The 111,932-nt window shown below is 60.4% G+C and carries 112 protein-coding genes, 1 tRNA gene, 2 rRNA genes and 4 pseudogenes (2 of these 119 only partly in view); 74 read left to right on the top strand and 45 right to left on the bottom strand.

Translation table 11 applies throughout. The annotated features are described in order from the left end of the window. The 8 genes from J3B00_RS11730 to J3B00_RS11695 form a co-directional block, all read right to left on the bottom strand. Positions 1–890, bottom strand: the 5' portion of a protein-coding gene (locus J3B00_RS11730) for a prolyl oligopeptidase family serine peptidase (protein WP_209867661.1). Its footprint begins 268 nt before the window's first position; only the first 890 of its 1,158 coding nucleotides appear in the window; its start codon is at positions 888–890; its stop codon lies off the left edge, out of view. Between the two features lie 117 nt (positions 891–1,007). Further along, the gene (locus J3B00_RS11725; protein WP_209867660.1) at positions 1,008–2,408 is read right to left on the bottom strand and encodes a sulfatase-like hydrolase/transferase; all 1,401 of its coding nucleotides are present in this window, start codon (positions 2,406–2,408) and stop codon (positions 1,008–1,010) included. A 30-nt stretch (positions 2,409–2,438) separates the two neighbouring features. Continuing rightward, positions 2,439–3,962, bottom strand: coding sequence for a sulfatase (locus J3B00_RS11720; protein ID WP_209867659.1), 1,524 nt, complete (start codon positions 3,960–3,962; stop codon positions 2,439–2,441). A 36-nt stretch (positions 3,963–3,998) separates the two neighbouring features. Further along, positions 3,999–4,997 carry an MBL fold metallo-hydrolase gene (locus J3B00_RS11715; RefSeq protein WP_209867658.1) on the bottom strand — a complete coding sequence of 333 codons (999 nt, stop codon included), beginning with the start codon at positions 4,995–4,997 and terminating at the stop codon, positions 3,999–4,001. A gap of 29 nt (positions 4,998–5,026) precedes the next feature. After that, positions 5,027–6,379, bottom strand: a complete 1,353-nt coding sequence (locus J3B00_RS11710; RefSeq protein WP_209867657.1) for a carbohydrate porin — start codon at positions 6,377–6,379, stop codon at positions 5,027–5,029. A 50-nt stretch (positions 6,380–6,429) separates the two neighbouring features. Beyond that, positions 6,430–7,425: a formylglycine-generating enzyme family protein gene (locus tag J3B00_RS11705; protein ID WP_245362531.1), complete on the bottom strand. Its 996-nt coding sequence runs from the start codon at positions 7,423–7,425 to the stop codon at positions 6,430–6,432. Between the two features lie 31 nt (positions 7,426–7,456). Continuing rightward, complete coding sequence (locus J3B00_RS11700; RefSeq protein WP_209867656.1) at positions 7,457–9,844, bottom strand: arylsulfatase; 2,388 nt, start codon at positions 9,842–9,844, stop codon at positions 7,457–7,459. 48 nt (positions 9,845–9,892) lie between these two features. Further along, positions 9,893–11,848 (bottom strand): sulfatase-like hydrolase/transferase, encoded by a 1,956-nt coding sequence (locus J3B00_RS11695; RefSeq protein WP_209867655.1) that lies wholly within the window; start codon positions 11,846–11,848, stop codon positions 9,893–9,895. A gap of 351 nt (positions 11,849–12,199) precedes the next feature. Here J3B00_RS11695 and J3B00_RS11690 point away from each other — a divergent pair, with 351 nt between their 5' ends. From J3B00_RS11690 to J3B00_RS11680, 3 genes are read left to right on the top strand one after another with little or no spacing between them, the layout of a single operon-like run. Next, on the top strand, positions 12,200–12,748 hold the full coding sequence (locus J3B00_RS11690; RefSeq protein ID WP_209867654.1) for a hypothetical protein: 549 nt from the start codon (positions 12,200–12,202) through the stop codon (positions 12,746–12,748). 51 nt (positions 12,749–12,799) lie between these two features. Further along, a complete protein-coding gene (locus J3B00_RS11685) occupies positions 12,800–13,126 on the top strand; it encodes a transporter substrate-binding domain-containing protein (RefSeq protein ID WP_245362530.1) in 327 nt (108 codons plus the stop codon). A gap of 15 nt (positions 13,127–13,141) precedes the next feature. Continuing rightward, positions 13,142–13,939: a hypothetical protein gene (locus tag J3B00_RS11680; protein ID WP_209867653.1), complete on the top strand. Its 798-nt coding sequence runs from the start codon at positions 13,142–13,144 to the stop codon at positions 13,937–13,939. A gap of 203 nt (positions 13,940–14,142) precedes the next feature. Here J3B00_RS11680 and J3B00_RS11675 read toward each other — a convergent pair whose 3' ends face one another. Together J3B00_RS11675 and J3B00_RS26810 are read right to left on the bottom strand one after the other, a co-directional pair. Next, on the bottom strand, positions 14,143–14,382 hold the full coding sequence (locus J3B00_RS11675; RefSeq protein ID WP_209867652.1) for a hypothetical protein: 240 nt from the start codon (positions 14,380–14,382) through the stop codon (positions 14,143–14,145). 69 nt (positions 14,383–14,451) lie between these two features. Further along, positions 14,452–14,652 carry an AMP-binding protein gene (locus J3B00_RS26810; protein WP_209867651.1) on the bottom strand — a complete coding sequence of 67 codons (201 nt, stop codon included), beginning with the start codon at positions 14,650–14,652 and terminating at the stop codon, positions 14,452–14,454. Positions 14,653–15,107: 455 nt separating this feature from the next. On the opposite strand from J3B00_RS26810, the gene J3B00_RS11665 reads away from it, so the two are divergent. The 9 genes from J3B00_RS11665 (at position 15,108) to J3B00_RS11625 (ending at position 22,187) form a co-directional block, all read left to right on the top strand. Beyond that, positions 15,108–15,845 (top strand): hypothetical protein, encoded by a 738-nt coding sequence (locus J3B00_RS11665; RefSeq protein WP_209867650.1) that lies wholly within the window; start codon positions 15,108–15,110, stop codon positions 15,843–15,845. Positions 15,846–15,958: 113 nt separating this feature from the next. Next, on the top strand, positions 15,959–16,168 hold the full coding sequence (locus tag J3B00_RS11660; RefSeq protein WP_209867649.1) for an AlpA family transcriptional regulator: 210 nt from the start codon (positions 15,959–15,961) through the stop codon (positions 16,166–16,168). Between the two features lie 3 nt (positions 16,169–16,171). Continuing rightward, positions 16,172–17,050, top strand: coding sequence for a ParA family protein (locus J3B00_RS11655; RefSeq protein WP_209867648.1), 879 nt, complete (start codon positions 16,172–16,174; stop codon positions 17,048–17,050). A 14-nt stretch (positions 17,051–17,064) separates the two neighbouring features. Continuing rightward, complete coding sequence (locus tag J3B00_RS11650; protein ID WP_209867647.1) at positions 17,065–18,576, top strand: ParB family protein; 1,512 nt, start codon at positions 17,065–17,067, stop codon at positions 18,574–18,576. A 16-nt stretch (positions 18,577–18,592) separates the two neighbouring features. Further along, positions 18,593–19,144, top strand: a complete 552-nt coding sequence (locus J3B00_RS11645) for a DUF2857 domain-containing protein (protein WP_012052634.1) — start codon at positions 18,593–18,595, stop codon at positions 19,142–19,144. Continuing rightward, entirely contained in the window at positions 19,138–20,355 is a 1,218-nt protein-coding gene (locus J3B00_RS11640) for an STY4528 family pathogenicity island replication protein (protein WP_209867646.1), read from the top strand. The genes J3B00_RS11645 and J3B00_RS11640 overlap by 7 nt, the downstream gene beginning before the upstream one ends. Positions 20,356–20,506: 151 nt before the next feature. Continuing rightward, positions 20,507–21,262: a PFL_4669 family integrating conjugative element protein gene (locus J3B00_RS11635; protein ID WP_209867645.1), complete on the top strand. Its 756-nt coding sequence runs from the start codon at positions 20,507–20,509 to the stop codon at positions 21,260–21,262. After that, positions 21,259–21,753 (top strand): DUF3158 family protein, encoded by a 495-nt coding sequence (locus J3B00_RS11630; protein WP_209867644.1) that lies wholly within the window; start codon positions 21,259–21,261, stop codon positions 21,751–21,753. The genes J3B00_RS11635 and J3B00_RS11630 overlap by 4 nt, the downstream gene beginning before the upstream one ends. A 5-nt stretch (positions 21,754–21,758) precedes the next feature. Beyond that, complete coding sequence (locus J3B00_RS11625; RefSeq protein ID WP_012052638.1) at positions 21,759–22,187, top strand: single-stranded DNA-binding protein; 429 nt, start codon at positions 21,759–21,761, stop codon at positions 22,185–22,187. Between the two features lie 93 nt (positions 22,188–22,280). On the opposite strand, the gene J3B00_RS11620 is transcribed toward J3B00_RS11625, so the two are convergent. Further along, entirely contained in the window at positions 22,281–22,508 is a 228-nt protein-coding gene (locus J3B00_RS11620; RefSeq protein ID WP_209874783.1) for a hypothetical protein, read from the bottom strand. Between the two features lie 139 nt (positions 22,509–22,647). Here J3B00_RS11620 and J3B00_RS11615 point away from each other — a divergent pair, with 139 nt between their 5' ends. The 25 genes from J3B00_RS11615 to J3B00_RS11495 all read left to right on the top strand — a co-directional run bounded on the left by J3B00_RS11615 (position 22,648) and on the right by J3B00_RS11495 (position 44,506). Beyond that, positions 22,648–22,992, top strand: coding sequence for a helix-turn-helix transcriptional regulator (locus tag J3B00_RS11615; protein WP_209867643.1), 345 nt, complete (start codon positions 22,648–22,650; stop codon positions 22,990–22,992). 97 nt (positions 22,993–23,089) lie between these two features. Continuing rightward, positions 23,090–25,057: a DNA topoisomerase III gene (locus tag J3B00_RS11610; RefSeq protein ID WP_209867642.1), complete on the top strand. Its 1,968-nt coding sequence runs from the start codon at positions 23,090–23,092 to the stop codon at positions 25,055–25,057. Between the two features lie 742 nt (positions 25,058–25,799). Then, positions 25,800–26,330, top strand: coding sequence for an STY4534 family ICE replication protein (locus tag J3B00_RS11605; RefSeq protein WP_209867641.1), 531 nt, complete (start codon positions 25,800–25,802; stop codon positions 26,328–26,330). Between the two features lie 67 nt (positions 26,331–26,397). After that, positions 26,398–26,655, top strand: coding sequence for a hypothetical protein (locus J3B00_RS11600; RefSeq protein ID WP_209867640.1), 258 nt, complete (start codon positions 26,398–26,400; stop codon positions 26,653–26,655). Between the two features lie 67 nt (positions 26,656–26,722). Next, positions 26,723–27,217, top strand: a complete 495-nt coding sequence (locus J3B00_RS11595) for a JAB domain-containing protein (RefSeq protein WP_209867639.1) — start codon at positions 26,723–26,725, stop codon at positions 27,215–27,217. A gap of 64 nt (positions 27,218–27,281) precedes the next feature. Beyond that, the gene (locus tag J3B00_RS11590; protein WP_209867638.1) at positions 27,282–27,998 is read left to right on the top strand and encodes a hypothetical protein; all 717 of its coding nucleotides are present in this window, start codon (positions 27,282–27,284) and stop codon (positions 27,996–27,998) included. Between the two features lie 130 nt (positions 27,999–28,128). Continuing rightward, on the top strand, positions 28,129–28,644 hold the full coding sequence (locus J3B00_RS11585; RefSeq protein ID WP_209867637.1) for a PilL N-terminal domain-containing protein: 516 nt from the start codon (positions 28,129–28,131) through the stop codon (positions 28,642–28,644). Further along, positions 28,641–29,312, top strand: a complete 672-nt coding sequence (locus J3B00_RS11580) for a hypothetical protein (protein ID WP_209867636.1) — start codon at positions 28,641–28,643, stop codon at positions 29,310–29,312. Before J3B00_RS11585 ends, J3B00_RS11580 begins: the two co-directional genes overlap by 4 nt. 10 nt (positions 29,313–29,322) lie before the next feature. Next, a complete protein-coding gene (locus tag J3B00_RS11575) occupies positions 29,323–30,042 on the top strand; it encodes a TIGR03759 family integrating conjugative element protein (protein WP_209867635.1) in 720 nt (239 codons plus the stop codon). Then, complete coding sequence (locus J3B00_RS11570; protein WP_209867634.1) at positions 30,024–30,578, top strand: transglycosylase; 555 nt, start codon at positions 30,024–30,026, stop codon at positions 30,576–30,578. The genes J3B00_RS11575 and J3B00_RS11570 overlap by 19 nt, the downstream gene beginning before the upstream one ends. Beyond that, positions 30,575–30,994: an integrating conjugative element protein gene (locus J3B00_RS11565; RefSeq protein WP_209867633.1), complete on the top strand. Its 420-nt coding sequence runs from the start codon at positions 30,575–30,577 to the stop codon at positions 30,992–30,994. Before J3B00_RS11570 ends, J3B00_RS11565 begins: the two co-directional genes overlap by 4 nt. 9 nt (positions 30,995–31,003) lie before the next feature. Next, positions 31,004–33,130 (top strand): type IV conjugative transfer system coupling protein TraD, encoded by a 2,127-nt coding sequence (traD, locus tag J3B00_RS11560; protein WP_209867632.1) that lies wholly within the window; start codon positions 31,004–31,006, stop codon positions 33,128–33,130. A gap of 34 nt (positions 33,131–33,164) precedes the next feature. Then, positions 33,165–33,893 (top strand): TIGR03747 family integrating conjugative element membrane protein, encoded by a 729-nt coding sequence (locus J3B00_RS11555; protein WP_209867631.1) that lies wholly within the window; start codon positions 33,165–33,167, stop codon positions 33,891–33,893. Positions 33,894–34,088: 195 nt separating this feature from the next. After that, positions 34,089–34,352 (top strand): hypothetical protein, encoded by a 264-nt coding sequence (locus J3B00_RS11550; protein WP_209867630.1) that lies wholly within the window; start codon positions 34,089–34,091, stop codon positions 34,350–34,352. Further along, on the top strand, positions 34,349–35,560 hold the full coding sequence (locus J3B00_RS11545; RefSeq protein WP_245362528.1) for an ImmA/IrrE family metallo-endopeptidase: 1,212 nt from the start codon (positions 34,349–34,351) through the stop codon (positions 35,558–35,560). The genes J3B00_RS11550 and J3B00_RS11545 overlap by 4 nt, the downstream gene beginning before the upstream one ends. 10 nt (positions 35,561–35,570) lie before the next feature. After that, positions 35,571–36,701: a beta family protein gene (locus J3B00_RS11540; RefSeq protein WP_209867629.1), complete on the top strand. Its 1,131-nt coding sequence runs from the start codon at positions 35,571–35,573 to the stop codon at positions 36,699–36,701. A 375-nt stretch (positions 36,702–37,076) separates the two neighbouring features. Next, on the top strand, positions 37,077–37,406 hold the full coding sequence (locus tag J3B00_RS11535; RefSeq protein ID WP_348635942.1) for an RAQPRD family integrative conjugative element protein: 330 nt from the start codon (positions 37,077–37,079) through the stop codon (positions 37,404–37,406). Beyond that, positions 37,403–37,642: a TIGR03758 family integrating conjugative element protein gene (locus tag J3B00_RS11530; protein WP_209867628.1), complete on the top strand. Its 240-nt coding sequence runs from the start codon at positions 37,403–37,405 to the stop codon at positions 37,640–37,642. The genes J3B00_RS11535 and J3B00_RS11530 overlap by 4 nt, the downstream gene beginning before the upstream one ends. Before the next feature lie 15 nt (positions 37,643–37,657). After that, positions 37,658–38,035: a TIGR03745 family integrating conjugative element membrane protein gene (locus J3B00_RS11525; RefSeq protein ID WP_209867627.1), complete on the top strand. Its 378-nt coding sequence runs from the start codon at positions 37,658–37,660 to the stop codon at positions 38,033–38,035. Between the two features lie 7 nt (positions 38,036–38,042). Next, positions 38,043–38,444, top strand: a complete 402-nt coding sequence (locus J3B00_RS11520) for a TIGR03750 family conjugal transfer protein (protein ID WP_209867626.1) — start codon at positions 38,043–38,045, stop codon at positions 38,442–38,444. Then, on the top strand, positions 38,441–39,082 hold the full coding sequence (locus J3B00_RS11515) for a PFL_4703 family integrating conjugative element protein (RefSeq protein ID WP_172219062.1): 642 nt from the start codon (positions 38,441–38,443) through the stop codon (positions 39,080–39,082). The genes J3B00_RS11520 and J3B00_RS11515 overlap by 4 nt, the downstream gene beginning before the upstream one ends. Further along, complete coding sequence (locus tag J3B00_RS11510; protein ID WP_209867625.1) at positions 39,079–39,885, top strand: TIGR03749 family integrating conjugative element protein; 807 nt, start codon at positions 39,079–39,081, stop codon at positions 39,883–39,885. Before J3B00_RS11515 ends, J3B00_RS11510 begins: the two co-directional genes overlap by 4 nt. Further along, positions 39,875–41,383, top strand: a complete 1,509-nt coding sequence (locus tag J3B00_RS11505) for a TIGR03752 family integrating conjugative element protein (protein ID WP_209867624.1) — start codon at positions 39,875–39,877, stop codon at positions 41,381–41,383. The genes J3B00_RS11510 and J3B00_RS11505 overlap by 11 nt, the downstream gene beginning before the upstream one ends. After that, a complete protein-coding gene (locus tag J3B00_RS11500) occupies positions 41,346–41,765 on the top strand; it encodes a TIGR03751 family conjugal transfer lipoprotein (protein WP_209867623.1) in 420 nt (139 codons plus the stop codon). The genes J3B00_RS11505 and J3B00_RS11500 overlap by 38 nt, the downstream gene beginning before the upstream one ends. Beyond that, positions 41,765–44,506, top strand: coding sequence for a conjugative transfer ATPase (locus J3B00_RS11495; RefSeq protein WP_209867622.1), 2,742 nt, complete (start codon positions 41,765–41,767; stop codon positions 44,504–44,506). The genes J3B00_RS11500 and J3B00_RS11495 overlap by 1 nt, the downstream gene beginning before the upstream one ends. A gap of 332 nt (positions 44,507–44,838) precedes the next feature. Here J3B00_RS11495 and J3B00_RS11490 read toward each other — a convergent pair. The 3 genes and pseudogenes from J3B00_RS11490 to umuD form a co-directional block, all read right to left on the bottom strand. Next, positions 44,839–45,030, bottom strand: a pseudogene (locus J3B00_RS11490) (hypothetical protein); the annotation flags it as partial. Beyond that, positions 45,024–46,296: pseudogene (locus J3B00_RS11485) on the bottom strand (Y-family DNA polymerase). The pseudogenes J3B00_RS11485 and J3B00_RS11490, both read right to left, overlap by 7 nt. Continuing rightward, entirely contained in the window at positions 46,286–46,714 is a 429-nt protein-coding gene (umuD, locus tag J3B00_RS11480; protein ID WP_182375179.1) for a translesion error-prone DNA polymerase V autoproteolytic subunit, read from the bottom strand. Before umuD ends, J3B00_RS11485 begins: the two are co-directional and overlap by 11 nt. A 102-nt stretch (positions 46,715–46,816) precedes the next feature. Here umuD and J3B00_RS11475 point away from each other — a divergent pair. Beyond that, positions 46,817–47,047 (top strand): annotated as a pseudogene (locus J3B00_RS11475) (SOS response-associated peptidase family protein); the annotation flags it as partial. Between the two features lie 30 nt (positions 47,048–47,077). Here J3B00_RS11475 and J3B00_RS26555 read toward each other — a convergent pair. Beyond that, positions 47,078–47,260, bottom strand: a pseudogene (locus J3B00_RS26555) (hypothetical protein); the annotation flags it as partial. Between the two features lie 478 nt (positions 47,261–47,738). On the opposite strand from J3B00_RS26555, the gene J3B00_RS11470 reads away from it, so the two are divergent. From J3B00_RS11470 to J3B00_RS11455, 4 genes are read left to right on the top strand one after another with little or no spacing between them, the layout of a single operon-like run. Then, positions 47,739–48,716, top strand: a complete 978-nt coding sequence (locus tag J3B00_RS11470) for a TIGR03756 family integrating conjugative element protein (RefSeq protein ID WP_209867620.1) — start codon at positions 47,739–47,741, stop codon at positions 48,714–48,716. After that, on the top strand, positions 48,716–50,071 hold the full coding sequence (locus J3B00_RS11465) for an integrating conjugative element protein (protein WP_209867619.1): 1,356 nt from the start codon (positions 48,716–48,718) through the stop codon (positions 50,069–50,071). The genes J3B00_RS11470 and J3B00_RS11465 overlap by 1 nt, the downstream gene beginning before the upstream one ends. Beyond that, the gene (locus tag J3B00_RS11460) at positions 50,068–50,373 is read left to right on the top strand and encodes a hypothetical protein (protein WP_209867618.1); all 306 of its coding nucleotides are present in this window, start codon (positions 50,068–50,070) and stop codon (positions 50,371–50,373) included. Before J3B00_RS11465 ends, J3B00_RS11460 begins: the two co-directional genes overlap by 4 nt. Positions 50,374–50,382: 9 nt before the next feature. Next, entirely contained in the window at positions 50,383–51,921 is a 1,539-nt protein-coding gene (locus J3B00_RS11455) for a conjugal transfer protein TraG N-terminal domain-containing protein (protein ID WP_209867617.1), read from the top strand. 4 nt (positions 51,922–51,925) lie between these two features. Here J3B00_RS11455 and J3B00_RS11450 read toward each other — a convergent pair whose 3' ends face one another. Further along, positions 51,926–52,288: a hypothetical protein gene (locus J3B00_RS11450; RefSeq protein WP_209867616.1), complete on the bottom strand. Its 363-nt coding sequence runs from the start codon at positions 52,286–52,288 to the stop codon at positions 51,926–51,928. A 465-nt stretch (positions 52,289–52,753) separates the two neighbouring features. Here J3B00_RS11450 and J3B00_RS11445 point away from each other — a divergent pair, with 465 nt between their 5' ends. From J3B00_RS11445 to J3B00_RS11435, 3 genes are all read left to right on the top strand, one after another. Continuing rightward, positions 52,754–53,119 carry a DUF3085 domain-containing protein gene (locus J3B00_RS11445; RefSeq protein WP_209867615.1) on the top strand — a complete coding sequence of 122 codons (366 nt, stop codon included), beginning with the start codon at positions 52,754–52,756 and terminating at the stop codon, positions 53,117–53,119. 299 nt (positions 53,120–53,418) lie between these two features. Next, a complete protein-coding gene (locus J3B00_RS11440; protein ID WP_245362527.1) occupies positions 53,419–53,742 on the top strand; it encodes a hypothetical protein in 324 nt (107 codons plus the stop codon). 85 nt (positions 53,743–53,827) lie between these two features. Next, positions 53,828–54,766, top strand: a complete 939-nt coding sequence (locus J3B00_RS11435) for a zincin-like metallopeptidase domain-containing protein (protein WP_209867614.1) — start codon at positions 53,828–53,830, stop codon at positions 54,764–54,766. 83 nt (positions 54,767–54,849) lie between these two features. On the opposite strand, the gene J3B00_RS11430 is transcribed toward J3B00_RS11435, so the two are convergent. Further along, positions 54,850–55,215: a histone-like nucleoid-structuring protein, MvaT/MvaU family gene (locus tag J3B00_RS11430; protein ID WP_209867613.1), complete on the bottom strand. Its 366-nt coding sequence runs from the start codon at positions 55,213–55,215 to the stop codon at positions 54,850–54,852. Positions 55,216–55,339: 124 nt separating this feature from the next. After that, positions 55,340–55,534, bottom strand: coding sequence for a hypothetical protein (locus tag J3B00_RS11425; RefSeq protein ID WP_182375187.1), 195 nt, complete (start codon positions 55,532–55,534; stop codon positions 55,340–55,342). A 223-nt stretch (positions 55,535–55,757) separates the two neighbouring features. On the opposite strand from J3B00_RS11425, the gene mobH reads away from it, so the two are divergent. After that, the gene (mobH, locus tag J3B00_RS11420; protein ID WP_209867612.1) at positions 55,758–57,473 is read left to right on the top strand and encodes a MobH family relaxase; all 1,716 of its coding nucleotides are present in this window, start codon (positions 55,758–55,760) and stop codon (positions 57,471–57,473) included. Positions 57,474–57,706: 233 nt separating this feature from the next. Beyond that, positions 57,707–59,227 (top strand): SIR2 family protein, encoded by a 1,521-nt coding sequence (locus J3B00_RS11415; protein WP_209867611.1) that lies wholly within the window; start codon positions 57,707–57,709, stop codon positions 59,225–59,227. A gap of 71 nt (positions 59,228–59,298) precedes the next feature. On the opposite strand, the gene J3B00_RS11410 is transcribed toward J3B00_RS11415, so the two are convergent. The 12 genes from J3B00_RS11410 to J3B00_RS11355 all read right to left on the bottom strand — a co-directional run bounded on the left by J3B00_RS11410 (position 59,299) and on the right by J3B00_RS11355 (position 70,308). Continuing rightward, positions 59,299–59,910, bottom strand: a complete 612-nt coding sequence (locus tag J3B00_RS11410; RefSeq protein ID WP_209867610.1) for an NADAR family protein — start codon at positions 59,908–59,910, stop codon at positions 59,299–59,301. A 9-nt stretch (positions 59,911–59,919) separates the two neighbouring features. Further along, positions 59,920–60,942 carry a hypothetical protein gene (locus J3B00_RS11405; RefSeq protein ID WP_209867609.1) on the bottom strand — a complete coding sequence of 341 codons (1,023 nt, stop codon included), beginning with the start codon at positions 60,940–60,942 and terminating at the stop codon, positions 59,920–59,922. A 362-nt stretch (positions 60,943–61,304) separates the two neighbouring features. Continuing rightward, positions 61,305–63,110: an integrase arm-type DNA-binding domain-containing protein gene (locus tag J3B00_RS11400; protein WP_209867608.1), complete on the bottom strand. Its 1,806-nt coding sequence runs from the start codon at positions 63,108–63,110 to the stop codon at positions 61,305–61,307. A 221-nt stretch (positions 63,111–63,331) separates the two neighbouring features. Next, positions 63,332–63,407: transfer RNA gene (locus J3B00_RS11395), tRNA-Gly, on the bottom strand. Positions 63,408–63,471: 64 nt separating this feature from the next. Next, positions 63,472–64,032, bottom strand: coding sequence for a CDP-diacylglycerol--glycerol-3-phosphate 3-phosphatidyltransferase (gene pgsA, locus J3B00_RS11390; RefSeq protein ID WP_209867607.1), 561 nt, complete (start codon positions 64,030–64,032; stop codon positions 63,472–63,474). 33 nt (positions 64,033–64,065) lie between these two features. Further along, positions 64,066–65,889, bottom strand: a complete 1,824-nt coding sequence (gene uvrC / locus J3B00_RS11385) for an excinuclease ABC subunit UvrC (RefSeq protein WP_209867606.1) — start codon at positions 65,887–65,889, stop codon at positions 64,066–64,068. Between the two features lie 8 nt (positions 65,890–65,897). After that, entirely contained in the window at positions 65,898–66,536 is a 639-nt protein-coding gene (gene uvrY / locus J3B00_RS11380; protein ID WP_209867605.1) for a UvrY/SirA/GacA family response regulator transcription factor, read from the bottom strand. 63 nt (positions 66,537–66,599) lie between these two features. Beyond that, positions 66,600–66,989 carry a helix-turn-helix domain-containing protein gene (locus J3B00_RS11375; protein ID WP_209867604.1) on the bottom strand — a complete coding sequence of 130 codons (390 nt, stop codon included), beginning with the start codon at positions 66,987–66,989 and terminating at the stop codon, positions 66,600–66,602. A 132-nt stretch (positions 66,990–67,121) separates the two neighbouring features. Next, on the bottom strand, positions 67,122–67,553 hold the full coding sequence (locus J3B00_RS11370; protein WP_209867603.1) for a GNAT family N-acetyltransferase: 432 nt from the start codon (positions 67,551–67,553) through the stop codon (positions 67,122–67,124). Positions 67,554–67,575: 22 nt separating this feature from the next. Continuing rightward, positions 67,576–68,271, bottom strand: coding sequence for a glutathione S-transferase N-terminal domain-containing protein (locus J3B00_RS11365; RefSeq protein WP_209867602.1), 696 nt, complete (start codon positions 68,269–68,271; stop codon positions 67,576–67,578). A 16-nt stretch (positions 68,272–68,287) separates the two neighbouring features. Continuing rightward, complete coding sequence (locus J3B00_RS11360; RefSeq protein ID WP_209867601.1) at positions 68,288–68,785, bottom strand: PaaI family thioesterase; 498 nt, start codon at positions 68,783–68,785, stop codon at positions 68,288–68,290. A gap of 116 nt (positions 68,786–68,901) precedes the next feature. Then, entirely contained in the window at positions 68,902–70,308 is a 1,407-nt protein-coding gene (locus J3B00_RS11355; protein ID WP_209867600.1) for an amino acid permease, read from the bottom strand. A 256-nt stretch (positions 70,309–70,564) separates the two neighbouring features. Here J3B00_RS11355 and J3B00_RS11350 point away from each other — a divergent pair, with 256 nt between their 5' ends. Both J3B00_RS11350 and J3B00_RS11345 read left to right on the top strand, forming a co-directional pair. Then, positions 70,565–71,461, top strand: coding sequence for a LysR substrate-binding domain-containing protein (locus J3B00_RS11350; RefSeq protein ID WP_209867599.1), 897 nt, complete (start codon positions 70,565–70,567; stop codon positions 71,459–71,461). 114 nt (positions 71,462–71,575) lie between these two features. Then, the gene (locus tag J3B00_RS11345) at positions 71,576–72,826 is read left to right on the top strand and encodes an aspartate aminotransferase family protein (protein WP_209867598.1); all 1,251 of its coding nucleotides are present in this window, start codon (positions 71,576–71,578) and stop codon (positions 72,824–72,826) included. Between the two features lie 3 nt (positions 72,827–72,829). Here J3B00_RS11345 and J3B00_RS11340 read toward each other — a convergent pair whose 3' ends face one another. Then, entirely contained in the window at positions 72,830–73,180 is a 351-nt protein-coding gene (locus tag J3B00_RS11340) for a hypothetical protein (RefSeq protein WP_281076055.1), read from the bottom strand. 248 nt (positions 73,181–73,428) lie between these two features. Here J3B00_RS11340 and J3B00_RS11335 point away from each other — a divergent pair, with 248 nt between their 5' ends. Continuing rightward, positions 73,429–73,857 (top strand): hypothetical protein, encoded by a 429-nt coding sequence (locus J3B00_RS11335; RefSeq protein ID WP_209867596.1) that lies wholly within the window; start codon positions 73,429–73,431, stop codon positions 73,855–73,857. Positions 73,858–73,957: 100 nt separating this feature from the next. Further along, on the top strand, positions 73,958–76,066 hold the full coding sequence (gene fusA, locus J3B00_RS11330) for an elongation factor G (protein WP_209867595.1): 2,109 nt from the start codon (positions 73,958–73,960) through the stop codon (positions 76,064–76,066). An 84-nt stretch (positions 76,067–76,150) separates the two neighbouring features. Here fusA and J3B00_RS11325 read toward each other — a convergent pair whose 3' ends face one another. Beyond that, positions 76,151–77,593: a SulP family inorganic anion transporter gene (locus J3B00_RS11325; RefSeq protein ID WP_209867594.1), complete on the bottom strand. Its 1,443-nt coding sequence runs from the start codon at positions 77,591–77,593 to the stop codon at positions 76,151–76,153. A gap of 118 nt (positions 77,594–77,711) precedes the next feature. Then, the gene (locus tag J3B00_RS11320; RefSeq protein WP_209867593.1) at positions 77,712–79,427 is read right to left on the bottom strand and encodes a S8/S53 family peptidase; all 1,716 of its coding nucleotides are present in this window, start codon (positions 79,425–79,427) and stop codon (positions 77,712–77,714) included. 112 nt (positions 79,428–79,539) lie between these two features. Between J3B00_RS11320 and J3B00_RS11315 the strand changes: the two genes are divergently transcribed. The 15 genes from J3B00_RS11315 to nuoN all read left to right on the top strand — a co-directional run bounded on the left by J3B00_RS11315 (position 79,540) and on the right by nuoN (position 97,825). Further along, the gene (locus J3B00_RS11315) at positions 79,540–80,304 is read left to right on the top strand and encodes a secretin N-terminal domain-containing protein (RefSeq protein ID WP_245362526.1); all 765 of its coding nucleotides are present in this window, start codon (positions 79,540–79,542) and stop codon (positions 80,302–80,304) included. A gap of 494 nt (positions 80,305–80,798) precedes the next feature. Then, positions 80,799–82,124, top strand: coding sequence for an isocitrate lyase (aceA, locus tag J3B00_RS11310; RefSeq protein ID WP_209867592.1), 1,326 nt, complete (start codon positions 80,799–80,801; stop codon positions 82,122–82,124). A gap of 720 nt (positions 82,125–82,844) precedes the next feature. Further along, complete coding sequence (locus J3B00_RS11305; RefSeq protein ID WP_201199660.1) at positions 82,845–83,258, top strand: NADH-quinone oxidoreductase subunit A; 414 nt, start codon at positions 82,845–82,847, stop codon at positions 83,256–83,258. Positions 83,259–83,267: 9 nt separating this feature from the next. Further along, positions 83,268–83,945: an NADH-quinone oxidoreductase subunit B gene (locus tag J3B00_RS11300; RefSeq protein ID WP_101318390.1), complete on the top strand. Its 678-nt coding sequence runs from the start codon at positions 83,268–83,270 to the stop codon at positions 83,943–83,945. Positions 83,946–84,023: 78 nt separating this feature from the next. Next, positions 84,024–85,805, top strand: coding sequence for an NADH-quinone oxidoreductase subunit C/D (gene nuoC, locus J3B00_RS11295; RefSeq protein ID WP_209867591.1), 1,782 nt, complete (start codon positions 84,024–84,026; stop codon positions 85,803–85,805). Positions 85,806–85,807: 2 nt separating this feature from the next. Next, positions 85,808–86,305, top strand: coding sequence for an NADH-quinone oxidoreductase subunit NuoE (gene nuoE / locus J3B00_RS11290; protein WP_119142581.1), 498 nt, complete (start codon positions 85,808–85,810; stop codon positions 86,303–86,305). Next, entirely contained in the window at positions 86,302–87,681 is a 1,380-nt protein-coding gene (nuoF, locus tag J3B00_RS11285) for an NADH-quinone oxidoreductase subunit NuoF (RefSeq protein WP_209867590.1), read from the top strand. The genes nuoE and nuoF overlap by 4 nt, the downstream gene beginning before the upstream one ends. Before the next feature lie 133 nt (positions 87,682–87,814). Next, complete coding sequence (gene nuoG, locus J3B00_RS11280) at positions 87,815–90,529, top strand: NADH-quinone oxidoreductase subunit NuoG (protein WP_209867589.1); 2,715 nt, start codon at positions 87,815–87,817, stop codon at positions 90,527–90,529. Continuing rightward, entirely contained in the window at positions 90,526–91,533 is a 1,008-nt protein-coding gene (gene nuoH, locus J3B00_RS11275; protein ID WP_209867588.1) for an NADH-quinone oxidoreductase subunit NuoH, read from the top strand. The genes nuoG and nuoH overlap by 4 nt, the downstream gene beginning before the upstream one ends. An 11-nt stretch (positions 91,534–91,544) precedes the next feature. Then, the gene (gene nuoI / locus J3B00_RS11270) at positions 91,545–92,093 is read left to right on the top strand and encodes an NADH-quinone oxidoreductase subunit NuoI (RefSeq protein WP_101318379.1); all 549 of its coding nucleotides are present in this window, start codon (positions 91,545–91,547) and stop codon (positions 92,091–92,093) included. A 10-nt stretch (positions 92,094–92,103) separates the two neighbouring features. Beyond that, entirely contained in the window at positions 92,104–92,604 is a 501-nt protein-coding gene (gene nuoJ, locus J3B00_RS11265) for an NADH-quinone oxidoreductase subunit J (protein WP_119142589.1), read from the top strand. A gap of 3 nt (positions 92,605–92,607) precedes the next feature. Then, positions 92,608–92,916: an NADH-quinone oxidoreductase subunit NuoK gene (gene nuoK / locus J3B00_RS11260; protein WP_008096201.1), complete on the top strand. Its 309-nt coding sequence runs from the start codon at positions 92,608–92,610 to the stop codon at positions 92,914–92,916. After that, on the top strand, positions 92,913–94,766 hold the full coding sequence (gene nuoL / locus J3B00_RS11255) for an NADH-quinone oxidoreductase subunit L (protein WP_209867587.1): 1,854 nt from the start codon (positions 92,913–92,915) through the stop codon (positions 94,764–94,766). Before nuoK ends, nuoL begins: the two co-directional genes overlap by 4 nt. Positions 94,767–94,815: 49 nt before the next feature. Further along, on the top strand, positions 94,816–96,348 hold the full coding sequence (gene nuoM, locus J3B00_RS11250; RefSeq protein ID WP_209867586.1) for an NADH-quinone oxidoreductase subunit M: 1,533 nt from the start codon (positions 94,816–94,818) through the stop codon (positions 96,346–96,348). A gap of 7 nt (positions 96,349–96,355) precedes the next feature. Further along, positions 96,356–97,825, top strand: a complete 1,470-nt coding sequence (nuoN, locus tag J3B00_RS11245; protein ID WP_209867585.1) for an NADH-quinone oxidoreductase subunit NuoN — start codon at positions 96,356–96,358, stop codon at positions 97,823–97,825. A gap of 67 nt (positions 97,826–97,892) precedes the next feature. Here nuoN and J3B00_RS11240 read toward each other — a convergent pair whose 3' ends face one another. Then, the gene (locus J3B00_RS11240) at positions 97,893–98,186 is read right to left on the bottom strand and encodes an ogr/Delta-like zinc finger family protein (protein ID WP_310192795.1); all 294 of its coding nucleotides are present in this window, start codon (positions 98,184–98,186) and stop codon (positions 97,893–97,895) included. Positions 98,187–98,431: 245 nt separating this feature from the next. On the opposite strand from J3B00_RS11240, the gene J3B00_RS11235 reads away from it, so the two are divergent. After that, entirely contained in the window at positions 98,432–98,818 is a 387-nt protein-coding gene (locus J3B00_RS11235) for a helix-turn-helix domain-containing protein (protein WP_209867584.1), read from the top strand. 3 nt (positions 98,819–98,821) lie between these two features. On the opposite strand, the gene J3B00_RS11230 is transcribed toward J3B00_RS11235, so the two are convergent. Genes J3B00_RS11230 through J3B00_RS11220 form a run of 3 tightly spaced genes read right to left on the bottom strand, consistent with a single transcriptional unit; the run spans position 98,822 to position 99,803 of the window. Continuing rightward, positions 98,822–99,196, bottom strand: a complete 375-nt coding sequence (locus tag J3B00_RS11230) for a hypothetical protein (RefSeq protein WP_245362525.1) — start codon at positions 99,194–99,196, stop codon at positions 98,822–98,824. Continuing rightward, positions 99,189–99,542: a head completion/stabilization protein gene (locus tag J3B00_RS11225; protein WP_209867583.1), complete on the bottom strand. Its 354-nt coding sequence runs from the start codon at positions 99,540–99,542 to the stop codon at positions 99,189–99,191. Before J3B00_RS11225 ends, J3B00_RS11230 begins: the two co-directional genes overlap by 8 nt. Before the next feature lie 15 nt (positions 99,543–99,557). Next, positions 99,558–99,803, bottom strand: a complete 246-nt coding sequence (locus J3B00_RS11220; RefSeq protein WP_101318363.1) for a helix-turn-helix domain-containing protein — start codon at positions 99,801–99,803, stop codon at positions 99,558–99,560. A gap of 226 nt (positions 99,804–100,029) precedes the next feature. On the opposite strand from J3B00_RS11220, the gene J3B00_RS11215 reads away from it, so the two are divergent. After that, positions 100,030–102,090 carry a TonB-dependent receptor gene (locus tag J3B00_RS11215; protein WP_209867582.1) on the top strand — a complete coding sequence of 687 codons (2,061 nt, stop codon included), beginning with the start codon at positions 100,030–100,032 and terminating at the stop codon, positions 102,088–102,090. 3 nt (positions 102,091–102,093) lie between these two features. Here J3B00_RS11215 and J3B00_RS11210 read toward each other — a convergent pair whose 3' ends face one another. Further along, on the bottom strand, positions 102,094–103,155 hold the full coding sequence (locus J3B00_RS11210) for an AI-2E family transporter (protein ID WP_209867581.1): 1,062 nt from the start codon (positions 103,153–103,155) through the stop codon (positions 102,094–102,096). 224 nt (positions 103,156–103,379) lie between these two features. Between J3B00_RS11210 and J3B00_RS11205 the strand changes: the two genes are divergently transcribed. The 3 genes from J3B00_RS11205 to J3B00_RS11195 all read left to right on the top strand — a co-directional run bounded on the left by J3B00_RS11205 (position 103,380) and on the right by J3B00_RS11195 (position 105,330). Next, positions 103,380–103,808: a DUF411 domain-containing protein gene (locus J3B00_RS11205; protein WP_209874766.1), complete on the top strand. Its 429-nt coding sequence runs from the start codon at positions 103,380–103,382 to the stop codon at positions 103,806–103,808. 10 nt (positions 103,809–103,818) lie between these two features. Then, positions 103,819–104,256, top strand: a complete 438-nt coding sequence (locus J3B00_RS11200) for a YqaA family protein (protein ID WP_209867580.1) — start codon at positions 103,819–103,821, stop codon at positions 104,254–104,256. 75 nt (positions 104,257–104,331) lie between these two features. Continuing rightward, on the top strand, positions 104,332–105,330 hold the full coding sequence (locus J3B00_RS11195) for an alpha/beta hydrolase (protein WP_209867579.1): 999 nt from the start codon (positions 104,332–104,334) through the stop codon (positions 105,328–105,330). 10 nt (positions 105,331–105,340) lie between these two features. Here J3B00_RS11195 and zapE read toward each other — a convergent pair whose 3' ends face one another. The 3 genes from zapE to J3B00_RS11180 form a co-directional block, all read right to left on the bottom strand. Continuing rightward, positions 105,341–106,441, bottom strand: coding sequence for a cell division protein ZapE (gene zapE, locus J3B00_RS11190; protein ID WP_209867578.1), 1,101 nt, complete (start codon positions 106,439–106,441; stop codon positions 105,341–105,343). Positions 106,442–106,568: 127 nt separating this feature from the next. Beyond that, on the bottom strand, positions 106,569–107,720 hold the full coding sequence (locus tag J3B00_RS11185; RefSeq protein ID WP_209867577.1) for a PQQ-dependent sugar dehydrogenase: 1,152 nt from the start codon (positions 107,718–107,720) through the stop codon (positions 106,569–106,571). Between the two features lie 26 nt (positions 107,721–107,746). Further along, on the bottom strand, positions 107,747–108,064 hold the full coding sequence (locus tag J3B00_RS11180) for a hypothetical protein (protein ID WP_209867576.1): 318 nt from the start codon (positions 108,062–108,064) through the stop codon (positions 107,747–107,749). Positions 108,065–108,314: 250 nt separating this feature from the next. Here J3B00_RS11180 and J3B00_RS11175 point away from each other — a divergent pair, with 250 nt between their 5' ends. Continuing rightward, positions 108,315–108,794: an LEA type 2 family protein gene (locus J3B00_RS11175; RefSeq protein WP_209867575.1), complete on the top strand. Its 480-nt coding sequence runs from the start codon at positions 108,315–108,317 to the stop codon at positions 108,792–108,794. Between the two features lie 19 nt (positions 108,795–108,813). Here J3B00_RS11175 and J3B00_RS11170 read toward each other — a convergent pair whose 3' ends face one another. Next, positions 108,814–109,077: a hypothetical protein gene (locus tag J3B00_RS11170; RefSeq protein ID WP_209867574.1), complete on the bottom strand. Its 264-nt coding sequence runs from the start codon at positions 109,075–109,077 to the stop codon at positions 108,814–108,816. 131 nt (positions 109,078–109,208) lie between these two features. On the opposite strand from J3B00_RS11170, the gene J3B00_RS11165 reads away from it, so the two are divergent. Next, the gene (locus J3B00_RS11165) at positions 109,209–109,529 is read left to right on the top strand and encodes a DUF883 family protein (RefSeq protein WP_209867573.1); all 321 of its coding nucleotides are present in this window, start codon (positions 109,209–109,211) and stop codon (positions 109,527–109,529) included. A gap of 32 nt (positions 109,530–109,561) precedes the next feature. On the opposite strand, the gene J3B00_RS11160 is transcribed toward J3B00_RS11165, so the two are convergent. Continuing rightward, on the bottom strand, positions 109,562–110,179 hold the full coding sequence (locus tag J3B00_RS11160; RefSeq protein WP_209867572.1) for a tRNA-(ms[2]io[6]A)-hydroxylase: 618 nt from the start codon (positions 110,177–110,179) through the stop codon (positions 109,562–109,564). Between the two features lie 151 nt (positions 110,180–110,330). On the opposite strand from J3B00_RS11160, the gene J3B00_RS11155 reads away from it, so the two are divergent. Continuing rightward, positions 110,331–111,194: a universal stress protein gene (locus tag J3B00_RS11155; RefSeq protein WP_209867571.1), complete on the top strand. Its 864-nt coding sequence runs from the start codon at positions 110,331–110,333 to the stop codon at positions 111,192–111,194. A 79-nt stretch (positions 111,195–111,273) separates the two neighbouring features. Here the strand turns inward: J3B00_RS11155 and rrf are convergent. Together rrf and J3B00_RS11145 are read right to left on the bottom strand one after the other, a co-directional pair. Further along, positions 111,274–111,389, bottom strand: a 5S ribosomal RNA gene (gene rrf / locus J3B00_RS11150). Positions 111,390–111,518: 129 nt separating this feature from the next. Further along, a 23S ribosomal RNA gene (locus J3B00_RS11145) occupies positions 111,519–111,932 on the bottom strand; it runs 2,478 nt beyond the window's last position.

Raw genomic sequence — 111,932 nt, 5'->3', positions numbered from 1 at the left:
ATGAAGTGGTCAATATCACTGGCCCCCCATACCCAGCACACATGGGCCCAATAGTGTGGCACCGGGAAATCGCCCTCTTTTTCCAGGCGCCGTTGCTGCACATCGCGCCAGTCGTGGTTTGCCCCCCAAACCACGCCACAGGCGAAGCGAGGCTCGAAAGCCACTGCGCGCGGGCAGTAGTAGCCACCCAGCGATACACCCTCCATGCCGATGCGGCGTGGGTCAACATCGGCACGGGTTTCCAGGTAATCCACAACACGGCTGGCCCAATGCTCACTGTCGTAGCGTGCGATCAGCCCTTGCAGGCGCAAGGCTTCACCAGTGCCGGGCTGGTCGATGATCAGCGATGAAACACCGCGCTTCGCCAGCCAGGCGGGCAGGCCGACGCGATACTTCATTTCCTTGGTCGAGTCCAGGCCGTTGACTTGCACCAGGATGGGCGCAGGCCCCTGCACGCCTTCGGCCTGGACGAACAGCCCGCTCAAATGGGTGTTCTCGTAGGGAATTTCCACGCGCTGGCAGTTTTCCCGGGCCAACGCCACTCCACGGCCGAAGGTGTCGAGAAAACGCTGATACAGCGCTTCGCGCCCTGGCGCGCCATGGGCCTGCAACCGCTCACAGGTCAAGTAGTAGATGGCCGCACGGTTGTACTTTTCACCCGCCGAGAGCAGACGGCCACGGCTCTCGTCCTCATCGGCCAGGCTGCACAGTTTGTCGGCCATCCGCGCCCAGGTCTCTCGAAAAGCCTGGCTGCCAGCAGCATCGCTCTGGCCCGCAGCCTCTTTCAACGGGCCGCACATTTCTTCGATTTCACCGATTCTGGCGCCCATCTCGATCGCCAGGTCGACCGACAGGTTCCAGGCATAGTTGTTGGGGAAGTAGCGGAACATGGGTAATCCTATTTTTATTTGCACGCGAAAAAGCAAAAGCCGAAGCTGGAATTTATAGAACTAATATTCTAGTTCGTCAACTTTCGCAAAAGGCTGCCTTGCATGAGCAGCCATCAATCAGCGAGCGTTGCTCGACGGGTAACGATCGGGATAGATAGTCGACGTTCGTTCGCTGGCACTGCGCTCGGGGTATGGCAGCATCTGAGCATTCCACTGCGCCCACTGCGATTTCAGTCGCTCGAACGTTTGGGGATGGAGTGCCTTGAGGTCAGCCCGCTCACGTGGGTCGTTCTGGACATTGAACAGATGCTCGGCGTTACCCATCTTGAGGTATTTCCACGGCCCTTCTCGCACCGCGGCCTGCTGGTGCGCTCGCATACGCCAGAATAAAGTACGCTCGACGTCAGAAGCGCGTCCGGACCACTGCGCCAGAAGGTTCAGGCCATCGGTCTGGCGCGGCGCCGGAGCATGCGCAGCGGCCAGGAAGGTCGGCACGGTGTCCATGGAAACAAGCACCTGATCAGACTGCCTGCCGGCAGGGATGCGGCCTGGCCAACGGGCGATGAACGGTACCCGGATGCCCCCTTCGAGCAACTCGCCTTTATAGCCGACCATTGGCCAGGTATTGGAGTAGCGCTCACCCCCGTTGTCGCTGGTGAACACCACCAGCGTGTTGCTGCTCATACCCTGCTCGTCCAACGCTTTGAGCACCCTGCCGATGTTGGCATCCATGCTTTGCATCATGTGTGCATACGTGCTCAGCGACCCCCCAGTAAGATCGTTCATCCTGCCCAACTGACGGGAATGCGCTGCATCCTCCGGCCCTTCCCAAGGCCAATGCGGGGCATTGAAGTGCAAGCTGAGAAACAGGGGTTTGTCACCGCCAGCGCGTATCTGCCGTATGGCTTCGTCCGCCAGAATATCGGTGAGGTAGCCCTCGCGCTTGACTGGTTTATCACCCTCATGCAGCCCAGCTGCAGGATCAGCACGCTTCTGTGGCGAGGTGCTGTGGCTGAAATAGTCGGCAGCCCCACCCGCAACGCCGAAGAAGGAGTCATAGCCGTAATGCAGCGGGCTGAACTCGGGGACTTTGGCTACGTGCCATTTGCCCACGAACGCCGTCCGATAGCCACCGGCCTTCAGCATCGACGCCACCGTTGGGGTATTGGCTGGCAATTCCTGGCCTGGTGGAAAGCTGATGTTGGGCTCGTTCAGGCCAGCAGCGAAACGGCCTTGGTACCGGCCGGTGATCAATGCCGCCCGGGTCGGTGAACAAATGGGTGCATTGGCGTAGGCCTGGTTGAATTTCATGCCCTCGCTGGCAAGGCGGTCGAGCACCGGAGTGGTATAGCCTTGGGCGCCATAGCAGGACAGGTCGGCATAACCCATGTCGTCAGCCATGATGAACAGGATGTTCGGCCGCGCTTCGCCTGGTCCGCCGTCAGGCTGGGCCGCGACCGCGCTGCCAATGGCCAACGCCAGAGCGCTGACAATAATCGTTTGCTTGAATTTGCTCACGTTGGATCACTCTCGCTCTGGGCAGGATGGTCAGCCTTGGCACGGGTCCGCTTTCACAGCCGGTCGAGGCCCTCGTGGAATAGCAGGGCCCTGCGGGCGCTGGATGAACGGCGTCTCGCGCACCTCACCATTCTGTAACGGTGTCACTTGTTCGATCTGCCGATGCAGCGAGGCCACTACGTCACGGTAGGCGGGGTCACGCACCAGGTTCTTGCTCTCAGGGTCTGGCAGGCTGTAGTCATACAGTTCGACCCCCAGCAAGCCCAGGCCGAAGGCATTGCCCCACTCGGTATAGCGATAGCGCTCTGTACGCACGCTACGGCCACCGAAAATTTGGCTGAACGCAGGTTTTTGCCAGCTTGCAGCGTGCGGGTCCTGCATCAATGGCACCAAGCTTGTGCCTTGGTTGGCGCTGTTTTGCGCCATACCTGCCAATTCGAGCACGGTGGGATAGACATCGAGCAGTTCTACAGGTTTGTCCACCACTTTGGCCTGCAAACGGAACTGCGGCGCGGAGATCACCAAGGGCACGTTGACTGCGCCTTCGAACAAGGTGGTTTTCTCCCAGAGCCCATGCTGGCCGAGCATGAAGCCGTGGTCTGCGGTGAAAACGATCATTGTGTTGTCGTAGGCGCCCGTCTTTTTCAGCCCCTCCACCAGGCGGCCAAGCTGCGCATCCATATAACTGACGGCAGCGTAGTAAGCTCTGAGGAACTCGCGACGGTGTTCAGGCAGTGTACCCATGTCGGCGACCACCGAGTTTTTTGCAGCGAACAGCAGATCGTCGAATGGCTGGCCGGTTCGTAACTGCTTCTCGATGCGCTCGAGCACCTTGTCGCTGTACAAATCGAAATACCTGGCTGGCACCACCTCCGGCACATGGGGGCGATAGAACCCTACCGCGAGGAACAGCGGATCGTCCTTGTTTTGATTTTCAGCCAATACAGACAACGCATCGTTGACCGATACCCCATCGGTCAGTTCATCATCCCGAACATCGGCCTTGAGATAGGCCATCGCCATGCCTAATCCTTCACCAGGGGTGTGGTTCACGATCTGGCCGGCCAGCGCATGATCCTTCCCTAGGGGGTTGAAGGTGCGGCTCCAGGAAGCGGCGTCGTCCGGCCCCGGCTTGCCCATACCGGTCGGCACATTCTGGTGGTAGAGCTTGCCGATGCGCACACTGTCGTAGCCTTGATTCTTGAAGTGCTGCGGCAAGGTCACCACGTCCGGCAAGGTGCAGCGGAAACGCTCGAAGTTCTGCTGATGACCTATGCTGTTAGGGCGCATCCCCGTCAGGAACGAGGCGCGAGACTGGCCACACACCGGGTATTGGGTGTAAGTACGCTCGAACGACACGCCTTGCGCACGCAATGCATCAAGGTTAGGCGTTTTCACCCCCGGCATATGCGCAGCCAGATCGTCGACCACCACGAACAGCACATTGGGCGCAGCCGCATGTGCTTGCCCGCCCAGCGACAAACCGATAGCCGTGGCGACAGCGAGCGCCAATTTCTGGAAACGGCGCCCGTCTCCCAGGTTAGACTTCAACATTGCGCAATTCTCCAGGCTGATTGAACGCACGGCACGTCAGTAACGTCCCAGTTCCTGGCCGATTTTCACCGGCCCATCGAAGTGGCGGGAGATACCCTTGCTGTATCGGCTGGTATCGGCCCCCTCCTCCAGCGGCGGTACGAAATGCGTCAGGACCACTTCCTTGATCTGGGCCTGGTTGGCCAGTTGGCCAATGAAATCCGGCGCAAGATGGTTGTGCTCGAGGTTGTCGACGATTTTGTCGAGCATCCCCGCCGGCGCATCTTTCATATGGGTGCGCAGTTTCTTATCGATCGACGGCATGTCGATGACCTCGCTGACCAGCACATCGGCCCCCTTGCTCAACTTGAGCAGGTTCTCGGTCTTGCCGCTGTCGCCGGTGTAGACGAAGCTGCGCCCATGTTGCACATCTGCCCGGTAGGCAACTGCGTCCGGATGGCCTTCAATGGCGATACTTGGCGCAACCTGATAATGATCAACACTGATGGCAGAAATGCTCACCGTAGCGTCCTTGTAAATGGCCTGCGGTGAATCGATACGGTCATCGAGTTCGGTGACGTTCACCAACGCGGCCAAGTCCCCGTTGCCTTTGCCTGACACCGGGAAAGACGCCTGCAGTGTCGGTGCATTGGCTTTGATCAGGCCATCGACCAGCACCTTGGTGCCAGGCGGGCCATAGATTTGCACAGGCTGCGGTCCGCCAAACAGCCATTTGGAAACGAGGAAGAAACCAAGGTCAGCATTGTGGTCGGGGTGGTGATGCGTCAAAAACAAGGCCTTGACCTTGTTCAGCCCCAAGCCTGCCTTGGCAAGCTGGCGAACGCCGCCATATCCCATGTCGAATACATACACCGCATCCCCTGCCACCAGTGCATGGATCGACTGTGCGGCATTGCCCTGGATGATCGGCCCACCAGCGACGCCCAAGGTGGTCCAGTACGGCTGGGTTGGTTTATCTGTTTCGGCAGCCATGGCCAGTAGCGGCGCGAGCAGTGCACCACACAGTGCGGTCTTGAAGGCAGTTGCTTTGTTCATATGCGGATTCCGTCAGTTTTTCCAGGGACTCAGAACGAGAAGTTGAAGCTGCTTTGGTAGATCAATGCGTCATCGCTGATCGGGGCGAACGTCGGCCCCTGCTGGTAGGTCAACGCGTTGACCCAATAGATGCCGCGTGCCAGGCGCGCTGCATAGGACAACGATACGCCGGTGGCCATGTGCTCGGTTTCCTGACCGCGTGCCTGACGTTGCTCGCGTGCATAGCGGCTGTAGAAACTGCGCGACAGGCCCACGGCCGCCATATCCCGCGGACGGGAATCGAACGGTCCGATATAGAACGCGGTCATTTGCACATCGCCGGTGTACTGGTTGCGATCGGGCGGTGCGTAGTTGAGCTTGGCATCCACGTACAACCCGCGCCGCCCGGATCCCTCGGGCTGGGACAGCTGCTGGGTATAAGCCAGGTAGCCGCCGTAGTTGTCATCGGAATACCCGCCATTTTTGAAGTCCTGATAATGCGAGGTGTTGTAGATCACGCCACCTCGCACCCACAGTGCCCGCTGGCCATTGTCCCCGGCTGCGCGCTTGTAACCGAACTCGTCCACTATCAGCGGGTTGGAGCCTTTGACCTTGATGTCGAAGCCCGTCGGATTCTCGTCCAGATCGTACTGGAAACGGTTGGGGCTGCCGCTGCGTGCAATACTGGTCTGGTTGTACCAACGCAGGCTCTTGTCTTTGATGTTGACGGTAAATGCCGGGCTGGGAGAGAACAGGGTCAGCCCCAGCGTGGCTGGAATGACACTGTTGGGCCCGCGGGCAGCAGAGTTGGCGTTGCCGCCTAGTACCATGCCGTAATACTCGCGGATCAGCGTGTAGTAGCCGTATTGCAACGTCAGGCGTTTGTCAAAGAACCGCTGGTTGATGGCGAAGGTCTGCATGGTGGTATCGAAACTGGGGGTGCCCGAACGGTAACTGCCGCCGCTGTAAGTGAAGCCGGCAATGAACTGTGCATCACCGCCAAAGCCGACACGGGTCAAGTCATACGTGAGCTTGAAATTGAAACCCAAACGATAGGTCGGATTCTGCCCGTTATACAGCTGCTCTTTGGCATTGTGCCCCAGCACATCGTAGGCATAACTTGGGTTTATATTGCCGACGAACCCCATGCCATGATCGGCAAGCACGTCGCGAAGGCCACCCAAGCTCGGGAAGAGCGTCTGGCACGGATCGGCATCACGTGCTACCGAGTCAGTCCGGGGGGAGTAGCGCATGTAGCGCTTGCAACCCTGGGGTTCGCTAGCGGTCGGATTGATCAATTGCTCAGCGCCTTCGATCTTGAGATCTTCGACATCTTGAGCATAGCCAAGGCCTACATTCGACAGGCAGCACATGGCCACCACTGTCCGCAAGGAAGTGCGCATGAAATTACCTTTTTATTGTTGTTAGAGCGGGCTATAGATGCCCTTTTTTGTTATTTACTTACACAACGAAATCCCAAGTGCGAGGTCGCACTGTCAATCATCTGCGGGTGGCGGGCCGCGGGCCGATATCGCTGGCAGTAGTTTTCCGCGCACAGGTGAGATCCGCCCTTTATCACCCGGCGGGGAATTCGAATGAGCGGCATCGCTGGGTCGAAGCTTTCGTCCTCGTTCACCCGGCGCATGACCTTGGGTGCAGCGCAACACGTTTTGGCTGATGCCCCTGTCACCTGGCGTGCGGCGTCGAGGTACCAGTCACACGTCCACTCCCAGGTATTGCCTATCATGTCGAACAGGCCGTAGCCATTAGGCGGGAAACTGCCAACCGGCGAGGTACGCTCGTAGCCATCAAGCATCGAGTTGTCGTATGGAAAGGTGCCTTGCCAATAGTTGGCCATCATGAAACCGCCCGGCGCCAGCTCATCTCCCCAGGCGTACTCGCGATCGACCAATCCACCTCGGGCGGCATGTTCCCACTGTGCCTCGCTAGGCAGGGCCTTCCCCGCCCACTGAGCGTAAGCCTGGGCATCCTGGTAGGCGATATGAATGACCGGGTGCTCTTCCAGGCCTTGCAAGTCACTATGGGGGCCCAACGGCCGGGACCAGTAGGCCCCGAACACAAAGCGCCACCAGCCTGAAGGATCGTTGGGGTTCACCGGGCGCTGCGCCTTGTGAAATACCAACGAGCCAGGCTGCAGCATCTCGGGCGGTGCACCTGGGAAATCCTCCGCCTTGGGCGCGATTTGCGCCAGCGTCACGTAACCCGTCGCTTCCACGAAGCGTGCGAATTGCCGATTGGTCACAGGGTAGCGGTCGATGCGAAACGCTTCGACCATGGTCTGGCGCAAGGGTGCCTCTTCCGGATAAAACCGAGTCGAGCCCATGATCACAGTGCCACCCGGGATCAACACCATGTCGTCTGCGCCGGCAGCTTGCTTCGATACCGGCGAAATACCCTGCGCGGCCGGTCCTTCAATCACTTTCATCATTGGTCACCTCTAAAAGCTCTCGGTCCGACGCTCAAGGTGAGAGTGGCTGCAGACGGATGTTCACAGGCCCTATCTCCCCGGTAAATACGAAAGGCAGGCGATAGTCAGCCAACAACGGCGTCCCAACATCGCGGCCAATAGTGGCGCCCTCTTCAGCAAACAGGAAAGCCAACGACGCAGGTATCTTCATTTCACCAGCCCGCTTGCCATCGACTGTCAGCACGAACGTGCCCCCCTTACCTCGACCACCACCGTCGTAGTTGAATGCAACTTGCAAACGATGACTGCCTTTCCCGAGCGCCGGGCCCTCCACACGGTACTCTTGTGATGCCGTGGCGCCGTTGCGGTAAACCAGGACCGGTTTGCCGCCGAGTACCATCAGCCCCCAGCCGCCTGTGAGGCCGCCATCGCCCACGATCATGCCATCGGGGCTGTCCTTGTCAGGTTCGACCTGCACATCCAGCGACCAGGAACGGTTCATCACGCTTGGCCACGCTGTGGCGCCGTAACGCTCATCGCTGCGCCAGAAAGTGAATTCGCTGCGCCCGTTGAGCAAATTCGGCCGGTTCTGAGGCGCCGCCCGTGGCCCGGTGCGATTATCCAGCGGCAGTACGTTGTAGCGCTTGGCCTGCTCTACGAACAATGCCTGCATCTGTCTGAGCTTTTCAGGCTCCCGGGCAGCCAGGTCGTGACTCTGGGAGAAGTCCTTATTGAGGTCGTACAACTCCCATTGGTAATCCTGAGGGCTGATTGGAGTCGGAGGATCCCAGGGCAACTTCGCCGGCGTGGTGGAGGCAAGCCAGCCGTCGTGGTAGATGCCACGGTTGGCAAACACCTCGAAGTATTGGGTATGGTGCAGCGACGGCGCTTTCGGGTTGGTCAGGCTATCGAGCAGACTCACGCCCTCCAGCGGTCGCTGTTCAACACCGTCAACCCGCTTTGGCGCAGTGATACCGGCGGCCTGATAAAGCGTCGGAGCGATGTCGATCACGCTGGCGAACTGGCTGCGTACCTGATGCTCCTGGCGGGTATGCCCAGGCCACGACATGATCAGGCCGTTGCGGGTTCCCCCCAAGTGCCCCGCTACCTGCTTGAACCACGGGAAAGGTGCATTCATCGCCCAACCGAAACCTACCGGAAACTGGCTGGCGGTTTGCGGGCTACCCAATGCATCGACCGACGCGAGCAATTCCTCGAAGTCGTCCGGGCGGCCATTGAGGTGATAGAAGTCGTTGGTGGTGCCGTAAAACCCGCCTTCGGCACTCGAGCCATTGTCACCGACCAGAAACACCACCAAGGTGTTGTCACGCTCCCCCAACTCGTCCAGGGTACTGAACAGCGTTTTCAGTTGCGCATCGCAATAGCTGATGGCGGCGGCATACACCTCCATACCTCGTGCCGACACGCGCTTCTGCTCGGCGCTCAAGCTGTCCCAAGCCGGAATCTGTTCAGGGCGAGGCGTCAGCACGGCATCCTGGGGAATGATCCCAAGCTTTTTTTGCCTCGCGAAGGTCTCTTCGCGCAGCTTGTCCCAACCTTGGTCGAACTTGCCTTCATAGCGGGCGATCCACTCCTTGGGGGCAGCTAAAGGAGAGTGCGCGGTACCCGGCGCGTAATACATCATGAAAGGCTTGTTCGGAGCGAGGCTGTGCTGCGTACGAATCCAGTTCGCGGCTCGCTGGGCAAAGTCTTTCTCCATGTGGTAGCCCGGTTCATTCGGAACTTGCACCGGCCGCGTGTTCTCATACAACGTCGGTGCCCATGGGTTGGTCTCGGCGCCCATGAAACCGTAGAAGTACTCAAATCCAAGGCCGTTGGGCCAGTGGTCGAAAGGCCCGATAGGCGTGATTTCGAACGTTGGCGTGTTGTGGTTCTTGCCAAACCAGGCCGTGGAATAACCATTGCCACGGAATACGCGCCCAAGGGTGGCGGCATCGTTCGGCAAGATGCCGTTATAGCCGGGATAACCCGTGGCGACCTCACCGATCACTCCTGCACCGACCGAGTGCTGGTTTCTCCCCGTCAACAGCGCCGCGCGGGTGGGCGAACACATAGCCGTCGTGTGGAAGTTGTTATAGCGCAGCCCTTGCTGCGCCAAGGTGTCGATCGTCGGGGTCTGCACAGGGCCGCCGAAGGCACTGACTGCACCAAAGCCTACGTCGTCGAGCATCACCAGAACCACGTTCGGTGACCCCGCCGGCGCCTGGACTCGAGGAGCATAGTGCGGCGCGCTGGAGGTCTGCGGGGTCAGGCCCAACTTTCCAGCGAAGGGTGCATCAGGCGCAGGAAGATCCTGCGCCAATATGTGCGGTGTGGCGAACGCCAGGCCAGCCGCCCACAAGGCGCACCACAGCCGGGACCGTTTCAGCGCCCTCGTCCGAGACGACGCAGGCTGAAGCATCTTGTTCTTGTTGTGCATATATTGTTCTCGTGCAAGCCGTAAACGGGTCAAACTCTCTATGACACTTCAGTCATAGGGTCTGCCCGCAGGGAACGAGCCCTCAACCGTGGGCGTGATGGGCACATACCCGCCGGGCTTTTTCTGGTTGGGTACGCTGGGTTCGTATTTGCCTTCCAGCGATGCCACCAGATAAAGCGCGGCACTGCGTACATGCCGGTGGTCCTCCTGGCAGGAACGGCGCAACGCTGGCAGGACATGCTCGGCCCGCCGGCCGATGTAGGTGAGCGCATTGATGGCTTGCAGACGGTACGGGCCATCATCCTCCTGGTCGAGCAACTCGCCAAGGCTGTATACCGCGTCCTTGTCGTCGTTGAGCACCGCCAGGCACTCCGCCAACGGGATGCGCACAGGGACCGTCTTTTCCTGTTCGAAAGCACTGCGCAGTTTATCGGCGTATGGCTTGGCCCCCGCCCCGGCGATCAGGAAGCCTACCGCAGCCCAGTAGCGCATCACGTCATGGTCGTGGTCGAGCGCAGCCAACAATCGCTCGAAGTGGTCGCCTGGGTTACTGGCGGCAAGGTTGGCCAACGCAGTGATCTGTTCCAGCGGGTACGCGCCCGGCAAGCGGCTCATTTTATAATCTTTCAACGGCAACCCTTCGGGAATGAAGCCGGTGTCGTTGACCGCCTTCATGTGCGCATCGAGGGCCTTGCTCAGGCGCTGCAACGTATCGTGATGGTCAGCCTGCCCGGCCAGATTCGCGACCTGATGGGGGTCGGCGTCGGTGTCGTACAATTCCTCGAAAGGTTTCTTGCCCCAGAAACGGTCCTGAACCTCGTTCAGTTTGCCGCCGCGGTGTGCAACCTCCCAGTCTCGATAGCCTTCGGCCTGAAACATGAACGCCACATGCTGGCCCCACGGACGATGCGGTGCATAGTTACGGATGTAGCGGTAACGCCCATCGGTGACGCTACGGGTGAGATCATAGCGCTCATCCATGCGGTCGCGGCTGGTGAAGGCATAGGGGGCAGGCTCGGTCGCATGGCGGCCAAGCAACGGCTTGCCGTGCATGTACTCAGGTACCGGCTGCGCAGCCAGGGACAGGATCGTGGCAGGTATATCGACAAAGCTCACCGCATCGCTCACCTTGCTACCGGGCGCATGCGCTGAAAGGTGCTGCCAACGCTTGGGGAAACGCACCATCAGGGCACATCGCGAGCCCATGTCGTAGCAGAACCTTTTGCTCCGCGGGGTGATCCCGCCATTATCGGAGTAATAGATGACGATAGTGTCGTCCATCAAACCGGCGTCTTCTACCTCTTTGAGGCATCGTGCAAATTCGCCGTCCATCTGCTCCATGGCATTATAAAAGCGCGCGAAGTCCCTGCGCACACCCGGGGTGTCTGGCAGATAAGGCGGTACCTCTATCTGCTCAGGCTTGACCCTGTCCACTTGGGGCTGTCTTTGAAAAAGGGCACTTTCGTGGGTAGTGAAGGTGTTGAATATGGCGAAGAACGGCGCTTGGTTGGGGCGATTGCGCCAGTGTGCATCACGGCCGGACTCGTCCCACAGCTTGATAAAGTCAAACTGGCTATTGTAGTTCTTCTTCTCATGGTTAATGCAGTAGTAACCTGCATCGCGCAGGTGTGCAGGCAAACCCCGTATCTGCCGCGTAAGGCTTTCGTCAGTGGAACCGAAGTCCTCCGCAACGCCTGCGCTTTCCTGATACATGCCAGTAATCAGCGCGAATCGCGATGGGCCGCAGACTGGCGAGGTACAGTAAGCATGTTCAAACAATATGCCGTCCCTCGCCATCGCATCGAGCGTTGGCGTATGAGCAAGTTCATCACCATAAGCACCGATCAGCGGATAATTGTCTTCGCTGACGAAGCACAGAATATTCGGCATGTTCTGCCCGCCCGCATTGACAAACCCAGCACCGACCGCGCGGGATGCAAGAACGCCCAGAGCCACCGAGCTAGCCCCTGCCAGCAGGAACCTACGACGAGACAAATCAGGCATCGGGACATTCCCCCTGGGAGAATGCCACCGTCAAACGTGGATGGTGTGAAGACAGGTACATTGCAAGACAAGGACTGATAAGCATTCCACTCACTCCGCTGGCCTCCTTTCTGGAGGTTTTCTTGTTCTTACATTCGCCTCAGGCTCCTGAGCCTCGAGGAAAATGAATTGTAATTCTAATTCTAGAAGCTATCAATCTTGAGCGCGTAAGTCAAAGCACCTCGCCATTTTTTATAGGCGGGCGGCCTCAGGCAATCATCGGGTTGGTCAGGTGCTTGCGCCACGATGACGTATGTCATAGCATGTCTTACAACAAGCGGAAACGATGGTGACCAGGGAGGCTGTAACGTTATGTGGTTTGAAAGCCAACGCGTTCAGCAAATCTCACCTTGCCCGAGCACGGCCATCAACATGCGGAACAGAGAATTGGCCGCGCAGGGACGCGATATCGTTGACATGAGTCTCGGTCAACCTGACTTCGACACACCCGCCCACATCATCGCTGCGGCGCATCAGCCCATGCTCGAGGGCCGCACCCGCTATATCGCGCCTCAAGATACGCTGGCCTTGTGTAAGGCCAGCGTCGCCAAATTCAAGCGCGAGAACGGCCTGACCTACAACGATGATGAGGTCATCATTTCTGCGCCCTACCGGGTCTCCTACTCCGAACTCGTCAGCCTCAACGGCGGTCACCATCAGGTCATTGCTTGTGGCCTCGATGCCGACTACAAGCTAACGCCCAAGCTGCTGCCCGACAAAACCCGTCGGTTGATCCTCACCCGTGGAGCCATCTACATGGTGCCAGCAAGATCCAGTCGCAAAGCACTTCCGGCTCCAACAGTATTTCCAAGAGGCTTCGCCCTGGCTTGCATTCGAGAGGCGCTTAAAGTCCTGCGTTGACCAATTTTTTCGTCCCGTCCCTAAGCTGCCATAACAACATCGGAGATCTCCATGCTCGATCACCACAAAAAGCTGCTTGCCCTCGTTGTCGCCTCCTGCCTGGCAGCCTCTGCCGTCCAGGCCGAAGAGCTCACCGGCACCCTGAAGAAGATTAAGGAGTCTGGCACCATCACCCTCGGCTATCGTGACGCATCGCTACCCTTCTCCTACCTCAACGATGCCCAGCAACCCATCGGCTATAGCATCGAGTTGTGCCAGAAGATCGTGGACCAGATTAAAGTCAAGCTCGGCGAACCCGACCTCAAGACCGAGTATGTCTCGGTGGTTGCCCGCGCCGACTTCGGCGCGCTGCTGACGCAAATCAACGCCAGTGGCTAGGGCTTGACGCTGGGCGTGCACACTCGCATCGACGAAACCATCGCGCAGGTGGTGGCAACCGCCAAGGTTAGCAACCTGTACATCAACCGCAATATCGTCGGCGCCGTGGTGGGTGTGCAGCCCTTCGGTAGTGAAGGCTTGTCTGGAACCGGCCTCAAAGCCGGCGGGCCGCTCTACCTGCAGCGCTTGCTCGCGACTCGCCCGCAAGATGACCTGGCACAGAGCTTGTCTGTGGCCAACGTTGAGCAACTGGCCGCTCCCGATAATGAGATTCAGGCCCGGGAGGCATTTTCAACGTGGGCTGCACAGGAGGCGCCGGCTATTGCCAAGCTGTTCAGGCGTTATTGCAAGATCGGCCACAGCTATACCCGTCAAGTGCTGCCAGGGCCTACCGGCGAGCGCAATAGCTACAGCTTGTTACCCCGGCAACGGGTGCTGTGCCTGGCTGAAGACCGTACCGATTTGCTCACGCAAATCGCCGCCACTCTGGCAGTCGGTACCCAGGCCCTGATGAGCGAAAGCCAACGACCACTGGTTAGTGCCTTGCCCAATGCCGTTCAAGCCTGTTTCGTCTTTGAGGCTGATTGGGCCTGCGGCAATACCGAGTACGACGCGATCCTCCATCACGGCGACTGCGACCAATTACGGCACGTGTGCCAGCTGGCAGCGCAACGCAAAGGCACAATCGTCGGTGTCAGCGGCTTGAACCGAGGCGAAACGGACATTCCGCTGGAGCGCTTGCTTACCGAGCACGCGCTAAGCGTTAACACCGCAGCGGCCGGCGGTAACGCCAGTTTGATGACGTTAGACTGACAGTGCACCTCACCCTGCGCGTGCCCTTGGCGACGCGTAGGGTGTCGCGCAGACCCATGAGCTGCTAGGTTTCAATAGTGTTATAATACGGTGCCTCGCTCGATGAGTTTTTTATCTGTTTCACTCGGCGAGGCCTGCGGTCTCAACCAATTTCTCCATATAGGTTCGAAAATGGATGTGTGTTCGATGGCCGCAAAGCTGGCTTAACGAAACTCACGCCTGAGCAGCTTGCCCGTTGCCGACTTTGGAAGAGACTGAACGAGTTCCACCAAACGTGGATACTTGTAGGCGGCCAGACGCGCTTTACGGTGCTCGATCAATGCCTGCTCCGTCACCTGCATCCCTAGGCGAAGCGAGACCACGGCTTTTACGGTTTCGTCCCGATAGCTGTCACTGATACCCACGACGATAGCCTCGTTCACGGCAGGCTGCTCATAGAGCACGTCCTCCACTTCCCCGGGCCAGATCTTAAATCTGCTGACGTTGACTATGTCCTTCTTGCGGTCTTCCAGCTAGAACCAGCCGTTCTCGTCCATGAAGCCAACCTCCCCTGTACGTAACCAACCATCGCGGATGGCCACTTCGGTGGCCTGCGGCTGGTCCCAGTAACCTTTCATCACCAGCGGCCCGCAGTCCACGAATTCCCCCACCTCCCCCACTGGCACAATCCGATCACCATCCAGCAATTGGACAACGGTGTTGAAGATGGGCACCCGATAGAAATCGCCCCAGACTGTGCGTCCGCCGACGCCCGCTTGCCGAACGGCACTAGGTGCATGAGCGAACAGGTGCCGAGTACCCTGTAGATGATAGTCCAGCAGTCGCCATCGTCCGTTGCCGCGAAAGCGCCCCACCAGCCGAACAAAATCGAGCCAAGCCCACGCGTCGGGTGCTACTGGACCGACGCGCTACCTGCTAATTGGGTAACCGGCGCTGGCACGGCCACCTCCCTACCGCTTCAAAGCGCAATATTCTATGAAATTTATCCCAGTAATCAGTCGCGCCAAAACCTGTCGTGATTAATTGTCCACCGCAGAACCTTACAAGAGCTGAACTGTCAACAACGTTGGATCCGAAAATGATCTTTCGGATTCCGGCTCGCTCGACGGAGTGCCGGATCAGCCCCCGCCAGCGATTCTAGGATGAACGCAGCTGGAGGCTGTGCGCCATGAACACAATCAGAAGCTCCTACCATCCCATCGACGCCGCGATCTTGTGGTGCGACCTCTCAGAGCACGAACACGAAATCCTTCAGGTCGACTTGTCACAACCAGGCAGCCTGCGAAAGCATTTTCCGCAGTGGCCTAATCTGCACGACCATGTCGAGTGCATCTATGACGCCATTCTCAGTGGCGAATTGCCGGCGACATACCTAGGGCAGCCGATTACGTCCGACAGTCACGTGCAGCGGGTGTACTACTCCATTCGGCGCACTGATCTTCTAGTGTGGTTCGTACGTAGCCTGCCAGATCAAAGACCTGCCTTTCTCTTCGCCCAAAACGCTGAGCACTCGGAATGCGTCAGCCTGCATGCGCATTTGGCCAAGCAGGCCCAGCTCGACTTCGCCTTGAGCACGCTTGAGGAGTTGCAGCAGACCTATGCTGCCACCGCTGAGGAGATGGCATCGCTCTCCACGCTTAACGACAAGCTGAAAGACCGACTCGACTCGCTTGGCATCCCGTCCGAGACCTCCGAAGCCATGCAAAATAGGCTGATTGGCGCAATGCTGGAGACCACGCTTGGGAAAAATCAAAACGGCAAGCAGCAGTCGATCTATTCCAGCCAGGCAGCGTTGGTCCAAGCCATTTTGCTGCGCTTTTCAGGAGTGGACGGCCTGAGCAAAAGTACCATTGATCGGCGATTTGCCGACGCGCGCCGTCTTATAGCCCAGGTAAAACGGGGCTGACGCCACATTGTCAGGCAATGCCCGGCATTGCCTGACAATGTTTTTTACCCTCTTCAGACCTTCACTGACTGTCACTTCCCACCACGCGCCAACCGGCGCTAAGGAATGACATCATGCAAGCGACCAACTCTACCCCAGCCGACCGCCACATCATGCGCCGTGATGAAGTGGAGCAGAAAACCGGCTTCAAGCGCTCGCACATCTACAACCTGATGAAGGCTGGCCAGTTCCCGCAATGCCGGCGCATCGGCACCCGCGCTGTCGGTTGGGATTCTCTGGAAATCGAACAGTGGGTTCAGGACCGACTGTCCACTGGGGACTGACTCATGGATGTCCTCTCGCTGATCTCGACCAAGGGCGGCGCGGGCAAAACTACCGTCGCCGCCAACCTCGGCGGCGTGCTCGCCGATGCCGGCCTTCGCGTTCTGCTGCTGGACCTGGACAGCCAACCGACGCTGTCTAGCTACTACACCATGAGCGAGGCACGTGAGGCCGGTAGCTACGAACTGATCGCGCAGCGGCTCACGGCGCCTGATCAGGTGATCTCTGCCACTGTCATCCAGCACCTGGACTTAATCGTCTCCAACGACCGCGCCGGGCACATCAGCACCCTGCTGCTGCACGCGGCCGATGGCCGTCTGCGCTTGCGCAACCTGCTGCCTGCCTTCGAGGATCACTACGACGTGCTGATCATCGACACTCAAGGCGCACGCAGCGTGGTCGTGGAGATGGTCATCCTCGCCTCCGCTTGCGCGCTGTGCCCAGTCCCTCCGGAGATGCTCGCCGCGCGTGAGCTGCGCCGGGGTACGCTGGGCCTTTTTGAAGAGCTGGAGCCCTACCGCTACCTGGGCGTTGACTTACCATCGGTAAAGCTGCTGCTCAACCAGGTCAACTCCAATCGCCGCGATACGCGCTTGATCATCCGGAGCCTACAAGCCTCTTTTCAGGATGACCCGCATGTCAGCGTCTGTAGCACGGTGATTCCCGACCGCGTGGCATATCCGAATGCCGCCTCGCTCGGCCTGCCTGTGCACCGCGTGGAAATCACTCCACCGTCCGGCAGCCGCAGTCCTTGCGCCGCAGAGGTCATGCGCGGCCTAGCCATTGAGCTATTCCCGCAATGGGCAGAGAAGCTCGGTGCTCTCGCCGCACCTCCCCCTGGCCGCCCGATCACTGCCGAGCGCCAGCTGATCCGTCGCGGCTGATCGGAGGATGAGTGATGAAGCCGCCAACTTCCGAAGACATCACGCGCCAACTGCAGCAGACGCACTTTCCGCAAATACATGGACGCGACTTCGCGACGGCCCCCGTGGGCGACACGCCGATGGTGATCAGCCTCGAGCAACTGCGGCCCTATGAACTCAACCCGAGAGTGGTGCGCAACCCGCTGTATGACGACATCAAGGCCTCGATCCGCGAGCGCGGCCTGGATCAGCCGCCCGCAATCACCCGCCGCCCCGATGAGTCGCATTTCATCATCCGCAACGGTGGCAATACGCGCTTAAGCATCCTTGGCGAGCTGTGGCAGGAAACGCGCGAAGAGCGGTTTTTCCGTATCCATTGCCTGTTCCGCCCATGGCAGTCGGAGGCTCATGCCTTGCTCGGGCATCTGGCCGAGAGTGACCTGCACGGCCAGTTGACGTTTATCGAGCGGGCGCTGGCCGTGGCGAAGCTCCAGGACATGTTTGAGCCCAGCGACGCCCACCTCACCCAGCGCGAACTCGCGACGCGCTTGAGTGAGGGTGGCTATCCCATCTCGCAGTCACACATCAGCCGCATGTTCGACGCACTCGAGCACCTGCTACCCGTCATCCCGCAGGTGTTGTACGCGGGCCTGGGCAAAAACGCCATCGGGCGCCTCATCAGCTTGCGACGGCGGGCTGAGGCGATCTGGAACCGGTACTTCGGCAGCCCCGAGCAGTTCCCGCTGCTGTGGTTTGAAATTCTGTCAGCGTTCGACGGTGAAAAGCCCGAGCTGGACTCGAGTGAGCTGCAGGACGAATTGATTGCCAGGATGGCAGAGAGTCTGGAGCAGACACCTCGTCTGTTGGCACTCGAGCTGCACCAGGGACAACGTCCCTCGCTACCCGCCCTGCCTGGCCAGTCCCCAGCGGCCTCGCCAACACCTGTCCATGCGCCGGGAAGACAGGCCACGGCGCCCAAGCTAGAGCCAGATCCGGAGCCAGCTGAGGCCCTCCAGCCACTGCAGGCACCGCGTTTACCCGAGATACGCCAAGCGCTGGGTGACGAACCATTACCAGACAAGTCTCTGGAAGAGCTCGAAGATGCTCCGAGACCGGTCGGGGCGGCCCCCTCACGCTCCGGGTCACTGGACGATATCAGCAACTTGCGCGCGAGCTGCGCCGCCCTGGCTGCCGATCTTGCAGCTTACGCAGACGCCAGCGACATGATCAACCCGCTCGTGGACGACCTGGGTTTCACCCTTTCACCGGGCCATGGCGAGCGACTCAGCCCGCGGCACACCGGTATCCAGCTGCTGCTCTCGGCCCTGCTGCGCCTGCAGGACGACGTGGCCTGGAAGGAACGTCAGCAGTTGCCGGCAGCACTGTTTGGTCAGCTGCTGATCGGCGTCTACGACCTGCCCTTCACCGACCGCCCAGCCCTGACGGTGGGCCTTGAACGGCTTCCTGATGCCCAGCTGGAGCAGCTGTTCACGCTGATCCGCCACGCCCGGCAGTTGATCGAACTGACGCTGTCGTCCACTCGATAACGTGAGGAGCCACCTCATGAGCACGACTTTCAATCTATTGAACCATGCCATGTTGAACCAGGTGTTGCATGAGCTGCGCCATGGCCGGTTACAGCGCTGCAAGGCATTGGGCCTGGCCGATGAAGACATCGAGGTGCTGCAGTCGCTGCCGCCGACCACCTTGTCTCACTTGGCGCACTCGTCGATCGCCTGGGTCGAGGTGAAGGTCGACATCACCGTGTTGCGCCGCCTGATCGTCCAGGCCGAGCGCGACGAACAGAACGAGCGGTTGATCAACCGGGCGCTCAAGTTGGGCGCGAGCTCAAACATCATGTACCGCTGCTTCGGCCTGGACCATTCGGAGACCGCGTTGCGGCGCCGCGTGCTGAAGATCGAGACGCACCGCGGTCGGCCGGTCCAGCTCAGTGAAGCGCAGGAGCATGCCGTGTGGAATCGCTGGAGCCAGCTGCGCACAGAGGATCCGGACAACGATCCGCTGGACACCATGATGATGCTGGCCGAGGAGCAACACATCAGTCTGACCCTGGTCTGGCAACAGGTCGAATTGTACGGAGGCACACCATGCTGAGCTTTTACGAGGTCGACTGGCAGGACGTGGTGCGTCAGTGCTACGACGCCCTTCGGCGCCGAAATGAGTGGTACGCGGCGAACGGCAAACTGGTCGTCCCCACCGAGGAGCCCGCGGTGCGGACGATCTACTACGGCGACAACAACCCGCTGCCGCAGACCTTGCTGCTGGATCGCCGGCTGACGCCACTGGAACGCAACACTTGGCAAGTGCTGCGCTGGCTGATCACCGAACGTAAGGTCAAGACGCCACGCTACCAGGACCTGCAGCCGTACCTGGCAACCAGTCCCTGCGGTACTCAGGCCTCTCGGGAAACCATCGCCCGCGCACTCAACGTTTTGCGCACCACCCGCTGGCTTAGTCTGGTGGAACGCTCACGCGATGCTAGCGGCTGCCTGCGTGGTTGCGTCTATGTGCTGCACGGCGATCCGTTGACCGCAGCCGAACAGTTGGAGCTGGACAGCGGCTACGCGGCGTTGCTGCGACAGAACCTCTCCCATGCCACCAAAGGGGTCCGGGACGTGGCGCAGCATGTGATCGCCGAGATCCAGGCCGACCCCCAGGTGTCCCAGCTCGACAAGGACAGGCTCGGCTCGCTGCCGCTAGTCCAACAGCAAACACTGCCGCTGATGAACGATGAAACAAGGACAGAGGATTCCGAACCTGGCGCACACGACCCCGTTCGGAATTCTCCGGCTGGCGCAACAGATCCCGAACCCTGCGGCAATGCAGCGGATTTGGCTGTGGTTCGGAATGCCGACGCTGGCCGTACAGTACAGAAAGACCAAAGCAAAAAAAGTACGGTACTGGGGCAGGTGGAGTTTGGTCGTGCGCGATGGCCCGAAGATTTACCGCTGAACCCGAACGAGCGGCGCATGGCCTCCCAGGCGATGCGTCAGCTCGAGCCGGAACAGCAACAAGCGGTGATCAATGAAGCGGCGGTGCGCTGCGCCCGCGGTGAGATCCGAAAACCCGTCGCCTACCTGATGGGCTTGATCAAGCGCGCCTGCCAGGGCGAGTTCACCCTGTGGGCCGCGCGTACCGAGGAAGAGAAATCCTCAATCCCTCCCTCGCGCACAGCCAAGCCTGCGTCAGAGGAACCGCCCCGCGAGCGATCCAAGCGCAGCGGTCAGCGCACCGCGTCGCCACTTGCCCTCTCCTGCCTGGAGGAACTGAAACAACGCTGCCGAGGGATCACTGCGGCTACATAGGGCTGGAACTCGGTGGATCTAATGTCGATGCCATCGGTTCCAGGGGGATCCACTCTCGGGAAAATGCGAGCAATCCACCTTCAGGTAGATCCGCATCGCCAGCCAAGGATCGGTCCATCGTCGGCGTCATTCCGACGGCGAGGTACTGGCGATGGTCGATCACTACCAACTCAACCTGGGCTCCCTGCGCAGCAGCATCACCCTCACACTGCACACCCACCATGCGGCAAGGCTTTGGCAGGGGCGCAGCGGTCGCGACGGGGTACATCCGATCCTGGGCATGCCTGGTTACATCAGCGTCACCAACCTGCTCAAGCACGCAAGCAGCCAGGGCGATCCGTATGCAGACTGGTTCATGCTGCAGTTGGAAGAAAAGCTGCTGCAGGCCAGGTTGGACATGGCCACGCTGACGCAGCAAATGAGCCGCGTGGAACGGGCCCTGCCAACGCAAGTCGATGTCGGTGACAACCTCAACATCCACCCCGTCACCCTGCCGCTGTTCATCGGCAGCCAGCTGGGCTTTCTCGCGATCTACCTGCTCACCGACTACGACACCCTGGTCCGCCGGGTGCTGCTTGCTCACCACACAGCGCTGATCGGCCGGGGCGACATGGAATCCTGGATCGATGGCGGCGCCCATCTGCTGCGCAGCCTGTTCGGCCTGGCGCAGCGCTACCGCCTGGCCGGGGTGAGCCGCGACGACATGGCCGCCAACAACGCCCGCGCCCGCGAAGCCATCGACAAGTTCGGCACCCTGCCGCAGGACATTCTCGAAGGGACGCGCCGCTCCCAGTTCGCCCCGCCAATCGCCCGCAGCAAAGCGCCCTCCGAGATCGAAGGCCCTAATACGGCCGAAGCCGAGGAACAGCCCACAGCCGAAACCCCGAACGACGGGGGTGAGGTATGACCCTGGCCGAAGCCATTGCCCGGCGTTTGTCAGCCGATGCCTATCGCGACTTCGCACAAGGTGCCTCTCTAAAAGGCCTTTTAAAGCCTTTTAAGGGTAAGGGGGAGCTGCAGCAGTTCGCCGAGACGATCCTGCGCCTGCGCACCCAGGTCGCCGAGTTGATGGCGGTGATGCTGGCGATCATGGCCCAGCCACCCTTCTCGTTGCTGGACCTGCGCCTGGTCGTCCAGCACAGCGCGACGGGCACCGATTTCCTGCGCTGGCGCAGCCCGGACTTTCAGCGCATGGGCGTGCAGGTGTGGCAGGAGGCGGTGGTTCAGCCGCGGCTGCACCCGGAACTGCGGCAGGCGCTGTATCAGCTGGAGACCAACCGCGTGGTGCTGAACCTGCAGATGAGCAGCCTGCAGTCGCTGTATCGCCAGGCCATCACCGGCGTCAGCAAGCTCGAGGCCGCCGAGCTCGCCCTAACCCATTCCCCCACCGAGGAGTAATCCACATGAGTACTTTGTTTGTTGGTGAAGGCAACATCGGCAGCGTTCCGGAGTATCAGGAGTTCAACACCAACCCGGATGAGCCGCGGCGCCTGCTGCGGCTGAATGTCTACTTCGACAACCCGGTACCACGCGAAGGCGGCTACGAAGATCGCGGCGGCTATTGGGCGCCCGTCGAGCTCTGGAACCGTGACGCCGAACACTGGGCCACGCTGTACCAGAAAGGCATGCGCGTCCTGGTCGAGGGGCGCACGGTCAAGGAGGAATGGGAGGACAGCGAGGACAACGCCCGCGTGACGTTCAAGGTGGAGGCGCGGCGCATCGGTATTCTGCCGCACCGCCTGGCCTCGGTGACCATGCGCGAGAAAGCCAGCGACAACGCCAGCTCATCGCGCAAAGGGGGCGGCAAGAAAGCGCCACGCAAGTCCGGATAAGTGCGTGGTATTCAGTGGAATCGCCGCCCACAGCGCGATATCACTGGAGCCATACAGTCAGCTCAGCGGGCAACAATGGCAACTGGCGTTGCTTTACTCCCGCCGGGCACTCTTTTTCCGCTCATGCTCAAGCATTTGCTTCACTTCCGCCAAATACTGGTCCAGGGCAAGGAATGCCCGCCAGTGCAGCGGACTCTCCTGGACCCAGGCAATCAACCGGGCGCGAGCCGCCTCCTTGTCCGGTTCCAGATGGGTGGCCATGAACAGCTCATAGGCCTTGATCGCTAACGCATCTGCCTCACTCTGGTGGGTTCCGTGCAAGTTTGTTGCCTCCGTGGTGACGGTCGAGTCATCCATTTTTTTCTGGTGATACGCCTCGCAGGGTTGTTAGTCAACCTTTTGAGTCGTTCATATCTTTGGGTTGCTGTTCGACCATATAGGTCGAATCGGAGAGCCCCCCTTGCCAGTCAAAGAGCCTAGCCCACATCACATTGGTCGCCAGTTGGCGGCTTACCGCCGTGCCTGCCGCCTCACTCAGGCGAAGGTGGGTGAGTACTTGAAGATTTCCGGGGAAGCCGTATCGCGCCTCGAACGAGGCGAGGTTGAGCTTTCCGTAGGTAAGTTGCTGAAATTGGCCGACCTGTATGGCTGCCCTGCCGATGAGTTGCTGCTGGCCATCAGCCCCCGCCCGCAAGATCAGGGCCAGCAGATCACGTCGATCATCAAGGAGCTGAGTGAAGCGGATAAGCAATTCGCCCTGGAGTTTCTGCAAACGCTGGCGAACCACCTTGCGCAACGCAAGTAACATCTTCCCGCCGATATGAACTCGGCACCTTCGCATTTACCCTGGCGCTCCACGACCATCCCCCCACCCTGTCGGTACCCACCGAGAGGGTTCGTCTATGCGCCTGTTCATCTGCGAGAAACCATCCCAAGCCCGCGATATCGCTCGGGTGCTGCAGGCCAGCAATCGCGGTGATGGCTGCCTGAAGGGTCAGAACGTCACCGTCACCTGGTGCGTCGGCCATCTGCTGGAGACCGCTCCGCCTGAAACCTATGGCGATTACAAGCGCTGGTCGCTGGACGATCTGCCAATCATTCCCAGCCGCTGGCAACTGGTAGCCAAGCCCAAGGTCGCCAGTCAGCTCAAGGTGGTGAGCCAACTGCTGCGCACTTGCAGCGAGGTGGTGATCGCCACAGACGCCGACCGCGAAGGCGAGATGATCGCCCGGGAGATTCTCGAGCGCTGCCAGTATCAGGGGCCGATTCTGCGCCTGTGGCTGTCCGCGCTGGATGAAGCGTCGATCCGCAGAGCCTTGGGCGCCTTGCGACCAGGAGAACAGACCTTGTCGCTGTACCACTGTGCCCTCGCTCGCTCCCGTGCCGACTGGCTGGTCGGCATCAACCTGAGCCGGCTGTTCACCCTGCTCGGCCGCCGCGCCGGTTTCGATGGACTGCTGCCGGTGGGACGCGTACAGACGCCCACCCTGCGCTTGGTGGTCGAGCGCGATCGGGCGATCGCCAGCTTTGTGCCGCAGCCATTCTGGACCGTCGATGTACACCTTAAGCAGGACGGGATCCGCTTTCAAGCGCGCTGGCAGCCCCCGACCGCGGTCAGCGATGCGGTTGGACGCTGTATCGACGAAACCGCCGCGCAGCAGGCGCTCAGGCGCCTCACTCAAGCTGGCACCGCGCAGATCGACAGCGTCGAGGTCGAGCGGGTGCGCGAAGGCCCGCCGCTGCCGTTCGACCTGGGCACGTTGCAGGAGATCTGCTCGGCCAAGCTCGGACTGGGTGCGCAGGAGACCTTGGCCACCGCCCAGGCCCTGTATGAGACCCACAAGGCAACGACCTACCCGAGGACGGATTGCGGCTACTTGCCGGAGAGCATGCTCGATGAGGTGCCGCGCGTGCTTCACGCACTGGCCGCAGCCGCACCCTCGCTGGGGGCAGTGCTCAAGGAAGTCGACCCCAGCCGCCGCTCCCGTGCCTGGAACAGCAGCAAGATCACCGCGCACCACGGCATCATTCCCACCGCCGTCACGCTGGATCTGGCGCAGCTCTCCGAACGCGAGCGGGCGGTTTACACACTGATTCGCGCACGCTACCTCGCGCAGTTCATGCCCGAGCACGAGTACCTGAAGACCCAGGCACTGCTGCACAGTCAGGCGGACCAACTGATGGCGCGCGGCAAGCAGATCCTGGTTCGCGGCTGGAAGGCAGTGATCAACGAGGCCGACGGCACCGATCCTGCCGAACAGGCGCAGCGCTTGCCGACGTTGCGTGAATCCTCGACGGTGGCGCTGATCGACGCCACGCTCAACGCACAGCGCACACAACCGCCCAAGGCGTATACCGAAGGCACGCTGGTCAAAGCGATGAAGACCATTGCCAACCAGGTGGCCGAGCCGCGCCTGAAGCAGAAGCTCAAGGACAGCTGCGGACTCGGTACTGAGGCGACCCGCGCGGCGATCATCCAAGGCCTAATCGACCACGGTTACCTGACCAAGAAAAAGCGCAGCCTGGCTGCCTCAGCGGCGGCGCATACCTTGATCGAAGCGGTGCCACCCGAGGTGGCCGACCCGGTCATGACCGCGCTGTGGGAGCAGGCGCTGGACCGTATCGAATCGGGCCAACTGAGCGTCGAAACATTTCTGGCCAAACAGGCGGAATGGCTGACTCGACTGGTGCGCAGTAACGCCACGCTCACCCTGCGCCCGCCACCCAGCAAGGGGCCGTTCTGCCCGGTTTGCCGCAGCACCATGCGTCAGCGCAAAGGTCGCACCGGCAGCTTCTGGTCGTGCATCCGCTACCCCGAATGCAAGGGCACCAAACCGGTGGCAAAATCCAAGCGGGCGAAAAACGCATGACTTGACGGCGCACCGCAGCGCTGGTGTAGTGATCTGGCCCTTCGCCGCTAGGCGACCTAGACCGATTCGCTCCGGGCAGCTCGGTCAGACTCGTAGAGTTCGGAGCCATACTTCACTGCATCAGCAGATGCCTATTCAGCGTTTCCAAGTTTCCCAGGTGGATGACCCGTGCGGCTTGTACCAGGCCTTAGGGGTCATCCGCTTCGGCGACGATGCTCAGCTCCGGTGCCCGCCGGTGAAACACTGGGCACCTTTTGTGCGCGGATGCGTGCCAGTTGATTCCGACCCAGGCCACGACAAGGGTCGGTTGATCCAGGTGGATCGGCAGTGGAGCTCTGCGACGGACTCCGGTGCCACATCGCCGGGTCAAGGGTGGTCCAACTCTTCCTAGCCTGATGACCGTCGGGCTATTTTTTCGCCGCCGACAATCCACCGAAAGCCACCCGATTCCGCCCGCTCAGAGCGCCTGAAGACCATGGTTGACGGGCCTTTCGCGGCGTTTTATAGATGAGCTGCACACCGCTGTCGTTGACAGCACCCAGGTAGCCAGGACCTTCAGGGCTACGCCCGTTTCGGGTGGTTCTCCCCCAAAGTGCGACTCGCGCTCGGCAGCTCGCACGGTCACCGTCCCATCGGTGATGAGCGCCTTCTCGACCGATCATGTGTTTGCACCTCCCCTTGCGGAACTCACCAGCCGCCAGGGCCGGTGGATGTCCGCGTTCTGCTGAACAGGAGCTCCATCATGACTACTGCAAGCAATAACGCCCCCACCACCTACTTCAACCTGCATACCCAAGGCATCGGTTACCTGAACCGGGTTCGCGAAGTCCCGGTTCGCCGCGGCCAAGCGTTCATGGCCTGTGACATCGCTGCCTTGCACGGTGCCTCGGACGACGTCGAGTACACCCGCTTCGACTGCAAGGTCGCAAGCGGTGAAGCCGACCGGCTGATCCGTGAACACCTGGAAGACGTCCGCGCGGAACGCAAGGTCCTCATCGCGTTTCGCATCGGCGACATCTGGGTCGATCCGTTCATGTACGAGAAAGGCGAACGCAAGGGGCAACCCGGCGCCAGCCTCAAAGGCCGACTGATCTTCATCGAGTGGATCAAAGTCGATGGCCAATTCAGCTACCGTGCGCCAGCTCGCACCGACACCGCCGCCCCTGAGGATGCTGAATCAGGAGAGTCGGAACAGGTGGACGGTGACGCTGACCAAGGCCAGCCAACCCCAGCCGTTGCACGCAAATCCACAGCCGCACGCCAGTCTGCTTGAGGCAGGTTGACCGCCCGCAGCAGGCGCTCTTAGGAGCGCCTGTTGTTCATTCACGTCGGAGGTCGCCATGGAAAGTTTCTGGCTCTGTGAGGACTGCCTGCAGGCGGTCGCCTACGACGACTTCAGCGGGCTGTCGCTGTACTACAGCGAGGCTGAAGTCGAACACCGCATCGCTCACATGCGTGCCCAACTGCAAGCCCTGCTACCGCTGAGCGCCGATTTCGACCCCCATACCGGCGCCGGTATCGAGGCCTTCTCCACGCAACCGTGCGAGGGCTGCCTAAGCCCGCTGTACGGCACTCGACATCGCTTCACGCGCCTTTGATCACATACCTAAACCAGCCTGGGGCACGCCCTCAGGAGGGCGCTCCATCTCTCACGAGGAATTGCCCATGAACACCGCCTTGAACCTGGTCGACCCGCTCGATTCCGTACTGGCCCAACGCGCCCGTGAGGATGCGGTGATCACCGAGGCCCTGCAGCTGCTGGACCAACGTCACTTCCAGCGCGGCGAGGTGCTGATAACCCCCGCTGATGCTGCAGCCTACTTGAAACTGCAACTCGCCCCCTACCATCACGAAGTGTTTGCCCTGCTCTGCCTCGACTCGCGCCACCGTGTGCTGAGCTTCGACATCCTCTTCACCGGCAGCATTGACGGTGCGTCCGTGTATCCCCGCCAGGTGGTCATCAAGGCACTCGAACACAATGCTGCCGCCGTAATCTTCAGCCACAACCACCCCTCTGGCTGCTCGGAACCGAGCGGCGCCGATCGGGTGCTCACCACCCGCCTGACCGAGGCTTTGGCCCTGGTCGAGGTGCGTGTCCTGGACCACATCATCGTCGGCGAAGGCACCCCGCTTTCGTTGGCCGAGTACGGCTGGATGTGACAGCCCACCTTGCCTTTGAGGTCACCGCCCGTTCGGGTGGCCTCGGCGCTTTCGGAGAACGACCATGCACACTTCCCTGCCCAATCCGTTTCTTCGCGGTTTCCAAGACCTGCGCTACGAGCGTGTCCTGCAGATCAGCTATGCCGATGATTGCCCACCGTGCTACCGCGCGCTGCACCCGGCTCAGAACGAGCTGCCCGATGAGGTCATTAGCCTGCAACCGTGCCTGTTCGATGACGACGTCGCGGTGATCACCGACGGTGTATGCGTGCCCGAGTTTGTGCGCATGCGCTGCCCGGCCGACGGTCTGGTGAACACGGTGCTCTACCAGATCATGGGCAATCAGCTCGGACGCCCGATGCATATCGGCGACCTCGGCAACGTCGAGGCTGCGCGTAACCTGATCGAGCAACTGTCCTTTGCCACCGGACACTACAGCCGCAGTTGGGAGATCAGCAGCGCGCACCTGCCCGCAGACGAGTTCGAGTTCCTGCAGGTGTGCACCTGGTGTAATTCGCCAGCGGGCTTCTTCGAGTGCTTCGAGCTCAACAGCAACCATGCCGTGGGGTGCAAGCTGTACTCGACACCCTGGGTAGCGGCACATGAAGCCAGCAGGATCGGCTGGAGCGCCAGCGAAGTCTGTGCGCGCATGCGCGATGACTATGTCCCGCCGGTGCTACTGCAGCTGCTGATGCTGGCAGGCCAGGCAGACACCCGCCTGCTGATCTTTGACCCTGACGCCGCACCACTGGCGGAGCTACCGCTCTTCACTGAAGACTGACCAAGGCGCCCTCCCGGGCGCCTTTTTTGTGGTAGCCGACCGAAAAGCTGGCTGGCCAGATTCGGTTTTCCAGTGGGGACTCGACTCACGCCTTCGCCATCGTATCGGCAACATTTGTCGAGACACGGTCATGCACACACCCACACTCTCCACCCTCGGACTGATGATCGCCCTGGCGGGCTGCAGCACGCCGCCACCGCCTCCGGCCCCGGCTCCCGCTGCACCACCCGCGTTGCCGGCGGCATTGCCAAAACCGAAAGCCCAGCTGCCAGCCTGGGTGCGCCAGGACCGTTACACCCTGGTCACCACCCGGCCAACGCTGGAGCAGCGCCAGCCGCTGTATCAATTGGTCAACGTACAAATTGCACCAGCCCTGCATGCCACCGTCGGTGAAGCCCTGCGTCACGTGCTGCAACGCTCAGGCTACGCACTGTGTGCCGATAGCGCAGCGGTGGATCGCTTGTTCCGTCGCCCTCTGCCTGCAGTACAGCACCAATTCGGCCCCATCTCACTGCTGGACGCCCTGACCATCATCGGCGGCCCGGCCTGGCGACTCGACATCGAACCGGTCGAACGGACCGTGTGCTATGTCCTACGCGTGCCGTCGCCCGCTCCCCCCTTTTCGACCCTGGAGCTTACGCCATGAAGGTCCTCCATTTTCAGGCTCTGGTGGTCGGTGCCCTGTGCCTGGGCGCCGCCGTGCTCGCCGCCGAAACCTACAACCATCATCAACAACTTGCCGAGCTTCAGGCTGACGCCCGCAATGCCCCGGCCGATCCGGCGCCAGCCTTGCGCCGCGATATCGATGCGTTGGCCGACCGGCTCACGACGCTGCAGCCGCAGGTCGTGGCGTTGGGCGAGGCGCAAGGTCGACACACTGCAGCGCAGGCCGCCCTCGGCCAGCAGCAGGATGAGCTGGCCGTCTCGCTCAAGGCGCTCCAGGCAGAACCGCCAGGACCAAGCAGCAACGATCTGACGACTTTGGGACAACGGTTGGCCACGGCAGAGGCCACGCTCGAGAAACTGTCGACCCACCCTTCTGCGCCTGCAACCGTCAACACGCAACCGCAGGCCTCCAGCGGTGAAAAAGCCAAGGCCAAGCCTCTGGCCCCGCCTTTCACCCTGCTGGGTATCGAGACCCGAGGTGACGTCAGGTTCGTGGCAGCTCTGCCGGCAGGTGCGCATTCGCTGACGACCGTGCACCTGTTGCAGCCTGGCGACAGCTTGAACAGCTGGCAGCTGCGCGCGATCCGCGCGGACCAGGTGGTGTTCCATGTCCCGGGGCATGGCGACCACACGCTGCCACTGCCGTGACGAGGTGCGTATGACTCAGATCTCCTTTCTCTCGCTCATCCTGCTCCCCAGTTGCCTGTTTGCAAGTGCGGCATGGAGCGCGCCAGAACTGGTTGACTCGGCCCCGCAGTTCAGCGAACAGACACTGTTGGATCGGCAGACAACCGCTGCGGCTCGGGCCAAGGCCTGGGGGCTGACCGATGATGAGTGGACCAAATTTGAGCACCTGCAGGCCGGGCCCCGCCACTACTGGTCGCCGCAGCTCGACCCACTCACCACCCTCGGGGTGGAAGCCGACTCGGACCAGGAACGGCAACGCTACGCCGAGCTCCAGGTCCGTATCGAAGCCAAACGTGCCGAGCACGAGCTGGCCTACCAGAAAGCCTATACCGCCGCTTGGGCGCGCCTGTTCCCGGGGATGCCGCCCGTGCAGGGCATGGCCGACGATCCAGCGGCTACCCCTGCCGGCCGCTTTGCCCTGTTTGTGGAAGAACTCTGCCCGCCCTGCGTCTCCAACACCCAGCAGTGGCTGCGTAGCGGAGCACACCTCGATGTGTACCTGGTCGGCAGCCAAGGTGACGATGCGCGTTTACGCCGGTGGGCTCGGGGCGCGGGCATTACCCCCGCCCAGGTCAGCAGTGGCCAGGTCACTCTCAACCATGACCGTGGCCGCTGGTTCACCCTGGGCGCCAGCCGCCCCTTACCAGCGCGCTACCAGCAGGTGGACGGGAAATGGCAGCGCATCGACTGATCCTCCCGCTGGCCTTGACCTGCGCCACGGTCGTTCACGCCGACGCGCTGCCGCCGCCTGCGTATCAACTGGCCGCCGCACGCGCCGGCATCCCCGCCTCCGTGCTGTTCGCCATCGCCCTCCAAGAGAGCGGCACGCCGCTGCGAGGTCACCTCATCCCCTGGCCCTGGACCCTGAATGTTGCTGGCATGCCGCAGCGTTTCGCCCGCCGTGATGAGGCGTGTGCCGCACTCAAGCAGGCGCTGGTCCGTCACGATCCCAAGCGCATCGATGTCGGCCTGGGCCAGACCAACCTCGGCTACCACCCGGACCGCTACCGCAGCGCCTGCGAGGCTCTCGATCCGCGCGCCAACCTGGCTGTGACTGCCGAGCTGCTGCGCGCCCACTACGCCGACAGCGGTGACTGGGTCGTGGCGGCGGGCCGCTATCACCGCCCCGCCGGCGGTAAACCTGCAGCGCTCTACCGCCGACAGTTCAGCCAGCACTGGCAGCGTGTCCAAGCAGTCGTGTCCTCTCCGAGAGGGCCACGGCCATGAACCGTCGGTGCTGGTTAACGCTGTTTACCTGCCTGTGGTGGACGTTTGCCGCGCTCGCGGCCCCCAGTCAGCGGCCCGATCCCCGCGCGCTGACCTGGGCCCTGCCCGTACACAGCACACGCCTGTCGCCCGGTGCCGTGTCGCCAAGGACCTTAAACCTGCCAGGGTTCACGCCGCTGTTCCTGGTCGGGCACGACGTCGCCTCTCTGCAATGGTTGGCCCAGCATGCACAGAGGCTGCAGGACCTGGGCGCCAGCGGCCTGGCTGTTGAAGTGGCCGACACCCCGGCGTTGCGCCGCATCCAGGCGGCAGCCCCGGGACTGGATATCTGGCCGGTGAGTGGTGACGACATCGCCGAACGCCTGGAGCTGCAACACTACCCGGTGCTGATCACGCCCACCGGCCTGGAACAATGAGGGTTCATCATGAGCGAGCATGCGATGGAGTCCCTGCTGCGCCCTGCGGTGGAGCTGTACACCGTGGGCATCTGCGCCGGTGCCGGCGCGCTGTGCCTGCATTCGCCCTGGGCGGTAGCCCTGTCGCCCGAGGTGGGGGCAGGCATGGCCCTGGCCTATACCGCATTCGGCCTGAAGCGGCTCAACGAGGCACGGATCGTCCTGCGCTACCGGCGCAACATCCGCCGCCTGCCGCGCTATTCGCTGACCAGCCGGCAGATTCCGGTGAGCGGCAAGCGCCTGTTCATGGGCCGCGGCTTTCGCTGGTCCCGCCTGCACACCCAGCGCCTGCTCGAGGCGCAGGACCCGGCGCTGGCCAGCTACGTCAATCAATCGGCTGCCCACCAGTGGGCGCGACGAATGGAACGATTGCTGGAGAAGGCCCCACCTGGGCTGTCAATGCTGCCCCGCCTGACCGCCTGGGACAGCCCATTCAACCCGGTGCGGCCGCTACCGCCAGTGGGTGGCTCACCTCTGCTGCATGGCGTCGAGCCGAAGGAACAGGAAGCCAGCTTGCCGCTGGGCGAGCGAGTCGGGCATACCCTGGTGCTGGGCACCACGCGGGTCGGCAAGACACGCCTGGCCGAGGTGTACATCACGCAGGACATCCACCGCCCTAGTCAGGAAGTGGTGATTGTCTTCGACCCCAAGGGCGATGCCGATCTGCTCAAGCGCATGTATGTGGAAGCGCGGTGCGCCGGCCGCGAGCATGAGTTCTATGTATTCCACCTCGGCTGGCCGGAGATCTCCGCCCGCTACAACGCCATCGGCCGCTTCGGCCGCATCTCCGAAGTCGCCACCCGCATCGCTGGCCAACTGAGCGGCGAAGGCAACTCGGCTGCATTTCGCGAGTTCGCCTGGCGCTTCGTCAACATCATCGCCCGAGCGTTGATCGAGCTCGGCCGGCGCCCTGACTACCTGCAGATTCAGCGGCACGTGGTGAACATCGATGCGCTATTCATCGAATACGCTCAGCACTTCTTCGCCCGCCATGATCCGCAGGCCTGGGAAGCAATCGTGCAGATCGAAGGTCGCCTGAACGAAAAGAACATTCCGCGGCACATGATCGGCCGAGAAAAGCGCGTGGTCGCCATCGAGCAGTACCTGACTGCGAAGCGTATCTTCGATCCGGTGATGGACGGCCTGCGCTCGGCGGTGCGCTACGACCGCACCTACTTCGACAAGATCGTAGCCTCGCTGTTGCCACTGCTGGAAAAGCTCACCAGCGGCAAGACCGCGCAACTGCTCGCCCCCAACTACACCGACCTCGAAGATCCGCGGCCGATCTTCGACTGGCTGCAGGTCATCCGCAAACGCGGCATCGTCTACGTCGGCCTGGATGCGCTGTCTGATGCTGAAGTCGCCGCTGCCGTCGGCAACTCGATGTTCGTCGACCTAGTCTCCGTCGCCGGCCATATCTACAAGCACGGCATCGATCATGGTCTGCCAGGCTCCTCCAGCGCCGCGGACAAAGTGCCGATCAACCTGCACGCTGACGAGTTCAACGAGCTGATGGGCGACGAGTTCATTCCGCTGATCAACAAGGGTGGTGGCGCCGGTATCCAGGTCACCGCCTACACCCAGACCTTGAGCGATATTGAGGCGCGTATCGGCAACCGGGCCAAGGCCGGCCAGGTCATCGGCAACTTCAACACCCTGCAGATGCTTCGCGTGCGGGAAACCGCCACCGCCGAATTGCTGACCGATCAGTTGCCCAAAGTTAATGTGCAGACCCGAACCCTGGTATCCGGCGCGACGGATACCGCCGATCCTGATGCCCGAACCGACTTCACCTCCTCCTCGCAGGATCGGGTCACCACCACCGCCGTACCACTGATCGAACCGGCGCACATCATCGCCTTGCCCAAGGGGCAGATGTTCTCGTTCCAGGAAGGCGGACAATTGTGGAAGGTGCGCATGCCGCTACCGAAACCGGCTAGCGACGATGCGATGCCGGCGGACCTGCAGACCCTGGCCGCGCGCATGCGCGATTCCTACAACGCCAACGCGGGGAGTTGGTGGAGCACCACCAGCGGCGCTCCGACGGTCGATTTCGATCCAGAGCAGCCTCCACCCGGGCGCAGACACACCCCGTAAGCGCGCCGTCAGCAACCGAGTATGTGGAGCCCGTATGCCTACCACCCCAACCAGCTCACTTCCTCCACAGCGAAGTCCGGGGCTCGTCTTCGGCATGCTCGAGCAGTGCCTGCGACTGCTCGGCCTGCTGTTCGCTTCGCTGATATTCTCCATTTTGCTGGAGTTTGTGGGCATGCTGTGGTTCTGGCCCGAGCAGGGCTGGCATCACAGCCATGCCATGTGGCTGAGCGAGCTGGGCAGGCTTAGTGGCCACTTCAAGAATTCATTGCTCGTGCAAGAGCCGGCGCAAGCGACCGCCAAGGTACTCGAACACCTGAACGACTGGGTCGTAGTGCGCTCTGGATGGGCGCAATCCGACGGCCAGCTGAAACTGCTCAGTCGAGAAGCGTCAATCCAGGGGCAGTTCGCGCAGGTCTATGTTGTGATACAGGACTATCTGCTGGCGGCCCTGTTTACGGTCTTTACTTTCGTAGTGCGACTGGCCGTTCTCACCTTGGCCACCCCTCTGTTCCTGCTCGCGGTGATCACCGGTGCGGTCGATGGGCTGATGCGTCGTGACCTACGCAAATTCGGTGCAGGTCGGGAAAGCAGCTTCGTCTACCACAGGGCGAAGCGGACATTGCTACCACTGATGGTCTGCCCGTGGGTGATCTACCTGTCCCTACCATGGTCGTTGAATCCCAACTGGGTGCTACTGCCATGCGCCACTCTTCTGGGCTGTATGGTCGCGATCACCTCTGCAACATTCAAGAAATATCTTTGACGGCTCACCTGGTGGTCGATCGACGAACTCTCTCCGATTGGCGATGAAAATCATGATCTTGGCCAGCAATGGGTAGGATCTCAACACCGACACCCTCCACCAAGCCGACGAGATGTTCACGATTTGGGAACACCTCATTGACGATCGATCAGCCCTGAGCTACCTTGTTCCCAAATTGGGAACAAAGCTACGATCATGAGATTGCTTGGTAGAGAAAAATTACCCATTTTGCAGGGAGAGAGCGAGCATATCCGCAAGTGGATTGGCGTGTGGGTGAGCGAAATCGACCATGCAACCTGGAAAATCCCATCGGAACTGCTGGAGCAGTTCCCGAATGCTCTTGCTACTACCGAAGATACTTTTTTGTTCTCTGTCTGCGACTCGGGCAAGTTTTTAGAGTTGAAGGTTGCTTTTGCCCAAGGAATTGCAATCATCACTGCTATAGTGAAAAGAATATGATTACGTTGAGCCCTAAAATTATCAAAACAGAGGAACAATACCTCGAATACTTCAATGAAGTACATTCGCTGATAATTTCTTCTCCAAAACTTGGCTCCGAGGAGAGTGACAGGCTCGAACTGCTTTCGATGCTGATAGAGGACTACGAGAAACAAAAATACCCTGTCGAGGCTCCAGACCCTATTGATGCCATTCTTTTTCGGATGACCGAGAAAGGTCTAAAGCAAGCTGACTTAGTCCCCTATTTTGGCACTAGAAGCAGAGTATCAGAAGTCCTAGCAAGAAAACGCCCACTTACTGTCCCCATGATCAGGGCCCTTGCTATTGGCCTCGGAATTTCTGCCGATACCTTGATTGGCCTTGATGAAGTCGGTAGCAACCATAACAAATCGAACGTAGACTGGTCCAAGTTCCCCGTAAAGGAAATGGTTGCCAGAGGCTGGATTGACACAATCACAAGCAAGGCAAAAAAGACAGTCGAAGAGATTGTCCAAGGTTTCATTTCCGAAGTAGGCCTACAAGAAAGCGGGGCCTCTTTTCGCCGTACACTTTCTGGCGACTCCCCCACCCCAACAACAACTTATGCACTATATGCTTGGCTCGCCAGGGTAATCCAAAGAACCAGAGAGATTAAAAGTGAGCTACCTCCTTATGACAAAAGCAAGGTGGGTGACGCGTTAATCAAAGAAATCATTCAGCTCAGTCGGTATGAGGACGGCCCTCGAAAAGCAGTACAATTACTCAAAAGCCATGGCATTGCGGTAATTATAGAGCCACAACTCAAAGGGACTATGCTTGATGGCGCCGCGCTAAAAGAGACTGATGGCACACCTATTATTGCTCTCACGCTCAGATACGATAGAGTCGACAATTTTTGGTTCACCCTAGTACACGAACTGGTTCACGTATGGAAGCACATTGATGATTCCAGCGAAGCCATCCTTGATGATTTGGAGCATACTAGCTCTGACAAAAGAGAGTCTGAAGCTAACAGAATCGCCCGAGACGCATTTATCCCCAGATCAATGTGGAAAAGAACCGACGCCTACCTGAGACCAAGCAAGGAGACGATTACTGCTCTAGCAAAAGAACTGAATATACACCCAGCAATCGTAGCCGGGAGACTCAGAAAAGAAGCGGGCAACTATAACCAATTCACAGACCTTATCGGCCAAGGAATGGTCAGAGCTCAACTCGAAAACTTATGAGATGTTAAATATGAACAACCAATATTTTCCTATCATTCGAGCCAAATCCGGCGAGTTCGACGCACTGTCATTCTTACAAAAGCTTGACAAGTCGGCACTGGCACGTTGCACGCCTATCTTCGAGATCACCGTACTTAACGGAAAAGCGCTTGAGGCAGCCATAAAAAAAAGCGACACGCCATTCGAGGACTATCTTGACGCACGTGCGCACAGCATAGCTAAAATATTCAGAGGCAAGCATATTCTCATAGATGCTTCTCAATGGCCCATTGAATTTAGCACTGAGGGGGGAGAACAGATACTCAGTTTCGTCTGCAACAGGCTGAATGATCTGGGTGTACTGGCCTGCCCTATGATAGGCTACGACCGCTGGGAAGTACCAGAGTATCGTGAAACAATTACTTCCATGCCGCTGTCTGATGGCGCGTACTTCTGCATTAGGCTGGACAGCTTAGCGATTGAAGATCTTGGCGATCTAGATCACTTGAGCGAAATCATCGAAGATATGGTTTTGAGCACCGGACTTGTCGAATCCAACACTCCAGTCTTAATTGACATGGGTGACGTAACCAAATTCTCAATACAAGATGTGATGGAAATTCTTGAAACTGCGTACGGACACTTGAGCAGCTTAGGATTCAAACGTATCATAATGAGCGGAAGCTCGATCCCCGATTCGATTGAGAAAGCTGTAAAAGAACGTGACTCAAGTGGCTTAGTGCAAAGAAAAGAGATGATTGCCTGGAAAGGATTTCTATCAGCAAACCCAACAGCCTCGCTGAGCTTTGGTGACTACGGCGTAAGAAACCCGAGAGCTTCGGATACAATCGCTACGAACATGAACGTAAAAATCAGATACACAGTGAACAATGCATATTTTGTGGCTCGCGGTCACTCTGTTAAAGGAGATGAAGGATACGCGCAAAGCCAAAAACTCTCAAAAATCATTGTAGATTCGATTCACTACAGGCAACCAAAGTTCAGCTGGGGTGATGCTATGATCAAGCAATGTAGCTTAGGCAAAATTGTTGGCAGCTCTACCGACTGGATTGCTTATGACACCAATCACCACTTGAAAGCCGTAACTGGCGAGATCTACGAATTTACTGCCCAACTGGCCGCAGTTTCGGCGCGCGCCTAAGAGCACATACGACCGGAAATACTCTAATCCTTGCTTGTTATAGCGACCTATGCAAAATCAGAGGTAAGCCACCACGTCTTCTAAGTAGTATACAGCGCTATAGCGCATGACCATAAAAGGGCATGTCGCTGACTATCCCTATTGGATAGGGGCCAGCAGTAATTGTGCCGAGTGCATCCGTGTATATGAGTTTTTTGAGAGACTCTGCAGTGAGTCTCTTTCAGTTCTTCTTGCTCTGGCACCAAAGATGTTGATGGCGGTTGAACTCTCGCTGCATCCTTCTAACATAAACCGAAGGTCTCAAAAACCCTTTAGGGCATGTTAAATGCCACCTGACTCTTCAAGCTGAAACCAGTTACCCGGCTGGATTTCGCCATGAAGAACACCTCTTACTCCATGCTGCTAGCCTGTCTGGTGTCGCTCGGTGCCGCCGCTCAAGACGCGCCTGAGCGCTCGGATCTGGGCCTCGTGCAGCGGCAGATTACTGACATCGAACGGTTGGCCGATCGCGCAAGCACCGCCTCAGTCAGTACCGCGGAGACCCGCTATCGCTTCGACTATGTGAGGTTCACTGCGGACCTTGAGCGTATGCGTCAAGGCATCCACAAATACCTGTCGCCCTCCCGCGCGCAGCCAGCTGACCAGGTCGAATTGACCGGTGATTACCGCGCTGAAGCGTCCCTCCCTCCTGAGGCCATCCGATGAGCATGACTGACGCCCAACTCAGCGCGTTTTCGGCCGTCGCCGGGTTCACCCCGCAGCTCAGCTCAGTGCTGTGGCGCTCATCGGTGCTGGTGCTCGCGTTGCTCTGGTGCACCTGGGCCCTGTGGACCGGCTACCGCGGCTGGGCGGCCGGCAACCTCAATTTCGGTGCACTCGGCGGCAGCACGCTGCGCCTGGCCCTCACCCTGATCGTGTTGATGTTTTTCATGCTGTCGTAATCAGGAGACCTTGCCATGAACCTCTCCCGTCGTTGCCATCACCCGCTCACTCTGTTCCGGAAGTCCTGTTCGCAAGTCCTGGTCGGCAGCCTGGTGCTGCTGAGTTCGACACTGGCCTGGGCCGACCTGCCGACCATGGAAGCACCGTCTCGCGGTGAGGGCTCGGGCCTGATCGACACCATCAAAAACTACGCGTATGACGGCGGCATCCTGCTTGGTCTGTTGATCGCCACCCTCGCCTTCCTCGGCGTGGCCTGGCATTCGCTCACCGTCTACGCCGACGTGCAAAACCAGCGCAAGACCTGGAAGGACCTCGGCGCCGTGGTCGGCGTCGGCGCCCTGCTGGTGGTGGTGATCCTGTGGTTCCTCACCAAAGCCGCGACGATCCTGTGAGGTCACCATGTCCGACGCCCCTGCAACCCTGCCTGACGGCACATTGACCTTCCTCCCGGAGCGCCTCAATAGAGATCCGGCCGTTCTCCGTGGGCTCACCAACGACGAGATGTGGGTCGCGCTGATCATCGGCGCAGGGTTAGGTGTGATTCTCGGCGCGCCGCTGGCGCTGGCCACCGCCTCCATCGCTACCCTCCCCACCTGCATGTTCATCTGCATGGCGCTAGTGTTGCTGGGCGGCGGCAAGCTGATGCGCCGAGCCAAACGTGCTCGTCCTGAAACCTGGCTGTATCGTCGCTTGCAATGGCATCTGGCAGTGCACTGGGGCATCGGCACTCATCATTTGATCCTGCACTCAGGGCCTTGGACAGTGCGCCGTACGCGGCGACACGCGAGGTCTACGCTATGAGCCGCTTCCGTAACAAGGTGGATGCGCAGCAGGCGCATATCTTCAGCCTTCGTCTGGCCGTTTCGATCCTGGCGCTTCTGTGCTGCGGGCTGTGGTACGGCTGGCAGTCCGCACCCTCCGAACTGACCATTCACGTACCGCCCGATCTGCGCTCCGGCAGTACACGCAAGTGGTGGGATGTACCGCCGGAAAACATCTACGCCTTCGCCTTATACATCTTCGGCCAGCTCAACCGCTGGCCAACCGACGGTGAGGTCGACTACCACCGTGCCATCTTTGCTTTGCAGCCCTACCTGACCCCAGCGTGCAAGACCTTCTTCGACGGTGACTTCGAGTACCGCAAGGCCGCCGGCGAACTGCGCGGCCGGGTGCGTGGCGTATACGAAGTGCTGGGCCGCGGCTACAGCGACGACCCCGACCTACGGGTGAAGCAGCTGGATAAGCACAGCTGGCTGGTGAAGCTCGACCTCAACGCCGACGAGTACTACGCCGCCGAACCGGTGAAACGTGTGGTGGTGCGCTATCCGCTACGGGTGGTGCGCTTCGACGTCGACCCCGAGCACAACAAGTGGGGCTTGGCCCTGGACTGCTACGAAGGTACGCCGCAGAAGCTGACGCTGCCTGGAGGTGCGGGATGATGCGTGTCTTGATCATTATTCTGGCGGTTGCCGCAGGCTGGTGTTCTGCAGTCGGTGCGGTCGAGGTGAAATACTGGGATCGCCTGCCGCTGGCCGTTCGACTTACGGTGGGCCAGGAACGCGTCCTGATGCTGGATGAGGATGTGCGCGTCGGACTGCCGAGTGCGATCGCCGGCAAGCTGCGTGTGCAGTCCGTCGGCGGCACGGTGTATCTGCGCGCCGCAGAATCCCTTCCACCTACCCGGTTGCAGCTGCAATCGGTGAAGTCAGGCGACATCATTCTGATCGACATCGAGGCGCTCGAGGGTAGCGAGGCGCTGGAGCCGGTCAAGATAGTGGCCCAGGCTCCGGCACCGGACGTGAAAACTGAGAAAGGCACGGCACCTGCTGCGACGCCGGTACCGGTGGTGCTCACCCGCTATGCGGCGCAGAACCTCTATGCGCCCCTGCGGACCGTAGCCCCACTGCCCGGTGTGCGACGGGTGCCACTGAGCGACTCTGTTGCGTTCAGCTCGTTGCTACCCACCGAGCGGGTTTCGATCAAGGCACTCGCGGCCTGGCGGCTGGGCGACTACTGGGTGACGGCGGTAAAGATCGTGAACCGCGGTCCCGGCAAGGTCGCGCTTGACCCGCGTCACCTACAGGCCACGCTGTACGCCGCAACCTTCCAGCACGCGGATTTAGGTCTCACCGGTACGCCTGAAGACACCACCGTGGCCTACCTCGTCACCCGCGGCGGCGACCTGAAGCATGCGCTGCTGTTGCCCCCGCCAAAACCGGAGGCTGCCGATCATGAAAGCTAACAGCCTACTGAAATGGTTTGTGCCTGCGGTCCTACTGGGTATCGTACTGATCATCATCAAATCCTGGGTCACCGCCCCGGATGGCCAGCCCACTCACGATCCGGAGAACGCCACGCTCAGCGCGGAACAGGCCAAAGCCTTGGGCATCGCTGGCGACACCCCGCGCGACACCGTGGCCACGCTGATCGGCCAGGTAAAAGCGATGCGCAGCGAAATGCAGACGCTGAAGAAAGGCAACGATGCGCTGCAGACTGAGAACAGCCGGCTGCGCACGCGCGAAGGCAATATCGACACGCGCATCCAGAGCACGCTGAGCAGCGTCACCCAACAGGTCACCGAGCAGCGGCAGCAGGCCAACGATGCTCGGCAGAAGGCCGAGCAGCAGCACCGCGAGACTCAGGGACTACTCTCCAGGCTCAAGGACCAGCTCGCAGGTAAGCCAGCCACGAAGTCGGATGTGCCTGCGGGCTTCGGTCTTGAGCCAGGCGACGAGCAGCAGTTTGCAGGCCCTCAGGCACCGGCAGATGCGGTGCAGTGGATCGAACCTTCGAATGCACGCGCCGGCCAGGAGGACACCGGCAAAGCCGACGGACCGCTGTCGTCGTTGACCTCGAAGTTCAAGGACCTGCACGCCCTGGACAACAACGCCATCGACCGTGGCCAGGACCGCTTGCGTGCCGTCGCCAAAGGCGAGCGTGATCTGGAGAACGCCCAGGACCGTACCGAAGGCGCCAGGCCCGTCTACACCATCCCCGAGAATTCGACGCTGATGGGCTCGATCGCCATGACCGCGCTCATTGGCCGGGTACCGGTAGACGGAACGGTGAATGACCCCTATCCGTTCAAGGTGCTGGTGGGGCCGGACAACCTCACTGCCAATGGCATCGACCTGCCGGACGTGGTCGGCGCGGTCATGAGTGGCACCGCCGCCGGTGACTGGACGTTGTCCTGCGTGCGCGGCCAGGTCGAGTCGATCACCTTTGTCTTCAGTGACGGTACCGTCCGCACAGTGCCGCAGCCGCAGAAGGTCGTCAGCCGCAATCGCAGCAGTACTCAAACCTCGGACACCGAGAAGATCCGCGGCGGCCTTGGCTACATCTCCGACCCTTACGGCATTCCCTGCATTTCCGGCGAGCGCCGCTCCAACGCTCAGCAGTACCTGGGCAGCCAGAGCCTGATCACCGCGGCCGGCGCCGGCTTCGCCGCGGCCCTGGGCAGCGAACAGACCAACACCTCGTTCATCAATTCGGCCAGCGGCAGCCTGGGCCTGTCCCAGAACAGCGGCAACAGCGCGCTGAACTCGGTGATCAGCGGTGGTATTGGCGAGATCCGCGAGTGGATCAACAAACTCTACGGCGAAGCCTTCGCCGCGATCTACGTGCCGCCTGGGGCCAGAGTGGCCCTGCATCTGGACCACGAAATCAGCATCGACTACGAACCCAAAGGCCGGAGAGTGAACCATGAAAGCCCATCCGTCTCGGTACTGGATCTGGATTAGCCTGCTGCTCGGCCTGCACCTGGCCGGCTGCTCCACCAGCAAAGAAGAAATGCTGCCCCACGGCGATCACACCATGCTGGATATCTGGAACGGCGGTGGCTCGGTCGGTACTCAGCAACAGCTGCTGGAGGCGCGTGGCGAACTGCGTCGACCGGTGCTGGATCCCGAGCGCCTGATCAACGACCAGAGCGCTTACACGCGCCGGGCTGCCAACGAGATCCGTGCCCAATTCCCGCGTCTGCCCAACCCGGACCTGGTCATGTACGTCTACCCGCATCTGGCCGGTACTCAGCAGACGCCAGTGCCTGGCTACTCGACCGTGTTCCCACTGTACGAGAAGGTCCAGTACGCGCTGCCCGGCGAGCGCCTGGACGATCTGTGATGACCGATGACGCCAGTCGCAACCCACTACGCTGGAGGCCCTGGCGCGCGGCGCAGCGCCGGCGCGCCACCCTGGCCGACGAGGCCGCCCAGTACGCGCACAACCCCAGCTTCACCGACCACCTGCCCTGGGTCGAGTATCTGGAAGAGGGACAGTGCTTTCTCCTTGATGACAACCGTTCCGTGGGCGCCGTGTTCGAGCTGCAGCCGATCGGCACCGAGGGTCGCGAGCCCAAATGGCTAATGGCAGCGCGCGATGCGCTGGAAGATGCGTTGCAAGACAGCTTCGACGAATTCGACCAAGCGCCCTGGGTGGTGCAGTTCTTCTGCCAGGACGACAGTGACTTTGCCCCATACCTTGAACGCCTGGAGCGCTATATCGCGCCGCGCGCGCGAGGTACGCCGTTTACCGTGGCCTTCCTCGCGTCGATGCAACGTCACCTCGACGCCGTCGGCAAACCGGGTGGGCTGTTCGACGACCATGTGGTGTCTCACCTGCCGTGGCGCGGCAGCAATCGGCGGATTCGCCTGGTGGTCTATCGCTGGCTCGGGGAGCAGGCTGACGAGGATGGGCAGAACCCGGTCCAGCTGCTGAACCGCACCTGCGACCGCTTGGTGGCCTCGCTGCAGGCCTGCGGGGTCAGCCCTCGACGACTGACCGGACGCGATTTCTACGCCTGGTTGCTGCCCTGGTTCAATCCCTCTCCTCCCCTCACCGGCGAATCCCCCGCCGCGTTCTATCGACGTGTGCCTTATCCGGAAGGAGATGACGGCGAGGAGCTGCCGCTCCCGTTCGACCACGATTTCGCCGAGCGGCTGTTCTTTCAGGAGCCGCGATCCGATAGCGAGCAGGGTCTGTGGTACTTCGATCAGCAGCCCCACACCGTGATGGTGGTCGACAAGCTGCGCAGGCCACCGCATATCGGCCAGTTGACCGGTGAAACACGCAAGGGCGAAGCGTTGAACGCCTTGTTCGATCAGTTGCCCGAGCAGTCTGTCATGAGCCTGACCTTGGTGATCACGCCCCAGGATGTGCTCGAGGAGCAGCTCAATCGCCTGGCGCGTAAAGCCATCGGCGAGAACCTCGCCTCGACCCTGACCCGCCAGGACGTGGAAGAGGCCCGCGCGCTGATTGGCCGCCAGCACAAGCTGTACCGCGGAACCTTGGCGCTTTACCTGCGCGGCGCCGATGAACAGCAGCTGCGCCAACGATCCGTCCAGGCTGCCAACGTCCTGCTCGGCGCCGGCCTGCAGCCGGTGCGCGAAGGCGATGAAGTGGCCGCGTGCAACAGCTATCTGCGCTGGTTGCCGATGGTCTACAACCCGGCGCGGGACATACGCAACTGGTACACCCGACTGCTGTTTGCCCAGCACGTCGCCAACCTGCTGCCTCTCTGGGGACGCAGCATTGGTACCAGCAACCCGGGCATAACTTTCTTCAACCGCGGTGGTGCCCCACTGTCTTTCGATCCGCTGTCACGCTTCGACCGCTCGATGAATGGCCACCTGCTATTGTTCGGCCCGACCGGCGCCGGCAAGTCGGCCACCTTGGTCTCAATCCTCATGCAGGTCATGGCCGTGTACCGGCCACGACTGTTTATCGTCGAAGCGGGCAACTCTTTTGGCCTGCAGGGCGACTATTTCGCCACCCTCGGACTGTCCGTCAACAAAGTTCAGCTCAAACCGGGCAGTGATGTGAGCCTGGCGCCGTTCGCTCATGCCCGGCGCCTGATCGAGCATCCGGACCAAGTCGCCAGTCTGTCGACCGAAGACCTGGATGAGGCCGCGCCGGACAGTGACGAGCAGCGCGATGTGCTGGGCGAGCTGGAGATCACCGCGCGGCTGATGATCACCGGGGGCGAAGCCAAGGAAGAGGCGCGCCTGACCCGAGCAGACCGCAGTCTGATCCGCGAGTGCATTCTCGATGCCGCCCGACATTGCGCGACGACTGAGCAGCAGGTGCTGACCCGCCATGTCCGCGATGCCCTGCGTAAGGTCGCCAGCGACACTCACCTGCCCGACAAACGCCGCGAGCGCGCGCAGGAGATGGCCGAATCCATCGACCTGTTCTGCCAGGGTTTCGAAGGTGCCTTGTTCGACCGGCCCGGCACACCCTGGCCGGAGAGCGACGTGACGATCGTCGACCTCGCCACGTATGCCCGTGAAGGTTACGAGGCGCAGATGTCGATCAGCTACATCAGCCTGATGAACACGGTGAACAACATCGCCGAGCGCGATCAGTACCTGGGGCGTCCAATCGTCATGGTCACCGATGAAGGCCACATCATCACCAAGAACCCGCTGCTGGCCCCCTTTGTGGTCAAGGGCACGAAGATGTGGCGCAAGCTCGGCACCTGGTTCTGGCTGGCAACGCAAAACATGGCCGACTTGCCCGATGCGGCGCAGACCATGCTCAACATGATCGAATGGTGGATCTGTTTGAACATGCCGCCAGCGGAAATCGAGGAGATCGCCCGCTTCAAGAAACTCACGCCGGCGCAGAAGGCACTGCTGCTCTCCGCGAGTAAGGCCTCGGGCAAATACACCGAGGGCGTGGTCCTGTCGAAGAACCTGGAGACGCTGTTCCGCGCAGTGCCGCCGAGCCTCTACCTCGCACTGGCCATGACCGAGCCCGAGGAAAAAGCACAGCGCTGGCGATTGATGGAGGAGCATCAACAGTCAGAGCTTGAAGCCGCCCTGCAGGTCGCGGCGGAGATCGATCATCTGCGTGGCATGTCATAGTTTTTCCCGCACCACTGGCTTGCAGAGGCGTCGTCGGCTCGTTTTTGACACAGAGAATTTCAGCCCAGGTTCACCGGCCCAGTCCTACAGTGATATGAGTCGCAACTCAAGTTCGTGCGGGCCTCTAGGACAGTCTTCGGGTTCGGCCGCTTCCTCACCGATCACGCAAAAACAGGCTCAAACTTTAGCGTTCATCGTCGAAGCCACTTTTACGCGAAGGCTAGGTGATGGTCTGAGCCATACATCTGAGTGGGGATTCCATGCGCTGATATGAGCGCCGTCCTACCTTGATACCGACTGCCACAAGCCTTCCCGCGCCAATCCTGCTAATCCTCGAGCAATGCCCATTCCCTGCCTGCGTCCGCGAGCTCGAGCATCTCTGCTAAATCTTCATCGCTGATCTCCCGCCGGCGATGTGCGGCATACGCCATCTCGTTCAGCACCAACGCGCGGCCGCACGGATCAGCTTGAAGCGCCGTCTGATCATTCAATTCAGCCAGCCACGCCGCAGGAAGACTCAGCATTTGACTGTCCACAACTGATCGATCCTGGTCGTAAAAGATTGGCTCATCATTTCCCTCTCATCCCCCACTCCGGCGCCACCGGCACACTACTGGCGCGCATCGTCCCCCTTCCCCAGCGCTCGTTGATGTTGTCCATCACCTGCATCAGCCGGTCACATGCAACTGACTGCTTCAGCGCAAACAAATCCTCTGAAAACTCGCCGGGCTGCCGCAGGTCCAGCAGCAGGACCTCGGCTTTGCTGTACCGGAACCCCTGCCGAAAGACCCGCGCGACTGCGTCGGTGGCCAATCTGGTCATCAGTAGCGTGTCGCAGGTTGGGTATGGCAGCTCCACCAGAGCGCCCTGGGCGTGATGGGCCTCGTCCGGATTGAACATCCCGTGCGGATGCTCACGCGCATGCGCTTGCACACCGAACCTTGGGAGCGGAGCTTCTCCGCCGCTCGCCCGACGTAGGTGGCCACGGCTTGCTTGATTGGCGCCAGCTCAGTTAGCCGCTTGCCAAACATCCGGCTGCAGCAGATCTCTTGTTTGGGCGGTTCGACCTCATCCAGTTCAAGGCAGGGCGTGCCGGTCAGCTCGCGGGCAGTCTTTTCCACCACCACGCTGAACTTCTGCCGAAGTGTCCAAGCGTCGGCCTTGGCCAAGTCCATGGCCGTCCGGATATCCATCGCCTCGAGGTGAGCCGTCATCCGCCGGCCAATGCCCCACACCTCTTTCACCTCGGTATTGCGCAGCACCCAATCGCGCTTGAACGGATCTGTGATGTCCACCACTCCGCCGGTCTGCGCCTGGAGGCGTTTAGCCGTATGGTTAGCCAGCTTGGCGAGCGTCTTTGTGCTGGCGACACCTACACCGACCGGGATGCCCGTGCACTGGAAAATTCTCGATCGAACCTTGCGCCCGAACTCGGTCAGGTTTTCAGGAATGCCGGAAAGGTCAGCGAAGCATTCATCGATGCTATAGACCTCAGTCGCCGGAACCATCGATTCGATCAGCGTCATAACACGCTCGCTCATGTCGCCGTACAAGGCGTAGTTGCTGCTGAACGCCACGACGCCGTGCCGGCGGAGCTTGTCCTTCGCCTGAAAATAAGGCTCCCCCATCTTCACGTAGGGCTTCGCGTCGTAAGACCTGGCGATCACACAGCCGTCGTTGTTGCTCAGTACGACAATCGGCGTTTTGGCCAGATCCGGCCGGAACACGCGCTCACAGCTTGCGTAAAAGCTATTGCAATCAATGAGCGCGAACACCGGGTCACTGCGCATGATCACGGACGCTGTACCGGACCACACCCCAAACGACCAGGTCGTCACCTTCCATGATGTAGCGTGGGGGATACGCTGTGTTTTCCGACTTGAGGATTACCACCCCGTCACGACGGTGAAGCCGTTTGCATACCGGCTCGCTGTTGACGGCCGCAATGACGATATCGCCGTGCTCCGCTTCTCGCCCCCGGTCTACGATGACGATATCCCCGGAATAGATACCGGCGCCCTGCATGCTATCGCCCTCCACTTTCACCAGATACACATGCGGCGCGCGGAGGTCGAATAGCTCATCAAGGGAAATATGGCCTTCCAAGTGATCCGCTGCAGGCGACGGGAAGCCGGCAGGGACGTGAAACGAATACAGCGGTAAGGGTTCAGTGCCGCCGGTGGGCACGCCCAAGAATGTGATGGTCATGATGGAAGGTCCAATGCAAACTGTATGCATATACAGTAGATATGGCATTGGGTGCCCGGTCAATCCTGGGCAGTGAAAATTCTGACAAGCGAGAGGCGGGTTATGTGCGGACGGTACTCAATGTATGAGTCGATGGATCACTACCTGCGCCAGCTATCGCTGGACCTGGTGGTGGTCAATGGATACGACCACGAGCCAATCAGTCGCTTCAACGTGGCACCTTCGACGCGTGTCGAAATCATTCGTCAGATCGGTGAAGGCCTGAGTGTGGATCGCGTCAAATGGGGATGGTCGCCATTTTGGGCGAAGGGGAAACGTCCCGACCCGATCAATGTGAGCAGGGCCACCACGGCCGCCAAGGCGACCTAGAGCTTTGAGTTGGTATTCATTCACAGCCTGATACTGCGACTCGGCGATCTGGCGGAGCCGCTCGACCTCAAGGGGTGGCGCACCAGCTGCCTGGGCCTCGTGATAGTCCTTCAGCGCGGCTGCCGCATCGGTATACATCGGATGGTCTGGATACAGAACCAGAGGTCTATTCTCCATCGCAAAGCGCCCTCAGTTTTGGCTGTTGAATGAGTTGCATCGACGGCCTGGCCTGACTTGATTAGCTGAAAGTCAACAACTGCATGATAGAGGGTATCAGCCAATAGTCGCTGCCGGGCAACTTCCTCCTCAAATGCCGGGCCTGCCTCAACGGCGCGGAATTCGCTCCAAACATCAACCGCCTGTTGGGTAAGCGCTCCGCCGGTGTCTAGCATCCCAAAGAAGTGCGTTCGCCCCTGCCCTACTCCTATTACTAAAAGCCAAACGACCACCTCCGCCTCATCGCGCACAGCATTCGATAGCGCGACACAGGAGCACATTTGTACTCCTCGCATACTGCCTTATCAGCCCCTTTATCTGGTCACTTACTAATACGATCGTCCTGGCCGCGGTTTGTCCGCCCACCACCTGCCTCGGATACGGGATGCTGAAACTTGGCGCACGGATGCACACCGCTGCCACCTGCTGAGCGTTGCCCATGAACGTCACCGCCTTCACCCGAAGCAAAGCGCCGAAATCCAGAATGGCTCGCCGTGGCCGTGCCTTCACCGCGGCTGCTCTGCTGGTGGCCGCCGAGCAGTCTCTGGCACTGACCACGCCAACGCTCATCGCCTCCGTCTCCTCGCTGCAGTGCCTGGAGTACCGAGTCGTCGGCGTCTGCTACTGGCTGCTCTGTACACCGTTCGGCTGCACGGTGCGAACCTCACCGAAGATACGTCACTTCATTCCCGAGCTGGTGGTATCGAGCTATGCCGACACCGGCGCCAATCCCTGGAACGAGATGTCGGCGCTATCGACGCCGACGCCGGCGTCACAAGGGGGTGGCAACCTGATTACGCCCTCGCCGCAGCGCGACAACCTGCCCCGCTTCAAAAATGTCGACGGCATTGGCCATCCCGGCGGGGCAGCCCTAACAGTTCTCGCGCATACATTCGGATATGCCTGCCCAAGCGGAGCCGTGCCGTTTGCGCCCTACTACCTCAGCACGCTCGACCCGTTGGCGTGGCGCCAGGCGATCCCCGAGTCCGTCTACCCACAGGCACTGGTCCCGGGGATGCGCGAGATCGGCAACCAGGCACTCGGAGACATGTGGGGCAGCGTGTATCCGCGACACGGATTTCTGGTGCAGCCTGATGATTTCAAGGCGGCTGCCGTGATGACCCAGCGCGCCAGCGACTTCATTACCCGCGTCGGCCAGCCGCACGTTTATCTACCGCTGCAGCCGATGCCGGCTCCCGGCTACTGGCCGCCGCAGCCAGTGATGGAGAACAACGTCAACAACCACCGCTGGCAGTTGCTGGTCCCGGTAATCCAGAACACCTGCGCCATCTTCCCCAGCCCAACGATCCAGAGCGCCGACGGCGCCTATGCCTGGTCGCTGTGGCGGCCCTACCGCTGCTGCCAGCGTATGGGTCAGACGTTTCTGTTCAGCATCGACTTTGATGGAGGCCAGTGATGAAAAACCTCGCGCTCGGGTTGGTGTGCTTCCTTGTGTCTGCCGCAGGCCATGCCGCAGAGAACGGCTACCACCTCGGTGACCAGGCCCCGGTCCTGGATGACCGCGTGATGTACACCATTGGCGGCGGTTCGGCGGCGGGAGCGCCCTCCTCGCTCTACCGTCCCAATGGCCTCGGCGTCGGCATGTCCTGGCGGGCCAACATGATGTGCGGAAACATGAACCTCTCGAACACCCTGCAGAACCAACTCAATGGCGCCACTCAGGGCTTCCAGCAGATCATGGGCAACGTCATTCAGAACGCTACGCAGGCAGTGATGTCGCTGCCGGCGATGATCATCCAGCGCGCCAACCCCGGGCTGTATGAGTTGCTGAGTAATGGCGTGCTGCAGGGACGCATCGACTTCGATCGTTCCAAGCTCACCTGCCAAGCGATGGCGGCAAAAATGGCCGACAAGGTCGACCAGGCTGGATGGGGTGCGCTGGCTCAGAATCAGGAAATGCAGCACAACCTTGAGCAGTCCGGCGGCGATGCCGTAATGGCGGTCAAGGATACCGAGTCGAACAACGGCAACAACGGCGTCAGCTGGGTCGGTGGGCAGAAAGCCGGAGGTAACGGACAGCAACCCATCCGGGTGACTTCGGATGTGGTAAAGGCCGGCTACAACCTGCTGCACAACCGATCCGTCGAGGACACCTCGGCCGTCGGTTCGGGCTGCCAGAATGGCGCCATCTGCCAAGCCTGGTCGAGCCCCGAGGAGGCCTCGGAATGGGCGACACGGGTGCTCGGTGAAACCGAGGTGGAAACCTGCGATGACTGCGAGACGCTGCGTGTAACCGCCGGTACGGGCCTGTCGCCACTGATCCAGGAAACCTACACGAAACACCTGGAAGGCCTGCAGCGCATGGTCTCGGGCGCCGACCAGCCTACCCCAGAGAACCTCAGCAAGGTCTCCAGCCCCTTGTTGCAGGTCTCTCGCGGCGTCATCGAGGGGCTGCGCGATGACCCCGACCAGAACTTGCTGGCCCGGCGCCTGGCCAGTGAGACCGCGCTGTCCAGCGTGATCTACAAGGCGATGCTGCTACAGCGCACGCTGTTCGCCGGCAGCCACGAACCGAACGTGGCATCGGCGCAGCCCGCCACCACCGCCCTCAACAGCAACGTCGAAACCCTGGAACGGGAGATCCGCCTGCTGCAAACCGAGCTGCAGGTACGCCAGTCGCTGGCCACCAATACCGCCAGCCTGGTCCTCGATCGCCACGCCGGCGGCGCCGACGCCTCGCGCAGTATTGATCAGCGCGATCCGGAGCCGGACCGACTGCGTCGGGCTGACCAGCAAAGGAGCACGCCATGATGCCGCTTTCTGTGAGGTCCGTGATCGCCCAAGTGCTGCTGATCCTCGGCACCATGCTGATCATGTTGCTGATTGCCTGGATGGCACTACAACTGCCCGCCGCCCAACTGGATTGGCTCGCACCCACTCGGGCGACTGCCGCCTACTTCGCGTGGTGGCGCGCCCTGCTGTACACCCTGATCTTCACCGGTTGGGCCGCAGCGTTGCGCATGCGGCCTGCGCCTGTGGACCAGCAACGACTAAAGCGTCTGGGGTTGATCGGCTTCAGCTCGATCATCCTGGTCGAACTGTCTCGCATGTGAGGTGCGCCCATGAACATGAGCACCAACAGCTACCTTGAGTACTACCTGTCGCTGCTAGCCTGGATCATCAACAATGGCATCTGGAATACGCTAGTGGACACCGGGCTGTTCGCCGCTCCCTTCGGTGCGGTCATCCTGCAGGAATGGCTGTCGGCCCGCCAACAGGGTGCTGACGAAGGCAACAAGGGCCTGCTGTCGATCCCTCGCGTCGAGAACCGGTTGTGGATGAGCTACGTGGTCATTCTGTTCGGCTGCATGCCGTTCTTCCCGCTGAACCTGTCCTCCGTGACTTTCGACGATGCCGCGAGCAAGCGCTGTGGGGTCTCAATGGCCAGGCCCGCCGACACGGCCTGGGGCACGACCTTCAATACCATCGGCGAGAAGTCAGCGAACGTGCCGGTGTGGTGGTTTCTTGTGCATGCCATGAGCAAGGGCATCACCGCCGCGGCGACCGCATCGATTCCGTGCGCGCCCGACATCCGTGCGATGCGCATGGAGATCGACAGTTCGCGCATCAATGACCAAGTGCTGCTGCAGGAAGTCGCTGACTTCACGCGGGACTGCTACGGCTTTTCGCGCTCACGGCTGTTTACCAATCGCCCCGAGCTGGACGAGTCGCAAAGCTACGATGCGTCCTGGATAGGCTCGACCTACCTGCTCAACACGCCGGGCTACTACGATACCGACCGCTCGCGAATGCCCAGAGTCGATTGGCCGTACGACGAGACCCGGGATACCTCTCTACCCCAGCTCGAGAGTGGTGCCGGCTACCCAACCTGCAAGCAGTGGTGGAGCGACGGCACGATTGGACTGCGTGATCGCTTGGTGGCAGAAGTTGATCCTTCACTGCTAACGCAACTGCGGGGCTGGCTGACCGGGCGCACCTCTACGGAGGTCGAAGACGCCACCTTGCGCGAGCTGGTGAGCCCACGGCAGCAGTCATTGAGCATGGCACCTGGGCAGGTGTTCCAGGACTATGGCAGCAGTGCGCGGGGTGGCTCGTTGACGCAAGGGCTGAACAACCTGGCCACCAACACCGGCCTGGCCCTGGGCTCGTTCAGCAACTTCCCGGCAATGAATGCGCTGCGCGCGGCATTGCCAATGGTCCAGGCCTTTCTGATCATGGGCACGATCATCAGTCTGCCGCTGGTACTGCTGATCAGCACTTACCAGCTCAAAGCGCTCATGACGATCACATTCGCGCTGTTCACGCTGCACATGCTGACATTCTGGTGGGAGCTTGCGCGCTGGATCGACTCCAGCATGCTGGAAACGCTGTACAACCAGGTATCGGTCACAGACCAGGCGCTGTTGTCGTTGCCGACAGCAGGCTTCATGGACGGAACGGTCACTTCGCAGGTGATCGAGTACGTCATGGGCGCAATGTTTGTTTTGCTACCGATGATCTTTATCGGTGCAATGAGTTGGGCGGGATACAACGTGGGAAATGCTATCCAGACCCTTCTTACCCGTGGAACAGAGGCCGCTCAGACACAAGCAGGAAGAGGCTCAACACAGCTAATGACAGGTGTCCAGAAACTCAAATAAGACTCTACTTGAGCGACCCGTACTCGTCATACAGCTCTGGATACTTGTGTTGATGTTGGGGGTGACTGACCTGATGCACACCAGGTTCCTCATCATCGGATGCCGTAATGGGCAGCGCCGCTATGGCCCAGAGAGCAACCACTCCGATCGCCAGAGAAAGTGCAACTGACGCAACCGCAAGGACGAGGAGCAACTTGATAATATGCAAGCCAAATAGCCGATACTTGCAAGGTACTGAAACCAATATGCTGGAGTGCAGCACTTTCGTTTCGAGTCGCTGCATCAATCGACCAGCACCAACCGCAGTGCGAATGAGAAACCTGCCGAGACCGGTCCGGCCGGAACTGGCAGAAGCTGGAGTCGACATTTGATTGCCTCCCTTACCCATCACCGCGCTTACGGCAAAACCACTACCGTTAATTTGGATCCAAGCTTTAGCTTACTCCTCTGTCGCTGAATTCCATGACCGTTGATCACTTGGACAACGCGAATTATCGCCAGTGGCGCCCATTGGATAGATACCGCTAATCCCACCGAAAAACGCCATTGACGCGCTATCGGTTCGCTTGCTACACCAATTGTGCAATCGCTGGTTTCCAGCACCCCCAGGTAGCCATAACCTTTGAGGCTACGTCACGCATGTGATGGTTACCCCGAAATGCGATTCGCGTTCGGCAGCTCGCATGGTCACCGTTCCCTGGTGATGAACGCTTTCTAATCCCCCGGGTTCACTGAACCTGCATCTCCGTTGCACCCTACTCACATCCATTCCAGTGCTGGGAACTCTCCCACACGGGATGGCGTTCCTCCGCACCCTCTGGAGGATCTCATCATGCTGCGTTTCACAGGCACTGAACTTCACGCCGTGTTGGCCGAGGCCGGTATCAATGGTTGCAGATTGATATTGGTGAAGGACCACGGTGTTTACCTCATGTCCGAGATCGGCGAAAGCAAACCGGATGGCGGTGGCCGCAAACGCGTGGCCTATGCCACTGGCTGCAACCCCAACGTTGACGACTTCGACACTTGGTGGAATCGCGCCCAAGATGAATTCTTCGGCGATGATTGTGCCGAGTACCTCGACATCGATGATCCTGTCCTCGCCAGCCTTCGCGGCACCGCAGGATCCCTGGTGGTGGAGGCCACTTCCACCCACCTATACCTGGCCGCCGAGGTTGATCCCGCAGGCAAATCTTGAGCGCAGAAGCGAGCTCCATGCGTATCCAGAGCGGCACCTTAACCGGGCCTCTCTGGACGCCTCTCGCATCATTCTCCAGTCGGTTGGAGATCGCCGTTTGTCAGGGTTTTAAGGCCGAAAGTATTCCTTGGAACACCCTGGATAGAGACCTCCGTTGGAGGTAAGGATCGGAGATTGACCTCACGTCCACGCTCGGTTTAATACGTGGAAGCACCCTGCTCAATGCCTTGCTCGGATTGAGCAGATCCATGCACAAACCTCACATGAGGTGTCGCGGGATCAGCTACGCGGAGGTCCCAATGTCCAGGATGAAGCGCTTTTCCGATGCGGTGGTACTGAGCCCAGGCGTTTGGCAGCAGTTCATTGAACCTGCCACAGGCGAGGAACCGATTGGACAGTCAGGCCTGCGCTTGGCAGACCTGCTCAACAGGGTGCTGACTTCGGCACCGCGTGTTTCACACTGCCCCATCGAGCTGCAACTCGACCGCCCGCGGCATAACGACACTTCAGTCTCTGCTCACCTGCCGCAGCTTCAGCTAGCTCGCATCACACCACGCAGCGGCCCGGCTTTTCTGCTTATCCGGCTACCCGGCGAGATCGTAGTAGATATCGCCGTCCTTTAACCCTGCAGCACCGCTACTGCCTGACTACCCCACCGGGAACCCTTCCCGGCAGGGCAGCGTTCCCCCTACACGCCCGGAGAACGCCATGTCAGATGTCTATCTGGATGTCACCAACAAGATCGTCAGCGCCTTGAGCCAAGGTGTGATCCCCTGGATCAAACCCTGGACCACCACTGGTTCAAGTGCTGACTCCCCTTTTCCCATCAACGCCATCACCCGACGGCCCTACGCCGGCATCAACATTCCACTGCTGTGGGCCGAGGCGCGCCTGCGAGGTTTCACCCAGGATCGCTGGCTGACCTTCAACCAGGCACGCAAAGCTGGTGGCCATGTACGCATGGGCGAGCAATCCACTCTCGCGGTGCTGTACAAACCGATGAGCAAGGAGGCGCACGACGAGGATGGCCAGGTCGTTCGCGATGACCAGGGCAATATCAAGATGGTGCAGTTCGCCCTCTTGCGCACGCACTGCCTGTTCAACATCGAGCAGACCGAAGGCTTGCCTGGCGAGGAACCAGAGCCAGCTGAGCACATCGACCCGCCGGCGTTTATCGACCATGCCCCGGCCGAGCAACTGCTGCTCGCCAGCGGCGCGCAGATTGAGCATTGCTATGGCGATAGCGCGTTCTATCAGCCGCTGCGCGATCGCATCCAACTGCCCACCAAGGCCCAATTCGAGGACGTCGGCAGCTACTACGCGACGGCCCTGCATGAGCTGACTCACTGGTCGGGTCATCGATCGCGTCTGAACCGAGATGGCATCACCGGCGGACACGCTTTCGGTTCCGCAGCCTATGCCTTCGAGGAGTTGGTCGCGGAAATGGGTACTGCATTTCTGTGCGCGCTGACTGGCACACAGGGAGAGTTGCGCCACGAGGAGTACCTGGCCTCCTGGCTGAAGATTCTCAAGGAAGACAAGCGTGCGATCTTCCGCGCCAGTGGCCAGGCCCGTGAGGCCTCGGAGTACTTATTGGCACTGCAGGCCGATCGCACCACAGAAGCGCCGGAGCGACTCACGGCGTGATTTCACTCAACCAGCAAAAAGGCCCCGACTCGGGGCCTTTGTTTTTTCTGCAGGGTCATCATCGACCGCTAATGCGGAGTCGATTACTCCAGCCAGCTCTCGACGGTATCCGAGCCGTGTTCCTGCTTCCACTGCTTGAGGATCCTGTGATTGCCACCCTTGGTTTCCACGACCTCGCCGCTGTGCGGGTTCTTGTAGCGTTTGACCTCGCGCGGCTTGCGCTTAGCGCCGCTCGACACGCTTGCGGCACTCACGCTTGCGTCCTTGGACGGGTCCAGAATGGTGATCACCTGGCGCAGGCTCATGCCGTACTCTTCCAGCAAGGCCTTCAGCTTCTGTTCAAACTCGATTTCCTGCTTCAGGCCGGAATCGTTTTTCATCGCATCCAGTTGTTGAAGTTGCGCGGCCAGTTGCGCTTCCAGCGCTTTGAATTCGGCAAGTTTGGACATGAGAAATTTTTCCTAGGTATGAGACACGTGTAGGAATACTAACTGAGACAAAATCAATATCCGAGTATTAATTCCCAATCTAAGAGTCATTTCATGCTCATTAATTGCAAAACTCTGTGACAGATCAGTCAGCCAAGTTCTGGCAGAGATGCGCCACCACTTCGCGAGGCGCCGCGCTACTGCCAATCTTGAACAAGATGTCGCGCTGGCTGCGTGGCAACTTTTTCGCACAGCGCTTGGCAGCAGACCGAATGGCAGCATCAGTGCCATGAATCCGGTCCGCCAGCAGCACGATCAATACAGCATCACTCAGCGTCATCAGCGCCCCTGCTCAGAAAAATGATGCCGGGCAGTCTACCCCCACTCGAAAGGGTCGGCTACGCCGATCGGCCGGCTAACCCGACGCGCAAGACTTCGGATTATCGCACTCGCGAAAAAGGCCTAGGCGGTAAAGGGTAATGGTGTCAATGGAAGGGGGCGCAAGGGTAAGAGGCTTATCCGAAAAGGCAAAAGGACCTTTCGAACGCAAGGCAGGTACTGCGATGAAACGCTGGTGGTTCAGACCTCAAAAAGGCCTTCCCGAAGATAGCACCCCCGCCGCAGTGGGCTTTCATCAACCACTGTCGGCGGAATCACTGCTCGCTGCCAGCCACCGGAAAAGGCTACTCGAGCGCATCTGGCAATACACCGCCCTCTCCCAGCTACAGTTCGAACAACTCTACCTCGAACCGATTCGTCGCTACGCCACCTATGTACAGCAACTACCGGCCAGTGAGAGCCATCACCATGCCTATCCAGGTGGCATGCTCGACCACGGCTTGGAGCTGGTAGCGTGCAGCCTGAAGTTGCGCCAGTCCTACCTCCTCCCCAGTGGTGCCGCACCGGAAGACCAAGCAGCGCAGGCTGATGCCTGGAGCGCCGCGATTGCCTACGGCGCCCTGCTCCATGACGTTGGTAAAATCGCCGTCGATCTCCAGGTGGAGTACCAAAATGGTGAACGCTGGCACCCCTGGCACGGCCCTCTGAATCAGCCCTACCGCTTCCGCTACCTCCCCGACAGGGATTACCAACTACACGGTGTCGCCGCTGGGCTGCTGTATACGCAGATCTTGACGCCCGCGCTGCTTGACTGGCTGAGCAGCTACCCAGAATTGTGGAGGCAATTGCTTTCCTTACTGGCCGACCACTACGAGCACGCCGGCACACTCGGGGAGTTGGTCCTGCAAGCAGACCGGGTATCCACGGCACAGAACATCGGGGCCAACCCCACCAAAGCACTCCAGGCACCTAAACATTCGCTGCAGCATCACCTGCTCAAGGGACTACGCCACCTGATCAAAAACGAGTTCAAGCTCAACCAGCCTGGAGCTGCCGGCTGGCTCACAGTTGACCACCTGTGGTTGGTCAGCAAAACCGCGACCGACAGGCTGCGTGCCTACCTGCTGGCCCAATCGGTGGACGGCATTCCCTCCTCCAACATAGCCTTGTTCGATGAACTGCAATCACACGGATTAGTGGACACGACACCGGAAGGGAAAGCGGTGTGGAGCGCCACCGTAGTAGACGGTGGCTGGCAACATCGCTTCACCTTTCTCCGCCTCCAGCCAAGCCTGATTTGGGGCGATGAACCCCGGCCAGAAATCTTTGTCGGCACAGTTGAGCCGACGATGGACTCTCCCGCGCCGGCTAGTGAAACTAGCGAGTCGCCCCCGGACCTGACCCAACCAGCCCCGGATGAAAAACAGCCGGACCTCAACCACCTAATTCAGGATTTTGACTACCTCGACGATCTGATGGACATGTTGCAAGAGCCCCGCGTGGTCGAGAATGAATCATGTATAGGAAACGTTCACTCTGAAACTGAACCAACCCCTCAGGTTGCCGAAGGAACGTTATTTATCGAATGGTTGCGCGAAGCAATGGATAGTCATCGGTTGATGGTGAACGACAGCAAGGCAAAGCTCCACACCGTGGCTGGCACCTTTTTCCTGGTCACGCCAGGCATTTTCCAACGCTACGCTGCCGAACACCCAGAATTAGCCAAAGCAGATCCAACAAGGGAGGTCTGGCGAGATATCCAACGTCAATTTCAGAAGCTACATGTACATCTGAAAACGCCAACTGGCCAGAACATTTGGGGTTGTAAAGTTAAAGGCCCGCGTAGAACCAGCTCATTGAATGGTTACTTGCTAAGCGACCCCAGAGCAATCTCAGTAGAGATTCCTATCAACAACCCTTTTTTGACATTGATGCCGTAAGCTTCTGAAAGTCGATATTTGGTATACCAATGACCATTGCGAAGCAATGGCTGAGGGAGCTCAAAAGATGCCTTGAGTCTGCCCGCAGCTCGCAGTGATAGCGTGTCGCAAGCCTGTCTGCCAGCGTCTCCTCCGCTTGCTCAAGGAAAGCCTAGAACGGCCATTGACCTGCCACACATCTTTCAGTAAGACTGATGGCCATCCACCATCATCGCTTTCCAAGGCGCCTACCTATGGACATTGAAGCAGAACTCAGCTCCGTATTCTCACAACGGTCTTCCGGACCATTTCTTTTTCTGGGCTCGGGGTTCTCTAGACGATATATCGGTTTAGAAGACTGGGAAGGACTATTGAGCCGATTTTGCTTAACTGGCAAACCTTACGCATTTTACAAAAGCAGCTCGAATAACAACACACCCACATCAGCTAAGCTCATTGCCAACGACTTCCATGATCTGTGGTGGACAAATGAAAAATATGAGCCACAGAGAGAGCAGTCGGCCCACCTCATCACCGATAAAACCTCCCCTTTAAGATTGGAAATCTGCGATTATCTTAAGCAGAAAGAACTCACAGAAATCCCAAATGAAATATCGCAAGAGATAGATGCGCTCAAAGAGTGTGATGTCGACGGCATTATCACAACAAACTGGGACACCTTTACCGAAAGCTTGTTCCCCGGCCACACAGTCTATGTTGGTCAGAAAGAACTTCTATTCTCCAACACGATGAATGTAGGTGAAATCTACAAAGTTCATGGCTGCTGTACAAAACCTGACTCCCTCATTCTCACAGATGACGACTATCACGACTACAACAACCGAAATGCATATCTCGCATCGAAGCTGATAACAATTTTCGTCGAACACCCCGTCGTTTTTATAGGCTACTCAATTTCTGACAACAACATCAGGGAGCTCCTCAAGTCAATCTCGCTATGCATCGGCAAAGAAAATATCGACAAACTAAGAGACAACTTGATCTTCATCGATAGAAACGAGCCAGCGTCAGGCCCGACCATCGAAACTTCTTACTTACAATTCGATTCAATCCAGATCCCAATAAAAGTTGTCAAGACCAAGAACTACGTTCCGGTTTATGACGCCATCGCTCAATTTGAGCGCAAGCTCCCTGCAAGGGTATTGCGTTTTTGTAAGGAACGAGTGTATGAGATTGTTAAAGGCCAGAACCCTGACAAAAAGATTGCAGTGATCGATTACGACCAAGTCCAGAACAAAGAGGACATTGAAATTGTTTTTGGCTTAGGCGTGATCGGGAAGGTTGGAGAAACAGGTTACAAGGGAATTGCAAGTGGCGATATATTTGAAGACCTCATACTCAACAACAAGCATTACGACCCCAAAAAACTGATTGAGTCTACAATCTCTCTGCTTCCCAAACAGACTAAATTTGTACCAATTTTTAAGTATCTTAGAGAATTGGGAATTACCACCAAATCTGAATATGAAAAGTCAGGCCTCAGGCTTGATCGCCTAGCGCATCGAAAAGCTTCAGACTTCGCCACAGCAAGCATCCCACAAACATTGAAGTACGCAAGAACTCCTTTTGCAGAGTTCCTGAACACAGCGACAGAGTTTGAAATCTTCAGCATGACACCGCTACTACCGCATGTCGACACAAATGCCTTAGGAGACTTTCTGCGCCAAAACTACGACCGCCTCATTAGCTGCAACAATAAGTATCACTTCAGGCGATTGATGGCGTACTACGATTGGATGATCTACGGTTTCTAATTTGCAATGCGACAGAGGCTTGCACTTCCCATAGAAGACAAGCCTCTTCCATAAAACCAACGGTTTTTTAATTACAACAAGAAACCACTTGGCTTTATATCAATAGCGTCTTGCCGACTCAGCTGACCAACAGGAACCCCTTTTATAAGAAAGTCCTCTATCTGGAGAGGCTCCAGCACGTCAGGCACCGTGCCACTCCTAACACAACCCCGCAACTCCATCAAGAGCCGCCCTAATACATTGGCTCCAGTTAATGTGCCATCAGTACTTGAAGTTGCCCCCCAGAATCTATCTTTGCGAGATTCCTCAACTATCGGAAAATCATTAGTTTCAAGAAGAAGCGCAGAAAATGCTGACCAATTGTTGAGCAGCTTCGCCATGAGGCACCATCTCATTATCCTAACGCGAACACGTAGCCAATCAGATCTAGACTCACTGCGGTACGGCTTACTTTTCATCTTCGCAGTCATAGGACTGGTTTGAGAAAAAATCATATCTTGAATTTCAGGTCGATGAGGAAAACGGCAGGCTTGATATAGCGCCTCTGAAGTTAACACTCTTACCTCATTTACGCATATAGGGTATCCAGCTGCCATATTGGACAGACCGCCGTATTGCTCTTGCGTTTTCAAAAAAACAATACTAGAGCTTCTTTCATACGTGCGGATCGCAATTTTCCCCATCACCCTCTCCTACAATGCCGCCAATACGTCTTCTAAAGCACGTTCCCGGGCTGCATCGGCGTTAGTCGATCTCGGGAACAGAGGATACCATGGATCGCCGGCCCACAGAGCCAAAGGGGCGTTGTTCGGGCAATTGCGATAAGTGACGTTCAATGAGCCGAATCCTAGCGTTTCAAGGCTACTGAATCCTAGTGGGCGATGAGGGATTTTAAGATTCGGACAAATAGTTCTAATGTGCGCCCCTTTAACAAGAAATTGCTGCTCCAGGAGATTCCGACCAATTTCTGAGGAGAAGTAGCTATTTTTGGCATTGCCGCCGGCCACTCGCAACACGGGTGCGTATTTCATTTTCCCCACGTAATCCAGGACCTTTAAGTCAGTCGGGATTGAAGTCGGACGCAAGACATCAGAATTAAACATATACTTCTTACGATCTTCCGCAATTACACTTGTCACCCAAGAAATCTGAATATTTTTCGCAGCCAGAGCAGATTTGATATTTTCACCAAGCATCCACTGCCCGAGCGCATACACATTTATAATTGCCATATACAGAGTCGCATCTCGAGGGGCATCACATTCTAACCACGCGAGAACATCCTGAGTTGCTCGGCTACCAGAAAACAGCCCATCATCAATATAGAAAAAAGCCTTAGCGCTATTATCATTGATTGCAAGGCTATTTCCCGTCAGCTTGTTATAGATCCCCGCAACAAGCTTTACAAACTCGTGCTGACTATTACCACCCTTCTGAATATCCAAAAAAGACACAGAACCCCAGAAACCTGCAGGATCGCCATTATGCAACCCCTCAAGCTCAAATAAGCTTTTGAAGGTATCGTACACTTTCTCTTTCGAGCTATATGTTTTTCCAAACGTATAGATCAACTCAGAAAGTATCGAATCTCGCACCTCAGGATCAAACTGTCTAATCCACTTCTGAATATGCGACTCATCAAAATTAGGAATTGCTCCTTTCCTATAATCGCCGATGATAGTCAAAAGCTGTGCTATCAATTCTCGCTCTGTCATAATAATTCCTTTTATTCACTTCCGTGGCCGACCAATCAAAGTTGAGCCAGATTGCCATCATGCGCAAGATTTTGGAAGCCATCACCATCCAGGATCTACAGAAAAAGCATGCTCGACGGGCAGCCTGCGCTGAAAAACTCTCGTAGCGCTTCAGCAATCACGATGTAGCCTCCATATCTGGTTTCAGCTTGACTGGTCCCGACTCGGCGTCCCCCGGTGAAACCACAATCCAGCCTGGCATCGCCAAATGCACACTGGCCGCCCAGACACGCACCCAGTAGCAGCTGAACATAGTTTCGGGGGGCCAAGTGGCGCCGCCGTAACATGCTGTGTTCAGAAACTCTCCACTGAGTCTGCGAGCCCTAGCTTTCTGCCAACAGGGCGCCCAGGACACTGTCGAAGTTTTCAGATGTAACCGTGTCGAGTGGTGCCCTGCCCTGGTACCGCCTGTGCGGCGTGCTTAATAAGCGATAAATTTGCCAATTTTCTAGATCGGGAGAGTTGGTGAGAACTGCGAGGACTAGCTTGTGCTTTAAAGGATCTAACTGCCAGTCGGGAATTCTCTGCCCCCTGTTACCCAGGCTAAGGGAGAGCAGCCTACGCGCCTTGATATCACGATTGACCTGATCTCTTGACTTGCCCGCTAACCGGGCAAAAACCGGTAGAGGAAGATTGGTTGGTGCTTCGTAAACGGCAAGCATCCCCTCGCGCTCTTTTTGGATTTCGGAAATCTCTGGACTACCGATCCGCGCATGCGACTCCACATCCCGCTGCTTGCTCGCCCTTCCGACATACCGTGCTCCATTCGATTCAGGCTGGGCGAGGACACCGTGCGATGGCGCAACACTCCGTGTAGGGTCCACAATCCGTATTGGAGACGATGCCGTCCCCTCCAACCTTATCGTCAACGGTGCACCAGCTGCCTGAGCATGTCCTTGCGCCCAGAGGTCCAACCGATTCGCCCAATCTTGCATCATGGCCCGGCGCTGCTCGACATACTCAGCATGGTTATACGAGGCACTGACCTTATCGGGATCAGCATGCGACAGCTGAGCATCAATCCATACTTTCGGATACCCGATTTCATTGAGCGCAGTGGAGATAGTGGCACGCATACCGTGCCCGGTGAGTCGATCAGCGAACCCCATGCGTCGCAGCGCACTGTTCAACGTGTTCTCGCTGATCCGCTTGCTCAAGTCACTCCGATGGGCAAGCAAATGCCGCTGCGCAGGTACCACACGATCGAGCAGCAGCCTCACCACCTCCGCCGCCTGGACTGATAGCGGCACGATGTAGGGCGGCACCTTAGAGGCCTGGCTGCGGCTTTTACGCATCTTGAGCTGCAGTTGCTTGACCACCTCAGGCGGAATGACCCAGAGCCGGCGCTCCAGGTCGAATTGATCCGGCGTAGCCAAACGCAGCTCACCGGTGCGCACTCCGGTAAGCAGCAGAAGCCAGATTCCCAACAGGGTCTGCTGTCCACCATGATAGCCGCGCAGCCTGCTCAGAAGCTGTGGCAACTCGTCCATGCGCAGGAAGGGGTTGTGCTCTACCGGTGGCTTGGGCATAGCCACCACATCCAGATCTGAAGCGGGGTTATGCTCGAGCCCAGCCACGCGCACAAGCGCATAGCGAAACAATTGATTGAGCCAGGTCCGGCACTTTTCTGCGGTGGTGAACGCACCACGAGACTCGATGCGATCCAGCACCTCCATGAGCACATGACGGCCGATATCGTAGACGGAGCGATCACCGAGGTAAGGAAGAATGTCTTTGCCGAAAATGCGCAGGATCTGGGACAGCGTGCTCTGTCGCCCCTCGTTGAGGCTCAGCCGACGAAAAGCGATCCACTGATTAAACACTGTCTCAAAGGAATGGTCGCTGGAGAGGCGGACAGCCTGGCGTTGCTGCTTGCGCTGCTCGCACGGATTAGTGCCCTGACTAATGAGTGCCCGCGCTTCATCGCGACGCGTACGTGCGTCGCGCAGGCCGACCTGTGGGTAGCTGCCAAACGACATGCGCTTCTGCCGGCCGGCCCAGTAGTAGCGGAAATGCCAGATCTTACCGCCCTGCGCCGTGACATTGAGGAACAAGCCATCGCTGTCCGCGAGCGTGTAGTCCTTACCGGTGACTCGGGCGTGCCGAATCGCCATCTCCGAGAGTGCCATGGTGACCTCCTGAACCTGTCAGAGGCCAAATGCTCGTCTCGTGCTCCACCTAGCTCTACCGGAAAAGCGAATTGGGGCATTTCCAATTCTGGACTCAATCCTGGACTTAAAATGTCCGGATACTGCCGGTTTTCGGTGGTTTCCGCTGGAACGAAAAAAGAGCCTTTCGGCCCTTTTTTCAACGACTTACAGACTTCCATGGAACTCTGTAGATCTATAACTGGAGCGGGAAACGAGACTCGAACTCGCGACCCCGACCTTGGCAAGGTCGTGCTCTACCAACTGAGCTATTCCCGCGTCGTGATGGTCGCTATTCTAGCGATCTGGCAAACGACGTCAACCCCTTGATTCAAAAAAACTTTTATTTCTGCTCGGAGCCTTCGCGCAGGTGCGGCCAGGCAGCGATCAGGTAGTGCACCATGGAAATCAGGGTCAGTGCAGCGGCCACCAGCAGCAGGGCGTAACCGGTCACCACCCAGAAGCCGAACACCGGCGGGTTGGCCAGCAGGATCACCAGCGCCAGCATCTGTGCGGCGGTTTTCCATTTGCCCAGGTTGGACACGGCAACATGCGCCCTCGCCCCCAGCTCGGCCATCCACTCACGCAGGGCCGAAACGACGATCTCGCGGCCGATGATCACCGCGGCAGGCAAGGTCAGCCAGAAGTTGGCATGCACCTGCACCAGCAACACCAGTGCAACGGCCACCATCAGCTTGTCGGCCACAGGGTCGAGGAAAGCGCCGAACGGCGTACTCTGCTCCAGCTTGCGGGCCAGGTAGCCGTCCAGCCAGTCAGTGGCGGCGGCGATCGCGAACACCGTGCTGGCGGCCATGTAGCTCCAGTGATAGGGCACATAGAACAGCATGATGAAGATCGGGATGAGCAGGACGCGTAGAACGGTGAGCAGATTTGGAATATTCATCGGTACGACTGGCTGCGAGTTGAGCCAGGCATTCTACTCGCTATGCAGGCTGGCATAAATCGACTCGGCAAGCTTTTTACTGATACCGGGTGCTTTGGCGATCTCGTCGATACTGGCGCGGTTGAGCTCTTGCAGGCCGCCGAAGTGTTTCAGCAGGTCGCGGCGACGCTTGGGCCCTACCCCGGCGACGTCTTCCAGGCTCGACGTACGGCGCGCCTTGCCGCGGCGGGCGCGGTGGCCGGTAATGGCAAAGCGGTGAGCTTCGTCGCGGATCTGCTGGATCAGGTGCAGGGCCGGCGAGTCGCCTTTGAGGGTGAATTCGTGGGCGACATCATTGAGGTACAGCGTCTCGAAGCCGGCCTTGCGGGTCACGCCCTTGGCCACGCCGAGCAGGGTCAGGTCGGTCATGCCCAGTTCCTGCATGACGTCGCGGGCCATGTTCAACTGGCCCTTGCCGCCATCGACCAGGAGCACGTCGGGCAGTTTGCCCTCGCCGTCCTTGATGCGCCCGTAGCGGCGCATCAATGCCTGGTGCATGGCCGCGTAGTCATCACCGGCGGTGACGCCTTCGATATTGAAGCGGCGGTAGTCGGACTTGAGCGGGCCTTCGGGGCCAAACACCACGCAACTGGCAACGGTGGCTTCGCCGCTGGAATGGCTGATGTCGTAACACTCGAGGCGCTGCGGAACTTCGTCGAGGCCGAGCACTTGAGCGAGCGCTTCAAAGCGTGAGGCCATGTGCTGGCGGTTAGCCAGGCGAGCATTGAGAGCCTGCTCGGCGTTGGTCACCGCCAGCTGCTGCCAGCGGGCGCGGGTGCCGCGCACGCGGTGGGTGATGGCAATTTCACGGCCGCGCAGGGTCTGAATCGCCGCGCTGATGGCTTCGAAGTCTTCATGGACGACGTTGACGATCAGTTCGCCGGGCAGTTCGCGCTCGGCGTTGCCCAGGTAGTACTGGGAGAGGAAGGCGGACATCACTTCACTGACGTCTTCTTCAATGCCGACCTGGGGGAAGAAGTTCTTGCTGCCCAGCACCCGGCCGCCACGCACGCTGATCAGGTGCACGCAAGCGCCACCCGGGTTGATGAACGAGGCAACGACATCGACGTCGCCGGAGCCGCCTTCCATGTATTGCTGGTCCTGAACGCGACGCAACAGGGCGATCTGATCCCGCAGTTCGGCGGCCTTCTCGAAGTTGAGGGCCATCGCAGCGTGCTCCATCTCGGCGTTGAGCTCATTGCCCAGTTGCTGGCTGCGGCCTTCGAGGAACATCACCGAGTGGCGGACATCTTCGGCGTATTCCTCAGGCGTCACCAGGCCTACACAGGGGGCCTTGCAGCGCTTGATCTGGTACTGCAGGCACGGCCGGGTGCGGTTGGCGTAATAACTGTCTTCGCACTGGCGCACGGAGAATCCCTTCTGCAGCAGGCTCAGGCTTTCACGGATGGCACCGGCGCTGGGGTATGGGCCGAAGTAGCGGCCCTTGGCCTTCTTCGCCCCGCGGTGAATGCCCAGTCGTGGGAATTGACCGTCGGACAAGAACACATACGGGTAGGACTTATCGTCGCGCAACAGGATGTTGTAGGGCGGGCGCCATTGCTTGATGAGGTTCTGCTCGAGCAGCAGCGCCTCGGTCTCGTTGGCGGTGATGGTGGTTTCCACCTGGGCGATGCGCCCGACCAGAGCGGCGGTCTTGGGCGCCAGCCCGGATTTGCGGAAATAGCTGGCCAGACGCTTCTTGAGGTTCTTGGCCTTGCCCACGTAGAGCAGCCGCGCCTCGGCGTCGAACATACGGTAAACGCCCGGGCGACCACTGCAGGTCGCCAGGAACGCGCTGGCATCAAATACTTGGGACATGAGCGGCTTTATAGACTTGCGTCGACCATAGCGTGGCGAACGGCCAGCAAGGTCAGTTCGACGTCGCTGGTAACCGAGAGTTTTTCAAAGATCCGATAACGGTAAGTATTGACGGTCTTGGGCGACAGACACAACTTGTCAGAGATGATCTGCACTTTCTGGCAGCCGACGATCATCAGGGCAATCTGGATTTCGCGCTCCGACAGCGCGTCGAACGGCGAGCCTTGCGGCTGGAACGACTTCAGCGCCAGCTGCTGGGCGATCTGCGGGCTGATATAGCGCTGGCCGGCGAAGGCCAGGCGGATCGCCTGGACCATTTCGTCGAGCGCCGCGCCTTTGGTCAGGTAACCGGCGGCGCCGGCTTGCAGCAACCGCGTGGGGAACGGGTCTTCCTCACACACGGTGACTGCCACCACTTTAGTGTCCGGATGACTGCGCAGAAGCTTGCGGGTCGCTTCGAGGCCGCCGATGCCAGGCATCTTGACGTCCATCAGGACCACATCAGGTTTCAACTCACGTGCGAGCTTGAGGGCCGTTTCGCCGGAATCTGCCTCACCCACCACTTGCAGGCCGTCGATATCGGCCAGCATGCGGGTGATACCGGTACGCACCAGATCGTGGTCATCGACCACTAAGACCCTAATCAAGCAGACACCTCGTAAATGGGGCGATTGGATCCCGCCACCTTAACAAAAAATGTCACGCGGATCCTAGCGCAAAGCGTCCTGGAAATACCCGTGCCGTTCGAGTTGGCGCATCCGTGCGTTTTCCTGCGCGCACGCCTCGCTGCGCAGGCGGCCCACCAGGTGCCAGAGCGCTGCCTGGTCGTTTGCCGGCAAAGCGCGAAAAGCGCCCAGTAGACGGTCTTCATCGCAGGTCAAGCTGTCCAGCGGTGCCGGTGTGCGCTGCCCGCTGAGCACATACAGGGCATCAACCCCCTTGGCTGCCACGGCCGCCAGGTAATCGACCCGCGGCGTGCGCTCACCGCTCTCGTACTTGCCCTGGGCGTTGGGCTCGACGCCGCCGATATCGCCGAACACTCGCTGGGTCAGCCCCAGACGTTCGCGCTCTTCCCTCAGCCGCGCTCCGAATCCTTTCATCTATTTACGCTTCCTTATCCCTTTGAATAAAAACCGGTGCATCCCGCACCCATGTGAATAGCCGTGAATCCATCTGGGACTATGCCGATTGGATCCATGCCGCGCAAGTCTACACGGCCTGAAAGTGACCCATCAGTCGAGCGCGCGCTGCATGCGCACGAAGCATTCGTCCTCGCCCATCTCGACAAAACCGTGACGCAGGTACAGCTGCCGCGCCGGGTTGTTGTTGAACACCATCAGCCGGAGCAACGGCAGCTTGCGCTGGACAGCCCAGCCGGCCAGGGTTTCCAGAACCCAACTGCCCACGCCGCGCCCACGGTGCTCTGGCAGCAGGTGCAGTTCGCGAATGAACAGCGCCTGGCGGTCCTGGCTGAGGCTGCAGAAACCCAGCGTTGTCTGGTCCTCGACGATCAGCCATTGCTCGCGCCAGTGCCAGGCCTCGTCGAACGCCTGCTCGATCCACAGCAGGTCGAATTCGCGGTAGTACGGCAGCATGGCGCGCCGGGTCAGGTCGCGGGCAAAGGCGCAGTGGGCATCGCTGGCAGGGATCAGTTCAAGGGGCATAAAGCACCAGGCGCGCAGGTCATCAACCGGGGATTGTCAGCCCGCGCTGCACCGCCGGCCGCTCAAGGAAGGTCGCCAGGACCCGCTGAACCTGTTCGAACTCTTCGAACCTGACCAGCTCCCGTGCGTTGTAGCGATCCACCAGGTTGCGCACCCAGGGGAAAATGGCGATATCGGCAATGCTGTACTCATCGCCCATCCATTCGCGCCCGACCAGGTGTCGATCAAGCACCCCGAGCAGCCGTCGCGATTCATTCACGTAGCGGTCGCGCGGCCGTTTGTCCTCGATGTCCTTGCCGGCAAAGAAGTGGAAGAAGCCAACCTGACCGAACATCGGCCCAATGCCGCCCATCTGGAACATCAGCCATTGCAAGGTCTGATAACGACTGGCCGGATCCTGGCTGAGCAACTGCCCGGACTTTTCCGCAAGGTACTGCAGGATAGCGCCGGACTCGAACAACGCCAGCGGCTGCCCGCCCGGCCCGTTCGGGTCGAGGATGGCCGGGATCTTGTTGTTGGCGCTCAGCGAGATGAACGCGGGGCTGAGCTGGTCTTCGCTCTCAAAACTGACCTTGTGCGCCTCATAGGGCAGGCCAATTTCTTCGAGCATGATCGACACTTTCACCCCGTTTGGCGTCGGCAGGGAGTACAACTGCAGACGTTGCGGATGTTGCGCGGGCCATTTGCGGGTAACGGGAAACGCACTCAGATCAGTCATCGGTATTCTCTGCGAATCAGCCCTGGGCATGGGCCTGGAGTTTGAGTTTTTCGGTGTCCACGCGCACGAAGATGCAGTCTGCCGTGACGGTCAGAACGTCGCCGGCCCAGACCTCACAGACCACCCGCGTCTTGCGCCCGACCTCGCCGTCGACGCGGGCCTTGAGCAGCAGCTCCACGCCCATGGGCGTCGGCTTGAGGTAGCTCAGGTTGAGCTGGCCAGTCACGCAATGAATCCGCGGCAGGCTATCCGGCTCGCGGCCTTCGTTGCGGTAGTGCCAGGCCATCGCCGTCCAGTTCGAATGACAGTCGACCAGCATCGCCAGCAACCCACCGTAGACCAAGCCGGGCCAACCGATGAAGCCGCTGTCCGGGCTGTGCCGGCAGATGACATGACTGCCGTCGGCATCCCAGTAACTGTCGATGTGCAAGCCAGTGGGGTGTGCGCAGCCGCAGCCGTAACAGGTGCCATCAGGGGCGGCCAGTGATTGCAGGGAGGGGGCGTGGTCGTTCATGGGCTTCCTGGAACTGTCGGTTTTGGAAGAGTACGTAGGGTAACGCCAGGCGTACGGCGCGCCAATGAAAAAGCCCGTGAACAGGTCACGGGCTTCTCTTTGATCCAGCTACAAGGTCAGACGCCTTTGCCGTCCGCCACCACGGCATTCACCCTGCCCTGCCCGCCGCGTCGACGGGTCAGCGAAACCAGCAGGATGAACAACGTCACGCCCGCCGTCATCAATGTCTCGTAGCGGTAGGCGTCACTGAACAGCATGTAGCCAAGAACCATGATGATGGTGCCGATCACCAGCCAGGTCAGCCAAGGGAACAGCCACATTTTCAGTTCCAGCACGCTACCGTCGCGGTCAGCCCGAGCACGCATGCGCAACTGCGAGACGGCGATCACCAGGTACACCAGCAAGGCGATGGCGCCAGTGGTCGACAGCAGGAAGCCAAACACCTTGCCGGGGAACACGTAGTTGACCAAGCAACCCGCAAAACCTGCCAGGGTCGACAGCAGTACGGCGACGGTAGGTACGCCATTGCCGGAAACCCGCTTGATCATCTTCGGCGCCTCACCCCGCGAACCGAGCGAGTAGAGCATCCGCGAAGCGGTGTACAGCCCGGAGTTCATGCAACTGGTCACGGCCACCAGCACCACCAGGTCGACCACCAGCTTGGCACCTGGCACGTTGAGTACTTCCAGCACCCGCTGGAACGATCCGACGGCTTTCAGGCCAGGGTCGTTCCAGGCCACCAGCGACACCACCAGGAAGATCGACGCCAGGTAGAAGATGCCGATGCGGTACACCACCAGGTTGGTAGCGCGGCGGATCTTGTCTTTCGGGTTGGCGGTTTCGTCTGCAGCGATGGTGACGATCTCGGCGCCGAAGAACGAGAAGATGGTGATCAGCACCCCGCCCAGCACTGTGCCAAAGCCGTTCGGCATGAACCCGCCGTTGGCCCACAACTGGCTGACGCCGGAGGTCTTGGCCAATGGCCAGACGCCGAACACGGCCATGCTGCTGATGCCGATGAAGGCGACAATTGCGATCACCTTGATCAGGGCAAACCAGTACTCGAACTCACCGAAGTTCTTCACGCTGATCAGGTTGGTGCACGACAGCACGATCATGATCAGGAAGGCAAACAGCCACGAGGGGATGTCGGGGAAGTAGGCATGCAGGATGTCTGCGCCAGCAATGGCCTCGACCGGGATGATCAGCACCCAGAACCACCAGTACAGCCAGCCGATGGTAAAGCCCGCCCAGGGCCCAATGGCCTCGGAAGCATAGGTGGAGAATGAACCGCTGTTGGGGTTGGCGATGGCCATTTCGCCGAGCATGCGCATCACCAGCAGGACCAGCAGACCGGTCATGGCGTAGGAGATGAGGATCGCCGGGCCGGCCGTGGCGATGGCGTTGGAGGAGCCAATGAACAGCCCGGCGCCGATGATGCCGGCAATGGAGATCATCGACACCTGACGGGACGTCAGGCCGTGTTGCAGGGAGCGCTGTTTCTTGTTTTGTAGCGAAGCCATGGAAAACCCTCGAGTGGGTCGGCCGCCGCGGGGGACGGCTGAACTTGGAGCAGAATTCTTGTAAGTCGGTAGAGCTCGTTTTTTTTGTTGTAAGGACTACGTCGAAAGGACTTTGCCTCCTGTTTCCATCACCGGTTGTAATCGTTGATCCAGGTCAGTATTAATCTATAGGGCGTTACCAACAAACGACCTTTTCGACGCACATGATTCCTCTTCGGAATGAACTTCTTCCTTTTTCGCTGGGTAATAGACGCACATGTCCAAACGCCTGATGCCTTCCACCACCGCCTTGCAATGCTTCGAGGCGGCCGCCCGGCACCTCAGCTTCACCCGTGCGGCGCAGGAACTGCACCTGACCCAGAGCGCGGTCAGCAAACAGGTGGCGCAACTCGAGGACATGCTCTCGCACCCGCTGTTCCAGCGCATCCGCCGGCGCCTGCACCTCACGCCTGCCGGTGCCCTGTACCTAACCGAAGTGAACAAGATCCTCACCCAGATCGACATTTCCAGCCGCTACATCCTCAGTTACGGCGACGAGACCGAGGTGCTGCGCATCGCTACCCAGCCGACTTTCGGCGCACGCTGGCTGGTGCCCAGACTCAAGGGCTTTGGCGACCGCTACCCGCGGATCCACTTGGATATCCGCAACGAGCTGGAGCCGTTCGACCTGGTTCAGGCGAAGGCGGACATCGCTTTTTTCTTTGGCCAAGGCACCTGGCCGGGGGCAACGTGCATCGAACTGTTCAGCGAGGAGGTGGTACCTGTGTGCGCAGCAGAGCTGCTGGCGCGCTCCCGCTTCGACAGCGCCGAAGCGCTGACCGAGCACCGTCTGCTGCAGTGCGCGTCACGCCCCGAGGCTTGGCACGAATGGTTTCTGGGCCTCGGACTGCACAGCGAGAACAGCTACCACGGGCCGCGCTTCGATACGTTCTACCTGTGCATTCGCGCGGCCATCGCCGGCTGCGGCATCGCCTTGATCCCGCGCTACCTGGTGGCCGAGGAGTTGGCCGAGGGCAAGCTGGTGGTCGCCTGGGACCATCCGGTGGCGAGCAATGGCCGGCATTTCATTGCCCATGCCGAGCATGCGGCGGAGGTGCCGAAGATCAGGGCCTTTGTGCAGTGGATTCGCGAGCGGGTGGCGGAAGGGGATTGAGTTCAGCCCTGACTTCCTGAATCTATGGAATGAACGCAATCGAATAATTCGTTTGCGGAATAACACCCCGACACGCTTGGATATTAGCTAAATCGAACAAGGTCTCGCGTGCTCATGAATCAGGAAAGTATCAGTCAGTCCATTGCCGTAGTTCACCCAATCACACTTTCCCATGGGCGCAACGCGCAAGTCTGGGACACCGACGGCAAACGCTACATCGACTTTGTCGGGGGTATTGGCGTGCTCAATCTGGGCCATTGCAACCCGGCCGTGGTCGAGGCGATCCAGGCCCAGGCCAGTCGCCTCACCCACTACGCGTTCAACGCCGCGCCGCATGGCCCGTACCTGCAGTTGATGGAGCAACTGCAAGGGTTTGTACCGGTCAGCTACCCGCTGGCCGGCATGCTCACCAACAGCGGCGCGGAAGCCGCGGAAAACGCCCTGAAAGTGGCCCGTGGTGCCACAGGCAAGCGCGCCATCATCGCTTTCGACGGTGCCTTCCACGGCCGCACCCTGGCCACACTCAACCTCAACGGCAAGGTCGCGCCCTACAAGCAGCGCGTCGGAGACCTGCCCGGGCCGGTCTACCACCTGCCCTACCCCAGCGCCGACACCGGCGTCACCTGCGCAGAAGGCCTCAAGGCCCTGGAGCGCCTGTTCAGCGTCGAGCTGGCGGTGGAAGACGTAGCGGCATTCATTCTCGAACCGGTCCAGGGCGAAGGCGGCTTCCTCGCCCTCGATCCGGCCTTCGCCCAAGCGCTGCGGCGCTTCTGTGACGAGCACGGGATCCTGATCATCATCGACGAGATCCAGTCGGGCTTTGGCCGCACCGGTCAGCGCTTCGCTTTCCCTCGCCTGGGCATCGAGCCCGACCTGCTGTTGCTGGCCAAGAGTATCGCCGGGGGCATGCCGCTGGGGGCGCTGGTCGGCCGCCAGGACTTGATGGCCGCACTGCCCAAGGGCGGTTTGGGCGGCACCTACTCGGGCAACCCGATTGCCTGCGCGGCGGCACTGGCCAGCTTGGCGCAGATGACCGACGAGAACCTGGCAACCTGGGGCGAACGCCACGAGCAGGCCATCGTCAGCCGCTACCAGCGCTGGCAGGCCTCAGGCGTGAGCACTGCACTGGGCCGTCTGACCGGCGTCGGCGCGATGCGCGGAATCGAGTTGATCAATGCCGACGGCAGCCCGGCGCCGGCGCACCTGACCCAGGTGCTGGCCTCGGCGCGGGCCAAGGGCCTGCTGCTGATGCCCAGCGGCAAGGCCAGGCACATCATTCGCCTGCTGGCACCGCTGACCATCGAAGCAGAGGTACTCGAAGAAGGCCTGGATATCCTCGAGCAGTGCCTGGCAGAGCTGGGCTGAGTCTTACAGGCCGAGCTCTTCCGGAGTAAGCATGTCGGATTCGAAGGCGATCCAGCCGCCTTCGAGTTCGGCGTGGCCGTTGACGATCGGGCCGTAGTAGGTCAGGCCGTTCTCGAGGGTCACGCAGATGTGCGTGGCAGGCTTTTCCGGTGCTGCGAGCGCGCCGACGAAGTGCACCTTCTTCAAGGTCTCGGTCACTGCCTCAAGGCCCACGCGGATATTGACGTTCTCCGATGCCTCAATGTCGCCCCCGCGGTCTTCGGTGCTGACGGTGACGGTGGCGATATACTTATAGATGCTCAATCGGGTTGCCTTTTGCGAGTAAGGATCGGCGCGTCGGGCGCCGGGGCGCATAGGGTACGGCAGGCGGCGATTGCGCGCGAGTGCCGGACAGCTGGATTTTGCCTTGGCAGTGCCGACGTCTTCGCGGGGCAAGCCCGCTCCTACAGGGTCTGTAGTGCGTCGCAGTCCTGTAGGAGCGGGCTTGCCCCGCGAAGACGTCGGCACTGCCAAGCGCTTTTCCCAGACAGACCACATGGCCTGAAAAGCCCCAATCTGTTAGGGTGCCCGGCGATGCACGCCACACCACACGAGGACACCGAGTGAGCGCCGAAGAACCCCTGATCGCCGACCTGTTCGAGGTCGACAAACGCCTGACCCTCAAGCCCGTCGTGGACTTCAACAGCTACCTGCGCAACGCCTTTGGCGACGGCCCGTGCCGCTGCCACCGCTGTGTCGAGGGCGCAGGCGATGAAAGCAGCTACAGCCACCGCCACACGTTCGAGTTCGCAGGCCGCCAGACTCACCGCCGCTTTGCCAACACCGCGGGCAGTGATGTGCTGCAAATGTTGAAGAAGGCCTGGCTGTCGTATAAGCAGACTGAAATGCCCCTGGCCGGCGCGCTCGACCTGACCGCCGTCAAGGGTTTCACCGAGGCCGACCTGCACCCGCGCCTGCTGGCCCTGGTGCCGGCCAGCGGCCTCGCACGGGAAATCGACGGCCAGTGGCAGCTGCAAGCCCAGGCCGACTGACACCACTCCTCGCTTCACCGGCCATCGGGCAAGCAGGCCGCCAGCGGTCTGCTACCGTGGGAGTACCCCTCCCCGCGCATTCACCCACAGGTGACTGACCATGGCCCGCACAACGCCCATCGAGCTGTACCGCAATATCGGCATCGTCGCCCACGTCGATGCCGGCAAGACCACCACCACCGAACGCATCCTGTTCTACACCGGGGTCAACCACAAGATGGGCGAGGTGCATGACGGCGCCGCGACCATGGACTGGATGGCCCAGGAACAGGAGCGCGGCATCACCATCACCTCGGCCGCCACCACCGCGTTCTGGCAGGGCTCGACCAAGCAGTTCGGCGACAAGTTTCGCTTCAACATCATCGACACCCCCGGCCACGTCGACTTCACCATCGAGGTGGAGCGTTCGTTGCGCGTGCTCGATGGCGCAGTGGTGGTGTTCAGCGGCGCTGACGGTGTCGAGCCGCAGTCCGAGACGGTCTGGCGCCAAGCCAACAAGTACCATGTGCCGCGCCTGGCCTATATCAACAAGATGGACCGCCAAGGCGCCGACTTCCTGCGCGTGGTCAAGCAGATCGACCAGCGCCTGGGGCACCATCCGGTGCCGATCCAGCTGGCAATCGGTAGTGAGGAGAACTTCATTGGCCAGATCGACCTGGTGAAAATGAAGGCCATCTACTGGAACGATGCCGACCACGGCGCCAGCTACCGCGAAGAAGACATCCCCGAAGAGCTGCAGGCGCTGGCCGACGAATGGCGCGCGCACATGATCGAGGCTGCCGCCGAGGCTACCGACGAATTCATGGAGCTCTACCTCAACGGCGAAGAGCTGAGCAACGAACAGATCAAGGCCGGCCTGCGCCAACGCACCATTGCCAACGAAATCGTGCCGACGGTACTCGGCTCTTCGTTCAAGAACAAAGGCGTGCCGCTGATGCTCGACGCGGTGATCGACTACCTGCCCGCCCCCAGTGAAATCCCGGCAATCAAGGGCACCGACCCGGACAATGAAGAGAAGCACCTGGAACGCCACGCCGACGACAACGAGCCGTTCTCGGCGCTGGCCTTCAAGATTGCCACCGACCCCTTCGTCGGCACCCTGACCTTTGCCCGCGTCTACTCGGGCATCCTCAGCTCCGGCGACGCCGTGCTCAACTCGGTGAAGGGCAAGAAGGAACGGGTCGGGCGCATGGTGCAGATGCACGCCAACCAGCGCGCCGAGATCAAGAACGTCTGCGCCGGCGACATCGCCGCGCTGATCGGCATGAAGGACGTGACTACCGGCGATACCCTGTGCGACCTGAACAAACCGATCATCCTTGAACGCATGGACTTCCCCGACCCGGTAATCTCGGTAGCCGTCGAGCCGAAGACCAAGGCCGACCAGGAAAAAATGGGCATTGCCCTCGGCAAGCTGGCCCAGGAAGACCCGTCGTTCCGGGTCAAGACCGACGAGGAAACCGCGCAGACCATCATTTCCGGCATGGGCGAACTGCACCTGGACATCATCGTCGACCGCATGCGCCGCGAGTTCGGTGTCGAGGCCAATATTGGCAAGCCGCAAGTCGCCTACCGCGAGAAGATCCGCAACACCTGTGAAATCGAAGGCAAGTTCGTCCGCCAGTCCGGTGGCCGCGGCCAATATGGCCATTGCTGGATCCGCTTCGCGCCTGGCGAAGAGGGCAAGGAGGGGCTGGAGTTCGTCAATGAGGTGGTTGGCGGGGTCATTCCCCGGGAATACATCCCGGCGATCCAGAAAGGCATTGAAGAGCAGATGCACAACGGCGTGCTGGCCGGCTATCCGCTGATCGGCCTCAAGGCTGCGGTATTCGACGGTTCGTACCACGACGTCGACTCCAACGAGATGGCCTTCAAGATCGCTGCCTCGATGGCCACCAAGCAGCTGTCGAGCAAAGGCGGTGCGGTGCTGCTGGAGCCGGTGATGAAGGTTGAGGTTGTTACGCCTGAGGAGTACCAGGGCGACATCATTGGCGACCTGAGCCGGCGCCGGGGGATGATCCAGGAAGGTGAAGAGACCCCGGCCGGCAAAGTGATCAGGGCCGAGGTGCCTCTAGGTGAAATGTTCGGCTACTCGACGCAGATGCGCTCGATGACCCAGGGCCGGGCCAGCTATACGATGGAATTCACCAAGTATGGCGAGGCCCCGGCGAACATTGCCGAGGCGATCATGAAGAAACAGGGGGGCTGACAGCGCTGCTGGGTCTGTGCGGGCCTCTTCGCGGGGCAAGCCCGCTTCTACAGGATCACCTATCCGCACAGACCCTCGCAGATCTCAATGCTGCTCCCCCGCCCGCTTGAGCAGCTTCTTGCAGCGCTCCGACAGATGCACCACGCGCAGGTGCTTGCCGGCCTTGGCATACCGCTCGCGCAAGGTCTGCAGTGCGGCCACCGCCGAGTAATCGACAAAGCTCAGGTGCTTGCAGTCGAGCGTCACACTGGCCGGATCACCCGCAGGGTCGAACTGGTTGAGAAACGGCGTGGTCGAGGCAAAGAACAGCGTGCCATGTACCTGGTAACGCTTGCCGCCTTCGCCATCATCATGGCTGTCGGCATACAGCTCACGAGCATGCTGCCAGGCAAAGTTGACCGCGGCGATGACAATGCCGAACAGCACTGCGGCGGCCAGGTCGGTGAACACCGTGACCACCGTCACGGCAATGATTGCCAGTACATCGCTGACCGGCACCTTGTGCAGCACCCGCAACGACGCCCAGGCAAACGTCTGCTGGGCCACCACGAACATCACCCCGACCAGCGCCGCCAGCGGAATCCGCTCGATCAGCGGCGACAGGAACAGCACGAACAGCAGGATCATCCCCCCCGCCACCACGCCGGACAGGCGCCCGCGACCGTTGGAGCTGAGGTTGATCACGGTCTGGCCGATCATCGCGCAACCACCCATGCCGCCGCACAAGCCCGACACCATGTTGGCGGCACCCAGTGCAACGCATTCGCGGTCAGGAAAACCCCGGCTTTCGGTAATCTCGTCGGTGAGGTTGAGGGTCAGCAGGGTTTCCAGCAGGCCGACCATGGCCATCAGCAACGCATAGGGCGCGATGATCTTCAGCGTCTCGAGGTTCCACGGTACCTCGGGCCAGGCCAGCTGCGGCAAGCCACCGGCGATGTGGGCCATGTCACCGAGGGTGCGCGTGGGCAGGTCAAACAGGTACACCAGCAAGCCGACACCGAGGATCGCCACCAGCGCAGGCGGCACGGCGCGGGTCAGCCGCGGCAGCACATAGACCACCAGCATGGTCAGCGCCACCAGGCCAAGCATCAGGTACAGCGGCGAGCCGCTGAGCCAGTGTTCACCGCTCTTGAAGTGCTCCAGCTGGGCCATGGCAATGACGATGGCCAGGCCATTGACGAAGCCGAGCATCACCGGGTAAGGCACCAATCGCACCAGCTTGCCCAGGCGCAGCACGCCGAACAGGATCATCACGACCCCGCCGAGCAGCACCGTCGCCAGCAGGTACTGGACGCCGTGCTGCACCACCAGGGCCACGATCACCACCGCCATCGAGCCGGCGGCGCCGGAAATCATCCCCGGGCGGCCACCGAACAGCGCGGTCAGGGTACAGATGATAAAGGCGCCATAGAGACCCATAAGCGGGTTGAGGTGAGCGACCAGAGCAAAGGCAATGCACTCGGGTACGAGGGCGAACGAGGTGGTCAGGCCGGCGAGGATATCGGCGCGAAGTCGGGCGGGTTTCATGAAGGTCCTGTGATAAGCGATTCTGGCAACCCCACCGCGTCTGCGTGGGAGCGGGCTTGCCCCGCGATAGGGCCCGCGATGTTACGGAAAATGTCTGTCAGCGGCCAGCCTCCTCGCCTTAGCGCACACGCTTCAGGCTTTGCACAGCGAGGTCCAGCGCGCGCTGCATGTCCAGCCGGGCCGAGCGTCCCAGGTCCGGATCGTCCAGCCGACCGCCGCGCTCAGAGGGCAGTATGGGTGCGGTCAGGTCCTCGGCATCCATGGCTTCGAAGTCCTGTTCCACCCCAAGGGTCAGGGCACTGCGGCGCAATAGCATGCGCACTTGCTCCGGCGTCAACGCTGGATTGATCGACAGCATCGCCGCCACCGTGGCCGTCACCAGCGGCGTGGCGTAGGACGTGCCACAGTGCGCTTGCTCAGCCCCAGGCGAGCGTATGCACGCGGCGGCACTGACGTCCACACGCATGTCGATGTTGGAGCTTTTGCGCTTGCGCACGTGCTCGGGATCGCTCACCGGCACTGCCTTGTGACTGCGCTGATGGCCACCCACCACCAGCAACTGATCGGTGATGAACGACGATGGCAGGCGGTACTCGTCAGTGCCCGACCAGGAGGCGCCGTTGCCCGCCGAATTGACCACCACCACGTCAGGATGGGCCTTGCGCAACCACAGGAAAAACTCCTCGAGCAGCTCTTCATAACCACTCATGGCAAGCCCCGAGCGCACCAGCGAGTCGACCTCGTCGCCCTTCACGTTGCGCGCGCCGACACGGTGGATGCCCCAGCTCCAGTTCAACACGCGCACACCATCCTCCACCAGGTTGACCGACGCGGCGATGTTGGCCGTGATGCCGGCATCGGAGTTGCGCTCGACGATCACCTCGAAGCCAGGACTGGCCTTGCCTAGGCTGGATAGAAAGCCGCCATTGGCCGCAGCTCCGGCGAGGATCCCGGCAACATGGCTGCCGTGGCTCTCTGGCTTGTCGCCATCGCGGGCGTAGACACAGGTCTGGCCACGGCTGCAGGGCCCTCGATAGCCGGCAAAGGCTGGCGCATCGAAGTCAACCTCGCGCTCGATCACACCGACCCTGATCGGCTTGACCGCGATCGACGACGCCTGGATTCGCCGTTGGTAGAAGTACAGCGCGTCCATGAAGCGGTTCGCGGCCCACTCGTCTGCCTGGTTGATCGAGCCGCTCGCAGGCCCTGCGCCCTCCTCGCCAGGCTCGGGCGACGACTCCTCGATCACTACCGCATCGACGCTGGTTTCGCTCCCCATGCGCAGGACCATCGCATCGCGTTCGACCAGGTTGTGTACCGGCAGGCGCAATTGGTAAATATTCAGCGGCGGGATGGCGCCGATGACCTTTGCGCCGAATTTATCGGCGATGCGCTGGGCTTCCTTGCGCCCATCATGCTTCTCTTCGATCAGCACGCTGACCAGGTCCAGGTAGGTGGTCAAACCGTCCATGTTCTTTGCCACTTCGGTGGGACCAGCAGCCACCACATGACTGCGCTGTTGCGTAAGCCAGACCGGGTTGCTTTGCTGACCCTCTGCTTGAAGCCAAAGGGGAGCACTGGGAGCAGCGCCTGCCTGGAGCGTGAACCTGAGCCTGTCGCCTTCGCGCTGCACATCTGCTGCCGGCAACCTGCGCTCACCCAACCAGAGCGTTGGCGTCTGCCCGGTCATGCCTTCGGCACGCAGACACCAGTGTTGCTGCGGACTGTCACCGAGCAGGTCGGTACACCGTTGCAGTTGTTTGATACGCAATGAATCCTGCGCAGCCAGGGCTGGCGAAAGCAGGCACAGCAGCACGGGCAGCAGGTGTTTCATCCATGCCTCGCAGTCGTTGAATGGCCTTGCCTTTGCGACTGTGCGCACAAATGAAAGGTTCAGCCACAACACTGACCTTGATCGCAGGCAAGACCCGGACAAATTTGCCATCATGTTCATTCCACTTGCGGAGATCATGGACATGCCGCTACGCCCCCTCATCGCCTCCCTGCTGTTGGCCGCCAGCCTCACCGCTCAGGCTGCCACCGAGGTCGTGCCTTTGCAGCACCGCAGCAGCGCCGAGCTGCTGCCGACCGCCCAGTCCTTTCTGGGCAAGGACGGCAGCGTCAGCGCGTTCGAGAACAAGCTGATCGTCAATGCCAGTCCGGAGCGCATCGACGACTTGCGGACCCTGCTGCAACAGCTGGACACCGCGCCCAAGCGTCTGCTGATCAGCGTCGACAACAACGACAGCAACTTCCAGGATAACCGCGGCAACGCCCGAGTCATCCGCTACGGCACCGCCAATCGCGAAGGCGGGTTGCAGCAGATACAGGCCAGCGAAGGCCAACCGGCACTGATCCAGGTCGGCCAGAGCGTGCCGATCACCAGTAGCAGTACCGACGGTTATGGTCGCGTTCAGACCGACACCGAATACCGCAATGTGACCCAGGGTTTTTACGTAACCCCAAACGTCAGCGGCGAGACGGTCAGGTTGGCAATCAGCAGCAATAATGACCGTATAAGCGACGAACGTCCTGATGTAGTGAAAGTGCAAAGTACCGACACAACCGTCACTGGACGGCTCGGCGAGTGGATCACTCTGGCCGGGTTCAATCAGCAGAGCCAAGCCGAACGCAACACGTCAAGCCACAGTTACAGCACCCAACGCGGTGAAAACATGACATTGCGTGTCAAAGTCGACCTTCTCGACTGATCCCAGGCAATTCAAGGCCTCGACCAAAGGCCTTGAAACTGACTGCCGAGTCGCATTAGACGAAAGATGTAGTAAGCATAAAAAAGCACTACAAAACATTTGACAGGTACTTTTTGCCGAGGGCATGATGGCCTCGCTCCCGCTAATCAGAGCCCCTGGCAAGGGTCTTCGAGGCGCGCTCCTCCCACCCCTGGAGGCGCCTCGTGTCTATACGGCCCACAAGGCGGTTCGACCGGATTGCGACTGCACGAAGAAGTTGTCCCGAGGGACGGAAGCGCATCACCGCAGTCATCAGGCAAACCATGTCGCACCGCAGCAAGGCATCCACGAGCCGACCTGCCGCACTACGTTGCCCGCCCTGCACCCTCTTTCCCCTTCGAGCCTTCGCGTTTGCCGTCGCACTACCGCCGAACAGGACAGCCGCCAGGCTTCTGATCCGCGACTTTGAGCATCAGCACAATTACCCCAAGATCGATGCGACGAGGTTTATTTCCATGGCACTGACACGCGAACAGCAAATTGCAGCCCTCGAGAAAGACTGGGCCGAGAACCCGCGCTGGAAAGGCGTGACCCGTACCTACACCGCCGCTGATGTCGTTCGCCTGCGTGGCTCGCTGCAACCGGAGCACACCCTGGCCCAGGTGGGTGCAGAAAAACTGTGGAAGCTGGTCACCCAAGGTGCCCACCCGTCCTTCCGCCCCGACAAAGATTTCGTCAACTGCATGGGCGCCCTCACCGGTGGCCAGGCAGTGCAACAAGTGAAGGCCGGCATCCAGGCCATCTACCTGTCCGGCTGGCAGGTTGCCGCCGACAACAACTCGGCCGAGTCGATGTACCCCGACCAGTCGCTGTACCCGGTAGATTCGGTGCCGACCGTGGTCAAGCGCATCAACAACTCGTTCCGCCGCGCTGACCAGATCCAGTGGAAAGCCGGCAAGAACCCAGGCGACGAAGGCTACGTCGACTACTTCGCGCCGATCGTTGCCGACGCCGAAGCCGGTTTCGGTGGCGTGCTGAACGCCTACGAACTGATGAAGAACATGATCGAAGCGGGCGCCGCCGGCGTGCACTTCGAAGACCAGCTGGCCTCGGTGAAAAAATGCGGCCACATGGGTGGCAAGGTACTTGTACCGACTCAGGAAGCTGTACAGAAGCTGGTGGCCGCGCGCCTTGCAGCTGACGTTGCCGGTGTACCGACCATTATCCTGGCCCGCACCGACGCCAACGCCGCCGACCTGCTGACCAGCGACTGCGACCCGTACGACCAGCCGTTCGTGCTGGGCGAGCGGACCCGTGAAGGCTTCTATAAAGTGCGCGCCGGCCTCGACCAGGCGATCGCCCGCGGCCTGGCCTATGCGCCGTATGCCGACCTGATCTGGTGCGAAACCGCCAAACCGGACCTGGACGAAGCGCGGCGCTTTGCCGAAGCGATCAAGAAGGAGTACCCGGACCAGTTGCTGTCGTATAACTGCTCGCCGTCGTTCAACTGGAAGAAGAACCTCGATGACGCCACCATTGCCAAATTCCAGCGCGAGCTGTCGGCGATGGGCTACAAGCACCAGTTCATCACCCTGGCCGGCATCCACAACATGTGGCACGGCATGTTCAACCTGGCGCACGACTATGCGCGCAACGACATGACCGCGTACGTCAAGCTGCAGGAGCAGGAATTCGCTGACGCCAGCAAGGGCTACACCTTTGTTGCGCACCAGCAGGAAGTGGGCACCGGCTACTTTGATGACATGACCACGGTGATCCAGGGCGGCGCCTCGTCGGTGACGGCGTTGACCGGCTCTACTGAGGAAGAGCAGTTCCACTGATGTAGTGGGTTTGCACATGGACTGAAGGAAGCTCAGGACCCCGCGAGGGTGCCTGGGCTTTTTTCATTCAGAGGTGCCGGGAGGGGCGCGCAGGGCAAATCCCAGGATCAGGTCTATGCTTCACCCATAACGACAAACAGCAAGGACTGCCCATGTCCCGCCCCACCAGCCTTCTGGCCCGGGCCGTAGCTGCCTCTCATCCCCATGCAGCGGCGCCTTCCAGAGCCCTACTGTCTATCACAACTCATGCCTGCCAGCGGGCTGCACTCACGGCAAAGACCTATCCCAATCGCCAAAGTATTGATCCAGAGCGGTACACAGGGATAAGAAAACTGCTAGAACAAGAGTCTTTCGCATTTGCAAGCCCCCGCGTGAGCGCTATCAACTTTGCACGGCACGAGGCAATTAAAGAACGTGGCGAAGCCTCAAACGATATTAATTATCATTACGCAACTTGAGCAACGTTACCGATTGCAAGAAACATAATTAACAAAACCACCCGCAATGCCCGAAAATCAAGGCTTTCAGCCAGTTACGAAGGGTTTTTGTTGTTAAACCTATGAATTAATTTGCTATAGAAATTTTACTTGCATCAGGTTTACCCATAAAATCAGCGCGATTGATTCAGCTGCGACATTTGGTCACTGCACCTGCGACACCACGTCGCCGCGTTACTTATTTCAGACTGCAGAGCTGGGTCTCTGTATAAGGATCTCTAGCATGTCCGATTCGGCAGGACTCATCGCCCACAACTGGGGCTTTGCCATCTTCCTCCTGGGTGTCGTCGGCCTGTGTGCCTTCATGCTCGGCCTATCCAGCCTGCTCGGTAGCAAGGCTTGGGGCCGCGCCAAGAACGAACCCTTCGAATCCGGCATGCTGCCCGTCGGCAGCGCCCGCCTGCGCCTGTCCGCCAAATTCTATCTGGTCGCGATGCTGTTCGTGATCTTCGATATTGAAGCCCTCTTTCTCTTTGCATGGTCTGTGTCCGTCCGCGAAAGCGGCTGGACCGGGTTCATCGAAGCTCTCGTTTTCATAGCAATTCTGTTGGCAGGTCTTGTCTACCTTTGGCGCGTCGGGGCTCTTGATTGGGCTCCCGAAGGTCGCCGCAAGCGGCAAGCGAAGCTGAAACAATGAGGCTTTGGCATGCAATACAATCTCACCAGAATCGATCCGGATGCGCCCAACGAGCAGTATCCGGTCGGTGAGCGGGAAACCGTCACCGACCAACTGCTAGAGGACCAGGTCCACAAGAACATCTACATGGGGAAACTCGAAGATGTGCTGCGTGGCGCGGTCAACTGGGGTCGCAAGAACTCCCTCTGGCCGTACAACTTCGGCCTGTCCTGCTGCTACGTGGAAATGACCACGGCCTTCACGGCACCCCACGACATCGCCCGCTTCGGCGCCGAAGTCATCCGGGCATCGCCGCGTCAGGCCGACTTCATGGTCATCGCCGGGACCTGCTTCATCAAGATGGCGCCGATCATTCAGCGCCTGTACGAGCAGATGCTCGAGCCAAAATGGGTCATTTCCATGGGCTCGTGCGCCAACTCCGGCGGCATGTACGACATCTACTCGGTCGTTCAAGGGGTCGACAAGTTCCTCCCCGTGGACGTCTACGTACCCGGCTGCCCGCCGCGCCCTGAAGCATTCCTGCAAGGCTTGATGCTGCTGCAGGAATCGATCGGCCAGGAACGACGCCCGCTTTCCTGGGTGGTTGGTGATCAAGGCATCTACCGTGCCGAGATGCCCGCCCAGAAAGACCTGCGTCGTGAACAGCGTATTCAGGTCACCAACCTGCGCAGCCCCGACGAAGTCTGATCCAGCGACCTGCCGCCCGCTCCCTTGGAGCCGGCGGCCTGGCTTCATTCTTTACGTTGACCCAAAGCGACCGAGACCATGACAGCGGACAACGCTATTTTCATTCCGCCTTACAAGGCTGACGACCAAGATGTGGTCGTCGAACTGAACAACCGTTTTGGCGCCGACGCGTTCGTCGCCCAAGAGACCCGTACCGGCATGCCTGTGCTGTGGGTCAAGCGCGCCCAGCTCAAGGAAGTCCTGGCGTTTCTGCGCAATGTCGCCAAGCCGTACAGCATGCTGTACGACCTGCACGGCGTCGACGAGCGCCTGCGCACCCAGCGCCGCGGCCTGCCGGCGGCTGACTTCAGCGTGTTTTACCACCTGCTGTCGGTGGAACGTAACAGCGATGTGATGATCAAGGTGTCGCTCAGCGAAGGCGACCTGAACCTGCCGACCGTGACCGGCATCTGGCCGAACGCCAACTGGTACGAGCGGGAAGTCTGGGACATGTTCGGCATCGACTTTGCCGGCCACCCACACCTGAGCCGCATCATGATGCCGCCCACCTGGGAAGGTCACCCGCTGCGCAAGGACTACCCCGCCCGTGCCACCGAGTTCGACCCCTACAGCCTGACCCTGGCCAAGCAACAGCTTGAAGAGGAATCGGCACGCTTCAACCCGGAAGCCTGGGGCATGAAGCGTCAGGGCGCCAACGAGGACTACATGTTCCTCAACCTCGGCCCCAACCACCCGTCCGCGCACGGTGCGTTCCGTATCGTCCTGCAGCTGGACGGCGAAGAGATCGTCGACTGCGTACCGGACATCGGCTACCACCACCGTGGTGCCGAGAAGATGGCCGAGCGTCAGTCCTGGCACAGCTTCATCCCCTACACCGACCGTATCGACTACCTCGGCGGGGTGATGAACAACCTGCCGTACGTGCTCGCGGTCGAGAAGCTGGCCGGGATCAAGGTGCCGCAGAAAGTCGACGTGATTCGCATCATGCTCGCCGAGTTCTTCCGCATCACCAGCCACTTGCTGTTCCTGGGTACCTATATCCAGGACGTCGGCGCCATGACCCCGGTGTTCTTCACCTTCACCGACCGCCAGCGCGCCTACACCGTGATCGAAGCGATCACCGGTTTCCGCCTGCACCCGGCCTGGTACCGCATCGGTGGCGTCGCCCACGACCTGCCGCGCGGCTGGGAGAAGCTGGTCAAGGACTTCGTCGAATGGCTGCCCAAGCGCCTCGACGAGTACAACAAGGCTGCCCTGCAGAACAGCATTCTCAAGGGCCGGACCATCGGCGTGGCCGCGTACAACACCAAAGAGGCCCTCGAGTGGGGCGTCACCGGTGCCGGCCTGCGTTCCACCGGTCTGGACTTCGACCTGCGTAAAGCCCGCCCCTACTCCGGCTACGAGAACTTCGAGTTCGAAGTACCGCTGGCCCACAACGGCGATGCCTACGATCGCTGCATGGTCCGTGTCGAGGAGATGCGCCAGAGTATCCGCATCATCGACCAGTGCATGCGCAACATGCCGGAAGGCCCGTACAAGGCGGATCACCCGCTGACCACGCCGCCGCCGAAAGAGCGCACCCTGCAGCACATCGAGACCTTGATCACGCACTTCCTGCAAGTCTCGTGGGGCCCGGTCATGCCGGCCAACGAGTCGTTCCAGATGATCGAAGCGACCAAGGGCATCAACAGTTACTACCTGACGAGCGACGGCGGCACCATGAGCTACCGCACCCGGATCCGCACCCCAAGCTACCCGCATCTGCAGCAGATCCCTTCGGTGATCAAAGGCAGCATGGTCGCGGACTTGATCGCGTACCTGGGCAGTATCGACTTCGTTATGGCTGACGTGGACCGCTAAGCATGAACAACACGCTTATCCAAACCGACCGTTTCGCCCTGAGCGAAACCGAGCGCTCGGCCATCGAGCACGAGATGCACCACTACGAGGACCCGCGCGCGGCGTCCATCGAAGCCTTGAAGATCGTCCAGAAGCAGCGCGGCTGGGTACCGGACGGCGCCATCTACGCGATCGGCGAGATCCTCGGCATCCCGGCCAGTGATGTAGAAGGTGTCGCCACCTTCTACAGCCAGATCTTCCGCCAGCCGGTCGGCCGCCACATCATCCGCGTCTGCGACAGCATGGTCTGCTATATCGGCGGCCATGAATCGGTCGTCAGCCAGATCCAGAGCGAGCTCGGCATCGGCCTCGGCCAGACCACCGCCGACGGGCGCTTCACCCTGCTGCCGGTGTGCTGCCTGGGTAACTGCGACAAGGCTCCGGCCTTGATGATCGACGACGACACCTTTGGCGACGTCCAGCCTGCTGGCGTGACCAAACTGCTGGAGGGTTACGTATGACCATCACTTCCTTCGGCCCGGCCAACCGCATCGCGCGCGCAGCCGAAACCCACCCGCTGACCTGGCGCCTGCGTGACGACGGCGAGCCGGTGTGGCTCGACGAGTACCAGGCCAAGGACGGCTACGCCGCCGCCCGCAAGGCACTGGCGCAGATGTCCCAGGACGATATCGTCCAGACCGTCAAGGACGCCGGCCTCAAGGGCCGCGGCGGCGCCGGCTTCCCCACTGGGGTGAAGTGGGGCCTGATGCCCAAAGACGAGTCCATGAACATCCGCTACCTGCTGTGCAACGCGGACGAAATGGAACCCAACACCTGGAAAGACCGCATGCTGATGGAGCAACAGCCCCATCTGCTGGTCGAGGGCATGCTGATCAGCGCCCGCGCCCTCAAGGCCTACCGCGGCTACATCTTCCTGCGTGGCGAGTACACCACGGCGGCGAAGAACCTCAACCGCGCCATCGATGAAGCCAAGGCTGCTGGCCTGCTGGGCAAGAACATCCTGGGCAGCGGCTTCGACTTCGAGCTGTTCGTGCACACCGGCGCCGGGCGTTACATCTGCGGTGAAGAAACCGCACTGATCAACTCCCTCGAAGGCCGCCGTGCCAACCCGCGCTCCAAGCCGCCCTTCCCGGCCGCCGTTGGCGTGTGGGGCAAGCCGACCTGTGTGAACAACGTCGAGACCCTGTGCAACGTGCCGGCGATCGTTGGCAACGGCGTCGACTGGTACAAGTCGCTGGCCCGCGAAGGCAGCGAAGACCACGGCACCAAGCTGATGGGCTTCTCCGGCAAGGTGAAAAACCCAGGCCTGTGGGAACTGCCGTTCGGCGTGCCGGCCCGCGAGCTGTTCGAAGACTACGCCGGTGGCATGCGCGATGGCTTCAAGCTCAAGTGCTGGCAGCCTGGCGGCGCCGGTACCGGCTTCCTGCTGCCCGAGCACCTCGATGCGCAGATGTACGCCGGTGGCATCGCCAAGGTCGGCACGCGGATGGGTACCGGCCTGGCCATGGCGGTCGATGACAGCGTCAACATGGTTTCGCTGCTGCGCAACATGGAAGAGTTCTTTGCCCGCGAGTCGTGCGGCTGGTGCACCCCATGCCGTGATGGCCTGCCGTGGAGCGTGAAGATGCTGCGCTCGCTGGAGCAAGGCCAAGGTCGCGCCGAAGACATCGAGACCCTGCTCGGTCTGGTCAACTTCCTCGGCCCTGGCCGCACCTTCTGCGCCCACGCACCGGGCGCGGTCGAGCCGCTGGGCAGTGCCATCAAATACTTCCGCTCGGAATTCGAGGCCGGCGTCGCCCCTGCTACTGGCAGTGACGCCCTGCGCCCGAACCTGGCGAAGCCGATCCCGACCGGGCCGGTCGTGGTCGGCGCATAACAAGATGCAGCGCGGGTGGTCCGTGCCACCCGCCGGCCTTGCTGGCTCGCCCGAATGAATCGGGCAGAGCCGCAGGCACACCGATTTCCATTAGCCACGCCTGCTCACGCGGGCCAACGAAGAACTTTGAACCATGGCCACTATCCACGTAGACGGCAAAGCGCTCGAAGTCAACGGTGCGGACAACCTGTTACAGGCCTGTCTGTCGCTCGGCCTCGACATCCCTTATTTCTGCTGGCACCCGGCGCTTGGTAGCGTCGGCGCTTGCCGGCAGTGCGCGGTCAAGCAGTACACCGACGAGAACGACACCCGTGGTCGCATCGTCATGTCCTGCATGACCCCTGCCTCCGACGGCACCTGGATCTCCATCGAAGACGATGAGTCCAAGGCGTTTCGCGCCAGCGTCGTCGAATGGCTGATGACCAACCACCCGCACGACTGCCCTGTGTGCGAGGAAGGCGGTCACTGCCACCTGCAGGACATGACGGTAATGACCGGCCACAACGAGCGCCGTTACCGTTTCACCAAGCGTACCCACCAGAACCAGGAGCTCGGCCCGTTCATCTCCCACGAGATGAACCGCTGCATCGCCTGCTATCGCTGCGTGCGTTACTACAAAGACTACGCCGGCGGTACCGACCTGGGTGTCTTCGGCGCCCACGACAACGTGTACTTCGGGCGCGTTGAAGACGGCGTGCTCGAGAGCGAGTTCTCCGGCAACCTCACCGAGGTCTGCCCGACCGGTGTGTTCACCGACAAGACCCACTCCGAGCGCTACAACCGCAAGTGGGACATGCAGTTTGCCCCAAGCATCTGCCACGGCTGCTCCAGCGGCTGCAACATCAGCCCGGGTGAGCGCTACGGCGAACTGCGCCGGATCGAAAACCGTTTCAACGGCTCGGTCAACCAGTACTTCCTGTGCGACCGTGGCCGCTTCGGCTATGGCTACGTCAACCGCAAGGACCGCCCGCGCCAGCCATTGCTCGCCGATGGCAGCAAGCTGAGCCTGGACGCTGCCCTGGACAAGGCCGCCGACCTGCTGCGCGGCCGCACCATCGTCGGTATCGGTTCGCCACGCGCCAGCCTCGAGAGCAACTACGGCCTGCGTGAGCTGGTCGGCGGCGAATACTTCTATTCGGGTATGGAAGCCGGTGAACTGGCCCGCGTGCGCCTGGCCCTCGACGTGCTGAACAACAGCCCGCTGCCAGTGCCGACCCTGCGCGACATCGAAGACCACGACGCGGTGTTCGTGCTCGGTGAAGACCTCACCCAGACCGCCGCTCGTATTGCCCTGTCCGTACGTCAGGCAACCAAGGGCAAGGCTGAAGCCATGGCCGACGCCATGCGCGTCCAGCCTTGGCTCGATGCCGCCGTGAAAAACATCGGCCAGCACGCGCTGTACCCGCTGTTCATTGCCAGCCTGGCCGAAACCAAGCTCGACGACGTTGCCGAGGAATGCGTCCACGCAGCCCCAGCCGACCTCGCCCGCCTGGGCTTTGCCGTGGCCCACGCCATTGACCCAAGCGCCCCCGCGGTAGCCGGTCTGGACGACGAAGCCAAGGCCCTGGCTCAGCGCATCGCCGACGCTCTGGTCGCGGCCCAGCGGCCCCTGGTGGTTGCCGGTGTCTCGCTGGCTGAGCCTGCACTGATCGAGGCGGCTGCCAACATCGCCAAGGCGCTCAAGCTGCGCGAGAAGAATGGCTCGCTGAGCCTGGTCGTGCCGGAAGCCAACAGCTTCGGCCTGGCCATGCTCGGCGGTGACTCCGTCGATGCCGCGCTGGACGCGGTCATCAGCGGCAAGGCTGATGCCATCGTGGTCCTGGAAAACGACCTGTACGCCCGCGTACCGGCCGCCAAGGTCGACGCTGCCCTGGCCGCGGCCAAGGTAGTGATCGTCGCCGATCACTCCAAGACCGCCACCAGCGATCGTGCCCAGCTGGTACTGCCGGCCGCATCGTTCGCCGAGGGCGACGGCACCCTGGTCAGCCAGGAAGGCCGTGCCCAGCGCTTCTTCCAGGTGTTCGATCCGACCTACCTGGACAGCAGCATCCAGATTCACGAAGGCTGGCGCTGGATGCACGCCCTGCGTGCGACCCTGCTCAACAAGCCGATCGACTGGACTCAGCTCGACCACGTCACCAGCGCCTGTGCCGAGGCCGCACCGCAACTGGCCGGCATCGTCAACGCCGCGCCGAGCGCTGCGTTCCGCATCAAGGGCATGAAACTGGCCCGTGAGCCGCTGCGCTATTCCGGCCGTACCGCGATGCGCGCCAACATCAGCGTGCACGAGCCACGTACCCCGCAAGACAAGGACACCGCGTTCGCCTTCTCCATGGAAGGCTACTCGGGTTCGGCCGAACCGCGCCAGCAGGTGCCGTTCGCCTGGTCGCCGGGCTGGAACTCGCCGCAAGCCTGGAACAAGTTCCAGGACGAGGTCGGCGGTCACCTGCGTGCCGGTGACCCAGGCATTCGCCTGATCGAATCGCAAGGCGATCGCCTGAGCTGGTTCAGCGCCATTCCGGCGGCGTTCAGCCCGGCCCGTGGTACCTGGACTGCCGTGCCGTTCTTCCACCTGCTTGGCAGCGAGGAAAACTCTTCCCGCGCCGCGCCGGTGCAGGAGCGCATCCCGGCGGCCTACGTGGCCCTGGCCAAGTCTGAAGCAGACCGCCTCGGGGTCAACGAGGGTGCACTGCTGAGCCTGAACGTCGCGGGTGTCTCGCTGCGTCTGCCGCTGCGCGTCAATGAAGAGCTGGGCGCAGGCCTGGTCGCGTTGCCGAAAGGCCTGGCCGGCATCCCGCCAGCCATCTTCGGTGCATCCGTCGAAGGCCTGGAGGAGGCAGCACAATGACCTGGTTCACCCCCGAAGTGATCGATGCGATCATCGCCGTGGTCAAGGCCGTCGTGGTCTTGCTGGCGGTGGTGGTCTGCGGCGCACTGCTCAGCTTCGTCGAGCGGCGCCTGCTGGGCTGGTGGCAGGACCGTTACGGTCCGAACCGCGTGGGCCCGTTCGGCATGTTCCAGATCGCTGCCGACATGCTGAAGATGTTCTTCAAGGAAGACTGGAACCCGCCCTTTGTCGACAAGATGATCTTCACCCTGGCACCGGTCGTGGCCATGAGCGCCCTGCTGATTGCCTTCTCGATCATCCCGATCACGCCGACCTGGGGCGTCGCCGACCTGAACATCGGCCTGCTGTTCTTCTTCGCCATGGCCGGCCTGTCGGTCTATGCGGTGCTGTTCGCCGGCTGGTCGTCGAACAACAAGTACGCCCTGCTGGGCAGCTTGCGCGCATCGGCGCAGACCGTGTCGTACGAAGTGTTCCTCGGCCTGGCGCTGATGGGCGTGGTGGTGCAGGTCGGTTCGTTCAACATGCGCGACATCGTCGACTATCAGGCGCAGAACCTGTGGTTCATCATTCCGCAGTTCTTTGGCTTCTGCACCTTCTTCATCGCTGGCGTCGCCGTGACTCACCGTCACCCGTTCGACCAGCCGGAAGCAGAACAGGAACTGGCCGACGGCTACCACATTGAATATGCCGGCATGAAATGGGGCATGTTCTTCGTCGGTGAGTACATCGGCATCATCCTCGTCTCGGCGCTGCTGGTAACGCTGTTCTTCGGTGGCTGGCACGGTCCGTTCGGCATTCTGCCGCAGGTGCCGTTCCTCTGGTTCGCCCTGAAGACCGCGTTCTTCATCATGCTGTTCATCCTGCTGCGCGCCTCGATCCCGCGCCCACGCTATGACCAGGTGATGGACTTCAGCTGGAAGTTCTGCCTGCCGCTGACCCTGATCAATTTGCTGGTGACCGCTGCGATCGTGCTCTACAACACGCCAGCCGTCGCGGCCCAGTGAGGATTTGACCCATGTTCAAGTATATCGGCGACATCGTTAAGGGCACCGGCACTCAGCTGCGCAGCCTGGCCATGGTGTTCTCCCACGGGTTCCGCAAGCGCGACACCCTGCAGTACCCCGAAGAAGCTGTGTACCTGCCGCCGCGCTACCGCGGCCGCATCGTCCTCACCCGCGACCCCGATGGCGAGGAGCGCTGTGTAGCGTGCAACCTCTGCGCGGTGGCCTGCCCGGTTGGCTGCATTTCGCTGCAGAAGGCCGAGACCGAGGACGGTCGCTGGTACCCGGAGTTCTTCCGCATCAACTTCTCGCGCTGCATTTTTTGCGGCCTGTGCGAGGAAGCCTGCCCGACCACCGCAATCCAGCTGACTCCGGATTTCGAAATGGCCGAGTTCAAGCGTCAGGACCTGGTCTACGAGAAAGAAGATCTGCTGATCTCCGGCCCCGGCAAGTACCCTGACTACAACTTCTACCGTGTTGCAGGTATGGCAATCGCTGGCAAGCCGAAGGGCGCTGCACAGAACGAAGCCGAACCGATCAACGTGAAGAGCTTGCTCCCATAAGGACAGAAAGATGGAATTCGCTTTCTACTTTGCATCCGGGATCGCCGTGGTCTCCACCCTGCGGGTGGTTACCGGCACCAACCCTGTGCACGCCCTGCTCTACCTGATCATTTCGCTGATTTCCGTGGCAATGATCTTCTTCGCCCTGGGTGCGCCGTTCGCCGGCGCCCTGGAAGTGATCGCCTACGCGGGCGCCATCATGGTGCTGTTCGTCTTCGTAGTGATGATGCTCAACCTCGGGCCGGCTTCGGTCGCCCAGGAACGTGGCTGGCTCAAGCCTGGCATCTGGGCCGGGCCTGTGCTGCTGGGCACGCTGCTGCTGCTCGAGCTGCTCTACGTGCTGTTTGTTGCACCGAGCGGCGCCGGCATCAGCGGCACCACCGTGGACGCCAAGGCCGTCGGCATCAGCCTGTTCGGTCCTTACCTGCTGGTGGTCGAACTGGCGTCGATGCTGCTGCTCGCTGCAGCCGTCACCGCCTTCCACCTGGGCCGCAACGAGGCGAAGGAGTAAATCATGGGTGCTATCCCTCTCGAACATGGCCTGGCAGTCGCCGGCATTCTGTTCTGCCTTGGTCTGGTTGGCCTGATGGTCCGCCGCAACATTCTCTTCGTCCTCATGAGCCTGGAAGTCATGATGAACGCCTCTGCCCTGGCGTTTATCGTCGCCGGGGCGCGTTGGGTACAACCCGACGGCCAGGTGATGTTCATTCTGGTGATCAGCCTGGCGGCAGCCGAGGCCAGCATTGGCCTGGCGATCCTGCTGCAGCTGTATCGCCGCTTCCACACTCTCGACATCGATGCTGCCAGTGAGATGCGCGGATGAATCTTCTCTTCCTGACTTTCGTCTTCCCCCTGATCGGCTTCCTGCTGCTGTCGTTCTCGCGCGGGCGGTTCTCGGAGAACCTCTCGGCGCTGATCGGCGTCGGCTCGGTCGGGCTCTCTGCCGCGACCGCCGCCTACGTCATCTGGCAGTTCAATGTCGCCCCGCCTGAAGGCGGCGCGTACAGCCAGCTGCTGTGGCAGTGGATGTCGGTGGACGGCTTCGCGCCGAACTTCACCCTCTACCTGGACGGCCTCTCGGTGACCATGCTCGGCGTGGTGACCGGAGTCGGCTTCCTGATCCACCTGTTCGCCTCCTGGTACATGCGTGGCGAAGCCGGTTACTCGCGCTTCTTCTCGTACACCAACCTGTTCATCGCCAGCATGCTGTTCCTGATCCTGGGCGATAACCTGCTGTTCATCTACTTCGGTTGGGAAGGCGTGGGCCTGTGCTCGTACCTGTTGATCGGTTTCTACTACAGCAACCGCAACAACGGTAACGCCGCGCTCAAGGCGTTCATCGTCACCCGCATCGGCGACGTGTTCATGGCCATCGGCCTGTTCATCCTGTTCGCCCAGCTGGGTACCCTGAACGTGCAGGAGCTGCTGGTGCTGGCACCGCAGAAGTTCCAGGCGGGTGATACCTGGATGGTCCTGGCAACACTGATGCTGCTAGGTGGCGCGGTCGGTAAATCGGCGCAGCTGCCGCTGCAGACCTGGCTGGCCGATGCGATGGCTGGCCCGACCCCGGTTTCGGCACTGATCCACGCCGCAACCATGGTAACTGCAGGCGTCTACCTGATCGCCCGGACCAACGGCCTGTTCCTGCTGGCGCCAGACATCCTGCACCTGGTCGGTGTAGTCGGTGGCGTGACCCTGGTACTGGCCGGCTTTGCCGCGCTGGTGCAGACCGACATCAAGCGGATCCTGGCCTACTCGACCATGAGCCAGATCGGCTACATGTTCCTCGCCCTGGGCGTTGGCGCCTGGGACGCGGCGATCTTCCACCTGATGACCCACGCCTTCTTCAAGGCGCTGCTGTTCCTTGCTTCGGGTGCGGTGATCGTTGCCTGTCACCACGAGCAGAACATCTTCAAGATGGGCGGCCTGTGGAAGAAACTGCCGCTGGCCTACGCCAGCTTCGTGGTCGGTGGCGCTGCCCTGGCGGCACTGCCCATCGTCACCGTCGGCTTCTACTCCAAGGACGAGATCCTCTGGGAAGCGTTCGCCAGCGGTAACAGCGGCTTGCTGTATGCCGGCCTGGTCGGTGCGTTCATGACCTCGTTGTACACCTTCCGCCTGATCTTCATCGCCTTCCATGGCGAAGCCAAGACCGAAGCCCACGCCGGCCACGGCATCAGCCACTGGCTGCCGCTGGGTATCCTGATCGTGCTGTCGACCTTCGTCGGCGCCTGGATCCACCCGCCGCTGGCCGGTGTCCTGCCGGAGAGCGCCGGCCACGCCGGTGGCGACGCCAAGCACAGCCTGGAAATCGCCTCGGGTGCCATTGCCATTGCCGGTATCCTGCTGGCGGCGGTGTTGTTCCTGGGCAAGCGTCGCCTGGTCACGGCCATCGCCAACAGCGGCATCGGCCGTGTGCTTTCGGCCTGGTGGTTCGCCGCCTGGGGCTTCGACTGGATCTACGACAAGCTGTTCGTCAAACCCTACCTGCTGATCTGCCACATCCTGCGCAAGGACCCGGTTGATCGCAGCATCGGCCTGATTCCTCGGATGGCGCGTGGCGGCCACGTTGCCATGAGCAAGACCGAGACCGGCCAATTGCGCTGGTACACCGCGTCGATCGCCGTAGGTGCCGTGCTGGTACTCGGCGCCGTGCTGGTGGCGGCGGTATGAACATGAATCTTGCGAACCTTGCGACTTTGCCAAAGGAAACGAACCCGTCATGATTTTGCCTTGGCTGATCCTGATTCCCTTCATCGGCGGCTTCCTGTGCTGGCTGGGTGAGCGCTTCGGCTCTACCCTGCCTCGCTGGATTGCGCTGCTGACCATGTCCCTTTTGCTCGGCATCGGCCTGTGGCTCTGGGCTAACGGCGACTACACCCTGGCCCCCGCTCCGGGCGCTGAACCTGCCTGGGCCCTGGAATACAAGGTCGAGTGGATCAAGCGCTTCGGCATCAGCATCCACCTGGCCCTGGATGGCCTGTCGTTGCTGATGATCCTGCTCACCGGCCTGCTCGGCGTGCTCTCGGTGCTCTGCTCGTGGAAAGAGATCCAGCGCCACGTCGGCTTCTTCCACCTCAACCTGATGTGGATCCTCGGTGGTGTGGTCGGTGTGTTCCTGGCGCTCGACCTGTTCTTGTTCTTCTTCTTCTGGGAAATGATGCTGGTGCCGATGTACTTCCTCATCGCGCTCTGGGGTCACAGCTCGGCAGATGGCAAGAAGACCCGGATCTACGCGGCGACCAAGTTCTTCATCTTCACCCAGGCCAGCGGCCTGATCATGCTGGTGGCGATCCTCGGCCTGGTGCTGGTCAACTACAACACCACCGGTGTGATCACCTTCAACTACAGCGACCTGCTCAAGGCCGAACTGCCGGCCGGTACCGAGTACCTGCTGATGTTGGGCTTCTTCATCGCCTTCGCGGTAAAGCTGCCGGTGGTGCCGTTCCACTCCTGGCTGCCTGATGCGCACGCCCAGGCACCGACTGCCGGTTCCGTCGACCTCGCCGGTATCCTGCTGAAGACTGCTGCTTACGGCCTGCTGCGCTTTGCCCTGCCGCTGTTCCCGAACGCCTCGGCCGAGTTCGCGCCGATCGCCATGACGCTGGGCCTGATCGGTATCTTCTACGGTGCCTTCCTGGCCTTCGCGCAAAGCGACATCAAACGCCTGATCGCTTTCTCCAGCGTCTCGCACATGGGCTTCGTGCTGATCGGTATCTACTCCGGCAGCCAGCAAGCCCTGCAAGGTGCGGTGATCCAGATGCTCGCCCACGGCCTCTCCGCCGCGGCGCTGTTCATCCTCAGCGGCCAGCTGTACGAGCGCCTGCACACCCGTGACATGCGTGAGATGGGCGGCCTGTGGCACCGTATCGCCTACCTGCCGGCAATCAGCCTGTTCTTCGCGGCTGCGTCGCTGGGCCTGCCGGGCACCGGCAACTTCGTTGGCGAGTTCCTGATCCTGATCGGCAGCTTCGTCCACGTACCGTGGATCACCGTGATCGCCACTACCGGCCTGGTGTTTGGCTCGGTCTACTCGCTGATCATGATCCACCGCGCCTACTTCGGCCCGGCCAAGTCCGACACCGTGCTGGCCGGCATGGACAATCGCGAACTGATCATGGTCCTGGGCCTGGCGGGCCTGCTGATCCTGCTCGGGGTCTACCCGCAGCCGTTCCTCGACACTTCTGCCGCCACCATGAGCGGTGTGCAGCAGTGGCTCGGCTCGGCTTTCACTCAACTCGCTTCGGCCCGGTAAGAGCGCTATGGAATTCACCACTCAACACTTCATCGCACTGGCGCCGATGCTGATCACCACCCTCACCACAGTCGTGGTGATGCTGGCGATCGCCTGGAAGCGCAATCACTCGCAGACCTTCCTGCTGTCCACCATCGGCCTGAACCTGGCCTTGCTGTCGATCCTGCCGGCGCTGAAGGTCGCGCCGTTGGCGGTCACCGGCCTGATTACCATCGACAAGTTCGCCTGCCTGTACATGGCGCTCATGCTGGTGGCGACACTGGCCTGCGTCACCCTCGCCCACGCCTACCTCGGCGAAGGCGCCAAAGGCTATCCGGGCAACCGTGAAGAGCTGTATCTGCTGCTGCTGATGTCGGCCCTGGGCGGTCTGGTGCTGGTCAGCGCCAACCACCTGGCCGGGCTGTTCATCGGCCTGGAGTTGCTGTCGGTGCCGGTCTACGGGCTGGTGGCGTACGCGTTCTTCAACAAGCGTTCGCTGGAAGCCGGTATCAAGTACATGGTGCTGTCGGCTGCAGGCTCTGCGTTTTTGCTGTTCGGCATGGCGCTGCTGTACGCCGACGCCGGTAGCCTGAGCTTCGACGGCATCGGCAAGGCCCTGGCCACGACCGGTATGCCAAGCCTGCTGGCCCAACTGGGCCTGGGTATGATGCTGGTCGGCCTGGCCTTCAAGCTGTCGCTGGTACCCTTCCACCTGTGGACCCCGGACGTCTACGAAGGCGCCCCGGCGCCAGTCGCTGCATTCCTCGCCACGGCCAGCAAGGTCGCTGTGTTCGCGGTTGTCGTGCGTCTGTTCATGATCTCGCCGGCTGCCAGCAGCGGCGTGCTGAGCACGGTCCTGGCGGTCATCGCTGTGGCGTCGATCCTGATCGGTAACCTGTTGGCGCTGACCCAGAGCAACCTCAAGCGTCTGCTCGGTTACTCGTCGATCGCCCACTTCGGTTACCTGCTGATCGCCTTGATCGCCAGCAAAGGCCTGGCCATGGAAGCCATGGGCGTGTACCTGGTCACCTACGTGATCACCAGCCTTGGCGCCTTCGGCGTGATCACCCTGATGTCCTCGCCTTACGCCGGGCGTGACGCCGACGCACTGTATGAGTACCGCGGCCTGTTCTGGCGTCGTCCGTACCTGACCGCGGTGCTCACCGTGATGATGCTGTCGCTGGCCGGTATCCCGCTCACCGCGGGCTTCATCGGCAAGTTCTACATCATTGCCACCGGTGTCGAGTCGCAGCTGTGGTGGCTGGTCGGTGCCCTGGTAATCGGTAGCGCCATTGGCGTGTACTACTACCTGCGGGTCATGGTCACCCTTTACCTGGTCGAGCCGAACCTGCGTCGCCACGACGCGCCGCTGAAGTGGGAGCAGCGCACCGGTGGCGTCATGCTGCTGGCGATCGCCCTGCTCGCCTTTGTCCTCGGTGTGTACCCGCAGCCGCTGCTGGAGATGGTCCAGCAGGCCGGCCTGCAACTGATCGGTTGATCATCCGGCAAGATAAAACACCCCGCATCTGCGGGGTGTTTTTTTATGGGCAACAGGCTTACTTCGGTCAGATCGACGTACGTGCGCCCTGCCTGGGTTCAGGCTCGGGTTTCCTTGGCGGGCCAGGGTTACGAGCGGCGTGGCGCAGCTCGCGGTTGGCGCTGGGCAACTGGACATCCGGATTGGGCATGCCACTGGGCGACAGTTCGTGGGTCATTTCGAACTCGGCACGCACAGACCAGCCACAGGCTTCATTGATGCACTGCAGGTAAGCGACCCTGAGAAACACATGCCGCCCTTCGCTGGTGCGGATGCGCATCCGGCTGCTGCAATGCGGGCACACCAGTTTGTAACTACTCACAGCGCCCTCCTGCAATCAGGTGGGTCTGTCGTAGGGAACAAGGTGTCGCCAGCAAGAACCCCTGAAAACCGGCTGTCTGTAAGTCGCCCCGACAACAGCTGGGCAAGTTGTTCCCGCGCACTATCAGAATATTCATCACTATCATAATTACGTACCATGCGGTGCGAGTAAGGATCCATCCAGACTATTCATATTGAGTACATCCGTGCCATCGATCTTATCAGAACTCATCAGGGATATTCATAATGAGTAATACCTCCCTAGTTTCGGTGTTGCACCGGTTAAAGGAGTTAACCGGCACCAGCAGTGATTCCGCCCTTGCAAAAGTGCTGGGCGTCAGTCCGCAGACCCTGAGCAGCTGGAAGGTGCGCGAGAGCATTCCCTACGCGTTTTGCATAGAAGCTGCCAACCGCCACAGCGTGTCACTGGACTGGTTGCTGCTTGGCATTGGCAGCCCAGCACGGACACCCCAGGCAGAGCCAGCAAACGCGGCGCAAGAGCTGCTTGATCTGGTGCAGGGGCTGGCGCCTGCCGATCTGCAAGCCTTGCGTATTCAAATCGTGGACAGGCTGCGCCTGCAGGAGCTGGAGCGGCGCCTTGAGCAACTGAGCGCCGCCGTGCCTTCGGCCTGACAATCACGATTCACGGCGCCAGCGCTGGACGATTTCCTTGAGATCGGCGTTCTCCAGCCAGAGCATCACCTTGACACTGATCGGAATCACGACCACCGCAGCGACAAAAGCCGCAACGCCTGTGGAGACGAAAGGTACCAGTGACAACAGCAAGGGCATGAATAGGTAGCCCACGCCCGCTGACAGCAACAGGGTGAGCAGGCGTTGTTGCAGGCTCAACTTGCGCCTCGTCCTGATCGTCACCCAGGCCTTGCCCTTCGACGAACTGACTAGCCAGGCGCCGAGTATCGCGCCAGCCAGGGCCTGGCCGTCGAAATTGGCCAGGTCACCCTCAATCTGCGCCCAATTACGCAGCATTTCCTGGGCAAGCTCATTCATGTCCAGCTCCCTGCAAGGCTGACCGGCCACCCAATGCGCGTAACGTACAGCGCTCGACCAGACGCAGGTAGCAGCTGCACAGGCGGCGACCGTGCACATGTCGGCAAAGGTCGGTGAGTTGCGTGTAGCCCAGTGCACGTAAACGCCGGCGCCAGTTGGCGAACTCCCCTGCGGCGATCGCCAAGGCCTGTTGACCGGCAAGTTGCAGATGGGTATCGCTGATGTACGCGGGTATCGCCAAGCGTTGGCGCAAACTCGACAGCTCGATGCGCGGCCAGAACCGGTCGTGGCGCGCCAGATAGTACAAAGGCTGGGCTGGGTCAGGTGATTGAAGCTCGGCGTCCATGGTCGTGCCTCCTCATTATTCTTGCAGCATGCCGTAGCGGATGGCCTTGATTACCGCCATTACCCGAGTCGTCACGGCGAACTTGCTGAGAATGTTGCCAACATGAAAATTTACGGTGACCTCCTTGCAGCCAATGATCTGGCCGATTTCCCATGAGGTCTTGCCATAGGCGCACCACAACAGTACTTCCCGCTCGCGCGGCGTCAGGTAAATGGGCGGGTTATTGCCCGGAGCATCAATCGGTGGGGTGACGGCGTTCATGGCTGGTTCTCCGCAGATTCGAATCCGGCCCTCAGAGCAGAGGGGTAAGACACCACCTTACGAACTCGCGGATCGATTGCTCCAGTACCGGCAGTTGTAAAGCGATCGCCTACAACAACGTTCTAACTTCATACACTTGCCCGCTTAAAAATCGGACGTGCTTCGAGCGACATCTCGTACGTCTGACCTCCTTTGCCCTGTAAGCCCCTGCCATTGGAGTCGTTCGATGCGTTGTGTTCCACCCTCTCGCGCCTTAGGCCTGCTGATCAGTACGGCCAGCTGCCCGGTGCTGGCCAGCGCTCCCGTAGAACTGGATCAACTGCTGATCAATGATCAGCCGCAAAGCCAGTTGGAGGCGGCCGACGAGCGCCTGCGACAAGTCCCGGGCGCTACCAATCTGGTAGACCTGCAGCAGGTGGCACAAGGGCGGTTGGCCAGCAACCAGGACGTACTTGCCTATCAGCCGGGTGTGTTTGCCCAGTCGGCGGGTAATGAGGGCATCAAACTGTCGATCCGCGGCTCGGGTATCAACCGTGCGCCGGGTGCGCACGGTTCAGGGGTCTACACGATGTTCGACGGTTTGCCGCTGACTGGCCCCGGCGGCACGCCTTACGAGCTGCTCGAGCCGCTGTGGCTGAGCCGCGCAGAGGTGCTGCGTGGCGCTAACGGTTTTGATCAGGGCGCGCTCACGCTCGGTGGCGCGATCAACTACGTGACCCACACCGGTTACGATGCCGATCGCCTGCAGGTGCGCTATGAGGCCGGCAGCCGCGGCTACGCCCACCGCCAGATCAGTTCCGGCCAGGTAATGGGCAAGCTCGACTACTACGTGGCCCTGACCGACTCGGAATACGACGGTTACCAGGAGCACAGCAGTGGCAGCGCCAAGGGCTTCGCCGCCAACGTTGGCTATCGCTTCAACCCGAATCTGGAAACGCGCTTCTACCTGCGCTACCGGGAAACCGAGAACGAACTGGCCGGGCGCCTGACCAAAGAGCAGATCAAGCACGACCCACGGGCCGCCAACGCCGCCTACCTGGCCCGTGACGACAGCCGTCCGCAGCCGGGCAGCACCTGGGTAGCCAACAAGACTACCTTCTACCTTGAGGACGATGCCCGCGTTGAAGCCGGGCTGGTCTACCACGACTTCCCGATGGACCTGCGCGAAGGGCCAATGCGCCTGAAGGTGGCCTACACCGATGTCAGCGGCACCCTGAACTACCTGCGCCGCGACACATTGCTGGGCCACGAGAGCAAGACCACCGTGGGTTGGCGTACCACCAAGCACCTGCCTAACAGCGGTGCGTCGCAGTTTGCCCGCACCAATGGCGATAATTTCGGCGCCCGCAGCCGCGACTTCAGTTATCAGGGTTCGGATACCGTGTTGCACGTCGGTAATGAACTGGAGCTGATCCCGGACCTGTGGCTGACTACCGGCCTGGCGATGATCTACACCCGCCGCGAGAGTGCCGTCAGCTACCCGGCCACAGGCGGCAAGGTCAGCCAGCACGACTGGGATTATGCGCCGCGCCTGGGCCTGCGCTATGACATCAACCCGCAACTGCAGGTGTATGGCAACCTGAGCCGTTCTGTCGAACCGCCGCACCCATGGTCGCTGATCTGGAGCTCTCCGGTTGCAACCCAACCGATAGCGATGCAAAACCAGACTGCCACCACCCTGGAGCTCGGTGCGCGCGGTGATTCGGCGCTGGGCCATTGGGACCTCGCCTGGTACTACTCGCAAGTGCGTCACGAACTGTTGGCCGTGGAGCTCGAGCAGGGCGTACCGGCAAAGGAGTTCAACGCCAGCGCCACCGTTCACCAGGGCGTTGAGGCAGGCCTGGACAGCATCCTCTGGGAACAACCGGATAGCGGCAAACTGAGCCTGCGCCAGGCCTACACCTTCAGTGACTTCCATTACCGCGACGACGAGCGCTTCGGCGACAACCGCCTACCGGGCATCCCCATGCATTACTACCAGGCCGAGCTGCGCTATGACTGGCCGGCTGGTTTCTATGCCGGGATCAACACGCAAATGGCGTCCAAAGTCCAGGCCGACTATGCCAACAGCTACCATGCCGACGCCTATGCCCTGCTCGGAGCCCGCCTGGGCTGGAATGCACCCAGGCAGGACTGGCAGACCTGGCTGGACTTGCGCAACCTGACCAACAAGCGCTATGCGGCGACGGTGACGCCGGGTTATGACGACCTTGGCAGCGACGTCGCCCGCTCGACACCGGGCGAAGGCTTTGCCGCCTACATGGGTGTCTCCTACAGCTTCAAATAGCCCTCAAGGCAATTGCACCTGCGGCTTGGTCGCGGCAAAGATCGCCCAGCTGGAAATAAACAGCGCGGCGATCAGCGGCCCGATGACAAAGCCGTTCAGGCCGAACACCGCCAGGCCGCCCAAGGTCGACACGAGGATCAGGTAATCGGGCATGCGCGTGTCCCGTCCGACCAGGATAGGTCGCAGGACATTGTCTACCAGACCGATTACCAGCACGCCGAAGGCGGTCAGCACCACGCCCTGCCAGATTGCGCCGGTCAGGATGAAATACGCTGCCACCGGCGCCCAGACGATCCCAGCGCCTACCGCGGGGAGCAGCGACAAGAACGCCATCATGACTGCCCAGACCAGTGCGCTGGGGATCCCCAGGGCCCAGAAGATAAACCCGCCCAATGCGCCCTGGGTAATCGCCACCAGCACGTTGCCCTTGACCGTGGCACGTACCACCCGGTTGAATTTCAACTGCAGCCGACGCTTCTGGTGCTCGGGCAACGGCACGGCCAGACGCACCTTGCGCGCAATCTCCGGCCCCTCGCGCAGAAAGAAGAACAGCAGATAAAGCATGATGCCGAAGCTCACCAGGAAGTCGAATGTGCCTTGGCCAAAGCTGAACGCCTGGCTCGCCAGTACCTGACTACCCTGGGTGGCCCATTTGCTGATCTTGTCGCGCAGGCCATCGAGGTTACCCATGCCCATGCGATCCAGGCCGTTTTGCGCAAAGGCCGGCAGCATGTCCTTGCCCCGCTCGACATAACCGGCAATGTCCAGCTGCCCGCTCTCGATACGCTGGTAGAGCGTGGCGCCTTCCTGAACCAACAGGGCACTGGTGATGATCACTGGCAGAATCGCCACCAGCAGGCAGACCAGCAAAGTGGTGGCGGAAGCCAGGTTGCGCCGACGTTTGAAACGCAGCAGCAAGTTGCGCTGCAAGGGCGCAAACAGGATGCCGAGGATGACCGCCCAGAAAATCGCCCCGTAGTAAGGCAGCAGGATCCAGATGAAGGCGACGGTGACAAAGGCCAGGAGTACGGCCAGTGCCTTGTTCTGTAGAGCGGTTTGGTTCATGTGCATTCCTCTGGGATTCATAACGTTAGTGCCCCAGCCATTGGCAAAAGTGCCCTGCTGCGGTAGATCCAGATGAACCCGCCTGGCAACGTGCGCATCAGCGATGCAGGTTGCCTGACAGATCTGTAATCTAGGCCTCAGCTTGCTGACAGGCGCCGCCCGCCAGAATGCTCACTTTCGCGCTGCGCGCGGGCCTGGCGCCTGTGCTTGAAGAGGACCTGACCATGTTGCGCAACCCTCTGTTCACCCTTGGCCTACTGGTTTTCGCCGGCCTGGCCCAGGCTGCTGACACTATCGACGTCTACCGCGATCCCAATTGCGGCTGCTGCAAGAAGTGGATCAGCCATCTGCGCGACAATGGCTTCACTGTCAATGATCATGTCGAACCCAATATGAGCGACGTCAAGCAGCGTCTCGGTGTGGCGCCGCGCTTGGCCTCGTGCCACACCGCGGTGATCGACGGCAAGTTCGTCGAGGGCCACGTGCCCGCCGAGCAGGTGCGCTTGCTGAGCAAGCGCAATGATCTCAAGGGCATCGCCGTACCAGGCATGCCCATGGGCTCGCCCGGGATGGAAATGGGTGACCATAAGGATCCCTATCACGTCATCGGCCTGACTCATGAGGGCAAGGACGAAGTGGTGGCCAGCTACTGAGTCGTCGTCTGTGTTGAGTCTGTGGGCGCTGTTTCTCAGTGCCTTTGGTGCCGCAACCCTATTGCCTCTGCAGTCGGAGGCGGTGTTGGTCGGCCTCGTGCTGCGCGAACCCGAGGCGTGGCTGACCCTGCTGTTGGTGGCGACCCTGGGCAATGTTCTCGGTTCGATCGTCAACTGGCTGCTGGGACGGGCCGTCGAACACCTGCGCGGGCGCCGCTGGTTTCCCTTCAGCGCAGCGCAACTGGAGCGCGCCCAACGCCGCTACCAGCGCTGGGGCCAATGGTCATTGCTGCTGAGCTGGATGCCGGTGATCGGCGATCCACTGACCTTGATTGCAGGCATCATGCGCGAACCGTTCTGGCGCTTCCTGCTGCTGGTCACCTTGGCCAAGGGCGGACGCTACCTGATTGTGCTGTTGATTACCCTGGGTTGGTTTAACGGCCAGTAACACCTTTGCCCTTCCAGACGGTTCGCTGGCTGTTAAAGTCGCTTTTTCCTACATGGTCCTACACGGAGTGCCCCCATGCTGCGCGCAACCGCCCTGGCCCTCGCCTGCCTCCTTGGCAGCCCGGCCATCGCCGCCGATTCGCCCACCTACGGCAAACAGCTTGAAGGGTTTGACTACCCTCATCCGCTCAAGCATTTCGACTTCACCTCGCAGGGTCAGGCCCTGCAGATGGGCTACATGGACGTGCCCGCCCAGGGCAAGGCCAATGGCCACAGCGTGGTGCTGATGCATGGCAAGAACTTCTGCGCGGCGACCTGGGAGTCCTCTATCGAGGCGCTGAGCCAGGCGGGTTACCGGGTCATCGCCCCGGACCAGATCGGTTTTTGTACCTCAAGCAAACCAGACTACTACCAGTACAGCTTCCAGCAATTGGCGAGCAATACCCACGCCCTGCTGGAGCAGTTGGGCGTCAAGCAGGCGATCATCCTCGGCCACTCGACCGGTGGCATGCTCGCTACCCGTTATGCCCTGATGTATCCGCAACAGGTGCAGCGCCTGGCGATGGTCAATCCGATCGGCCTTGAGGACTGGAAAGCCTTGGGCGTGCCCTACCGTACTGTCGACCAATGGTATGAGCGCGAACTCAAGCTCGACGCCGAGGGCGTGCGCAACTATGAGCGCAAGACCTACTACGCCGGGCGTTGGAAACCGGAGTACGAACGTTGGGTACAGATGCTGGTGGGCCTTAACAAGGGACCAGGTCACACCCTGGTAGCGTGGAACTCGGCGCTGATCTACGACATGATCTTCACCCAGCCGGTCTACCACGAATTCAAGGACCTGCAAGTACCGACACTGCTGATGATCGGCGACCAGGACAACACCGCCATTGGCAGCGATATTGCCCCACCTGAGGTCAAGGCACGCCTGGGCAACTACAAGGAACTGGGGCCGCGCGTGGCCGAACTGATTCCACAGGGTGAGTTGATGACCTTCGAAGGCATGGGCCATGCTCCGCAGATCGAGGAGCCGAGGCGCTTCCACAAGGCCCTGATCGACTGGTTGCAACGCTAGCCAGGCTTATTCAGGCAAAACGTTGCAGTTGCATCTCCCTTAGCCGGCTCAGGGTGCGCTGGTAAGGGAACGCCAGATAGCCGTGCGTGTAGAGCGCCTCAAGCGCTACGTCGGCTTCCAGATACAAGGCGACCCGACGGTCGTAGCACTCGTCGACCAGGGCAATAAAGCGCCGCACGCTGTCATCGCGTGGTGCCAGAGCCGGCAGCTGGCGGTCACCCGCGGCCACTCGCTGGGCGCCGTCTTCGGTGCCACGAGCGATGCGTCCGGCCCGTTGCTCACCGCTCAGGGCTGGAATCTCGCTCATCAGGATGGCCGGAAACTGGTCGCACAGGGCCATGAACTCCAGGGCTGACAACGCCTGCTCGCACAGATCGCTGAAACGACACCAGATTGCCTGGCTGCTGCGTCTTACTACCTGAATCTGCCGCGAGCCGATCTGCAGGGGCTGCTCGGTACCGACATCGCCTGGGCTCAGCTGGGCGAACACTGCGTGCAGCGCACTGGGCTGGCCGGGCTCGGCTAGCCAAAAGCGCTGGTGGCTGGCGCCCGGATGCAGACGGTGGTCGTGCTCACCGGCGACTGACAGCACACGCATGTGCCGCTCGATGGCCTCGATGGCTGGCAGGAAGCGCTCGCGGTTGAAACCATCCTGATAAAGCTGGCCTGGTGGCTGGTTGGAAGTGGCGACGATCACTACGCCCTGGTCAAACAGTGCATGGAATAGCCGACCCAGGATGATCGCATCACCGATATCGTTGACGAACAGCTCATCGAAGCACAGCACGCGGATCTGCGCGGCAAGGCCGCTGGCCAGTGCATGCAGAGGGTCGGCCGTGCCGTTGAGCTGGAACAGGCGCTGGTGCACCCAAGCCATGAAGTGATGGAAGTGCTGACGGCGGGCGGGCACCTTCAGGCAGCCGTAGAACTGGTCCATCAGCCAGGTCTTGCCGCGACCGACAGGCCCCCACAGGTACACGCCCTGGGCAGCCTGAGGGCCTTGCAGCGACTCATAGCAGGCTTGCAGAGCTGTAACCGCCTCGGCTTGGGCAGGATCAGCAACGAAGCCCTGTTCGGCCAGGGCTTGTTGGTAGAGAGAGGCAGGAGACATGCGCGAATCAGTAGCCTAAGTAGCGCCATGCAGTGGCAAAGTGTGCTGCCATCATGCCGTTTTTAGAGTGCACTTGCCGATGTCTTCGTGGGTTTGACCCGCAAAGACGACGGTAACCGCGCCGCATCTATTGAGTTTCGCTGAGGCCGACCTTCAATACAGCTCCGTCCTTGGCATCGGTCAGCACATACAGATACCCATCCGGTCCAACCCGCACGTCGCGAATGCGCGCTTTCAATTCGCCAAGCAGACGCTCTTCATGAACGATCTTGTCGCCATCAAGCTGCAGGCGAATCAGCTCCTGAGTCGCCAGGGCTCCGATGAACAGGTTATGGTCCCACGCCTTGAAAGTGGGCCGGTCATAAAAGGCCATGCCGCTGATGCCCGGGGACTTCTCCCAGACATGGTGTGGGTCCACCATACCGTCCACATGCTTGCCCTTGGCCTCGGGAATTGGCAGCAGGGAGTAGTTGATGCCGTGGGTCGCGATGGGCCAGCCGTAATTCTTGCCCGCCTGCGGGATATTGATCTCGTCGCCCCCACGCGGGCCATGCTCGTTGGTCCAAAGCTTGCCGGTCCAAGGGTTGAGCGCCGCTCCTTGCTGGTTACGGTGGCCAAATGACCAGATCTCAGGGCGGACGTTGTCCTTGCCGACAAACGGATTGTCCTTGGGCACTTCCCCATCGGGAAGAATACGCACGATCTTGCCTTGCAGTTTGTCCAGATCCTGCGCGGTGGGCCGCTGATTGTTCTCGCCGAGGGCAATAAACAGGTAGCCGTTGCGATCGAAGACCAGCCGCGATCCGAAGTGATTACCCTCGGACAACTTTGGCATCTGGCGGAAAATCACCGAAAAGTTGTCGAGCCGGGCCTGATCCTGGGACAGCTGCCCGCGACCCACCGCTGTGCCGGCCTTGCCATCACTGCCCTCTTCGGCAAACGACAAATAGACCGTGCGGTCCTTCTCGAAGTCCGGGGAAAGCACCACATCGAGCAGTCCACCCTGCCCCTCTGCCCACACCTTGGGGACACCGGACAGCGGCGGCCCGACCTTGCCTTCAGCAGTCACCACGCGCAGGTTGCCGCTGCGCTCGGTGACCAGCATGTCCTTGCTACCCGGCAGAAACGCCAGGGCCCACGGGTTGCGCAGGCCATCAGCAACGGTGTTCACGGTGAGTTGGCCTTCCTCGCTGGGCAAGCGCTGCTCGGATGCGGCATGGGCCAGTACCGGCAGTAATGCCGCCGCGGCCAGAGTGGTCATCCAGGTTCGTCGTGTCATGCACGGTTCCTTCCAGTCAGTGGGGCTCACGGCGCGCGTTGGCTGTCGCGGGGTGGCCGGGTGGGTTCCAGGCGGGGTGTCTGTTGTTGCCGGCGCAGATTGTCGCCATTGCCGATACCCCGGTTGTCGAGGGTTGGCGGGCGCGGCATCGGCTGGGTAGATGGCCCGCGCACGGGAGGCGTAGCTGGCACGCTGCCTTGACGGCTATTAGGGTTGGCGCGCTGGATCGGGCTGTTGTACGGGTTGCTGTCACTGGCCGCGAGCAAAGGCGGCTGAGCCAGCGCGGCAGGCAGCGGCAGGCTCAGGAACAGGCCGAGGGCCAGGACTGGCAGTGTAGAGTTCATGCTTCACCTCCCCGCACGAAAAGCCGCGCTCAAGCGTTGGATAGCCTAAGGCGCGACAGGTTCGTAGGAAAAGTGCGAAATCCTAGAGAGGTAATTCCTCATGTGTCTGAAAGCTACAACGTGAACAGGCTGCGGTGAGCACTGGTTCCCGATGGCAAGGTCATCATTACAGTCGAACTAGCGCCATCCTTTCATCGTCGACGGGCATTTGCCACACTGATGACTTGCTCCGTACCAGAAGGCTGCCTGAATGACCCCGCGCCTACAGCGTCACCTACGTCTCTGCCTGGTAGTCCTGCTGGCCAGTGTGATCAACGCCTGCGCCTTGTTTCAGGCGCACGATCCACTGAACATCAGCGTAATTGGCATTGAGCCACTGCCCGGGCAGGAACTGGAACTGCGCATGGCGGTGAAGATACGCGTGCAGAACCCCAACGAGAACGCCGTCGATTTCAATGGCGTTGCGCTCAACCTTGAGGTAAACGGCCAACCGTTGGCGGCGGGCGTCAGTGACCAGCGCGGGCATATTGGGCGGTACGATGAAACCGTGATCGTGGTGCCGGTCAGCGTTACTGCCTTTGCCTTTTTGCGCCAGGCTTATGGCCTGAGCCAGGTGCAATCCCTGCAAGGGCTGCCGTACGTACTGCGAGGCAAGTTGGCAGGCGGCCTGCTGGGCACCGTACGCTTCACCGATCAGGGCAAACTCAATCTACCCCAGGGTACCCCTTGAGCGGGTGAGGCGATGATGCTCAGCGGCCAGCGTTGGCAGCGGCCATCATCTTGTTGACTTCGCTGCGGACCATCTTGGCAAACTCCGGGGGATTCATGCCTTCAAGTTCGGCGCGGACCCATTCAGCCCACTTGCCCTTGCGCCGTGACTTTTCCGAGATCAGCCGGCCAGCTTCCGCTTTTGCCTTGCCCAGGTTGCCCTGCCAGTACTCGAAAAGCCGGGCCTTTTCCGCTTCGATCTGCGCCCGTTCCTCGAAGCTCCTGTTGGCCAGATTGAAACTCATGAAGATCTACCTTACCGCGTGAAATTGGGCGCTATCTTACACTGTTGCAGCAGTTGGTCGGAACGCCAGCGCAACTTTCCGCGCTCACCGGTATCCATTGTTCTATCTACCCAATCGACGAGGACGTGTTAATGGCCAGGAAATCTGCCACGCAAACCGATACTGATCAGATCAAGGATCAAGTGTTCAGCGAACTGCAGTCGTTGATCGATGAGTCTGAGCGCCTACTGGAACAAAGTGCATCGCTGGTCGGCGAAGAGGCCGACACGCTGCGCGCACAGATCAGCCTCAAGCTGCGACAAGCACGCGAGGCAGCAGGCTCCGTGCGTGACCGCGCACAACCGGTGGTTGATGCCACCCAGGACTACATTGGCGGCCATCCATGGCAAACCGTGGCGGTTTCTGCCGGGTTCGGGCTGGTGATTGGTCTGCTGCTCGGACGCCGCCACTAAGCCACTGTGGCTCCGCTGGCACCGGGCACGACTCACACAGCTCGGGCCAGCGGAATACCGCTATGGAAGCGCAATTCCTGATCAGCAGAGCAGATCAGCTCAGCTTCCGCCTCTCGCACTTTCACCACCACGCGGGCGATGTCTGCCTCTTCGCCGTATTGGTGGGCGAGTTTCAGATAGCCCAGGAAGTGTCGGGCTTCACTGTTCAGCAATCCGTGATAGAAACTGCCGAGTTCTTCGTCCAGGTGCGGTACAAGCGCGGCGAAACGCTCACAGCTGCGCGCCTCTATGAACGCCCCTACCACCAAGGTATCCACCAATTTCACCGGCTCATGGGCACGCACCAGACGGCGTAGCCCTGAAGCGTAGCGTCCTGCCGAAACCGGACGCAACGGCACGCCACGTCGCTTCATCAGGCGCAGCACCTGTTCGTGATGGACCAGCTCCTCTCGAGCGAGGCGCGACATCATGTTGATCAGGTCGAGATGAGTATTGTATTTGGCAATAAGGCTCAAAGCCGTGCTGGCGGCTTTGAACTCGCAGTTCTTGTGGTCGATCAGCAACGTCTCCTGGTCGGCAAGCGCTGCTTCGATCCAGGCATCAGGGGTGCGGCAACCTAGAAAGGCGTCGACTTCGGGAATCAGGGACATAAGCTCACAATGACTGAACAACGGCAGGGTCGGCGATTATACCGGGGCTTGTGGCGATCACCAGCGACTATGCTTGATACACGTCAAGCGGTACCGACAGGGACGCCGACTATAGTCAGCCAGGCCAAACATCCAACGGGAGGTCATGCCCATGCAAGCCGTTCGTAGCATTCTGGTCGTACTCGACCCTGATCACGCTCATAGCCGCGCCCTGACCAGGGCAAAACTGATTGCCGGCGTGACCGGCGCCCGCCTGCACCTGTTGATGTGTGACAAGAAGCAGGACCATGGCGCGCTGCTGAGCCTGCTGGCCAGCCAGCTGCACGACGATGGCTATGACAACGTGAGCCATGAGCAGACATGGCACGAGACCCTGCACGAGTCGATCGTCGACGTACAACAACAGGAAGGGTGTGAGCTGGTCATCAAGGAGCATAGGCCGGACAACCCCTTGAAAAAGGCGCTGCTGACCCCGAGTGACTGGAAACTGTTACGTCAGTGCCCATGTGCGGTGCTGATGGTCAAGAGCGAGCGACCTTGGACCGGCGGAGTGGTCCTGGCCGCAGTGGATGTGGGCAATCATGACGAAGCGCACCGCTTACTGCATGCCAGCATCATCGATCACGGTTATGCCATTGCCGGCCTGGCAAAGGGCAACCTGCACGTGATCAGCGCACACCCCTCACCTATGCTCTCGGCAGCGGATCCGGTCTACCAGAACAAGGACTCTATCGAGCAGCATTACCGTGACGCCTGCAGTGCGTTCCAGGCCGAGTTCGATATCAGTGATGAGCGACTGCACATCGCGGAAGGCCCAGCGGATGTATTGATTCCCTATACCGAGAAAACCTGTGATGCAGTGGTGACGGTAATTGGCACGGTTGCCCGCACTGGAATTTCAGGAGCGTTGATTGGTAATACGGCGGAGGTGGTGTTGGATTCGCTGGTGGGGGATGTACTAGTGCTGAAGAGTGAAGAAGCTATGGCGCATCTGATGGAACTGGCACGCGGATAGGTAGCACTGCTGTCCCTTTTTCAGCGCACAAAGACAAAACCCCTACCTGCTTGCGCAGATAGGGGTTTTGCGAAATGAATCTTGACGATGACCTACTCTCACATGGGGAAACCCCACACTACCATCGGCGATGCATCGTTTCACTACTGAGTTCGGGATGGGATCAGGTGGTTCCAATGCTCTATGGTCGTCAAGAAATTCTGTAGCCAGAATGTCCAGATGGACAGCCCAGCGAATTCGGATATGTGATTTGTGATGGTGCGAATTTTCAGCTGTTTCGTCTTCACCACCGCAATTCGCGCTAGCAAATTGCTTGGGTGTTATATGGTCAAGCCTCACGGGCAATTAGTATTGGTTAGCTCAACGCCTCACAGCGCTTACACACCCAACCTATCAACGTCGTAGTCTTCGACGGCCCTTTAGGGGATTCTAGATCCCAGTGAGATCTCATCTTGAGGCAAGTTTCCCGCTTAGATGCTTTCAGCGGTTATCTCTTCCGAACATAGCTACCCGGCAATGCCACTGGCGTGACAACCGGAACACCAGAGGTTCGTCCACTCCGGTCCTCTCGTACTAGGAGCAGCCCCTCTCAAATCTCAAACGTCCACGGCAGATAGGGACCGAACTGTCTCACGACGTTCTAAACCCAGCTCGCGTACCACTTTAAATGGCGAACAGCCATACCCTTGGGACCGGCTTCAGCCCCAGGATGTGATGAGCCGACATCGAGGTGCCAAA

This window comes from Pseudomonas sp. BP8 (genome assembly GCF_017875955.1).
Lineage (GTDB): Bacteria > Pseudomonadota > Gammaproteobacteria > Pseudomonadales > Pseudomonadaceae > Aquipseudomonas.
Note: the sequence above shows the minus strand (reverse complement) of the source record. Positions and strands in the feature narration are given on the sequence as shown.

Excerpts from the sequence above, each read along its gene's own strand:
- J3B00_RS11720 (WP_209867659.1), bottom strand. The coding sequence starts at position 3,962 with ATGTTGAAGTCTAACCTGGGAGACGGGCGCCGTTTCCAGAAATTGGCG.
- J3B00_RS11715 (WP_209867658.1), bottom strand. The coding sequence starts at position 4,997 with ATGAACAAAGCAACTGCCTTCAAGACCGCACTGTGTGGTGCACTGCTC.
- J3B00_RS11710 (WP_209867657.1), bottom strand. The coding sequence starts at position 6,379 with ATGCGCACTTCCTTGCGGACAGTGGTGGCCATGTGCTGCCTGTCGAAT.
- J3B00_RS11705 (WP_245362531.1), bottom strand. The coding sequence starts at position 7,425 with ATGATGAAAGTGATTGAAGGACCGGCCGCGCAGGGTATTTCGCCGGTA.
- J3B00_RS11700 (WP_209867656.1), bottom strand. The coding sequence starts at position 9,844 with ATGCACAACAAGAACAAGATGCTTCAGCCTGCGTCGTCTCGGACGAGG.
- J3B00_RS11695 (WP_209867655.1), bottom strand. The coding sequence starts at position 11,848 with ATGCCTGATTTGTCTCGTCGTAGGTTCCTGCTGGCAGGGGCTAGCTCG.
- J3B00_RS11690 (WP_209867654.1), top strand. The coding sequence starts at position 12,200 with ATGTGGTTTGAAAGCCAACGCGTTCAGCAAATCTCACCTTGCCCGAGC.
- J3B00_RS11685 (WP_245362530.1), top strand. The coding sequence starts at position 12,800 with ATGCTCGATCACCACAAAAAGCTGCTTGCCCTCGTTGTCGCCTCCTGC.
- J3B00_RS11665 (WP_209867650.1), top strand. The coding sequence starts at position 15,108 with ATGAACACAATCAGAAGCTCCTACCATCCCATCGACGCCGCGATCTTG.
- J3B00_RS11660 (WP_209867649.1), top strand. The coding sequence starts at position 15,959 with ATGCAAGCGACCAACTCTACCCCAGCCGACCGCCACATCATGCGCCGT.
- J3B00_RS11655 (WP_209867648.1), top strand. The coding sequence starts at position 16,172 with ATGGATGTCCTCTCGCTGATCTCGACCAAGGGCGGCGCGGGCAAAACT.
- J3B00_RS11650 (WP_209867647.1), top strand. The coding sequence starts at position 17,065 with ATGAAGCCGCCAACTTCCGAAGACATCACGCGCCAACTGCAGCAGACG.
- J3B00_RS11645 (WP_012052634.1), top strand. The coding sequence starts at position 18,593 with ATGAGCACGACTTTCAATCTATTGAACCATGCCATGTTGAACCAGGTG.
- J3B00_RS11640 (WP_209867646.1), top strand. The coding sequence starts at position 19,138 with ATGCTGAGCTTTTACGAGGTCGACTGGCAGGACGTGGTGCGTCAGTGC.
- J3B00_RS11635 (WP_209867645.1), top strand. The coding sequence starts at position 20,507 with ATGGTCGATCACTACCAACTCAACCTGGGCTCCCTGCGCAGCAGCATC.
- J3B00_RS11630 (WP_209867644.1), top strand. The coding sequence starts at position 21,259 with ATGACCCTGGCCGAAGCCATTGCCCGGCGTTTGTCAGCCGATGCCTAT.
- J3B00_RS11625 (WP_012052638.1), top strand. The coding sequence starts at position 21,759 with ATGAGTACTTTGTTTGTTGGTGAAGGCAACATCGGCAGCGTTCCGGAG.
- J3B00_RS11610 (WP_209867642.1), top strand. The coding sequence starts at position 23,090 with ATGCGCCTGTTCATCTGCGAGAAACCATCCCAAGCCCGCGATATCGCT.
- J3B00_RS11605 (WP_209867641.1), top strand. The coding sequence starts at position 25,800 with ATGACTACTGCAAGCAATAACGCCCCCACCACCTACTTCAACCTGCAT.
- J3B00_RS11600 (WP_209867640.1), top strand. The coding sequence starts at position 26,398 with ATGGAAAGTTTCTGGCTCTGTGAGGACTGCCTGCAGGCGGTCGCCTAC.
- J3B00_RS11595 (WP_209867639.1), top strand. The coding sequence starts at position 26,723 with ATGAACACCGCCTTGAACCTGGTCGACCCGCTCGATTCCGTACTGGCC.
- J3B00_RS11590 (WP_209867638.1), top strand. The coding sequence starts at position 27,282 with ATGCACACTTCCCTGCCCAATCCGTTTCTTCGCGGTTTCCAAGACCTG.
- J3B00_RS11585 (WP_209867637.1), top strand. The coding sequence starts at position 28,129 with ATGCACACACCCACACTCTCCACCCTCGGACTGATGATCGCCCTGGCG.
- J3B00_RS11580 (WP_209867636.1), top strand. The coding sequence starts at position 28,641 with ATGAAGGTCCTCCATTTTCAGGCTCTGGTGGTCGGTGCCCTGTGCCTG.
- J3B00_RS11575 (WP_209867635.1), top strand. The coding sequence starts at position 29,323 with ATGACTCAGATCTCCTTTCTCTCGCTCATCCTGCTCCCCAGTTGCCTG.
- J3B00_RS11570 (WP_209867634.1), top strand. The coding sequence starts at position 30,024 with ATGGCAGCGCATCGACTGATCCTCCCGCTGGCCTTGACCTGCGCCACG.
- J3B00_RS11565 (WP_209867633.1), top strand. The coding sequence starts at position 30,575 with ATGAACCGTCGGTGCTGGTTAACGCTGTTTACCTGCCTGTGGTGGACG.
- traD (WP_209867632.1), top strand. The coding sequence starts at position 31,004 with ATGAGCGAGCATGCGATGGAGTCCCTGCTGCGCCCTGCGGTGGAGCTG.
- J3B00_RS11555 (WP_209867631.1), top strand. The coding sequence starts at position 33,165 with ATGCCTACCACCCCAACCAGCTCACTTCCTCCACAGCGAAGTCCGGGG.
- J3B00_RS11550 (WP_209867630.1), top strand. The coding sequence starts at position 34,089 with ATGAGATTGCTTGGTAGAGAAAAATTACCCATTTTGCAGGGAGAGAGC.
- J3B00_RS11545 (WP_245362528.1), top strand. The coding sequence starts at position 34,349 with ATGATTACGTTGAGCCCTAAAATTATCAAAACAGAGGAACAATACCTC.
- J3B00_RS11540 (WP_209867629.1), top strand. The coding sequence starts at position 35,571 with ATGAACAACCAATATTTTCCTATCATTCGAGCCAAATCCGGCGAGTTC.
- J3B00_RS11535 (WP_348635942.1), top strand. The coding sequence starts at position 37,077 with ATGAAGAACACCTCTTACTCCATGCTGCTAGCCTGTCTGGTGTCGCTC.
- J3B00_RS11530 (WP_209867628.1), top strand. The coding sequence starts at position 37,403 with ATGAGCATGACTGACGCCCAACTCAGCGCGTTTTCGGCCGTCGCCGGG.
- J3B00_RS11525 (WP_209867627.1), top strand. The coding sequence starts at position 37,658 with ATGAACCTCTCCCGTCGTTGCCATCACCCGCTCACTCTGTTCCGGAAG.
- J3B00_RS11520 (WP_209867626.1), top strand. The coding sequence starts at position 38,043 with ATGTCCGACGCCCCTGCAACCCTGCCTGACGGCACATTGACCTTCCTC.
- J3B00_RS11515 (WP_172219062.1), top strand. The coding sequence starts at position 38,441 with ATGAGCCGCTTCCGTAACAAGGTGGATGCGCAGCAGGCGCATATCTTC.
- J3B00_RS11510 (WP_209867625.1), top strand. The coding sequence starts at position 39,079 with ATGATGCGTGTCTTGATCATTATTCTGGCGGTTGCCGCAGGCTGGTGT.
- J3B00_RS11505 (WP_209867624.1), top strand. The coding sequence starts at position 39,875 with ATGAAAGCTAACAGCCTACTGAAATGGTTTGTGCCTGCGGTCCTACTG.
- J3B00_RS11500 (WP_209867623.1), top strand. The coding sequence starts at position 41,346 with ATGAAAGCCCATCCGTCTCGGTACTGGATCTGGATTAGCCTGCTGCTC.
- J3B00_RS11495 (WP_209867622.1), top strand. The coding sequence starts at position 41,765 with ATGACCGATGACGCCAGTCGCAACCCACTACGCTGGAGGCCCTGGCGC.
- umuD (WP_182375179.1), bottom strand. The coding sequence starts at position 46,714 with ATGACCATCACATTCTTGGGCGTGCCCACCGGCGGCACTGAACCCTTA.
- J3B00_RS11470 (WP_209867620.1), top strand. The coding sequence starts at position 47,739 with ATGAACGTCACCGCCTTCACCCGAAGCAAAGCGCCGAAATCCAGAATG.
- J3B00_RS11465 (WP_209867619.1), top strand. The coding sequence starts at position 48,716 with ATGAAAAACCTCGCGCTCGGGTTGGTGTGCTTCCTTGTGTCTGCCGCA.
- J3B00_RS11460 (WP_209867618.1), top strand. The coding sequence starts at position 50,068 with ATGATGCCGCTTTCTGTGAGGTCCGTGATCGCCCAAGTGCTGCTGATC.
- J3B00_RS11455 (WP_209867617.1), top strand. The coding sequence starts at position 50,383 with ATGAACATGAGCACCAACAGCTACCTTGAGTACTACCTGTCGCTGCTA.
- J3B00_RS11450 (WP_209867616.1), bottom strand. The coding sequence starts at position 52,288 with ATGTCGACTCCAGCTTCTGCCAGTTCCGGCCGGACCGGTCTCGGCAGG.
- J3B00_RS11445 (WP_209867615.1), top strand. The coding sequence starts at position 52,754 with ATGCTGCGTTTCACAGGCACTGAACTTCACGCCGTGTTGGCCGAGGCC.
- J3B00_RS11440 (WP_245362527.1), top strand. The coding sequence starts at position 53,419 with ATGTCCAGGATGAAGCGCTTTTCCGATGCGGTGGTACTGAGCCCAGGC.
- J3B00_RS11435 (WP_209867614.1), top strand. The coding sequence starts at position 53,828 with ATGTCAGATGTCTATCTGGATGTCACCAACAAGATCGTCAGCGCCTTG.
- J3B00_RS11430 (WP_209867613.1), bottom strand. The coding sequence starts at position 55,215 with ATGTCCAAACTTGCCGAATTCAAAGCGCTGGAAGCGCAACTGGCCGCG.
- J3B00_RS11425 (WP_182375187.1), bottom strand. The coding sequence starts at position 55,534 with ATGACGCTGAGTGATGCTGTATTGATCGTGCTGCTGGCGGACCGGATT.
- mobH (WP_209867612.1), top strand. The coding sequence starts at position 55,758 with ATGAAACGCTGGTGGTTCAGACCTCAAAAAGGCCTTCCCGAAGATAGC.
- J3B00_RS11415 (WP_209867611.1), top strand. The coding sequence starts at position 57,707 with ATGGACATTGAAGCAGAACTCAGCTCCGTATTCTCACAACGGTCTTCC.
- J3B00_RS11410 (WP_209867610.1), bottom strand. The coding sequence starts at position 59,910 with ATGGGGAAAATTGCGATCCGCACGTATGAAAGAAGCTCTAGTATTGTT.
- J3B00_RS11405 (WP_209867609.1), bottom strand. The coding sequence starts at position 60,942 with ATGACAGAGCGAGAATTGATAGCACAGCTTTTGACTATCATCGGCGAT.
- J3B00_RS11400 (WP_209867608.1), bottom strand. The coding sequence starts at position 63,110 with ATGGCACTCTCGGAGATGGCGATTCGGCACGCCCGAGTCACCGGTAAG.
- pgsA (WP_209867607.1), bottom strand. The coding sequence starts at position 64,032 with ATGAATATTCCAAATCTGCTCACCGTTCTACGCGTCCTGCTCATCCCG.
- uvrC (WP_209867606.1), bottom strand. The coding sequence starts at position 65,889 with ATGTCCCAAGTATTTGATGCCAGCGCGTTCCTGGCGACCTGCAGTGGT.
- J3B00_RS11375 (WP_209867604.1), bottom strand. The coding sequence starts at position 66,989 with ATGAAAGGATTCGGAGCGCGGCTGAGGGAAGAGCGCGAACGTCTGGGG.
- J3B00_RS11370 (WP_209867603.1), bottom strand. The coding sequence starts at position 67,553 with ATGCCCCTTGAACTGATCCCTGCCAGCGATGCCCACTGCGCCTTTGCC.
- J3B00_RS11365 (WP_209867602.1), bottom strand. The coding sequence starts at position 68,271 with ATGACTGATCTGAGTGCGTTTCCCGTTACCCGCAAATGGCCCGCGCAA.
- J3B00_RS11360 (WP_209867601.1), bottom strand. The coding sequence starts at position 68,785 with ATGAACGACCACGCCCCCTCCCTGCAATCACTGGCCGCCCCTGATGGC.
- J3B00_RS11355 (WP_209867600.1), bottom strand. The coding sequence starts at position 70,308 with ATGGCTTCGCTACAAAACAAGAAACAGCGCTCCCTGCAACACGGCCTG.
- J3B00_RS11350 (WP_209867599.1), top strand. The coding sequence starts at position 70,565 with ATGTCCAAACGCCTGATGCCTTCCACCACCGCCTTGCAATGCTTCGAG.
- J3B00_RS11345 (WP_209867598.1), top strand. The coding sequence starts at position 71,576 with ATGAATCAGGAAAGTATCAGTCAGTCCATTGCCGTAGTTCACCCAATC.
- J3B00_RS11340 (WP_281076055.1), bottom strand. The coding sequence starts at position 73,180 with ATGCGCCCCGGCGCCCGACGCGCCGATCCTTACTCGCAAAAGGCAACC.
- fusA (WP_209867595.1), top strand. The coding sequence starts at position 73,958 with ATGGCCCGCACAACGCCCATCGAGCTGTACCGCAATATCGGCATCGTC.
- J3B00_RS11325 (WP_209867594.1), bottom strand. The coding sequence starts at position 77,593 with ATGAAACCCGCCCGACTTCGCGCCGATATCCTCGCCGGCCTGACCACC.
- J3B00_RS11320 (WP_209867593.1), bottom strand. The coding sequence starts at position 79,427 with ATGAAACACCTGCTGCCCGTGCTGCTGTGCCTGCTTTCGCCAGCCCTG.
- J3B00_RS11315 (WP_245362526.1), top strand. The coding sequence starts at position 79,540 with ATGTTCATTCCACTTGCGGAGATCATGGACATGCCGCTACGCCCCCTC.
- aceA (WP_209867592.1), top strand. The coding sequence starts at position 80,799 with ATGGCACTGACACGCGAACAGCAAATTGCAGCCCTCGAGAAAGACTGG.
- J3B00_RS11305 (WP_201199660.1), top strand. The coding sequence starts at position 82,845 with ATGTCCGATTCGGCAGGACTCATCGCCCACAACTGGGGCTTTGCCATC.
- J3B00_RS11300 (WP_101318390.1), top strand. The coding sequence starts at position 83,268 with ATGCAATACAATCTCACCAGAATCGATCCGGATGCGCCCAACGAGCAG.
- nuoC (WP_209867591.1), top strand. The coding sequence starts at position 84,024 with ATGACAGCGGACAACGCTATTTTCATTCCGCCTTACAAGGCTGACGAC.
- nuoE (WP_119142581.1), top strand. The coding sequence starts at position 85,808 with ATGAACAACACGCTTATCCAAACCGACCGTTTCGCCCTGAGCGAAACC.
- nuoF (WP_209867590.1), top strand. The coding sequence starts at position 86,302 with ATGACCATCACTTCCTTCGGCCCGGCCAACCGCATCGCGCGCGCAGCC.
- nuoG (WP_209867589.1), top strand. The coding sequence starts at position 87,815 with ATGGCCACTATCCACGTAGACGGCAAAGCGCTCGAAGTCAACGGTGCG.
- nuoH (WP_209867588.1), top strand. The coding sequence starts at position 90,526 with ATGACCTGGTTCACCCCCGAAGTGATCGATGCGATCATCGCCGTGGTC.
- nuoI (WP_101318379.1), top strand. The coding sequence starts at position 91,545 with ATGTTCAAGTATATCGGCGACATCGTTAAGGGCACCGGCACTCAGCTG.
- nuoJ (WP_119142589.1), top strand. The coding sequence starts at position 92,104 with ATGGAATTCGCTTTCTACTTTGCATCCGGGATCGCCGTGGTCTCCACC.
- nuoK (WP_008096201.1), top strand. The coding sequence starts at position 92,608 with ATGGGTGCTATCCCTCTCGAACATGGCCTGGCAGTCGCCGGCATTCTG.
- nuoL (WP_209867587.1), top strand. The coding sequence starts at position 92,913 with ATGAATCTTCTCTTCCTGACTTTCGTCTTCCCCCTGATCGGCTTCCTG.
- nuoM (WP_209867586.1), top strand. The coding sequence starts at position 94,816 with ATGATTTTGCCTTGGCTGATCCTGATTCCCTTCATCGGCGGCTTCCTG.
- nuoN (WP_209867585.1), top strand. The coding sequence starts at position 96,356 with ATGGAATTCACCACTCAACACTTCATCGCACTGGCGCCGATGCTGATC.
- J3B00_RS11235 (WP_209867584.1), top strand. The coding sequence starts at position 98,432 with ATGAGTAATACCTCCCTAGTTTCGGTGTTGCACCGGTTAAAGGAGTTA.
- J3B00_RS11230 (WP_245362525.1), bottom strand. The coding sequence starts at position 99,196 with ATGAATGAGCTTGCCCAGGAAATGCTGCGTAATTGGGCGCAGATTGAG.
- J3B00_RS11225 (WP_209867583.1), bottom strand. The coding sequence starts at position 99,542 with ATGGACGCCGAGCTTCAATCACCTGACCCAGCCCAGCCTTTGTACTAT.
- J3B00_RS11220 (WP_101318363.1), bottom strand. The coding sequence starts at position 99,803 with ATGAACGCCGTCACCCCACCGATTGATGCTCCGGGCAATAACCCGCCC.
- J3B00_RS11215 (WP_209867582.1), top strand. The coding sequence starts at position 100,030 with ATGCGTTGTGTTCCACCCTCTCGCGCCTTAGGCCTGCTGATCAGTACG.
- J3B00_RS11210 (WP_209867581.1), bottom strand. The coding sequence starts at position 103,155 with ATGAACCAAACCGCTCTACAGAACAAGGCACTGGCCGTACTCCTGGCC.
- J3B00_RS11205 (WP_209874766.1), top strand. The coding sequence starts at position 103,380 with ATGTTGCGCAACCCTCTGTTCACCCTTGGCCTACTGGTTTTCGCCGGC.
- J3B00_RS11195 (WP_209867579.1), top strand. The coding sequence starts at position 104,332 with ATGCTGCGCGCAACCGCCCTGGCCCTCGCCTGCCTCCTTGGCAGCCCG.
- zapE (WP_209867578.1), bottom strand. The coding sequence starts at position 106,441 with ATGTCTCCTGCCTCTCTCTACCAACAAGCCCTGGCCGAACAGGGCTTC.
- J3B00_RS11185 (WP_209867577.1), bottom strand. The coding sequence starts at position 107,720 with ATGACACGACGAACCTGGATGACCACTCTGGCCGCGGCGGCATTACTG.
- J3B00_RS11180 (WP_209867576.1), bottom strand. The coding sequence starts at position 108,064 with ATGAACTCTACACTGCCAGTCCTGGCCCTCGGCCTGTTCCTGAGCCTG.
- J3B00_RS11175 (WP_209867575.1), top strand. The coding sequence starts at position 108,315 with ATGACCCCGCGCCTACAGCGTCACCTACGTCTCTGCCTGGTAGTCCTG.
- J3B00_RS11170 (WP_209867574.1), bottom strand. The coding sequence starts at position 109,077 with ATGAGTTTCAATCTGGCCAACAGGAGCTTCGAGGAACGGGCGCAGATC.
- J3B00_RS11165 (WP_209867573.1), top strand. The coding sequence starts at position 109,209 with ATGGCCAGGAAATCTGCCACGCAAACCGATACTGATCAGATCAAGGAT.
- J3B00_RS11160 (WP_209867572.1), bottom strand. The coding sequence starts at position 110,179 with ATGTCCCTGATTCCCGAAGTCGACGCCTTTCTAGGTTGCCGCACCCCT.
- J3B00_RS11155 (WP_209867571.1), top strand. The coding sequence starts at position 110,331 with ATGCAAGCCGTTCGTAGCATTCTGGTCGTACTCGACCCTGATCACGCT.